This window comes from Streptomyces sp. 17_S59 (assembly GCF_056930295.1).
The window spans coordinates 5,972,342-6,087,684 of record NZ_JBXOWD010000001.1 but is presented as its reverse complement, the minus strand read 5'-3'; the positions used below and the strand labels follow the sequence as shown (position 1 = coordinate 6,087,684).

Here is a 115,343-nt window from a genome sequence, read left to right as displayed (position 1 = left end):
ACGGCCAGCACGGGATGGCCGTTGCGCCGGGCGTCGGACAGCCGCTCCAGCAGGACCAGACCCGCACCCTCACCCCAGCCGGTGCCGTCCGCCGTCGCCGAGAAGGGCTTGCAGCGGCCGTCCGGCGCCAGCGCGCGCAGCCTGCTGAAGGCGACGAACGACGCCGGAGTGGCCATCACGGTGACTCCCCCGGCGACGGCCAGTGCGCACTCGCCGGAACGCAGCGCCCGCACCGCCCAGTGCAGGGCCACGAGCGAGGACGAGCAGGCGGTGTCCACGGTCACGGCGGGCCCGCGGAGCCCCAGGTGATGGGCGAGGCGGCCGGATGCCACGCTGCCGGCCGACCCCAGCGCGAGGTGCGCCTCCAGCTCATGGGGCCCATGGTGCAGGAGGCGTCCGGCGTAGTCGTCGTGCATAACGCCGACGAACACGCCGGTGTCGCTGTCCCGCAGGGCGAGCGGATCGATGCCGGCCCGTTCCCACAGCTCCCAGGAGATCTCCAGCAGCAGCCGCTGCTGCGGGTCGGTGGCCAGGGCTTCGCGCGGGGACATGCCGAAGAAGGCCGCGTCGAAGTCCGCGGCCCCGCGCAGGAATCCTCCCCGGCGGGTGACGGACGTGCCGAGGCGGTCCGGGTCGGGGTCGTGGATCCCCTCCGGGTCCCAGCCGCGGTCGGCAGGGAAGCCGGACGTCGCGTCGGTTCCGTCCGCGACCAGGCGCCACAACTCCTCGGGAGAGGTGACATCGCGGCCGACGCCCGGGTAGCGGCACGCCATGGCGACCACGGCCACCGGCTCCCCGGCCGCCCCGGTACGGGACGTACCGCCTGCCGACGCGGTCTCCGGATCACCGAAGAGGGCAGCGTACAGGTTCTGCGCCACGGCGGCGGGGGTCGGCCGGTCGAACACCAGCGTCGTGGGCAGGGTCAGTCCGGTGACCGCGGCAAGCCGGTCGCGCAGCCGTATCCCCGCGAGGGAGGTGAACCCCAGCCCGGCGAACGTCAGTTCCGGGTCCACGTCCTGCCCCGGCAGGCCACCGGCTTCGGCCACCGCTTCGAGGACCAGGCGCAGCACGGCTTCGTGACGTGCCGACGCGGGCAACGGCCGCAGCCGTTCCAGGAGCGCCGAGGTGGCCGTGGCGCGCAATGCCGCGGCCTCCTCGGCCGACTGCCCGGCCAGCACCCGCCGTTGGACCTTGCCGGAGCCCGTCCTGGGCAGCTCGGTCGTCTCGAGGAACTCGTGCGGCACCTTGACCGCCGACAGCCGTGCCCGGCAGGCGGCACGGAGGGCATCGGTGTCCACGCCCTGGGGGCGGAGCACGACGAACGCCACGGGCACCTCGCCCAGCACATCGTGCGGCCTGCCGACGACCGCCGCGTCCAGCACCCCGGTGCAGCCCAGCAACACCTGCTCGACCTCGGAGGGGTTGACGTTCTCACCGCCGCTGATGATCAGGTCCTCGACCCTGCCGGTGACGCGCAGACCGCCGTCACGGGTGCGATGCCCGAGGTCTCCCGTGCGGTACCAGCCGCCCTGCAGGGCCCGGGCCGTCTCGTCGGGACGGTGGTGATAACCGGTCATCACCTGGGGGCCGCGGACGCGGATCTCCCCCTCGCCCCCGTCGGCGACGTCCTCGCCGGTCGCCGGATCGGCCACCCGCACCTCGACGCCGGGCACCGGCACCGGCAGCCCGTCGGGCCCCGCACCCTCGAACGGGGTGACCGCGATCTTCCCGCAGGTCTCGGTGGAGCCATAGCCGTCGAGCAGCGGAACGCCCAACTGCCGCTCGACCTCCGAGCGCAGCTCCGGCGGGCAGGGCGCCCCCGCGCTCACACAGCGGCGCAGCCCCGGCAACGGCCGCCGGAAGGTGCGGGACAGTTCGTCGAGCAACAGCCGGTACGTGGCGGGCACACCGGCGAGGAGGGTGAACGGCCGCTCGGCCAGCGCGTCCGCCGGGCGAGCACCGCGGTCGAGGAGGTAGGCGCCGGCCCCCACCGTGACCACCCCCAGCAGACACAACGAGTGGGCATAGGCGTGAGCCATCGGCAACGGCCAGAGCAGCCGGTCCTGCGGCCCCAGCCCCCACAGCGGGACGTAGGCCGCCGCCACCGACCACAGTGCGGCGCGCTGAGTGGACACCACGCCCTTGCACGGCCCGGTCGTACCCGAGGTGTAGAGGATCCAGGCCGGTTCGTCGAGGCCGAGGTCGTCGCGCGGCGGAAGTCCGGGATCGCTGCCGGCCAGTTCCCCGAAGGCGGCCGTGTCCACCGCCAGCCTCCGCAGACCCGGAGCGGCGTGTCCGAACGCCGGCAGCAGAGCGGCCTCCGTGACGACCAGCACCGGTGCGCAGTCACTTACCAGGTAAGCCAGTTCGGCCTCCGTCGAGCCGGGGTCGAGCAGCACCCCCACGGCCCCCGCACGCAGCACGGCCAGCCAGCTCTCCGCCAACTCCACCCGGTTGCCCACGCAGAGCGCCACCCGGTCACCGTGCCGTACGCCCATCCGCCGCAGATGACCCGCCAACCGGGCGGACCGCCGTTCCAGTTCCCCGTAGGTCAGACTCCGGCGCGCGTCCTCGTAGGCGATGCGGCCCGGCCCGCGTGCGACGTGCTCCTTCAACGCGCCGGGCAGAGGCCGGATCAACTCGCCGCGCACCTGCTCCGCACCTTCGCCCATGAGGCCACCTTCCCCCGAACCGCACCGCGGTCGCCCCGGCCAACATACTCGGCCGCGCACGTGGAAATGCACCGAGGAGATACCCACGGATCGAGGACGCCCGCGACCGACTGCATCGGGGGGCCGGCCGCGAGCAGCCGAACTCACCATGGACCGCTGGTCTCCACGACCACAACCGAGCCGATGTTGTTGACGAAGGCGGTCCAAGTCGACTTCGCGAAGGCTGCTGCATCACCGTCGCCGCCGGTGGCGTGGTAGGTGATCACATGGGTGCCGTTGACGTTGTTCCCACGGTAGACGTCGAGCAGCCGGCTGCTGTTGTCGGCATGGGTGGTGAACTGCCGTGGCCCGGCCGCTGCTTGGAGGGAGCCGAAGCTGGCGGGCCAGTGGTCGCTGCCGTAGTTGGGGTTGACCGTCGCCTGCCAGTTGCCGGTGTCGACGTTGGCGACCATGTAGTCCAGCTCGTTGCCGTTCTGCTGGGTGGCCCCGCAGCATCTCGGGCAGGGGCATGCCCGCCAGTTCGAAGTGGAGCGTGCGCAGGGCGGTGCGCATCGGCTGCTGGTGTTCCTTGCCGGCCGTGCGCGCGCCGATGACGTCGACGCGCGAGGCGACGGCGGGCAGGACGGCACCGGCGTGCGGGACAATCACGCGGAGGCCGGGGTGACGCTCCATCTCCGTCAGGGCTCGGTCGATGTCGGGCAGCGGCGTCGAGGCGAAGAACCCGAACCGGCCCGGGTGGGCGCGCGCGAGCCGCGCGGCCTCCTCGTTGACCCGCCGGGCCAGAACACGGGCCGCGGCTGCGTCGCCGAAGTGGACTCCGGGGGAGGAGATCGACAGGTACACCTTGGCGATCCCGGCCTCGTCGAGCATCCGGAGGGCGGAGGTCTCGTCCCAGCCGGGGATGCCCCAGATGCCGTCGGGGCGGGAGTGCCCGTTGTCGATCAGCGCCTGGCGGTAGAAGTCGGGCAGGAAGTGGTGATGGACGTCGATCTTCGTCACGTGGTCACGCTCCCTCGCTCTCGAAGACGACTCGGCCGCTTCGGATCACCTGGTGGACACGGCCGATGGCGGTGATGTCCTGGGCCGGGTTGCCGCCAAGAGATACCTGCAGGTCAGGCACAGCGCGGACGCTGCTGTGGTCGCATGCGGTCGCACGAACCGCAGCCCTCAGGTCGACACTGGGACTAGCAGTTCAATGCGCAACCTTTGGAAGCGATCATCATGCGCTCCGCCGCTTCTCGGGGGCGCGTCTACCGGCGCTGCAGCTGCCGGGACCAGCTGCACAAGCAGCTCGGATCACTTCGAAGCTGTCCACGACTCCTCGCCGATCCTGATCATGGCACGCGGACGTTCGCCCTCGATGTCCCTCAGTGCGCGCCGGGGCGTCACACCGTCCGTCGTGGCGGCTTCCCCGACCGGGACACCGCCGCACAGGCCCTGCGGCGCCTGATCGACACCGCTGGTGCGGGTCTTCTCGCCGATCCGAACCAGACGGTCGCCGACTACCTGATTGCCTGGCTCCAGGCCAAGGCCATGACCTTGAAGCCGACGACCACGGTCCGCTACCGCGCCTACGTCGAAGACGATCTCGTCCCCGCGCTCGGGAAAAACAAGCTCGACGATCTCGGCTACGGTCACATCGCGGCCTTCGTCCGAGCGCAGCTCTCGCGCGGACGGGGGCCAGTCACCGTTCACCGGATCCTCGCCACCTTGTCGAGCGCACTCGGCGAGGCTGTCCGGCACCACCGGCTCGACCACAACCCCGCCCGGCCCACGCTCATCCCCCGGCCGGCAGCCGCCGAGCGTCACATCTGGACCGTCGACGAGGCTGTGGCCTTCCTGCGGTACTGCCATACGGCCGATCCGCTCATGGCCGATCTTGTCGAGGTCCTCATCGGCACCGGCATCCGCAAGGGAGAAGCACTCGCTCTGGGCTGGGACGACGTCCGCCTCGACAAGCGCGTCCTCTATATACACTCGACGCTCTCCACGACCGCGAACGTTTACAGCCATCTCACCACTCAGGCCGCCCGCGAAGCCGTCGACGCCATCGACAAAACCCTCACCCAGGCCGACCGGCCACCCACTCTCCCACGTCCGATCCCGGCAGCGGTGAGCACGTGCGACCACATTGCGACCACAAACCGACGTAACATCAGAAAGGCCGTTCCCTCATCACGAGGAAACGGCCTCCGACCTGCGAAAATCGCTGGTCGGGACGGCGGGATTTGAACCCACGACCCCTTGACCCCCAGTCAAGTGCGGGGCCGTCAAATCCCTGACAATCAGCGCAAATTGCCGTGAAATTTCGTTAGATAAAGCGCTGGTTGTCCGTTTACGCGCATGACGCGTGGTCCCCGAAGGGTCCCCAGCTCCTCCATCACCTCGGCCGCCTCGCGCAGTTCAAGGTTTGTCAGCCGACGACAACACGAACGTAGCGCCGCCTGCGGCACGTTCTCGCAATTGCGTCGGCGAGGTTCTCCTATGCGAGGAGCGGTTTCCCGGCATAGCCGAAGGCACGCAAGAGGTAGGCCTGGTCGATGGGTTCGGGGTCCGGGAGGCCGCCGATGGCCTGGAGCAGGTGTGTGCGGTCGTACGTGCGGCGGTGCATGGCGTATTCGAGCATCCGGGCGCCGTGCTGGTGGATGCTCGTCTCGTAGCGCGTCGGGGCCGGAACGGAGCTCTCCAGGGATACGGCCAGACCGGGGTACCGGGACTCGAAGGCCGCGAAGGCGACACCGAGACCCGTGTTGACCGGGTGGGTCACGTGCATGGTGCGCAGGCCGGGTTCGCCGGCTCGGGAGCGGACCGCCCGGACCATGGCGCGGACGGCGTAGTCCGCCTGGAGCAGGTTGAGAGTGGCCCGGGGGTCGCCGGTGAGGCGCAGGCGGAACTCGTCGCCGCGGCGGTGCGCGCGGGCGAGGAGCCGGTCCGCGGCCTTGGCGTGACCCGCTTTGCCGCGCAGGATGTCGTCGACGACCCGAAACAAAATATCGAGCGGCTGGCCGGGAAGCCCTTGGGGTACGCGCCGGTCGGTGACCAGCAGACTCGGTCGCAGGATGGTTGCCGTGCGCCGGGGGGCCGACCGTGCCCAGGCGTGCACGAGGCGTTCGGCGGTGTGCTTGGTCTCCTCGTAGGCGGTCTCGAACTCCTCGTTCTCCGACAGGTCCTCTTTGATGCAGCCCTGACGGCGTCGGCCGGCCACGAAAGCGGTGCTGATGTGGGCCATGTGAGCCCGGGGTGCCTCTTCGACGAGCTGAAGGACATGCCGGGTACCGAGAACATTGGTCTTGTAGAGCGGGACGGGGTCGCCTTCGAGAGCCAATCGGGCTGCGCCGTGCCACACGGTGGTCAGACCGTCGACGATCCGTGCGCGGTCTTCGGAAGGCAGACCGAGACCCGGATCGATGATGTCGGCGCCGACATAGCGCACCCGCTCCAGTGCCCCGGGCGGGAGCGGGGGGCTGTCGAGCCATGTCACCGCGGATTCGGTGCGCTCGCGCAGCTGTTGTGCCGTGCCGCGGCCCAGCACGGTGAATGTCTCTTCCGGCCTGTCGGCCAGGAGCTCGCGCAGGAGACGGCAGCCGAGGAACCCGGTTGCACCGGTGAGCAGTTCGGACACGTGGCAGGGCTCCTCTGGGTCGGCAGCGTCGGCCGCTTCGGCAGCGCGAGGGAGTAACGTTCAACTTTAGGGCAGGACAGGGAGTTTGAGGCAACCCATCACTGATTCGGGTGAAACGTGCCGCCGGAAACATCCTCCGCGGCGGCTCAGGGCAGACGTCAACTCGACCTGGTGTACGTCGTGTTGTCATCCCTCCTGGCAAGAGAGGCCGTGCCCATGTCCAAGCCGCGGGCCGATGTTCCACAGCCCATCGCCATCGTGGGGGCGTCATGCCGCTTGCCCGGCGGCATCAACGGTCTCGATGACCTGTGGAAAGCCCTGCGGCAGGGACGCAACCTGGTCGGCAAGGTTCCGGAAGACCGGTTCGATGTCGGCGTGTTCGTGGATCCGGCCATGCCGAGGCCGGGAAAGAGCTACACCGCGGCCGGAGGGTTCCTCGACAACATCACGGACTTCGACGCCGGCTACTTCGGCATCTCGCCGAAGGAAGCCGCGCACGTGGACCCGCAGCACCGCCTCCTGCTGGAGCTGGCAACGGAGGCCTTCGACGATGCCTCGATCGCGCCGGCTTCCCTGGCCGGCGGTGACACCGCGGTCTACATCGGCATCTCGGACGCCTCCTACGGGGCCCTGCAGATGCAGGAGCCACGGATGATCGGCCCCTACACGATCTCCGGCGTGGCCTCATCGATCGCCGCAAACCGGCTCTCCCACACGTTCGACCTGCGCGGCCCGAGCATGGCGGTGGACACCGCGTGCTCCTCCTCGCTGGTCGCCCTGGACCGGGCCTGCCGCACCCTGTGGGACGGCACCAGCCGTACCGCCCTGTGCGGCGGGGCGAACATCCTGATCAGTCCGTACCTCTACGTCGGCTTCTCGCAGGCCGCGATGCTGTCGCGGCGCGGGGCGTGCGCATCGTTCTCCGCGGACGCCGACGGATTCGTCCGGGCCGAGGGCGGCGGCATGGTGCTGCTCAAACCGCTGGACGACGCCCTGGCCGACGGGGACCGGGTGCGCGGTGTGATTCTGGGCAGCGCCAGCAACTGCGACGGCAGGACGATGGGCCTCTCCCTGCCGGATGCCGAGGCCCAGGAGGACCTGCTGCGGCGGGTGTACGCGGACTTCGGTGTGCGCCCGGACGAGCTGGTCTACGTCGAGGCGCACGGCACGGGCACGCCCGTGGGCGACCCGGCGGAGGCCCAGTCGATCGGGCGCGCCCTGGGCATCCGCCGGATCGGCGGGGAGCTGCTGATCGGCTCGGTCAAGACCAACCTGGGCCACCTCGAACCCGCCTCCGGCATGGCCGGGCTGTGCAAGGCCCTGCTGGTGCTCGAGCACCGAATGGTGCCGGCCTCCCTGTACGCCGAAAATCCCCACCCCGGCATCGACTTCACCGGTCTCGGCCTCCGTCTGGCCGACAAGAACTGCCCGCTGCCCGCCACCGACCGCGCGGTGGCCGGGGTCAACTCCTTCGGCTTCGGCGGCGCCAACGCCCACGTCATCGTGGCGGCTGCGCCGCCGGCCCCCGAGCTCCCCGCGAGCCCGATGCCTCCCGAGGGACTGCCCGTCGTGGTCTCCGCCCGTACCCCGCGGGCGCTGGGTGAAGCCGTCTCCCGGATGGCCGGCCACCTGGCCTCGGCCGCTCCGGAGGACTTCTACGACCTGGCGTACACCTCCTGCCGTCGCCGCGCCCTGCACGAGCACCGCGCCGCCGTCTTCGCCCGCACCCCCGCCCAAGCGGCGCAGCAGTTCGCCGACTTCGCCCAGGGCGACCTCCACCGAACGGGCACGGCGGTCGGCGTCGGCCGTATCGCCTTCGTCTTCGCGGGAAACGGGTCCCAGTGGGCGGGCATGGCGGCCGACCTGTTCCGAGCCGACCCGGTCTTCCGCGAGACGATCGTGGAAGCCGACGCCGAACTGGCGCCGTGGCTGGGCTGGTCCGTGGCCGAGCAGCTGGCAGCGCCGGCCGAGCAGTGGCGGCTGGAGGCGACGGAGGTGGCCCAGCCCCTGCTGTTCGCCGTGCAACTCGGCGTCATCGCCATGCTGCGTGCACAAGGGGTGCGCCCTGCGATGGTGGTGGGCCACAGTGTGGGAGAGGTGGCCGCGGCCTGCGCTTGCGGGGCCCTCTCCCTCGGCCAGGCAGCCCGCTTGGCCGCCGTGCGCAGTCGGACACAGGCCAGGGCCGCCGGCAGTGGGCGGATGGCTGCAGTCGGCCTGGGCGAGGAGCGCGCCGCCGAGGAACTTCGCTCCTTCGGGCGGGGGTTGGAGATCGCCGGGGTCAACGGCCCCGGAGACGTCACCGTCGTCGGCGCCGCTGCCGCGCTGGCCGACTTCGGTGCCGCTCTGCAGGAGCGCGCCGTCTTCTTCCGCGATCTGGGCATCGGGTACGCCTTTCACAGCCGGGCCATGGACCCGCTGCGAGAGCCCTTGCAAGACGGCCTTGCGGGGTTCGATCCTTCTGCGGCGGCCGTTCCCTTCTACTCCACGGTGACCGGTGCTCAGACCAACGGGCAGGATCTGGATGCGGAGTACTGGTGGAGCAACGTGCGCCGACCGGTGCGCTTCAAGGACGCCGTGGAGCAGTTGATCGAGGACGGAGCCGACGTCTTCCTGGAGATCGGTCCGCACCCGGTGCTGCGTCCCTATCTGCACCGCATCGCCGAGACGCGCCCCCGGAGCACCGTCGCGGTGGTGCCGACACTGCGCCGCGGGGCCGACGGGCCGCACGCTCTTGCCACGGCCCGGGCCGCTCTGGTCGCAGCGGGCGCGCGCACCGACTGGGACCGGTACTTCCCGCGTCCCGGCCGGCCGGTGGCTCTGCCCGCTTATCCCTGGCAGCGTGAGCGGCACTGGGGGAACGACACGGGGCGGTGGGCGGGAGCCGGCAGGCGGGAGCATCCGCTGCTGGGGGCACGGACGGAAGCCCCCGTCCCGGCCTGGGCCGGAGCCGTCGAGCCGGCCGTCGTGCCCTGGCTGACCGGCCATCGTGTGGGCGGACCGGTCCTGGTGCCGGCCACCGCGTTCGTGGAAATGTGCCTGGCGGCCGGAGAGCTGGCGCTGGGCACCGCTGCAGAGGTCGAATACCTCGACATCGCCCGGGGTCTGGTCGTGCCCTGGGAGGACGCCTCCGGCACCCGTGTCCAGACGGTGTTCAACCCGGATGACGGTACGGTCCTCATCTCCAGCGGCGATCCGCACACGGCCGGCACGCACGCCCGTGCCCGGGTCCGTACTCTGCTGGCCCGGCGTCCGGCGGCCACGGATCCGGATGCCTGGCGCGCCCGGTGCACCGAGCGGATCGAGCCGGAGCACTTCTACGCCTCGTGCGCGGGCGTGGGCCTGTGCTACGGGCCCGGCTTCCAGGTCCTCGGCGAGTTGCACACAGGACCGGGCATGGCCATCGCGCGCTACACGCATGACGCTCCGGGGGACCCCTACATCGTTCACCCGGCTCTCCTGGACGGGGCGTTGCAGACCGGCGTCGCGCTGCTCCTCGGCCGGCTCGGGGCGGGCCTGGCGTACCTGCCCTGCAGCATCCGAGCCGTCCGCGTCTGGGCCGCCCCGTCGACGACGGGCTGCTTCGCGGTCCGGGAACGGTCCCGCACACACGAAGAGGTGTGCTGGGACATCCTCGTCACGGACCCCGACGGCACCGTGACCGTACAGCTCGAGGGCTGCCGCCTGCGCCGTATCGCCTCCGACCGGCGCCGTTCGCCGCAGATCACTCACACCGTCCTGCGTGCCGCACCGCCCCCGGAGGAACCAGCCGGCCCCTCCCCGCTGCCTGCACCGCACGAGCTCGCCGCCGCCTGCGCCGGGGACATCGAACGGTTGCGTGCCGACGGGCGCGAGCTGCGCTGGGACCGGTTCCTCCCGCTCGCCGTCAAGCACTTCCTGCGTGCCTTCGCGTCCACGGTCGCCTGCGCGCTGCCCGCCCCGGCCGCCCCGTTCACCGCGGACGACCTCGCCGCCGCGGGATTCGACACGGAAAAGTACCGCCGCCTGGAACGCTGGGCGGCACCGGAACTGGTGAAGTGCGGGCTCGCCGAGCGGCGTCCGGACGGCCGGCTGCGCCTGACCTGTGAGCACACCGCGCCCATGACCGACGGGTGGGAGATCGTCGACAGCAGCCCCCGGCACTGCGTGGAGCTGGCGCTGTTCACCCACCAGGCCCAGCGTCTCGAAGCCATCCTGCGCGGCGTCGAGGATCCGCTGGACCTGCTGGTCGAGGACTCCACCAGCAAGGTTCTGGAGCTGTTCTACGACATTGCGCCGTTCTGCCGCTTCCACAACCGCATCGTCCAGACGCTGCTCCGGGAGATCGTGCGACGCTGGCCGACGGACCGCCCCCTGCGGATCCTGGAAGTCGGCGCGGGCACCGGAGGCACGGCCGCCGCACTGTTGCCCCTGCTTCCGGCAGACCGTACCCGCTACCACTTCACCGACGTCTCCGCGTACTTCCTGCCCCGGGCCCAAGCCCGCTTCGCCGGCTACGACTTCGTCGAGTACCGCACCTTCGACCTCGACGTGGATGCCGCAGAGCAGGGCTACCGTGCGCACTCCTTCGACCTGGTGGTGGCCGCGCATGCGCTGCACACCGCGAAGCACCTGCCGGATGCGCTGCGCAGGCTCTCCGCACTGCTGGCGCCCGGTGGCCACCTCCTCGCCATCGAGCCGCACACCGAAGACCTGCCTCTGCCGATCTTCGGAACGTTGGACAGCTATCACACACGCGACGACACCGATGTGCGGCCCGACTCACCTCTGTTGTCCCGGGACCGGTGGCCCGGGATGCTCACGGACTGCGGGTTCTCAGGTATCGCCCGGACCGGCCACGACCAGGCCCCGTTGCGCGAGGGCAGCTCCGTCATCCTCGCCGCCACCCCCGCCGGACCGCCGTGCACCACACCCGCAGCAGCCATGCCTGCCCTCCGGGCCGGCACCCACCACCTGGTCGCCTCCGCGGCCGACAGCGTCACGCCACTGGCAGGCGCCACGGTCGAGGCCCTCGCCCGGGCGGGCAACGCCGCCACCGGCCCGGTAGCAGCCGGGTCCACCGAACAGGAGTGGGCCGGCCTGCTCGGGCGTGCCGCCCCGCAGGCAGGAACGCTCGCCATCACGCTCCTCTTCGGGCCGGCGGACGAGCGCGGACCGGACGCCATCGTGCAGCACACGGCTGGCCGGCTGGAAACGCTGCGCACCCTGGCCGCCGCCTGCCTGGACCTGCCCGGCGCCGTCCGCCCGGAGATCTGGCTGGTGTGCGACTCCAACCCCGCCCTGGCCGCAGGCCCGGACCCGGACGATGCCCCGCCGGTCGCTGCGGCCTTGTGGGGCGCAGCCCGCTGCCTGGCGAACGAGTACCCGGCACTGCAGTGCCGGAGGGTCGCCCTGACCCCCGCCGAGGATCCGGAGGACGGCGCCCGCAGGCTCGTCCGCGAACTCCTCGACCCCGGCGCGGAGGACGAGATCGTCCTGACACGCCACGGCCGGTTCGTGCCCCGCGAGCAGGTCCGCCCCGTGGCCGTCCCCTGGGCCGCACCAGCCGGACACGACCGTGCGTTCACGTTGAAGGTCACCAACCCCGGCCTGTCCTACCGGCTCTCCTGGCAGGAGACCGGCCTTCCGCAGCCCGGTCCCGGACAGGTGCTCGTCCAGGTCAAGGCTGCCGCTCTGAACTACCGCGACATGATGCAGGCGGTCGGGCTGCTGCCGGAGGAGGTGTTCGAGGACACCGTCCTCGCACAGTCCCCCGGGGTGGAAGGAGCCGGCGTCGTGGTCTCCTGCGGCGAGGGCGTCACCGATTTCCAGCCCGGTGACCGGATCGCCGGGTTCGCGCCCGCCTTCCTCGCCTCGCACACCCTGGCCGATGCCCGGTCCGTCTGGCGCCTCCCGGACGACTACCCGGTGACGTACCAGGAAGCGGCGACCCTGCCCATGGCCTGTGCCACGGTGCAGTACGCGCTCGGCACCCTGGTCCGCCTGCAGCCGGGGGAGACCGTGCTCGTGCACGGCGGAGCGGGAGGCGTGGGCCTGGCCGCGACCCGGTACGCGGCAGCGCGCGGCGCACATGTCATCGCCACTGCGGGCAGTAGCGTCAAACGCAGCCTGCTCCGCAGCCTCGGCGTGGAACACGTCCTGGACTCACGCAGCCTCGAATTCGCCGAAAAGGTGAAGGAGATCACCGGCGGCAAGGGCGTCGACGTCGTCCTCAACTCCCTTGCCGGCGAGGGCATGGTGCGCAGCCTGGAACTGGTCCGCCCAGGCGGCCGCTTCGTCGAACTGGGCAAGCGTGACCTCTTCGAGAACAAACCCCTGCTGCTGCGCCCGTTCCTGAACAACATTGCCTTCTTCGGCATGGACGTGTCGAAGGTGCTCACCGATCCCCAGGGCATCACCGCACTCCTCGCAGAGGTCGCCGAAGCGGCTCTGAAGGGCGGATTCCGTCCACTGCCGCACAACGTCTTCCCCGCGGCACGCGTCGCGGACGCCTTCCAACTCCTCCAGCACTCCCGGCACATGGGCAAGATCGTGGTCACCTTCGACGCCCTGGACGAACCGCCCCTGGTGGAACCCCTGCACCGCGCCCCGCAACTGGACCCGGAAGGCACGTACCTCGTCACCGGCGGGACCGGCGGCTTCGGGGCGGCGACCGCCGCGTGGCTGGCCGACTGCGGCGCCAGGCACCTGGCCCTGGTCAGCCGCCGCGGACCGGAGGCCCCGGAGGCGGACGCGGTCCTCGCCGCGCTCCGACGCCGCGGCGTGACGGCCACCGCCCACGCGGCCGACGCCACGGATTTGGCGCGGATGACGGAACTCGTCGCCGGCATCGACGCGGGCGGGCATCCGCTCCGAGGGGTCGTGCACTGCGCCATGCACCTGGACGACGAGGACTTCCTCGCGCTCAGCATCGAGCGGTCGAACGCCGTGCTGCTGCCGAAGATCGCCGGAGCCACGGTGCTGGACATCCTGACACGTGATCGCGAGTGCGATCTGTTCCTGCTGTATTCCTCGTTCGTCACCACGCTCGGCAACGTCAAACAAGCCCCGTACGTGGCCGGCAATCTCTACCTCGAAGCCCTCGCACGACAGCGGCGCCGCGCCGGCCGCCCCGCTCTGGCCATCGCCTGGGGCCCGATCGCCGATGTGGGATTCGTCGCCCGGAACCAGCTCGCAACGAGCATGGCGGGCATGGGCTTCGAAGCAGTGCCTCCAGCCGAGGCATTCACCACCGCCGGGACCCTCTTGGACGCGGATGCCGGTGTCGCCTCGGTGACCCGGGCCGACTGGAACCGGGCACGCACACTCTTCCCCACGACCGGCAGCCCGCGCTTCTCCGACCTGGTGCCGGAGGCCACCGGTGATGTAGGGGTCAGCAGGGAGGAACTGGTACGCGCACTCGGCCAGTTGTCCAGGCAGGACGCCCTGGTCCACTTGACCGGCCACCTCGCAGGGCTGCTGGCCGAAGTCCTCCAGATGGACGTCGAGGACATCGATCCGCACGCACGTGTCGACAGCTACGGCCTCGACTCCCTCATGGGCGCTGAATTGCTGGTCAAGGTGCACAACCGCTACGGCATCGAAATTCCACCCATGGAGCTGCTGCGCAACGCCAACGGCACACTCACCGACGTCGCACAACTCGTCTACATCCGACTCGGCCTGAACCCGGACCAGAATGTTCCCGCGCCCACGGCCCCGGCGGGGACTGGTCAGTCGCCCTCACACCAGCCGCACCAAACCAGGACCCGGACGCGAGACACCGTCCGCCAGTGAACCGGGTGGACGGCACACATCAAGGGCGGTCCCGGAGCCGCGCCGCCCGGGCCAAACCCCCCGAGCACCGTTGTCGGACGACGGCTCTGCCGCGGTTGGCGGCTCTCCCTGACCGGGCGTGGCGGGGCTCCCCCTTCTGCTGCGGCCTGTTCGGCCCTTCATTGAGGACTGCGCATCCTGAATCTCCGCTGGTCAGTGGCGCTGGCGTGGGAGACCGGTGGTCTACTCGCCCTGGTCGAGGGCGGGAGTCTGGAGCGTAGATCATCTGACAGATCGGGAATGGGGGTTTCCCGCTTTGGCCACGCTGCCGGTGATGGGGTTCCTACGATCACCGGCGGGGTGTCGGGCCGTTCGGGAGGGGAGACCGTGTCGTCGCTGGAGAAGATCGCAGCTCGCCGGGCCGAGCTGGACCAGCTTGCTGAGGCGCTGGCCAAGCAGCTGGCTGAGGTGGATGCCGAGCGCGAGGAACTCGCGGTCGCGGAGCGGGTGTTGCGGCGGCTGTACGAGCAGGAAGCCGAGGCCACAGGCGTGCCCGGCGCCGGGACACCGCAGCGGGTGCAGGTCGCGGGCCGGCCGGTGCTGAAGGTGCCGCACCGCAGCGAGGTGTCGGATGCGTCCGCGCTGCCCGGCGACTACCAGCGGATGCTGCAGATCGCGCAGGCAGCGGGCGGGCCGGTGATGGCCAAGGAGGTCGGCGCCGGGCTGGGGATCGACGCCTCGGTGCCGGGCCGGCTGGAGCCGCTGCGGGGGAAGCTGTCGAAGCTGGCCGGGCGGGGCTGGCTGCACAAACTGCCCAACGGCACTTTCATCACCCGGCTGTGATCCGCGCCCGTCAGGCCGTAACGGGCGGGCCCCCGGCCCGGGTTGAGGAGGTATGCCTACAACCATCATCCCGGCCGGGGACCACACCGGGCTTGTCTATCAGTGCCGGCTGCCGCTGTCCACGCAGACCCTGTGCTTCCTGACCGGGCTGCTGAGCGCCCACCTGAAGAAGATCCGTTCCCGGTGGCGCAAGCTCCCGGCCGGGCGGATCGCGGTGATCGTGCTGGCCGCGCTGCGGCATGACCAGCGCCTTGCCGTCCTCGCAGGCGGCAACGACGTCTCCCGCACCACCGTGGACCGGTGGCTGAAGGAGACGATCGAGCTGCTGGCCGCGCGGGCGCCGCGGCTGGAGCGGGTGCTGGCGAAAATCGCCCGTGAGGGTGGCAACGTCGTGCTGCTCGACGGCTCACTGATACCCACCCAGCGTCGCACCGGCCTGCCCATGAAGCGCCGCTGGTCGGCGAAGCACAGGCGGCACGGGCTGCTGGTCATCGCCCTGACCGACGTCAAGGGGCGGCTGTTGTGGACCTCCACCGCCCGCCCGGCGCGCGGCTCGGAGATCACCGCGTGCCGCCACGACGACCTGGTCGGCCGACTGCGCGAGGCCGGTCTCGCCGCGATCGCCGACCTCGGCTTCGTCGGCCTGGACGACGACATGGGCGACCCAGCGGTCATCACCGGCTACAGAAGCCCAAGGGCAAGAAGCTCACGCCGGCGAAGAAGCTGGTCAACCAACTCATCGCGGCAGAACGGGCGGTGTGCGAGCACGTGTTTGCACACTTGAAGAACTGGCGCGTGCTGACCCGGCTCCGCCTCGACGTGAAGTGGGCCACCCGACTGGTGCGGGCGCTGATGATCCTCACCCAGCACGAGATCGCCCGCTGACCGACGGTCTTCACCGTAGACACCCGCCGCTGACCGCCACGAGTACGACATCACCCACCCATGCCACCCCCGTGACCTGCACGTTCAGGTTGAACGCAACTCACTGAGGGTCACACCCAGCCTGGGCCACATTCCCGCCACCCTGGTCAGCAACGGCGCCGTCGACCGGAGCGTCTACGGCTGGATCGCCGACGGTGCAGGTCGCTCATCGGTCAAGAACAGCCTGGCCGTGCTGGTCCGGGTGATGGAGCAGGCCAAGCGCGACGGCATCATCACCGTCAACCCCGCCCGGATCAGCGGCTGGCAGAGCGAGTTCAAGAAGGCCGAGGACGAGCTCGACAACCCCCGCTCCCTCGCACTGTCCGACTGGGGCACTCTGGTCAGCCTCGCCGACGCCCTGGTGGACCGCTCCTACGGGCAGTACGTGGGCTGGGGCAGCGTGGTCACCTTCGCCGCGTGCACCGCCGCACGCATCGGCGAGGTCTCCGGCGTCAGGGCACGCGACATCGACACGGTCAACTGGATCTGGACCGTGCGATGGCAGACCACGCCGGGGCCGGGCGGACTGATCGACAAAGGCACCAAGGGCAAGATGGCCCGGCGGATCCCGCTGATCGAGGAAGTCCGCCCCCTGGTCGCCCAGCGCCTCCTGGCCGTCGGCCACAGACCCGACGCCCGCCTGTTCACCGGGCCGCGTGGCGGTCGCATCACCACCGCCGTCCTGCGGGACGCCACCCACTGGGACGAGGTCGTCGCCGCACTCGGCTACGAACACCTGCGCCGCCACAGCCTGCGCCACACCGGCCTGACCTGGCTGGCAGACGCCGGCGTCCCCCTGTACGTCCTGCGCGTCATCGCCGGTCACGGTTCGCTGCAGACCACCCAGCGCTACATCCACCCCGACCTGCGCGCTCTGGTCGCCGCCGGCAAGTCCCTCAGCACGCACCTCCGGGGCGCCCCGGCGCTCTCGAAGCCGCTGGCAGCCAGCCTCCAGGCGTTGTGAGAATTACACAAACGCCCGAAATGACTCGCGATCTTGGTCCCCGGCGAAACATGGTCTGATCAGGGGTTTTCCCGACGCCCTGGTCCCCAGGCTGGTCCCCGAGCACCTGACACGTAGTCAGATAGATCCGCTCTCAACGAGACGCAAAATGCCCTCTGACCTGGGATTTCTCCCAGGTCAGAGGGCGTTTTTCCGTGTCGGGACGGCGGGATTTGAACCCACGACCCCTTGACCCCCAGTCAAGTGCGCTACCAAGCTGCGCCACGTCCCGGTGCTCGTCCGGCCCGGGCTTTCGCCCTTGCCGACCGCGCATGAGAACAATACCGCACTTCACGGACCGCTCGCGCACGGCTTTCGCCAAGCCTGTGGATCTTGTTCCCCCACGCCGTTCTCCCAGGTCGGTGGAGCTTGAGGGGGGCGAGACCCCTCCCAGGCCCGGGCCGCCCCCGTCCACCCCACCCATTCGGGTGAAACCCGGCTGCCCCCTTCCTCCCTCCGGCCCCACACCACACCCCCGCCCCCGTCCAAGTGAACAGCTCTCTGTTGACCTTCGACCCGGGATACGTGCGACCATCGGCATTTCCGACTTTCCGATGCCGAGCCGCCTTCCAGCACCTCAACACCCCGACCCAGGAGGACAGTTGGACACCACCCTCTCCCGGCGGAGATTCCTGCAGGCGGCGGCCGGGACCGCCGCCGTGGCGGGTGCGGCCGTCGCGTTGCCCGTGGATGCCGTTGCCGCCGCTGCGGAGGCGGGGAGGACCGGGCGGGCGGCGGCCGTGCTGTCGTTCAGGGAGGCCACGAACGGGGCGGGGACGCTCTCCCCCGCCGGTGACCGGCTGATCGCCGAGGTGCAGAACGTCCTGTGGTCCGTCCCCCGCAAGGGCGGGGACGCCGTCGCGATCACCCCGGCCGATCTCGAGCCGACCCGGCCGGTGTACTCGCCCGACGGCCGCAGGCTCGCGGTGTGCGCGTACCGGGGCGGGGGCTTCCATATCTGGACGCTGCGGCCGGACGGCTCCGAGCTGCGGCAGCTCACGGACGGCCCGTGGGACGACCGGGGGCCGGCCTGGTCGCCGGACGGCACGCGGATCGCCTTCGCCTCCGAGCGCGACGGCGACCCGGTGGCGGGCAGCCCGTACCGGGTGTGGGTCGTGGACGTGCGGTCGGGTGCACTGGTCCGGATCTCCGGAGTGGCCGGGCAGAGCGGGCCCGCGCAGGACGGGGCCTGGGAGGACTTCGACCCGGTCTGGTCGCCCGACGGCACGCGGGTGCTGTTCGTGCGGGCGCGGGTCGGGGCGGCCGGGCTGGAGGCGCGTACGGTCGTGTCCGTGCCCGCCGACGGACGCGGGCCGGTGCGCGTGGAGCACGCCGACGGCGGCACCGGACAGGTGATGACCCCGGCCGTGTCGCCCGCCGGGCGGCTGGCCTATCTGCGGACGACGCCCGCCCCCGCCGCCTCCTGCACGCTCGTCGTGGACGGGGCCGCGGTGCCGGTCGACGGGGACGTGGAGCCGGTGCCGCCGCGCTGGGTCTCGCGTGACGAGCTGCTGCTGACCGTGAGCGGCGAGTTCCGGATCATCCGGCCGGAGGCCCTGGGTGCCGGCGCCGCCCCGGCCGCCGACTCGCTCCCCCACCCCTCGGCCGCCCCCTCCCCCACCCCGCCCGACGCCCGGGCCATGCCCTCGGTCACGATCCCCTTCTCCGCGAAGCTCCCGGTCGACCGGCCGCGCTACCGGGTCAAGCAGTACGACTTCGACGGCGGCGGAGTCCGCCCGGTGCGGGCGCTGCACCTGCCCGCGCTCTCCCCCGACGCCCGTCAGGTCGCCTTCGCGGCACTCAACTCGCTCTGGGTCGCGGACGTCTCCGGCGGCCGGGCGCCGCGCCGGGTGGTGACGGCCGACCCCACCCGCTACCTCCTGGCGCCCTCCTGGTCGCGCGATGGGAAGGCACTGGTCTACGCCGACGACCGGGGCGGGCTGCTCGCGGTGCGCCACCACGACCTCGCCTCGGGCGAGGAGACGGTGCTGGCCGACGGCGGGCGCGTGCACCCCGCGCTGTCGCCGGACGGGGGGCGGCTCGCCTGCCTGGACATGTCGGGAAATCTTCTGGTGAAGGACCTCGCCACCGGCAAGGAGCGAGTCCTGGTGGCCCCGCTCGGCGGGGGCGGGCTGCCGGGCAGGCCGAGCTGGTCGCCCGACGGCCGTTTCGTCGCGCTGTGCGACCGGAACCGCCTGAACCAGCGGTTCCGTGAGGGCTACAACCTCATCCGGGTGGTGGACACCGCCACCGGCGCCGCCCGGCTGCACGCCATCGCCCCGCACGCCTCGGTCTCCGACCGCTACGACTCGGGCCCCGTCTGGTCCCCGGACGGCCGCTGCATGGCGGTGATCAGCGAGTCCGCCCTGTGGCTGCTGCCCGTACGGGCCGACGGGACGCCCGACGGCGAGCCCCGCCGCCTGACCGACGAGGCCGCGGACCACCCCTCCTGGGCCGCCGACGGGCGCCGGCTCCTCTACCTCTCCGCCGGCCGGCTGCGGCTGCTGGACACCGGGGACGGCTCGGTCCGCACGGTCCGGGTCGCGCTGGACTACCGCCGTCCGGCCGTCGCCGACACCGTCGTGCACGCCGGCCGGTTCTGGGACGGAACCGGCTCGGCGGTGCGCGAGGACGTCGACCTCGTCGTGCGGAACGGGCGCATCGCCGCCGTCGAGCCACACCGGCCCCGGCGGGCCGCCGTGCGGACGGTCGACGCCTCGCGGCAGACGGTGATCCCCGGCCTGTGGGACGCCCACACCCACCCCTGGCAGTACACCTACGGCGGGCGGCAGACCGCCCTCCAGCTGGCGTACGGGATCACCACGGCGGTGTCCCTCGGCGGCTTCGCCTACGAGCAGGCCCGGCTGCGCGAGGCCGTGGCGGCCGGGGAGCTGGCCGGTCCCCGGCTGCTGACCGCCGGGGAGCTGCTGGACGGCCCGCGCGTCGCGTACACCATGGGCCGGGCGCACCGCACCAGGGACGGGCTGCGCCGGTCGCTGTCCCGCGCCGCGGCCCTGGACTGGGACTTCGTGAAGACGTACGTACGGGCCCCGGGCTGGGTGATGGAGGAGGCGGCCCGCTTCGCCCACGAGCGGCTGGGGGTGCGTGCGGGCAGCCATCTGTGCTCCCCCGGCGTCCAGCTGGGCCAGGATCTGACGACCCATCTCCAGGCCACCCAGCGGCTGGAGTTCGGGCACGCGACGACGGCGACGGGCCGCTCGTACCAGGACCTGGCGGAGGTCTACACCGGCACCGACTTCCGCATGATCGCGACGATCTTCACCTCGGTGCCACTGCTCGGCCTCGATCCCGGCCTGGCGAAGGACCCGCGGGTGACCGCCATGATGCCGCCCTGGGACGCCGCGGTCGTCCGGCAGACGGCCGGCCAGGCGCCGACGGCCGACCAGCTGACCACGCTGGGCCGGGAGGTCGAGGTCTACCGGCGGGTACTGGCGGGCGGCGGCCTCGTCGCCCTCGGCACGGACGCCCCGCTGGTGCCCGTGGGCCTCTCCCTGCACATGGGGCTGCGCGCGCTGCACCGGTACGGGCTGTCGGCGGCCCAGGCGCTGCACACGGCGACCGTGGTGCCCGCGCGGGTGTTCGGGGCGGAGCGGGACCTGGGCACGCTGGAGGTCGGCAAGCTCGCCGACGCCACGGTGATCGACGGCGATCCGTTCACCGACTTCGACACGCTCGTACGGACGTCCTCGGTGCTGCGCGGCGGGGTCCTGTACGAGCAGGAGAAGCTCGTCGGCGCGTACGAGCCCGTGCGGATCCCCGCGATGCGCGCGGCCGGCAACCGCACCGACTGGCTGGAGGTGGGGCGGCAGCTGCGCCGCGACTCCTGCTGCGACATGGAGCAGCTCACGCACTGAGCAGAGCGCAGGCCGGTGTGCCGGGGAAGGCGTTTGGTGTCTGCCCCGGCACCCGCCTCATGCCTGGAGAACGACGTCGGCGTCGCCCTCGCCCACGACGTCCCCCGCCACGGCTTCGGTCACGTCCGGCCAGCCGCCCGCCGGGCGCACTGCGACCGGGCGCCACCACAGCTCCAGCGGCAGCCCCGCCTCCGGTTCGAACGGCTGCCCTGGCCGGGGCGCGGCGACCCGCGCGCCCATGCGCCGGGCCGCGGCGACGGTCCCTTCGGCGGGCTCCGCCCAGGGGTGCGGCGCGAGGCTGAAGGTGCCCCAGTGGATGGGCAGCATGACCCCCTGTGCGGCCCGGCCGCCCTGGAGGTCGACGTGGGCCTGCATGCCCTCCTCGGGCTCCATGTGGATGTCGGGCCAATGTTCGGAATACGCCCCGATCTGCACCATCGTGGCGTCGAACGGGCCGTACCGGGCGCCGATGTCGGCGAAGCCGGGGAAGTAGCCGGTGTCGCCGCTGTGAAAGATGCGGTGCGTGGGGCCCGCGACCACCCAAGAGGCCCACAGGGTGTGCTGAGTGTTGCGCAGGGCCCGGCCGCAGAAGTGCCGGGCGGGCGTGGCGGTGAAGGTCAGCCCCGCGAGTTCGGTGGACTCGTGCCAGTCGAGTTCCGTGATCCGCTCGGCCCGTACGCCCCAGTGCTCCAGGTGGGCACCGACGCCCAGCGGGACGACGAAGGCCGTGCCGGTGCGGGCCAGCGCCCGGACCGTGGGCATGTCCAGGTGGTCGTAGTGGTCGTGGGAGATGACCACCGCATCGAGCCGCCCGGTCTCGGCGAGCGGCACCGGCACCGGATGCAGCCGCCGGGGCCCCGCGTGGGCGAAGGGCGAGCAGCGCTCGGACCACACCGGGTCGAAGAGCACCCGGCCGCCGTCGATCTCGGCCAGCACGCTGGAGTGCCCCATCCAGGTGAGCCGGAGCCCCGAGGCGGGCGGGACGGCCAGGTCGGCGACCGTCGTGGGATGCACGGGCACGGGGTGGGCGGGGGCCCGGCGGGCGCGCTCCTCCTTGCGGAAGTACGTGGGCAGGACCGACAGCATCGAGCCGGCCGGCGTCCGCCGGGGCCCCTCGGGGTTGACGAAGACGCCGTCGGCGAAGTTCGGCGACCGCCTGATGCGCGCCATCCGCTCCCCCGCCGGATCCGCGCCGAACGCGGCCGGGCGCAGAGCGTCGAGCGGTGAGCTGGTCGGGCGGAAGCCGGTCACGGCACCTCCAGGGCGAGGGGGCACCCCCATGCCGAACGGGCCACAGGGGAAGGCAGGTCACCTCATTATCGGCCCGGCCGAAACGGGCGTAGACACCCCCTACAGCCCGCTCACCCTCAGCGTGATGTTCAGCCTCCCGTCGAGACCGAGCCAGGACGGTGCGGTGCCGGGGAAGGTGCGGGGCACGCCGTGGTAGGCCGTCCGGGCGTCCCCGCCGAAGACGAAGAGGTCGCCGCTGCGCAGCTCGACGTCCGTCCACGGCCGGCTCCGGCCGCTCGTGTTCCCGAACCGGAAGACGCACGCGTCCCCGAGGCTGAGCGAGACGACCGGTGCGTCGGACTTCTCGTCGCTGTCGCGGTGCATGCCCATCTTCGCCTGCCCGTCGTAGAAGTTGACGAGCGCGATGTCGTACGGCTCCGTGCCGGGCTCCCGCCCGTACGCCCGGGCCACGCCCGCCCGGGCCAGCTCGCCCAGCCACGCGGGGAACGGCTTGACCGGGACGCCGTCGCCGTCGACGACGGTACGGGCGTACCCGTAGGGGAACCAGTGCCAGCCCAGGCACACGGTGCGCACCGACATCTCGCCGCCCGAGGGCATCCGTACGGTCCGCAGCCCGGCGGGCGGCCGGGCCCACTCCCGGCAGGCGTCCAGCAGGCGGTGCTGCGCGGTCGGGTCGAGCCAGCCGGGGACGTGCACGGCCCCCGGGGCCACCTCGGCGGGCGGCCGGGGGAAGAGTTCACCGTCCATGCGGCCAGCCTAGGCCGACCTGCGCTGATCCCTGTTTTCGAAAGAATTTCGCGGATGATGTCACACGGGAGACAGGTCCATCCGTCGTACCGGTGCAAGCATCCGCGACAGCACGATTGACGGAGGAACCGGCCATGGCCCGCATCCCGCTCGACCCGCCCCGCACCCTGCTGACCCGCCTCGTCGCCTGGTACAGCAAGCGGACCTACGGCAAGGTCATCGATCCGCTCCTGGCCCTGGCGCACCACCGCAAGGTGCTGCTGACCGACGCCCGCTTCGAGATGTCGCTGGGCCGCTGGAAGAAGCTCGACCCGCAGCTGAAGAGCCTCGCCGAGATGGCCTCGTCCGCGGCCATCGGCTGCTCATGGTGCATGGACTTCGGCTACTGGCTGAGCCACGGCCACGGCATGCCGCAGGAGAAGCTCCGCGACGTGCCGCGGTGGCGGGACAGCGACGCCTACACCCCGCTGGAGCGGGACGTCCTGGAGTACGCCGAGGCGATGTCCGCCACCCCGCCCGCGGTCGAGGACGAGCTGGCGGAGCGGCTGCGGCGGCAGCTGGGCAACGCCGGCTTCGTCGAGCTGACCGCGATGGTGGCGGTGGAGAACTTCCGCTCGCGCATCAACGCGGCGCTGGGGCTGACCAGTCAGGGCTTCAAGGACAGCTGCGAGATCCCGGCCCGCCGGGCGAAGACCGCCTGACACCGCCTGCACCGGCCCTTGCGGTCAGCCCTGGCGGTCAGCCCCTGCGGTCAGCCCCTGCGGCCCACTCCCCCGTAGAAGATCGTGTTGTTCAGCTCCTCGGGATCCGGCACCGGGCCGTCCGGGCGCCACAGCGGCACCCGGACCAGCCCGGGCTCCATGAGTGCGAAGTCGCCGAAGAGCGGCTCGATGGCGGTGCGGCCGCGCAGGTTGAGGGCGGCTGTGGCGTTCTTGTAGACGTTCAGCACGCCGTCCCGCGCCGCGTAGTCCGTGCGGCCCTCCGCGTACCCCTCGTAGGGCTCCTCCGTGGCGTGCGAGAGGATCAGCCAGCTGCCGGCGGGCAGGGCGTCGCCGAGGGTGGCGATGATGCCGGCCGGGTCCTCCTCGTCCTTGACGAAGTGCATGACGGCCACGAGGAGCAGCGCCACCGGCTCGCCGAAGTCGACGAGTTCACGGACGACGGGGTGGCGCAGGACCGACTCCGGGTCCCGGACGTCCGCGAGGGCGAACCCGGCGCCGCCCGCGTCGGTCAGCTTCGCCCCGGCGTGGGTGGCCACGATGGGGTCGTTGTCGACGTAGGCGACCCGGACGCCGGCGGCGGACTCCCGTGCCACCTCGTGGGTGTTGGGGGAGGTGGGGATGCCGGTGCCGATGTCGATGAACTGGCGGATCCCGCCGCGCACCGCCTCCCGGACCGCTCGCCGCAGGAAGGCCCGGTTGTGCCGGGCGGAGAGGCGCACCTGGGGGTGCGCCTCGATGACGCGCTCGGCCGCGACGCGGTCGACCTCGTAGTTGTCCCAGCCGTCGAGGTAGTAGTCGTACATCCGGGCCGGGTGCGGTCTGCTGGTGTCGATCTCCTCTGCGGAGAAGCCCTGTCCGCTCACGCCTTGCTCGATCACGCCCTGTTCCCTTCGGTACGCATGTGTTACGGCTGATGAGCCCGGATGCCCGTCCGGACGCCCTGTCAAAAGGCCCTGTCGGAAGGCCCTGTCCGGACGTCCTAGTCGGCGGCGCTCAGGCTGGGCCCCGCCAGCAGGAAGTCGGCCTCGCCGGCCTTCGCCCCCCGGATGAAGGTCTCCATCTCGTGGTGGGTGTAGATCAGCGCCGGGCCCTCGGGGTCGGTGGACTGGCGCAGGGCCACCCGGCCGTCGTTCAGCCGCATGACCTCGACGCAGCTGCCGCCGTTGCCACCGCTCCACGGCTTGGTCCAGCCCTCGGTGCCGAGGTCGCTCGCGGGCATGCCGTTGTATATGCGGTCCAGATCCATGGTTCAGATCTCCTTACGAATGCCACCCAGGATTGCCTTGGTGGTGTGTGCCGGCGCGGCCTGCGCGCACATGCGGTCCAGCGCCTCCAGGAAAGCCGAGACATCGTCGCGCTGGTCGAAGTACGAGGCTCCGACCAGGTTTTCGGCGTATGCGATGTCCGGAAGCTCCTGGATCGGGAACCGGAAGATATGGAAGGGGCCGTACATCGCCGGGTGCGGCCCGGCGGCGAACGGCATCAGCTGGAGGCGCACACTGGGCAGGTCGGTGGCCTCCAGGAGCCGGTCGACCTGGGCCCGCATGACCTCCGGCCCGCCGATGGGCCGGCGCAGGACGGTCTCGTCCATGACCACCCACAGCAGCGGTGCCCGGTCCCGGGTGAGCAGGGCCTGGCGCTGCCGCCGGACGGAGACGGCGCGCTCGACGTCGGCCTCCGGGGCGTGCGGCATGCCGGCGCGGAGCACGGCCCGGGCGTAGTCCTCGGTCTGGAGCAGTCCGGGGACGTAGTGCGGTTCGTAGGCGCGGATGAGATTGGCCTCTCCCTCCAGGCTGACGAACGCGCTGAACCACTCGGGCAGGACGTCCCGGAAGCGGTGCCACCAGCCGGGGCGGTTGGCCTCGCGGGTGAGGGTGAGGAAGCCGGCGACCTCCTCCGGGTCGAGCACCCCGTAGACGCGGAGGAGCTTCTCCACGTAGGGGATCTTCAGCCCGACCTCGGCCTTCTCCATCCGCCGGACGGTGGCGTGGGTGACGTCCAGGGCGCGGCCCGCCTCCTCGAAGGAGAGCCCGGCCTTCTCCCTGAGGTCCTGGAGTCGCTTGCCGAGCACGACCCTCAGGACCGTCGGGGCACCCGCCGGCCGTGCGTCCGCCACTGTCCACCCCCTCCAACTGCCGTCATATGCCAGCAGTGTGCCACGCAGTCTGTCGGGTCGACAGACTGTCCTTGCGATTCTGTAATTTACAGATTGAACCTTGCCACAGATGAGCCGTATCGCACATAGTTGCGGAGTGGTCCCCTCCCATGACGCACCCTCGCTCGGGCTCTGCGGCAGCTATCTCGCCGGCCGTCTGCAGGACGCCTTTCACTTCCCGGCCCTCAACACCTCGGTGGCGGAGGCGCGAAAACGAGTTCTCGCGCGGCTGCGGGAGTGGGGAATAGACGAAGTGGCGTGCGACGACGCCCAATTGGTGGTGTCCGAGCTGTTCACCAACGCCGTGCGGCACACGGACAGCGACAAGGTCAGCTGCCAGCTGCGGCTCAGCGGCGCGCGGCTGCGCATAGAGGTGGCGGACCAGGGGCACACCCCGACGGAGCCGAGGGCGCGGTGCAGCGGCGCGGACGAGGAGAGCGGGCGCGGACTGCTGCTGGTCGGCGCGCTGTCCCAGGACTGGGGGGTCCGGCCCGACGACAGCGGCCGGGGCCGTGTCGTCTGGGCCGATCTGCCGCACGGGCGGCTCGCCTGACCCCCTGGGGGGATCAGAGGGGAAGCAGGTCCGGGCGCTTGGGCTCCACGTTGTCCCCCGAGGACTCGCCGCGCAGGCGGCGGCCGATCCACGGCACCAGGTGCTCGCGCGCCCAGTGGACGTTGTCCCGGCGCACCTCGGCGGGCGAGCGCTGCCCCTCGTCCGGCCACGCCTGGTCGGGGTCGGCCGGCACCTCCAGGCCGAGGACCTGGGCCGCCCGCAGCGCCACGCGCGTGTGCCCGTCCGCCGAGAGGTGCAGCCGGTCCTCGCTCCACGCCCGCCGGTCCTGCACCGAGCGCAGCGACCAGAGGTCGAGGACCGGGCAGCCGTGCCGGTCGGCGATGGCCCGGACGTGCGCGGTGTACGTCGCGATCTTGCCGCGCAGATGGCGCAGCACCGGGATGCCCCGGGTGTCGAAGCCGGTGCACAGCAGTACGGTGCCGACGGACTCCGTCAGCTGGGCCACGGCGGCCTCGTACCGCTGGGCCACGTCGTCCGCGTCACTGCCGGGCCGCAGGATGTCGTTGCCGCCGGCGCAGAACGTGACGAGATCCGGCGCCAGTTCCCGGGCCCGGGGCACCTGCTCCTCGACGATCTGGTCCAGGAGGCGGCCGCGGACGGCGAGGTTGGCGTACCGGAAGGTGTGCTCTTCCTGCTGGTCGGACAGGAGTACGGCCAGTCGGTCGGCCCAGCCGACGAAGGTGCCGTCGGGCCCTGGGTCCCCGACGCCCTCGGTGAAGCTGTCGCCGACGGCTGCGTACGACCCGATCGACCTCTTGCTCAATGCATTCGAATCGTCTGCCACATCAGTGCATCTTTCACCTTCCGGAGTGACCTACGCCACCGTAACCAGGGGTTGACGAGCCGTGATGTATCCCACCCCGGCAATCTCGCGCACGGCGGAATACGATGACGCCCACCCCGAACCGGCGCGGAGAATCGAACCGAGGAGCGCTCCCGTGACGCAGACGCCGCACGTCCCGCAGGCCGAACCGGAGCTGTCGGGGGTGCGCAACTTCCGTGACCTGGGCGGTCTGCCGGCCGCCGGAGGGCGGCGCGTAAGACCCGGCGTCCTGTTCCGCAGCGGCCACCTGGCGCACGCGACCGACGCGGATGCCGCCTTCCTCGGCTCGCTGGGGCTGCACACGATCTTCGACTTCCGCAATGCCGCGGACATCCGGCTCGAAGGCCCGGACGTGGCGCTCCACGGGGTGCGCAACGTCAACATCCCGCTCTCCGACCCCGCCGACGGTGGCGTGTTCTGGCGGATGGTCCGCGAGGGGGACCTGGGCACACTGCGGTCCGTGCTGGGCGACGGCCGGGCCGCGGGCCGGATGACCAGCTCGTACCGGAACATCGTCACCACCCGCACCGCCGAGCACAGCCGGGTCCTGCACGTCCTCGCCGAGGGGAGCGTGCCCGCGCTGATGCACTGCGCGGCCGGCAAGGACCGGGCGGGGCTCTCGGTCGCCGTGACGCTGCTTGCGCTGGGGGTGGAGCGGGGGGCGATCGAGGCCGACTACCTGGAGTCGAATGCGCCGCATCGGCGGTACCGGGTGTGGCGGGGGGACGGGACGGACGGGGTGGATTCGCCCGAGGTGGAGGAGCTGCTTTCGCCGTTGTTCGAGGCGCGTGCGGAGTATCTGGGGGCGGCGTTTTCCGCGATCGCGGAGACGTGGGGGTCGGTGGAGGACTACCTCGTGGACGGGCTGGGGCTCGCCCCGGAGACGCGGGAGCGGTTGCGGGAGCGGTTGCTCGGCGCGTGAGCGGGGGGCGGCACAGCCGCCCCCGGCCTCAGCGGTTCGTCACCGCCTGTTTGACCAGCGTCCGGCCGAAGTCCCACATCAGGCCCGTGCCGTTGTGGGCGTCGTCCATGACTGCCGTGAAGGCTCCGACGAAGCGGTCCACCTCGCGTTCGCCGATGATCAGCGGGGGGATCAGCTTGATGACCTCCAGGTGGTCGCCCGAGACCTGGGTGAGGATGCGGTGCTTCTGGAGCAGCGGCACCACGACCATCTGCGCGAAGAGGCCCTTGCGCGCCGCCTGCAGCATGGCCCAGCGGCTGCGCAGGCCCAGCGACTTGGGTCTGCCGAACTCGATGCCGATCATCAGGCCGCGGCCGCGCACGTCGTGCAGCAGCTCGTACTTGCCGACCAGCGCCGCCAGCCGGGAGCGCAGCAGCTCGCCCGTCTCCCGGGCGTTGGCGACGATCCGCTCGTCCTCCATGACGGCCAGCACGGCCAGCCCGGCGGCCATGGCCTGGGCGTTGGAGCCGAAGCTGGCCGAGTGGACCAGCACCCGGTCCATGGACGAGTAGACCCGCTTGAAGATCCAGTCCTTGCCGAGCGTCGCCCCGACCGGTACGTAGCCGCCGGACAGCGCCTTGGCCACGCAGACCAGGTCCGGCTCGACGCCCCGCTCGTGCTGGTAGGCGAAGAACTCGCCCGTGCGGCCGATGCCCGTCTGCACCTCGTCCGCGATGAGCAGCGCCTTGTGCCGGTGCAGCAGCTCCTGTGCCGCGCGCAGGAAGCCGGGCGGCGGCATGTGCACGCCCTTGCCCTGGACCGGCTCGACCACGAAGGCCGCCACGTCGCCGCGCTTCAGCTCCCGCTCCAGGCGGTCCAGGTCGCCCAGCGGGATCGCGGTGTCGGGCAGCAGCGGCGCGAAGCCGTCGCGGAAGCCGTCCTCGCCGTTGACGGACAGCGAGCCGGCGGTCAGCCCGTGGAAGGCGTGCGCGCAGTACAGCACGCGCGGTCGGCCGGTGGCGTACCGGGCGAACTTCAGCGCGGTCTCCACCGCCTCGGTGCCGCTGTTGCCGAAGAACACCCGGTCCAGGTGCGGGGCGTACGACAGCAGCTTCTCGGCGAGCAGGCCGGGCAGCGGCGGGCAGTCGAAGCGGGTGAGGTCGGCGAGCGAGGCGTCGAGGACGTCGTGCAGCGCCTTGCGCACGACGGGGTGGTGGCGGCCGACGCCCATCACCCCGAACCCGGCCAGCATGTCGAGGTAGTCCAGGCCCTCCGCGTCCCAGAAGTAGGCGCCCTCGGCCCGTTCGTAGACCTTGTCGAAGCCGATGGTGCGCAGCATGCGCGGCAGCTGGTGGTTGAGGTGCCGGGCGTGCAGCTCGTACCGCTCGGCACCGCGCCGGGCCAGCAGCTCGGCCAGGTCGAAGGTCGCGGTGTCGTCTCTCTTGATGTCGTCCACGGTCATGCGCTGTCGTTCTCCTTGCGCGCCAGGGCCGCGCTGATCCGGCCGGCGATCTCGGCGGGGGTGAGCCCCAGGTCCGCCAGCACCTCGGAGCGCTTGGCGTGTGGCAGGAACTGCTCGGGAATGCCGAAGGTGCGCACCGGCAGGTCGGCGCCGGCGTCGCGCAGCGCCTGCGCCACGGCCCAGCCGACGCCGCCGGTGCGGCTGTTGTCCTCGACCACCGCGATCAGGCGGTGCCGGACGGCGAGCGGGGGCAGCGCCTCGTCGACCGGTTTGACCCAGCGGGGGTCGACGACGGTACAGGTGGTGCCGCGCGCTTCGAGCAGCTCGGCGGCGTCGAGGGCCACTCCGGCCATGGCCCCGACCGCGACGAGCAGCACGTCGGGTTCGGGCGTCTCCGGCCGGGCGAGGACGTCCATGCCGCCGACCCGGTCGAGGGCCGGGATGTCCGGGCCGACGGTCTCCTTGGGGAAGCGCACGACGGTCGGGGCGTCCTTCACCTCGACGGCCTCGCGCAGCTGGGCGCGGAGACTGGCGGCGTCGCGCGGGGCGGCGATCCGCAGGCCCGGGACGACCTGGAGGATCGACATGTCCCACATGCCGTTGTGACTGGGCCCGTCCGTGCCGGTGACGCCCGCCCGGTCGAGGACGAAGGTGACGCCGCACCTGTGCAGGGCCACGTCCATCAGCACCTGGTCGAAGGCGCGGTTGAGGAAGGTGGCGTAGACGGCGAAGACCGGGTGCAGCCCGCCCGTGGCCAGCCCGGCGGCCGAGACCGCCCCGTGCTGCTCGGCGATGCCCACGTCCCAGACCCGGTCCGGGTACGCCTGGGCGAACTTCGTCAGGCCCACGGGGTGCAGCATCGCCGCGGTGATCGCCACCACGTCCGGCCGCTCGGCCCCGATCCGGAGCATCTCGTCGCCGAACACCGAGGTCCAGGACTTCCCGCCGGACGGGGCGAGGGGCTCGCAGGTCAGCGGGTTCATCACGCCCACGGTGTGGAAGCGGTCCGCCTCGTCCTCCAGGGCGGGCAGGTAGCCGCGCCCCTTCTGGGTCCGGCAGTGGACGAGGACGGGGCCGTGGAAGCGCTTGGCGCGGCGGAGCGCGGACTCGACGGCTCCTATGTCGTGGCCGTCGATGGGGCCGACGTACTTCAGGCCCAGGTCCTCGAACATGCCCTGCGGGGCGAAGGCGTCCTTGAAGCCCTTCTTCGCGCCGTGCAGGGACTCGTAGAGCGGCTTGCCGACGAGCGGCAGGCGCTGGACGGCGTCCTTGCCCCAGGACAGCGCGCGCTCGTAGCCGTCGGTGGTGCGCAGGGTGGCAAGGTGGTTGGCAAGGCCGCCGATGGTGGGCGCGTAGCTGCGCTCGTTGTCGTTGACGACGACGATCAGCTGACGGTCCTTGGCGGCGGCGATGTTGTTGAGGGCCTCCCAGGCCATGCCGCCGGTGAGCGCGCCGTCGCCGATGACGGCGACGACGTGGCGGTTCCAGCGCCCGAGCACCTGGTTGGCCTTGGCGAGGCCGTCGGCCCAGCCCAGGACGGTGGAGGCGTGGCTGTTCTCGATGACGTCGTGCTCGGACTCCTCGCGCGAGGGGTAGCCCGACAGGCCGCCCTTGCCGCGCAGCTTCGAGAAGTCCTGGCGGCCGGTGAGCAGTTTGTGGACGTAGGACTGGTGACCGGTGTCCCACAGGATGCGGTCGGCGGGCGAGTCGAAGGTGCGGTGCAGGGCTATCGTCAGCTCCACCACGCCGAGATTCGGGCCGAGGTGCCCGCCGGTCCTGGCCACCGCGTGGATCAGGAAGTGCCGGATCTCCTCGGCGAGTTCGGCGAGGTCCTCGCCGTCCAGTGCCTTCAGGTCGCGCGGGTTGCGGATGTTCTCCAACAGCGACACGAGGCCCCCTCCTCTGGTGTTCCGTTCCTGTTTCTCCGGCCCCGGGTCAGTGCACGGCGACGGCGGGCGGCCCGGGGAGGACGCCGTCCTTCTCCATCTGCTCGGCGAGCTTCATGGCCTCGTCGATGAGGGTCTCCACGATCTTCGACTCGGGCACCGTCTTGATGACCTCGCCCTTCACGAAGATCTGACCCTTGCCGTTACCCGAGGCCACACCGAGGTCGGCCTCCCGGGCCTCGCCCGGACCGTTGACGACACAGCCCATGACCGCCACGCGCAGCGGTACCTCCATGCCCTCCAGGCCCGCCGTGACCTCCTCCGCCAGCTTGTACACATCCACCTGGGCGCGGCCGCAGGAGGGGCAGGAGACGATCTCCAGGCGGCGCTGGCGCAGGCCCAGGGACTCCAGGATCTGGATGCCGACCTTGATCTCCTCGGCCGGCGGGGCGGACAGCGAGACGCGGATGGTGTCGCCGATGCCCTCGCTGAGCAGGGCGCCGAACGCGACCGCGGACTTGATGGTGCCCTGGAAGGCCGGGCCCGCCTCGGTGACACCCAGGTGCAGCGGGTAGTCGCACTGCGCGGCCAGCTGGCGGTACGCATTGACCATCACGACCGGGTCGTTGTGCTTGACCGAGATCTTGATGTCACGGAAGCCGTGCTCCTCGAACAGCGACGCCTCCCACAGAGCCGACTCCACCAGCGCCTCGGGCGTGGCCTTGCCGTACTTCTCCAGCAGGCGCCGGTCCAGTGAGCCCGCGTTCACACCGATACGGATCGGGGTGCCCGCATCCGAGGCCGCCCTGGCGATCTCCTTGACCTTGTCGTCGAACTGCTTGATGTTGCCCGGGTTGACCCGGACCGCGGCGCAGCCGGCGTCGATGGCGGCGAAGACGTACTTCGGCTGGAAGTGGATGTCCGCGATCACCGGGATCTGCGACTTCCTCGCAATCACCGCCAGCGCATCCGCGTCGTCCTGCGTCGGACACGCCACACGCACGATCTGGCAGCCCGACGCCGTCAGCTCCGCGATCTGCTGCAGCGTGGCACCGATGTCCGACGTCCGCGTCGTCGTCATCGACTGCACGGAGACGGGGGCGTCGCCGCCGACCGGTACCGGGCCGACCTGGATGCGCCGTGACGGACGGCGCACCGCGAGCGGCCGGGCCGGTACCGAGGGGAGGCCCAGGGAGACGGGCTCCGTCGTGGCCATGACCGTCAGCTCCGGTTTCCGGAGATGGTCTCGCGGGCGGCGCGCAGCGACTCCTTCAGCGACCCCATGGTGGCGAGGACGGCCGTCGGTTCGTAGCCGCAGTGGGCCATGCAGTTGGCGCAGCGCGGGTCCTTGCCGCGCCCGTACTTGTCCCAGTCGGTCTCCTCGACCAGCTGACGGTACGTCGGCACGTATCCGTCGCTCATCAGGTAGCAGGGGCGCTGCCAGCCGAAGAGGGAGTAGTTGGGGATGGCCCAGGCGGTGCACGGGAAGTCCGCCTTGCCCTCCAGGAAGTCGAGGAAGAGCGGGCTGTGATTGAGCCGCCAGCGCTTGCGGTTGCCGCCGGAGAACGCCTTCGAGAACAGCTCCCTGGTCTGCTCGACGCCCAGGAAGTGCTCCTGGTCGGGGGCCTTTTCGTAGGCATAGGCGGGCGAGATCATCATCTCGTCCACGCACAGGTCGTCGTTGAGGAAGTTGAGGACCTCGACGACGGTCTGCGGGGTGTCGGTGTTGAAGAACGTCGAATTGGTGGTGACCCGGAAGCCGCGCCGCTTGGCCTCCTTGATGGCCTCCACCGCCTCGTCGAACACACCCTCCTTCGCAACGGACTCGTCGTGCCGCTGGCGCAGCCCGTCGATATGGACCGCGAAGGCAAAATAGGGGGACGGCGTGAACTTCTCCATCTTCTTCCGCATCAGCAGCGCATTCGTGCAGAGGAAGACGTATTTCCGGCGCGCCACCAACTGCCGCACGATTTCGTCGATCTGCGGGTGCATCAGGGGTTCGCCGCCGGCGATGGACACCATCGGCGCCCCGGATTCGAGCACCGCACCGACCGCCTGGGCAACCGGCATCCGCTGTTTGAGCACCCCGGCCGGATGCTGGATCTTGCCGCAGCCCTCGCACTTGAGGTTGCAGGCGAAGAGCGGCTCCAGCTCCACGATCAGCGGGAACTTCTCCCGCCGGCGCAGCTTCTGTTCAAAGAGATAGGTCCCGACCCGGATGGTCTGGCGAAGCGGCATGGCCATCTGGCTCACCTCCTGGGGAGCAGCAAAGAACGGTGCCATTCGAAAAAAGCCGGAAGGACGGTGCGGAGCACGCGGAAGGCCGATATTCCTCCCCGCAGGGTCCCGATTCGTACCAGTTCATGTTCTGGAGCGTCCACGATCACCCGGACGGCCGCAACCGGGCGTGCACCGGCCCGGACGGCGCTTCGGAGCGTGGCGGCCGACTCCATGTCGACGGCGAGCGCGCCCGCCGCGTGCAGGGCGCCGCGCTCGGCGCCGCGCACCACGTGGTCGGAGCCGACGAGCGGCCCGATGTGGATGACGCTCCTGGGCACGGCGCGCGCCAGTTCCTTGGCGAGCATCTCCACGCCCACGCACTCCGTGCGCCCCGCACGGTCGCGCGTCTCGTCGGCGACGAGCAGGTCGCCGGGGTGCATCCCGGGGGCCAGTCCGGCGCAGAAGCCGGTGGCGATCACGGCGGCGTCCCGCAGTGCGGTGCCGTCGTTCAGGGCGCGGGTGATGGCACGGTCCGCCGCCTGCGGCCCCATGCCCGTGCGCAGTACCGTCACGGGCCCGGCCGCACCGGAGAGGCCGCCGCGCAGGGCGAGGCGCTCGATGCCGAGCGCGCAGGCGACCAGCAGCGGTGCGGGGGCGGGCGAGCCCGTGCCGTCGGCCATCAGCCCTCCTGCCGCTCGGGGGCGAAGGGCTCGCCGTGCAGGTACCGGCCGAGAGCGGTGAGCGGGAAGACCTGGCGGTACAGGTGGTAGTTGATGGAGAAGTCCCAGGGGAAGCCGGTGCCGGTGAAGTACGGCTCGTCCCAGGAGCCGTCCTCGCGCTGGGTCCGCGCCAGCCAGGCCACGCCCCGGTCCACGGCCTCGCCGTCCCGCTCCCCCGCCGCCAGCAGCGCCAGCAGCGCCCAGGCGGTCTGGGAGGCGGTGGAGGCGCCGCGGCCGATCCACTCGGGGTCCCGGTACGAGCGCAGGTCCTCGCCCCAGCCGCCGTCGGCGTTCTGCACGCTCTCCAGCCAGGAGACCGCGTTCCTGATGGCCGGGTGGGAGACCGGCAGCCCGGCGGTCACCAGGGCCGGCACCACGGAGCCGGTGCCGTAGACGTAGTTGACGCCCCAGCGGCCGAACCAGGCGCCGGACTCCTCCTGTTCGCCCAGCAGCCATTCGATGCCGCGCCGGGTGCGCGGGTCGTGCTGCCTGCCGAGGACCGCGAGCATCTCCACCACGTGCGCGGTGACGTCGGCGGACGGCGGGTCGACGACCTCGCCGAAGTCGCAGAACGGCAGCCGGTTGGGGAAGGCGCTGGTGTTGTCGGCGTCGAAGGCGCCCCAGGCACCGTTCTTCGACTGCATGCCGAGGGTCCACCGGGCGGCCCGCTGGACGGCCGCCTCGACCCGCTGCGGGTCGGGGTGCGCCACCCGCTTGAGGGCCAGGACGACCTCGGCAGTGTCGTCGATGTCCGGGTAGTTGTCGTTGTGGAACTCGAACGCCCAGCCGCCCGGGGGCAGTTCCGGCCGTCGCACGGCCCAGTCGCCGGAGCGGACGATCTGCTCGTCCAGTATCCAGTCGACAGCCTTGACCAGCGCCGGGTGGTCGGGGCGCAGCCCGGCGTCGGCGAGCGCGATGGCGGCCAGGCAGGTGTCCCACACCGGGGACTGGCAGGCCTCGATCATCCGGACGGGCTCGCCCTCGGCGTCCTCGCCCCAGACGGCGAAACGGTCCAGCGACTCGAGCCCGGCGCGCAGCACGGGGTGGCCCAGGTCGTAGCCGACCAGGTGGAGGGCGATGACCGAGTAGACGGCGGGGGGCTGGATGCCGCCCCAGCAGCCGTCGTTCTCCTGGCGCTCGATGATCCAGCGCGCCGCCGCGTCGATCGCGGCGCGGCGCAGCGGGCCGACGGGGAATCTGCGGTAGAGGTGCAGCGCCTTGTCCAGGCGCTGGAAGACGCCGTCCCAGCTGGTGGCCGGGGCGAGCGGGCGCGGCGGGCTGGGCAGCCGCGGGTCGGTGTGCAGCTCGTCGAGGGCGAAGGGCGCGGGGCGTACGGGCCGCAGGGCGCCGACGATCGTCAGCGGCACGATGGTCTGCCGGGCCCAGCAGCCGAAGTCGTAGATGTTGAGCGGGAACCACTTCGGCAAGTACATGATCTCGGGCGGCAGTTCGGGGAGGTCCTCCCACCGCCACCAGCCGAAGAGCGCCAGCCAGATGCGGGTGAACACGCGGGCCGAGGCGATGCCGCCGTGCTCCCGGATCCAGGCGGAGGCGGCGGCCATGTGCGGGGCGTCGGGGGCGTCCCCGGCGAGCCGGAGGGCGGCGTACGCCTCGACGGTCGCGGAGAGTTCGGGGGGGCCGCCGTGGAAGGTGGCCCAGGTGCCGTCCGGGCCCTGCCGGGAACGGATCCAGCGGGCGGCGGCGGCCGTGGTGCGCTCGTCCCGGATGCCGAGGAACTGGCGCAGGAGCAGGTCTTCGGCGTCCATGGTGACGTTGGTCTCCAGGTCGCCCTTCCACCAGCCCTGCTCGTCCTGGTGGGACAGGAGGTGCTCGACGGCACGGGCGGCGGCCCGCTCCGCGGCCTCGTGCGTCTTCGGCGGCTCACCGGCCGCCGGGTCGGGGGGCAATACGGTCGTGCTCTGGCCGGCCTCGGCTGCGCGGGGCGGTACCGCCCCGGTGCCGTCGGTCGTCGCTGTCATGGCTTCCCCTAATGCAGTGAGTTTCTTCTCTGCCGTACTGCTGGTGACTGCCGTACCGGGGGGTTCCGTCGGCCGGTGCCGAGAGCAAGGCACCGGCCGGCGACCGCGAGGGTTCTAGTTCGGGTGAATGGCAATCATCTCTTCCGTACGACGACGAAGTCGGCGAGCGCGGTCAGCTGCGCCCGGACCTCTGCGGGCATGTCCACTCCGGCCAGCGCCTCGATGGCGGTGGCGTGCTGGCGGCGGGCCTCCAGGGAGGTCCACTCCCGGCCGCCCGCCTCCTCGATCAGGGCCGCCCGGCTGGCGAACTCCTCCTCGTCGAAGTCGGCGAGCTGGGCGTCGGTCAGCTTGGCGTCGGCGGCGAGGATCCCGGCGAGCCGCTCGGAGGCGGGGCCGCCGGCCGCGAGGGCGGCGACCACCGGGAGGGACTTCTTGCGCTGCCGCAGGTCGCTCCAGGTCTGCTTGCCGGTGGCCTCCGGGTCGCCCCAGATGCCGAGCAGGTCGTCGACGGCCTGGAAGGCGAGGCCGAGATGGTAGCCGTAGGCCTCCAGGGTGTCGGCCGTGCGGTCGTCGGCGCCGCCGAGGACGGCGCCGATGGAGACCGCGCAGGCGAGCAGCGCGCCGGTCTTGTTGCCCTCCATCTCCAGGCACTCGGCGACGGTGACGCGCTCACGGTGCTCGTAGGAGATGTCCTGGGCCTGGCCGTCGATGAGCTTGCGGGTGGCGGTGGTCAGCCGGCGGGTGGCCCGGCCCGCCTCCACCGTGCCCAGCTCCAGCAGCACCTCGTTCGCGAGCGCGAAGAGGGCGTCGCCGACCAGGATGGCCTGCGCCGGGCCGTGCACCTTCCACACGGTGTCGCGGTGGCGGCGCTGCTCGTCGCCGTCCATCAGGTCGTCGTGCAGCAGCGAGAAGTTGTGCACGAGCTCGACGGCGACGGCGCCGGGGATGCCCACCTCCGCGGGCGCGCCCGCGGCCTCGGCCGAGAGCAGGGCGAGAGCGGGCCGGACGGCCTTGCCCTGGTCGCCGTGGGCGGGCCGGCCTTCGGCGTCGATCCAGCCGAAGTGGTAGGCGGCGACGGTGTCCATGGGTGCGGCGAGCCTGTTCACGGCGGCACGCAGCACCGGCGTGGCAAGCGTCCGTCCGCGCTCCAGCAGGGCGTTGACGCCTGCGGTGTCGACAGCTGGGATCGCCGATGTCACGGTCTCTCCTCTGGTGGTCGTGCTCACGCGCGTCCCGCTGCGGGGTACGCGCGCCTGGTGGGCTCGCTGGTTCATACCGCCGCCTCCCGCAGGGGGCTCCGGTGCGGTCGGCCGAGCCCGGAGAGCGCCGCGCCGGCGGCGGTCAAGCCGCTCCGCACCGCGCCTTCCATGGTCGCGGGCCAGCCGGTGGCGGTCCACGCACCGGCCAGGTAGAGGCCGGGCGCGTTCGTGGGGGCGTCGGGCCGCAGCCGGCCGACGCCGGGCGCGGGGGCGAACGTCGCCGTCCGCTCGCGGGTGACGAAGAAGTCCCGGACGACCGCGTCCCGGGCGGCGGGCAGCAGCCGGGCCAGCTCGGGCAGGTAGCGCTCGCGCAGCTCGGCGACCGGCCGGTCGATGTCGTCCTGCGCGGCCGACTGGGAGACGGCGAGGTACTGGCCCGCGCCGTCCGCTGCGGCCAGCCCGGAGGACTCGGTGCGGTCGAAGACCCACTGCACCGGGCTGCCGAGGGCCGCGAAGAACGGCTGCCGCAGGACTTTGCGGTCGTATACGACGTGCAGGTTGAGGATGGGGGCGGTGCCGATCTCCAGCAGCCGGTCCGGGGCGTCCAGGGCGCCCTCGGGCAGCAGGGCGTGGGCCTCGCGCTGGGGCACGGCGAGGACGACGGTGTCGGCGTCGATCCGCTCGGCCGCACCCGGCCCGGTCCCGGCGTCGACGTGCCAGCGGCCGTCCGCGCTCCGGGAGATCGCGGTGACGCGGGTGCGCAGCGCGGTGCGCACCCCGGCCCGGTCGAGGGCGGCGCGGGCGCGGGTGTCGTGCAGCTCGCCCAGGGGGACGTGGGCCCAGCCGATGTCGGCGGCGCCGGGTTCGGAGAGCAGCCCGGTCTTGAAGACCATGGTGGCCAGGCCGAGCGACGCCTCGCCGGCGGGGGCGTTGAGGGTGGCGATGCCCACGAGGTCCCACAGGGCCTCGACGGTGCGGTCCGACTGGCCGCGGCGGCGGAGCCAGCTGCCGAAGTCGATGCCGTCGAGCGCGGGGTCCAGCGGGTCCATGCCGCGCAGGGCGAGTGCGGCCCGGCCGACCTTGGCCCGCTCGGCGAGCGAGAGGTGGGGGTAGGTGGCGAGGCTGGCGGCCAGGTGCAGGGGGACGGGCAGCGCGGCGCGGCGCAGCCGGCCGAGCCGGGGTCGCCCGGAGGGGTGGCCGACGTCCAGCACGGGCACGTCGAGCCGGTCCTGGAGCGGGGCGAGGGAACGCGCGTCGACCCGGTCGAGGAACCACTGGTAGGCGGTGCAGCAGCGCAGGTAGACGTGCTGGCCGTTGTCGACGGTCAGCTCGCCGCGCTGGAAGGAGAAGGCGAGCCCGCCCAGCCGGGGGCGTCCTTCGAGCAGGGTGACGCGGACCCCGGCGTCGGCGAGTTCGAGCGCGGCGGTGATGCCGGCGAGGCCGCCCCCGATCACCACCGCGGCCGCCCCGTCGGGGCGGCCTGCCTCGTCTGCGCGGAGCCGGTCGGGCCGGGTCGTCGTGCGTGGCTTCATGCGCCCACCCCCTCGGCTGCTGTCAGGGACGCGACGGCAGGCCGGAGGGTTGCACACCACTTGCCGGTGCGGGCGCGGGCCATCAGACGCGCCCCCTGGCAGTCTGCCGGTGGACGGTGCGGGCGTCGTACCCGGAGAGCCCGCGCACGGCGACGAAGGCCTTCTCCCGGCCGGGCAGCGAGACCCTGCCGCGCAGTACGGCCTGCGGATCCTCGGCGATGCGGTCCAGGAGCCGGCGGTAGATGCCGGACATGGCGGCGACGCAGGCGCCGCTGCGCCGGTCGAGCATGGGCAGCAGCCGCATGCCCTGGGCGAAGAGCGCGCGGGCGCGGCGCACCTCGAACTGCACCAGCCCGGTGAAGTCCGCGCCGGCGGGGAGCACGGCGGAGTGGAAGCCCGCGGAGCAGCCGAACTTGGCGAGGTCGTCGGAGGGCAGGTAGGTGCGGCCGTTGGCGGCGTCCTCGCGGACGTCGCGCAGGATGTTGGTCAGCTGGAGCGCGAGCCCCAGCGTGTCGGCGTATTCGGCAGCGCGCTCGGTGTCGCGTGCGCCGGGCACGGTGCCGAACACGCCGAGCGAGAGCCGCCCGATGGCTCCGGCGACGCAGCGGCAGTACGCGACGAGGTCGTCCCAGGTCTCGTAGGTCTCGCCGCGCACATCCATCTGAACGCCGTCGATCAGTTCGTCGAGGCCGCCGATGGGGATCGGGAAGCGGCGCACGGCGTGCGCGAGCGCGACGGCCACCGGGTCGGTGTCGTCCTCGTCGACCTCGCCCGCCCTGATCCGGTCGAGCGTCGCCCGGGCGTCCTCCAGCCGCAGCCGCTTGGACTCGGCGTCCAGGGGGCCGTCGCCGATGTCGTCGACACGCCGCGAGAAGGCGTACAGGGCCGACATGGCCCGCCGCTTGGCGGCCGGCAGCAGCCTGATGCCGTAGCTGAAATTGCCGGCCTGCTGTCCGGTGACGGCCTCGCAGTAGCTGTACGCGGCGAGTACCGGCGCGGACGCGTGGTGCGTTCCGGTCACGGTCCCGCTCACCCCTCTCTTCGCAGTGTCGCCCCCACCTCGCGCAGCAGGCTGAGCTTGGTGGGCTTGGGCGGTCCGGGGAGAACGTCGTGGCCCGCGGCGGCGACCGCTCGGAGGGCGGCCCTCCCTCCGCCCACGAACCCCGCGAGCAACAGCTTCAGCCTGCCGTGGACGCTACCCACCAGGGGGGTGCCTTCATTCAGCAGGTGCCGGGCGCGTTCCGCCTCGTACGCGACCAGCGCGCGCACCGATGCGCCGCCGGTCGGGAGCGCGAGGTCGGACTCCGCGACCCGGAAGCGTTTCATGTCCTCGGCGGGCAGGTAGATGCGGTCGCGCCGGAGGTCCTCGGCGACGTCCTGCAGGTGTTCGACGATCTGCAGCGCGGTGCAGATCGCGTCCGAGCGGCGGATCCGCTCGGGGGTCGCGGTGCCGGTGATGCCGAGGACGAGCCGGCCGACGGGGTTGGCCGACAGCTCGCAGTAGGCGAGCAGGTCGTCGTAGGTGGCGTAGCGGCTCACCCGCTGGTCCTGGCGGTTGGCCTCGATGAGGCCGAGGAAGGGCTCGGGGGTGAGGCCGCAGCGGCGGACGGTGGGGCGGAGGCGGAGCAGCAGCGGGTGGCGCGGGCCCGTGCCCGTACGGTCGAAGACGCGACGGAGGTCGGCCTCGAAGGCGTCGAGCAGGGCGAGCCGGTCGTCCGCCTGTTCCCGGTCGAGGCCGAGCAGCTCGGCGTCGCGGCCGCCGGGGGGCAGGTCGCCGTCGCCGATGTCGTCGACGAGGCGGGCGTAGCCGTAGACGGCCGTCAGGTCGGCCCGCCAGGCGCGTGGCACGAAGAAGGGTGCCACCGGGAAGTTCTCGTGCGCGGCCTTGTCGAGCACGGCGCGCGAGTGCGCGTCCGTCCCCGCGGTCATCGCGGGCTGCCCGGACCGGGGACGGCGTACGCGTCTCTGATCTGGAGAGTTCCCGTAACCATTGCCGTCACATCTCCCGTTCTACACTGCCGACCCAGAACATCCTATTTCGGACACGCCGCAACGACGGCGCTCCCCCTCGGCCTCCCCTCGGGCCACCCCCGCCTCACCCCCGCGACGGAGGACGCGCAGGTCACCACACCTTCCCGCAAACAGCGGCAAAAGAGCACGGTACAGCGTACGCCGTACAATTGTCCGACGCTCGCCGGGGTACGCGCTTGATCCATACAATGCCACGCAGGATGCGAATCAACCCTGGCAATAAGCCAGTTGATCGTTACGAACAAGTCAAGGCCCCCTTGGGCGGGCGCCCGCGGGGGCCTCTTGATCGGCACTTTCGCCCTGGCCGGGAACGACCGGATGCGTGCTGCTAGCGGGCCGTTTCCTTCTCGTAGGCCCGGACGACCTCGTCCGTCGGGCCGTCCATCAGCAGCTCACCGCGCTCCAGCCACAGCACCCGGTCGCAGGTGTCCCTGATCGACTTGTTGTTGTGGCTCACCAGGAAGACCGTGCCGGCCTCCTTGCGGAGCTCGCGGATCCGGGCCTCGGAGCGCTTCTGGAACGAGCGGTCGCCGGTGGCCAGCGCCTCGTCGATCATCAGCACGTCGTGGTCCTTGGCCGCGGCGATGGAGAAGCGCAGCCGGGCCGCCATGCCGGAGGAGTAGGTGCGCATCGGCAGCGTGATGAAGTCGCCCTTCTCGTTGATGCCCGAGAAGTCGACGATCGACTGGTAGCGCTCGCGGATCTGCTCCCGGGACATCCCCATGGCCAGCCCGCCGAGCATCACGTTCTTCTCGCCCGTGAGGTCGTTCATCAGCGCGGCATTGACGCCCAGCAGCGAGGGCTGGCCGTCGGTGTAGACGTGGCCGCGCTCGGCGGGCAGCAGCCCGGCGATCGCCTTCAGCAGGGTCGACTTGCCCGAGCCGTTGGAGCCGATCAGGCCGATGGCCTGGCCCCGGTATGCGGTGAAGCTCACACCCTTGACGGCGTGCACCTTCCGCACGCCGGCGTCCGGCTGGCGCCGGACCAGCCGGTTGAGGGCGGCGGTGGCGCTGCCGCGGCCGCTGTTGCCGCCGTAGACCCGGTAGACGATGTGGACGTCGTCCGCGATCACGGTGGGGATGCGCTCGGACGACTTCGCGGTGGTGTTCTGTTCAGCCACGGCCGTACTGCTCCTCAGCCTTCCAGAAGTAGACGAAGCCCCCGATGCCGACCAGCAGCGCCCAGCCCGCCGCCAGCGCCCAGACGTGCGGCGGCAGGATGATGTGCTTGGCCGCCTTGTGGCTGTTGATCAGCGCCGACCGCATCAGGTCGATGTAGACGGCGGCCGGGTTGGCCGACAGGACGTCGATGAGCCACTTGGGGGAGTGCGCCTTCTTCAGCGCCTCCACCAGGTTGTACATGACGCCGGACGCGTACATCCAGGTGCGCATCACGAACGGCAGCAGCTGTGCCAGGTCGGGGGTCTTGCTGCCCATCCGGGCCAGGACCATCGCCAGGCCGGTGTTGAAGACGAACTGCAGCACCAGCACCGGGACGATCAGCAGCCACGAGGGCGACGGCACGTGCCCGAACCCGATCAGGAACAGGAAGAGCACGAGCATCGAGTACAGCAGCTGCTGGAGCTGCTGGAGCGCGAACGAGATCGGCAGGGCGGCGCGCGGGAAGTGCAGCGCCCGCACCAGCCCCAGGTTCCCCGAGATCGCGCGGACACCGGCCAGCGCCGAGCTCTGGGTGAAGGTGAAGACGAAGACGCCCGTCACCAGGAAGGGGATGTAGGTGCCGATCCCCATGCCCTTGCTCTGCCCCATCAGCACGCCGAAGATGAGGAAGTACACGGACGCGTTCAGCAGCGGCGTCGCCACCTGCCAGACCTGGCCGAGCTTGGCCTGGCTGTACTGGGCCGTCAGCTTGGCCCGGGAGAACGCGACGATGAAATGCCGCCGCGCCCACAGCTGGCGGGCGTACTCCCGCAGCGGGGGGCGGGCGCCGCTCTGCGCCAGCCCGTACTTCCTGGCCAGCTCCGCGGCGGACAGTCCGTCGTCGGGTGATGGCGGGGCACTCAAGGCGACCGCACTGTCGTGCGTTGTCTCGCTCACAGTTGACACTTTCGTCCTCAAGGTGCGCTGCCGGGGCCTGGCCCCGGACCGCGCCCGGTGCTCTCAGACACGAGCTTGTCAGATCACGGGCGGTCGACCCAGTCGGGTCAGGCGCCAAACGGTACGCCACTTCATGGGGCGCCGTGGACCGCAGGGAGTGGTCCAGCCCTCCCGGAAACCGCCGAACCAGGCCCGCAGCGCGGGCAGGGACGGGCGGCGGGCGAGCGTGAGCAGCAGCCACACGCCGACGTAGACCGGGACCAGGGGTGCCGGAAGGTTACGGCGGGCCAGCCACACCCGGTTGCGCGCCACCATCCGGTGGTAGACGGCATGCCGGCTGGGGGCCGTGGTCGGGTGGTACAGGACCATGTCCGACCGGTAGTCGATCATCCAGCCCGCGTCGAGGGCCCGCCAGGCGAGGTCGGTCTCCTCGTGTGCGTAGAAGAACTCGTCCGGCAGCCCGCCGACCTCGGCGAAGACCCTCGTCCGGGCGGCGTTGGCGCCGCCCAGGAAGGTGGTCACGCGCGAGGAGCGCATCGGGTCCGAGGCCCGCAGCCGGGGCACGTGCCGGCGCTGGGTGACGCCGGTCTCGGGGTCGGCGATACGGAAGCTGATGATGCCGAGCTTCGGGTCGGCGGCGAAGGCCTCCCGGCACAGCCGGGCGGTGTCCTGGTTCGGCAGCAGGCCGTCGTCGTCGAGGAACAGCAGGATGTCGACGTCGCGGCCGGCCGGGCCGAATGCCTCGATGCCCACGTTGCGGCCGGCCGGGATGCCCACGTTCTCGGGCAGCTCCACGGTCCGCACCGTCAGGCCGGGGACGTTCAGCTCGGGCAGCGGCGAGCCGTTGCCCACGACGGCGACCTCGATGGGGTCGCCGGTCTGCTTGGCGACGGACTCCAGCAGGGCGCGCAGCTCGTCGGGGCGGTTGCCCATGGTCAGGACGACCGCTCCGACCTTCATCCGGTTGTCGCTCATCGCAGCCTGCTCGAGGCCAGGATGGACACCAGGTGGAGCACGGTCTGCAGCAGCGCGATGCCGGCGAGGACGGCGGTGCCGAGCCGGGTGAAGAAGAGGTCCCCCCTGCTCGCGTCCGCGATCGCGAGGACCAGGATCAGCAGCGACGCCTCGATCCCGAGGATCAGCCGGTGGAACTTCAGCGCCGCGGCGGCCTTGCGGGCCAGCGCCATGCCGGAGGAGCGCGGCTCGGACGCCGCCTCCTTGACCGGCGGCAGGCCGGCCTGGTGGCGGGCGACGCCGACGAGGTCGGTCTCGGCCTTGATCAGGACGGCGCCGAGCGCGGCGAGGGTGCCGAGGAAGGCCCACAGCCAGTCGATCCGGCCGCCGCCCCACGGGTCGGCGGCGCGCAGGCCCAGGCCGACCAGGACCGCGGCGTCGCACAGGTAGGCGCCGACCCGGTCCAGGTACACCCCGGAGTTCGAGTACTGCTTCTTCCAGCGGGCGATCTCGCCGTCCACGCAGTCCAGCAGCAGGTAGAGCTGGACCATGACCACGCCGAGGACGGCGCCCGGGATCCCCGGCACCAGCAGTGCCGGGGCCGCGAGGACGCCCGCGACGGTCATCAGGTAGGTGAGCTGGTTGGGCGTGACCCTGGTGTTCACCAGGTACCGGTCCACCCGCAGCGAGATCTCCCGCATGTACAGGCGGCCGGCCCAGTGCTCACCGCTGCGCCGGTCCTTCACCCCTGCGGGGTGGACGACCGGGCGGAGTTCAGCTACTGACGGTTTGTGCATAGTCGGCGTATGCGTCCCTGATCTGGTCGGTGGAGAGGTCGAGGTGCTCCAGGATGGTGTACCGGCCGGGGCGGGTCTGCGGGGCGAACTCGACGACCCGGACGAACTCCTCGTCGGTGAAGCCGATGTCGCCCGGCAGCACGGGCAGGCCGTGCCGACGCAGCACCTCCACCATGTGGGCGGACTCCTCGCGTGCCCCGCGCAGGTGCATCGCGAAGGCGGCGCCGAGGCCGCACTGCTCGCCGTGGCTGGCGGCGCGCTTGGGGTAGAGCAGGTCGAAGGCGTGGTTGATCTCGTGGCAGGCGCCGGAGGCCGGACGGCTGTCCCCGGCGACGGACATCGAGATGCCGGTGAGGACCAGGCCCTCGGCGAGCACCTGGAGGAAGCCGTCGTCGGCCACGCCACCGGGGTGGCGCAGCACGGCCTCGCCGGCCTGCCGGGCCATGGCGGCGGCCAGGCCGTCGATCGACTCTCCCGTCTCGCGGTGGGACAGCTCCCAGTCGGCGACGGAGGAGATGTTGGAGATCGCGTCGCCGATGCCGGAGCGGACGAAACGGACCGGAGCCTCCCGGATCACGTCGAGGTCGATGACCACGGCGATCGGGTTCGGCACGCCGTACGAGCCGCGACCCGCGTCGTTGTCCAGGGTGGCGACCGGCGAGCACAGGCCGTCGTGCGACAGGTTGGTCGCGACGGCGACCAGCGGCAGGCCGACCCGGGCCGCCGCGTACTTCGCACAGTCGATGATCTTGCCGCCGCCGAGGCCCACGACCGCGTCGTAGTGCCCCTTCTTCATGGCGTCGCCGAGCTTGATCGCGTCGTCCAGCGTGCCGCCGCCGACCTCGTACCAGGTGGCGCCGGGCAGCGCCGGGGCGAGCCGCTCGCGCAGCACCGCCCCGGAGCCGCCGCTGATGGCGATGGCCAGCTTGCCGGAGCTGGAGATCCGCTGGTCGGCGAGGACGTTCGCCAGGTCGTCCAGGGCTCCGGCGCGGATGTCGACGACGACCGGCGAGGGGATGAGCCTCGTCAGTACTGGCACGCGATCCCCCGGCCCTTGGCGAGGTCGTCGTGGTTGTCGATCTCGACCCACTGGACGTCGCCGATGGGCGCCGTGTCGATCTTGAAGCCGCGGTTGACCAGCTCCTGGTAGCCGTCCTCGTAGTAGAGGTCGGGGTCGCGCTCGAAGGTGGTCTTCAGCGCGTCCGTCAGCTCGGCGCCGGCCTCGGCCTCGATGAGGGTGACGCCGATGTACTCGCCGGTGGCCTCGGCGGGCTCCATCAGCTTGGTGATCTTCTGGACGCCCTTCTCGGCGTCCACGACGACCTTCATCTCCTCGTCGGCGAGGTTCTTCACCGTGTCGAGGGCGAGGATGATCTTCTGGCCGTTGCCGCGGGCCGCCAGCAGGGTCTTCTCGACGGAGACCGGGTGGACGGTGTCGCCGTTGGCGAGGATCACACCGCGGCCCAGGACGTCACGGGCGCACCACAGGGAGTAGGCGTTGTTCCACTCCTCGGCCTTGTCGTTGTCGATCAGGGTGAGCTTGAGGCCGTACTTGGCCTCCAGCGCCTCCTTGCGCGCGTACACGGCCTCCTTGCGGTAGCCGACCACGATCGCGACCTCGGTCAGGCCGACCTCGGCGAAGTTGCCGAGCGTGAGGTCGAGGACGGTGAGCGAGTCCTCGTTCCCCTCCGGGCCGACCGGCACCAGAGCCTTGGGCAGGGTGTCGGTGTAGGGGCGCAGACGCCGTCCGGCGCCGGCCGCCAGCACGAGGCCGATCATGTGGGTTCTCCTGTTTCGTCGTGTACTGCGGGCGCCCCGGAGGACACCCAGAATCGGATGCTCTCGCCGAGCACCACGAGCGCGAGGACGGACGCGAGGACCGTCAGCGCGATGCTGAAGCCTCGACCGTGCCACAGGGCGGCGGCGATCGTGACCGCCAGGACCCGCCCCTCGTGACCCCCGGTCGCCCGCACCAGCCAGCGCGGGGGGGCGCCGGTACCGCCACGGATGCGGTACACGGTGTCGTAGTGATGGTAGGCGACCGCGGCCACCAGGCCGAAAGCAGCGGGCAGGGCGCCCGCCACACCGGACTGGGCGGCGAGCACCAGAACGATCCCGTACTCGGCGGCGCGCAGCACGGGCGGCACCAGCCAGTCGAGCGGGCCCTTGAGGGGCTGCGCCACGGCGAGGCCCGCGAAGACGGCGTAGGCCACGGCCTGGAGGACGGTGCGCCAGGTGCCGCCGTTGCCCGCCAGGAGCGGCCCGACGAGCAGCGCGGCGGCGGCCAGCAGCGCCCAGAAGGGCGCGGCGAAGGCAGCGCCGGGCACGGCGCGGCCGAGGCTGCGCGAGACGGTCTCCGCGAGCGGGCCGGAATCGGCGAGGTCCGCCAGCGCCCGGGCGGCACGGTCGGTCCGCTGCGCCCTGCGGGTCAGTGAGCGCAGCACGCGGCCCGCGGTGGTGTAGCAGGCGGCGACAGCGCAGCCGGCGATCAGCACGACGAAGGTGGTGCGCGGGGTGGTGAGCGCGGTGAGGACCGCGATCAGCGCCCAGCGCTCGCCGATGGGCAGCACGATCATGCGGCGGGCCCAGACCGTCCAGCCGACGCTGTCCAGCCGGTCGGAGAGGGCCGCCGTGGGGCTGGTGTTGGCGGTGGCGTCGTGGTTGGCCTCGGTGAAGGCGAAGTCGACGACGTGCCGGCAGGTCTGGAGGATCATCGCGCCCAGCGCCAGTGCCCAGACGTCATCGCCGCCGCGGGCGGCTCCCAGGGCCAGTCCCGCGTAGTAGGCGTACTCCTTGGCCCGGTCGAAGGTGGCGTCGAGCCAGGCGCCGAGCGTGGAGTACTGGAGGGAGTAGCGGGCGAGCTGGCCGTCGGTGCAGTCGAGCACGAACGAGGCGATCAGCAGCACTCCGGCGGCGATGAAGCCGGGCCGGGTGCCGGTGGCCGCGCAGCCGGCCGCGATCAGCGCCGTCAGCAGCGAGGCGGTGGTCACCTGATTGGGGGTGAAGCCGCGGCGGGCGCACCAGCGGGCGATGTAGCGCGAGTACGTGCTGATGAAGAAGGTGGTGAAGAAGCCGTCGCGGGACTTCACGGCGGAGCGCAGGCGCACCGCCTCGTCGTCCACGGCGGCGACGTCGGCCCGCGTCTTGGCCCGCAGCTCGTCGTCGCCGGGGACCGCCGCGACGAGCACGCCCAGCTCGGGGCGGTGCACGGCGGTGCCGTCGGCCTCCAGCCGGCCGGCGACGAGGTCGGGCAGGCCGGCCCCGGCGGCCGTCCCGGCCCCGGTCAGCGCCTTGATCAGCGCGCCGCGCGCGGCGGGCTGCGCCGTGAGCGCGCCGGTCACCGCGCCCGCAGGGAAGCGGGGGTCGGTGAGCGCCAGCCGCAGGGCGTGGACGTGACCCGTGAAGCGGGGGTCGACCAGGGCGACCCGCTCGGCGGGCGGCACGGCGGCCAGGGCCGTCGCGGCGCTCTCGGCGCCGTCGGCCGTGCGGACGTCGAAGCCCAGGGACCGCAGGTCCTCCTCCAGGGAGGAGCCGGCGGGCGGCGAACCGGTGAGGATGGCGGTCGACAGACGAACTCACTCCTTGGAAGCTGGCGTGGCCGCCCCGGATCGCCGAAAAGGCCGGGCAGCGGGCGTGACGCGCCGGGCCCCGGCCGCGGGGCGGCGTGCGGCACGTCGGCAGAGGCTATCGGATCACCGGAAGGCGCTGTTCACCGCACGTGCACCGGGACGTGCTCCCGAGCGCCCCGCCACTGACATGACGCTCGGCGGGCCCGTGCGGTTCCCGGACCCGGCAGGGGGCCGACCGGCCGGGTGGCTGGATTAGGGTGCCGTCATGACGTGGCTGATCACAGGCGGAGCGGGGTACATCGGGGCGCACGTGGCCCGGGCGATGACGGAGGCCGGGGAGCGGGTGGCCGTCCTGGACGACCTGTCCTCGGGCGTGCCCGGCCGGCTGCCGGAGGACGTCCCGCTGGTGCGCGGCTCCGTGCTGGACCGGGAGGTCCTGGACCGCGCCCTCGCGGAGCTGGGTGTGACGGGTGTGGTGCACCTCGCGGCGAAGAAGCAGGTCGGGGAGTCGGTCGAGAAGCCGCTGCTGTACTACCGCGAGAACGTGCACGGGCTGACCGTGCTGCTGGAGGCCGTGGTCGCCGCCGGGGTCCGCAGCTTCGTCTTCTCCTCGTCGGCCGCCGTCTACGGCATGCCCGATGTGGACCTCGTCACCGAGGAGACGCCCTGCCTGCCGATCAATCCGTACGGCGAGACCAAGCTGGCGGGCGAGTGGCTGGTCCGGGCGACTGGGGCGGCGCACGGGATCTCGACGGCCTGTCTGCGCTACTTCAACGTCGCGGGCGCGGCCCGGCCGGAACTGGCCGACACCGGCGTCTTCAACATCATCCCGATGATGTTCGACCGGATCACGCGGGGCGAGCGCCCGCGGATCTTCGGCACCGACTACGACACCCCCGACGGCACCTGTGTCCGGGACTACATCCACATCGAGGACCTCGCCACGGCGCACCTGGCGGCCGCCCGGCGGCTGGCCGAGCAGCCGGGCGCCGGCGACCTGACGCTGAACGTGGGCACGGGCCGCGGGGTGTCCGTGCGGGAGATGGCGGACCTGATCGCGGAGGTCACCGGCCGGACCGGGCTCACGGCCGAGACGGGACCGCGCCGTCCGGGTGATCCGGCGCGTGTCGTGGCCTCCGGCGAGCTGATCGCCAAGGAGCTGGGCTGGAGCGCTCGGCACGACCTTCGCAGCATGGTCACTTCGGCCTGGGAGGGCTGGTGCCTCCACCACCCGGAGGCACGTCTTCGCTGATCGCAGCGGGGATGCATCGCCGCAGGTCAGAGGCAATGACAACGGTGTTCAGTGCCGCGTTGCCCGATACCCCCCACCCGTAGTTCACTGGGGCTCGGCCGGCGTCCGTCGGCCGATTTCGGGCGACCGTTCGGAGGCGGCATTCATGGGAGCGGGTCACGACCACGGCCACTCACACGGGGGACCCCCGCCCGGCACCGGCGGGACGGCCGCGGCGGCCTACCGGGGGCGGCTGCGGATCGCCCTGGGCATCACCCTGACGGTGCTCGCCGCGGAGATCGCCGGCACCGCGCTGACGGGCTCGCTGGCGCTGCTCGCCGACGCCGGGCACATGGCGACGGACGCGGTCGGGGTCTCGATGGCGCTGGTGGCGATCCATTTCGCCAACCGGCCCTCGACCGGGCGGCGCACCTACGGCTATGCCCGGGCGGAGATCCTGGCGGCGCTGCTGAACTGTCTGCTGCTGCTGGGCGTCGGCGGCTACATCCTCTACGAGGCCGTGCAGCGGCTGGCCAGCCCCGCCGAGGTGCCGGGCGGCACGACGGTGGTGTTCGGCCTGGTGGGCGTGGTCGCCAATCTGATCTCGCTGTCCCTGCTGATGCGCGGCCAGAAGGAGAGCCTCAATGTGCGCGGGGCGTTCCTGGAGGTCCTCTCGGACGCGCTGGGCTCGCTGGCCGTGGTGGTCTCCGCGCTGGTGATCATGGCGACGGGCTGGACCCGGGCGGACGCGGTCGCCTCGCTGGCCATCGGCCTGATGATCGTGCCGCGCACGGTGAAGCTGCTCCGCGAGGCGCTGGACGTCCTGCTGGAGGCCGCGCCCAAGAACGTCGACATGGACGAGGTGCGGGCGCACATCATGGCGCTGCCGGGCGTGACGGACCTGCACGACCTGCATGTGTGGACGATCACATCGGGGATGCCGGTGCTGTCGGCCCATGTGGTGGTGGACCCCGCCGCGCTGGACTCGGCCGGGCACGAGAAGATACTGCGCGACCTCCAGGGCTGCCTCGGGGAGCACTTCGCGGTGGAGCACTGCACCTTCCAGCTGGAGCCCAGCGGGCACGCCCAGCACGAGGCGGGGCTCTGCCACTGACCGCCGGGCCGCGCCCGTCCCGGGGCGGGTTCATCCGTACCGGCCGCGGGCATTCCGTACGGCAGACTTGAGGGTCGAAGACCGACAACGAGGATGGTCAATGCCGATCACATCAGCCAAGGGCCGCGACAACGGGTCCGCCGCGGTGCCCGCCTCCGACGACGCCTCCGAGCCGATCATGCTGGAGCTGGTCGACGAGGACGGCAGAACCATCGGCACGGCCGAGAAGCTCTCCGCGCACCTCGCGCCGGGCCGGCTGCACCGGGCCTTCTCGGTCTTCCTCTTCGACGAGCACGGGCGGCTGCTGCTCCAGCGCCGGGCGCTGGGCAAGTACCACTCCCCCGGCGTCTGGTCGAACACCTGCTGCGGCCACCCCTATCCGGGCGAGCCCCCGTTCGTCGCCGCCGCCCGGCGGACCGGCGAGGAGCTTGGCCTCGCGCCCGCGCTGCTGCGCGAGGCCGGCACGGTGCGCTACAACCACCCCGACCCGGCCTCGGGCCTGGTCGAGCAGGAGTACAACCACCTCTTCGTGGGCATCGTGCGGGCCGAGCCGCGGCCGGACCCCGAGGAGATCGCGGAGACGGCCTTTGTGACCCCCGCGGAGCTGGCGGAGCTGCAGGAGAAGGGGCCGTTCTCGGCCTGGTTCCCGACCGTGCTGGACGCCGCGCGGCCGGCGATCCGGGAACTCACCGGGGCCGGGCCGGGCTGGTAGCCGGCGGGCGCAGCGGCAGGGCGGCCCAGATCACCTTGCCGCCGCCCGGGATGTGCTCGACGTCGCACAGGCCGCCCGCCTCGGCCACGGTGGCCTGGACGAGGAGCAGGCCGCGGCCCCCGGTGCGCTCCTCCTGGGGGCAGGCGGCCACGGGCCCGGGCCGGTAGGGGTGGTCGTCCTCGACGGCCACCCGCACCCAGGCGGGGCCGAGGGAGACCTCGACGGTCACCTCCGGGGAGAGCAGGGCCGCGTGCTGCACGGCGTTGGTGACCAGCTCGGAGACGATGAGCAGCAGGCCGTAGAGCAGGTCCTCGCGGAGCGGCACTCCGCGGCGCCGGAGCAGGTCGCGGACCGCGTGCCGGGCCCGGGGGACGGAGGAGTCGAGCGCGGGGGCGGTGTACCGCCAGGTGCCGTCGTACTCGCCGGGCTTCCGGGGCGGGGGCGCCTGCTCCGGTTCGGGCGGGACGCTCCCGTGGCTTTCCATGTCAGCTACCAACCCCTCACCGTGGCCCGACCGCATGTGCCGAGTTTGGGAATCCCGGAGTCCGCAACGGCGGGCTGACCGCAAGTTGGCGCTTTTCAGCGAGTTTTGACCGCATCCGTATGCGTTGGTCGTTCCGGCGACTGATCCTGGGGTGCTTGATCAAGGGTTTGTCCGTCCGGATAGCATCCGGCCATGGAGCCCGCCCTGCGCCTGGACGTCGCCGACGCCACCGCCACCATCAGGATCGTCAACCCCGCCAAGCGCAATGCCATGACCACGGACATGTGGCGGGCCCTGCCGGAGCTGCTCGACCGGTGCGCGGCCGACCCCGCGGTGCGGGTCCTGGTGCTGACCGGCGAGGGCGGCACCTTCTCCGCGGGCGCGGACATCTCCACGCTGGGCACGGACGGCGCGGAGGGCTCGCGGAAGCTCGCCGTCGCCGCCGAGGACGCGCTGGCGGCCTTCCCCAAGCCGACGGTGGCGGCGGTGCGCGGCTACTGCGTGGGCGGCGGCTGCCAGCTCGCGGTCGCCTGCGACCTGCGGTTCGCCGCGGAGGGGGCGCACTTCGGGGTGACCCCGGCCCGGCTGGGCATCGTCTACTCCCCCTCGTCCACCCGGCGGCTGGTGGAGGTGGCCGGCCTGTCGACGGCCAAGTACCTGCTCTACTCCGCCGAGTTGATCGACGCCGAGCGGGCGCTGCGCACGGGCCTGGTGGACGAGGTGTGGCCGGACGCGGCGCTGGAGGGGCGGGTGGCCGAGTTCGCCCGGGTCCTGGCCTCGCGCTCGCAGCTGACGCAGGCGGCGGCCAAGGAGTTCGCGGCCGGCCCGGCGGGACCGGACCGGATGGCGCACTGGACGGCGCTGGCGCAGGAGAGCGGCGACACCGCCGAGGGTGTCGCCGCCTTCCTGGAGCACCGGGCACCGCGCTTCGGCTGGACGGTCTAGACCCCCGTACCGGACCTCCCGGCCGATCGCGCCGCGTCGAGCCGACCGGGCGTCAGGCGGCGCCGTCCATCAGGCCGCCCCGGATCACGTCGCCCAACTTGCCCTCCTCGTACACCTTCCGCCACTCGGCGACGAGGTCGGCCGGTGCCTTCTCCGGGGAGCCCGCGTCGTAGGGCGGCTGGGGGTCGTACTCGGTCATCAGCTGAAGGCTCTGGGCAATCCGGTCCCCCGCGATGCGGCCCACGAGCGTGAGCGCCATGTCGATGCCGGAGGACACGCCCGCGGCGGTGACGTACTTGCCCTCGATGACGACCCGCTCCCCTGTCGGCTCGGCCCCGTAGCCGGGCAACAGGTGCAGGGCCGTCCAGTGCGAGGTGGCCCGGCGGCCCTTCAGCAGCCCGGCGGCGGCCAGGATCAGCGAGCCGGTGCACACGGACGTCGTCCAGGTGGTGCCCGGGTCCACCGCCCGCAGCCAGTCCAGCACGGGGCCGGGCGTCAGCGGCAGGTTGTCGTCGGGGCCGCCCGGCACGATCACGATGTCCGGGTCGGGCACCTCGTCGAACGACGCGGTGGCGACGAGCGCGAGGTTGCCGGTCTCGTTGGGCACGGGGCCGGGCCGCTCCGCGACGAAGACGGTCTCGGCGCCGGGCAGCCGGCTGAGGATCTCGTACGGGCCGACGGCGTCGAGGGCCGTGAAGCCGGGGAAGAGCAGGATGGCGATGCGCATGTGCAGCCCTTTCAGGCGGTTTTCGATACGTTCGATCCGTTTGACACGGAAGTGAGAAGTGCCGCGGGCGCGGGCCGGAACCTGCGCCGGTATTCGGCGGGCGCCGTGCCCAGGTCCCGGACGAAGGCGCGGCGCATCGCCTCGGGCGTGCCGTAGCCGCAGGCCCGGGAGATCTCCGCGACGCCGTCCGCCGTGTCCTCCAGCAGCCGCCGGGCGCACTCCAGCCGCGCCCGGTCGACATAGCGCCCCGGCGTCATGCCCACTTCGGCGTGGAACGCCCGGGCGAAGTGCCGCGGGGAGAGGTTCGCGCGGGCGGCGAGCGCCTCGACGCTGAGGTCGGCGGCGGGGTGTTCGGCTATCCAGTGCTGGACGTCCCGCAGGGTCTGACGGCCCGCGGTCTGCGCGGCGAGCTGGACGCTGAACTGCCGCTGGTTGCCGGGCCGGCGGAGGAAGACGACGAGGTGACGGGCGATCAGCAGCGCGGTCTCCCGGCCCAGGTCCTCCTCGACGAGGGTGAGCGCCAGGTCGATCCCCGCGGTGACCCCGGCCGAGGTGGCGACGTCGCCGTCCCGCACGAAGATGGGCTCGGCGTCCACCTGCACGGCCGGGAACCGCTCGGCGAAGTCCGCACAGTAGTTCCAGTGCGTGGTGGCCCGGCGCCCGTCGAGCAGCCCGGCCGTGGCGAGCAGGTACGCCCCGGTGCAGACGGAGACCGTCCGCCCGGCCCGCGACCCGTGCTCCCGCAGCCAGTCGACGAGCCGGGGATCCGGGTCGTCCATGCAGTGGCCGCCGGGGACGACCAGGATGTCCGGCACCGCACAGTCGGCGAGCGCCGCGTCGGGCATCAGGCGCAGGCCACTGTCCGTGCGGACCGGCCCGCCGTCGACGCTCGCGGTGCGCACCCGGTAGGCGTCCGGGTCCCCGATCACGGAGGCGGCTCCGGAGAACACCTCCAGGGGGCCGGTCACATCGAGGCTCTGGACGCGCTCGTAGAGGAGGATGAGCACGTTACGGCGGGTCGTCATGGCTCCATGCTGACCGTCCGCGGACGACGGCCGCAATGACGGGTTCCCCACCTTTCCTGCCATCGCCCGGCCGCGGCCCGACCGCTTCCGGCCAGGCTCGACCCTTCCGAATCTGACCAACCAGTCGGTAACGTACGGGACATGAGCACTCTGCCCGCGCGCGCCGGCCGGCGCTGCCACTCCGTCGTCAACCCCCTGCACTCGGTCGTCTACTTCTCCCCGGACACGTTCCGGGAGTTCACCGCCCTCGGCCTGGAGCCTGGGCACGCGTCCTACCTCGCCGGACGCGCAGCGGCCTTCGGCCGGGTCGGTGCGGGCACGGTCACCGCGACCTTCCACAGCTTCAGCCACGAGATGATCTCCCAGCACATTCCGAAGGTCTGGGACGTCGCCTCGCCGCAGCAGGTCCTCGACGCCCGGCTGCGCGCCGCCGACGCCACCCTGCGCCGGCTGCTCGGCGAGGAGGCCGTCGCCTCCGCCGAGCTGGCCGAGGCCGCGGAGCTGGCGCTGCGGGCCACCGAGGCGTGCGAGCGCGCGGTCCGCCCCCTCTACTCCGCCCACGCCGACCTGCCCGTGCCGGACGTCCCGCACCTCGCCCTCTGGTACGCCGCCACGCTGCTGCGCGAGTACCGCGGCGACGGCCACCTGATCGCTCTGTCGCGCTCCGGGCTGGACCCGCTGGAGGCGATCGTCAGCCAGTCCGTCACCGGCGCCGGCATGGCGAGGCCGTGGCTGCTGCGCACCCGCGGCTGGAGCGAGGAGCAGCTGAATGCCGCCGAGGACCGGCTGCGCGAGCGCGGGCTGATGGGCGAGAACGGCCTGACGGACGCGGGGACCGCGCTGCGCGAGGAGATCGAGGAGGAGACCGACCGCCTGGACGCGGCTCCCTACGAGCACCTGGGCGCGGCGGCCGTCGAGCGCCTGACCGAGCTGGCGACGACGTTCACCACGGCCGCGGTGGCGGCCGGCGGGTTCCCGGCGGATCTCCGCGGCTGACGCGCACCGGGCCCCGCTCTCGGGCGGGGCCCGCTCTTCCGGCCGGGCGCGCGAGGGCTGTCGGTGGCACCTGCCACAATGCAGACCGCGGACCCGTGGAGAAACCCCGGAAGAAAGCAGAGCGTGATCGTGACGACGTCGACGTCGATCGAAGGCAGGATCGCCGAGGAACTCGGCGTGCGGGAGCGGCAGGTGCGGGCCGCCGTCGAGTTGCTCGACGGCGGGTCCACCGTGCCGTTCGTCGCGCGCTACCGCAAGGAGGCGACCGGCGCGCTCGACGACGCCCAGCTGCGCTCCCTGGAGGAGCGGCTGCGGTACCTGCGCGAGCTGGAGGACCGGCGGACGGCCGTCCTGGAGTCCGTGCGGTCCCAGGGCAAGCTGGACGAGGCGCTGGAGGCGCGGATCCGCGAGGCCGACTCCAAGGCCCGGCTGGAGGACATCTACCTGCCCTTCAAGCCCAAGCGGCGCACCAAGGCGCAGATCGCCCGCGAGGCCGGGCTGGAGCCGCTCGCCGACGGGCTGCTCGCCGACCCGTCCGTGGAGCCCGTGGCGGCCGCGGCCGCGTTCGTGTCGGCCGAGAAGGGCGTGGCCGACCCCGCCGCCGCACTGGAGGGCGCCCGGGCCGTCCTGACCGAGCGCTTCGGTGAGGACGCGGACCTGATCGGCGAGCTGCGCGAGCGCATGTGGTCGCGGGGGCGCCTGGCCGCGAAGGTGCGGGAGGGCAAGGAGGAGGCGGGCGCGAAGTTCGCCGACTACTTCGACTTCGCCGAGCCGTTCACCGAGCTGCCCTCGCACCGCGTGCTGGCCATGCTCCGGGGCGAGAAGGAGGAGGCCCTCGACCTCACCCTGGAGCCGGAGCCGGCCGGCGAGGCGCCCGCGGGCCCCAGCTCGTACGAGCAGACGATCGCCCGCCGCTTCGGCATCGCGGACCGGGGCCGCCCCGCGGACAAGTGGCTGGGCGACACGGTCCGCTGGGCCTGGCGCACGCGCGTCCTCGTGCACCTCGGCATCGACCTGCGGCTCCGGCTGCGGCAGGCCGCCGAGGACGAGGCGGTGCGCGTCTTCGCCGCGAACCTGCGCGACCTGCTGCTGGCCGCGCCCGCCGGTACGCGCGCCACGATGGGGCTCGACCCCGGCTTCCGCACGGGCGTCAAGGTCGCCGTCGTGGACGCCACGGGGAAGGTGGCCGCCACCGAGACGATCTATCCGCACGTCCCGCAGAACAAGTGGGACGCCTCCCTGGCGACCCTGGCCCGGCTGGCCCGCGAGCACGACGTGGAGCTGGTGGCCATCGGCAACGGCACCGCCTCGCGCGAGACGGACCGGCTGGCGGCCGATCTGATCGCCCGTCACCCCGAGCTGAAGCTCACGAAGGTGATGGTCTCCGAGGCCGGGGCCTCGGTCTACTCCGCCTCCGCCTTCGCCTCCCAGGAGCTGCCCGGCCTGGACGTGTCGCTGCGCGGCGCCGTCTCGATCGCGCGGCGGCTCCAGGACCCGCTGGCCGAGCTGGTCAAGATCGACCCGAAGTCGATCGGCGTCGGCCAGTACCAGCACGACCTGTCCGAGGTGAAGCTGTCCCGTTCGCTGGACGCGGTCGTCGAGGACTGTGTGAACGGCGTCGGCGTGGACGTCAACACCGCCTCCGCGCCCCTGCTCTCCCGGGTGTCCGGCATCGGCGCGGGCCTCGCCGAGAACATCGTCGCCCACCGCGACGCCAACGGCCCCTTCCGGTCCCGCAGGGCGCTCAAGGACGTGTCCCGGCTCGGCCCGAAGGCGTACGAGCAGTGCGCCGGCTTCCTCCGCATCCGCGGCGGCGACGACCCGCTGGACGCGTCGAGCGTGCACCCCGAGTCCTACCCCGTGGTCCGGGCCATGGTGAAGGCCACCGGGGGCGACGTCGCCGCGCTCATCGGCAACACGGCGACGCTGCGCTCGCTGCGGCCGGACGACTTCGTGAGCGACTCCTTCGGCCTGCCGACGGTCACGGACATCCTGCGCGAGCTGGAGAAGCCCGGGCGTGACCCGCGGCCCGCGTTCAGGACGGCGACCTTCAAGGAAGGCGTCGAGAAGATCGGCGACCTGACGCCGGGGATGCTGCTGGAGGGCGTCGTCACGAACGTGGCCGCGTTCGGGGCGTTCGTGGACGTGGGCGTGCACCAGGACGGGCTGGTGCATGTGTCGGCGATGTCCAGGACGTTTGTGAAGGACCCGCGGGATGTGGTGAAGCCGGGGGACATCGTGCGGGTGAAGGTGTTGGATGTCGATATTCCGCGGAAGCGGATTTCGCTGACGCTGCGGCTGGAGGACGAGGCGGGTGCCAGCACGCCGCGTGCCGAGCGCGGTGGCACTCCGCGCCGGGGTGGGGCTCCGCGGCCGCGGCGGGCGGACAATCGTGCGGTGGCTGCGCCGGCCAACGATGCGATGGCGGATGCGCTGCGGCGTGCGGGCCTGCTGGGGCCGGGGGGCCGGTAGGGGTTCCGGGGCTTTTCCCCACCCCGCCCCTTCCCGAAACTGGGGCTTCGCCCCAGACCCCGGACCGCGCTGCGCGCGGTGTCCTCAAACGCCGGACGGGCTGGATTTCCAGCCCGTCCGGCGTTTTTGAGGAGCGGGGGTCCGGGGGCTTGCCCCCGGTTTCGGGAAGGGGCGGGGTGGGGAAAAGCCCCGCCGCAGGCGCCCTACGTCTCCTCCCCCTCCGGGAAGTCCGGGAGTCGCTTCTCGAAGAGCCAGCCGTGGAGGACGGGGGTCAGGTCACGGTCCGTCACCCGCGCCGCGTGGGCGAGGAACTCGGCCGTGTCCGCACTCCCCCCGCGATGCGCGTCGTGCCACGACCGCAGCACGCGGAAGAAGTCGTCGTCCCCCACCGCCAGCCGCAGCGCGTGCAGCGTGCACGCCCCCCGCACGTACACCCGGTCGTCGAAGAGGTGCCGCCGCCCGGGATCCGCGATGCGCAGGTTCTGCCGGCCCGAGGACAGGTCCCGCCACGCCTCGCGGGCCAGCGTGTCCGCGTCGTCCTCCCCCAGGTGCTCCGACCACAGCCACTCCGCGTACGTGGCGAAGCCCTCGTTCAGCCAGATGTGCTGCCAGTCGGCGAGGCCGACGCTGTTGCCGTACCACTGGTGGGCGATCTCGTGCGCCACGAGCGTCTCCCAGCCGCGCCGCCCGTCCATGTGGTTGCTGCCGAAGACGGAGAGGGTCTGGTTCTCCACCGGCGCGCCCAGTTCCGCGTCGACGACGACCGCCCCGTACGACTCGAACGGGTAGTCGCCGAAGAGTTCGGCGAAGGCGCGCAGCATCCGCGGCTGGCGGGCCAGGTCGTGCCGGGCCCGGTCCGCCAGGTGGGCGGGATAGGCGTTGCGCACGGTGCCCTGCGTCTCCTGGGTGAACCTGCCGGTGTAGACAGCCGCCAGGTAGGAGGACATCGGGCCGGGGTGGTGATAGGTCCAGCGGACCGTGTCGCCGTCCGGCACGCACTGCCGCAGGGTGCCGTTGGCCAGGGCGTGGTGGCCCTGCGGCACGGTCACCGTGAAGGTGTAGGCGGCCTTGTCGTCGGGGCGGTCGTTGCAGGGGAACCAGGAGGGCGCGCCCACGGGCTGGGAGGCGACGAGCGTGCCGTCGTGCTCGTCCCCGGTGCGCTCCCAGCCGACGCCACCGAAGGGCGTGTCGACGGGCCCGGGCCGGCCGGAGTAGCGGACGTCGACGACGAACGGCTGTGCCGCGGCCAGCGGGCGCTCCGCCGTGAGCAGCAGTTTGCCGTCGCGGCGCTGCACCGCCACGGCCTGCCCGTCGAGGTGCGCGGAGTGCACCTTCAGCCGGGACAGGTCGAGTTCGACCCGCCGGGTGCGCTCGTTGGCGACGGCCTGGATGCGGGCGTGGCCGTCGAGCCAGGCCCGTCCGGGGTCGTAGGCGAGCCGCAGGTCGTAGGCGACGGTCCGGTGCCCGTACGAGCCGTGCCGGGGGAAGTAGCGCTGCCCGTCCGGCGCGCGGCGGCTGTCGCCGCCGACGGAGACCGCGGCGGCCGCGGTCAGCGGCAGGGCCGCCGCGGCCGTGAGGAGGCCGCGGCGGCTGCACAGAAAACGGTCCCGGAGGGTCATGCCACGCCTGCGGGCACGGGGGTGGGGGCGGCCCCGGCGATGGGGTTGCCCGCCCAGTGGGTGCCGGCAGGCACGGTCTCGCCGCGCATGACCAGGGACGACGGTCCGATGGCGGCGTGCTCGCCGACCGTGCTGCCGGGCAGCACGATGCCGTGCGGGCCGAGCGAGGCGCCCTCGGCGAGGTGGACGGTGTCCATCTGCATGATCCGGTCGTGGAAGAGGTGGGTCTGGAGCACGCACCCGCGGTTGACGGTGGCCCCGTCGCCGAGGGTGATCAGGTCGGTCTCCGGCAGCCAGTGGGTGTCGCACCACACGCCCCGCCCGATCCGGGCGCCGAGGCTGCGCAGCCACCAGTTGAGGACCGGCGTGCCGGTGAAGGGGCCCGCCAGCCAGGGCACGGCGAGGGACTCGACGAAGGTGTCGTACAGCTCGTTGCGCCACACGAAGGAACTCCACAGCGGGTGCTCGACCGCCTTGAAGCGCCCGACGAGCAGCCACTTCATGGCGGTCGCCGTCAGGGCCGCGGCCACTCCGGCCGCCAGCAGCAGCGGGGCGCCGACGAGCGCGGCGAGCCCGAGGCCGCCGGCGTCGAGCGCGTCCTGCTCGCCGAGCAGGACGACCTCGGCCAGTCCGAGGCCGCACATCAGCGGCAGGATGCGGCACATCTCGACGGCCGCGCGGGCCAGGACGAGCCGCCGGGGCGGTTCGAAGGTGCGCCCGGCGTCCGCCGCGGTGGCCTTGCGCGGCAGCGGCATCGCGGGGCGGCCCAGCCAGGAGCTGCCCGGCTCGCTGTGCTCGGGGGCGTCCGACAGCACGCCGATCAGCCCGTTGTCGGGGACGTTGCGGCCGGGGCCGACGATGCCGGAGTTGCCGACGAAGGCACGGCGGCCGATGCGCACGTGGTCCAGCACCAGGCGGCCGCCCCGGAGTTCGAACGGCGCGACGAGGGTGTCGTCGGCGAGGAAGGCACCATCGTCGACAGTCAGCAGCGAGGGCAGCGGCAGCACCGTGGAGATCTCGGCGCGGCGGCCGACCCGGGCGCCCAGCATCCGCAGCCAGACGGGCGTGGCCAGGCTCGCGTAGATCGGGAAGAGGCTGGACCGGCTGCCGTCGAGGAGCCGGGTGACCAGCCAGACGCGCCAGGCGACGCCGCCGTCGACGGGGTGGCTGCCGGGCGTGATGCCGCGGCCCAGGACCCGGACCACGAGGGCGACGAGCAGGATCCAGCAGGCGGTGGTGGCGAACGCGAACGGCGGCACGGCGGCCAGCAGCCACAGCCCGGCCGAGGTCAGCGTGGTGGAGCCCTTGACCAGGTAGTAGGCGCCGACGAGCGAGGGCGCGCCGGCCAGCAGCGGCAGCAGCGGCAGGATGCCGAGGGACAGCGCGTAGGCGGCGTTCCAGCGCCGGGAGCGGCGGGCTCGGGCGGCGTGGCGGCCCGCCCGGCCGGCGCCCGGCACCGGCGCGTCCCAGGCCTGGGCCGGGAAGGGCCCGGCGGGCACCTGGCCCCGGTGCGGCCGCGGGATGCGCGGGACGGCGGTCGTGGCCGACTCGTCGGCCGCCGGGCGGGCCGGCGAGCCCTCCCAGGTGCGGCCGTCCGGGACGTGACCGTCCAGGCAGGCCCCGGCGGCGAGTTCGGCGCCCGCGCCGAGGGAGGCGCCGGGCATCATCATGCTGCGGTGGCCGACCCGGGCGTCCGGCCCGATGCGCACCGCGCCGACGTGCAGGGTCGCGCCGTCCAGCCACCAGCCGGAGATGTCGGCCTCGGGCTCGACGGCGGATCCGTCGCCCAGCTCTGCGAGGCCGGTGACCGGCGGCATGGCGTGCAGGGCGACGTTCCGGCCGGTGGTGCAGCCCAGGGAGCGGGCGTACCAGGCGGCCCAGGGCGTGCCGAGCAGCGCGGGGACGCCGAAGGTGGCCACGGCGCGCTCGGCGGCCCACAGCCGCAGGTGGACGCGCCCGCCGCGGGGGTAGGCGCCGGGGGCGATGCCCCCGGTGAGCAGGCGGGCCGCGGCGGCGCCGAGCAGGAAGCGGGAGGGGGCGCTGAACAGCACCAGCCAGCCCAGCAGCACCAGCCACCAGGAGGTGTGCGGCGCCCATGCCTCGGGGGCGAGCAGGCCGAGGACGTTGTCGGCGGCGGCCAGGCCCACGAGCCCGCGCAGGCCCGCGACGCCGAACAGGGCGCTCTGCACCAGGATCTGGACCGCGCCCGTGCGGCGGCGCACGGGGCGCACCTCGCGCCGGACCTCGCTCTGCGGGGCGAGGGAGTCGAGGTGGGCGGCCATGTCGCGGAGCACGGTGTGGCGGTAGAGGGCGGCGACGGACACGCCGGGGTAGTGCTCGCGCAGGGCGGAGGCCATGCGGGCGGCGGTCAGGCTGGTGCCGCCGAGGGAGACGAAGTCGGAGCCGGCGGAGGGGCGGGTGCCGAGGAGTTCCTCCCAGAGGCCGGCCAGCCGGGCGGCGGTGCCGTGCAGCGGCCCGCCCTCGCCGTCCTCCTCGCCCGCGCCGGGCAGGGGCCAGGGCAGGGCGTCCCGGTCGACCTTGCCGGAGGTGCGGGTGGGCAGTTCGGCGACCTCGCCGAGGACGGGGACCAGGGCGGCGGGCAGTCTCTCCGCGAGCAGGGCTCTGGCGAGCTTGCGGTCGTAGCCCGGGCCGGGCACCACGTAGCCGGCCAGCAGCCGGCCGCCGGCCGGGGTGGTGCGCACGGCCGCGGCGGCGCCGAGGACCCCGGGCAGGGCGCTCAGGGCCGCGTCGATCTCGCCGAGTTCGAGGCGTCGTCCGCCGATCTTGATCTGGTCGTCGGCGCGCCCGGCGAAGACCAGCCCCTCGGGGTCGGCCCGCACCAGGTCGCCGGTGCGGTAGGCGCGGTCGGTCCCGAGCGCGGCGGAGGGGCGGTAGCGGTCGGCGTCCTTGACGGGGTCGAGGTAGCGGGCGACGCCGACGCCGGCGACGACCAGCTCGCCCTCGGCGCCGAACGGCACGGGCTCCCCGGCCTCGTCGACGACGGCCAGCTCCCAGCCGGTCAGGGGCAGCCCGATGCGTACGGGCTCGCCGGGGTGCAGCCGGGCGGCGCAGGCGACGACGGTGGTCTCGGTGGGGCCGTAGGTGTTCCACATCTCGCGGCCGGGCACGGCGAAGCGGTCGACGAGTTCGGCGGGGCACGCCTCGCCGCCGACGATGAGCAGCCGCACCTGGTCGAGGGACTCCACGGGCCACAGCGCGGCGAGCGTGGGCACGGTGGAGACGACGGTGATGCCGCGCTCGACGAGCCAGGGGCCCAGCTCGTGGCCGGCCCGGACGAGCGAGCGCGGGGCCGGGACGAGGCAGGCGCCGTGCCGCCAGGCCAGCCACATCTCCTCGCAGGAGGCGTCGAAGGCGACGGAGAGCCCGGCCAGGACGCGGTCCCCGGGGCCGAGCGGGCAGTCCTTCAGGAAGAGGAGGGCCTCGGCGTCGGCGAAGGCGGCGGCGCTGCGGTGGCTGACGGCGACGCCCTTGGGGGCGCCGGTGGAGCCGGAGGTGAAGATGATCCAGGCGTCGTCCTCGGGCAGCGGCGGCCGGTTCGCGCCCTGGGGGGCGGCGGGGCCGGGCGTGAGGGTGTCCGCGCCGATGACCAGGCAGACGCCGGCCTCGCGGAAGACGGTGGTGGCGCGCTCGTCGGGGTCGTCGGCGTCGACGGGCACGTAGGCGGCGCCGCAGCGGAGCACCGCCAGGATCGACAGGTACAGCTCGGCGGTGCCCGAGGGGACGCGGATGCCGATCCGGTCGCCCGGTCCGGCGCCGGCCTCGCGCAGGCGGGCGGCCCGGAAGGCGACCTCGGCGATCAGCGCGCGGTAGGTGAGCACGCGGTCGCCGGTGTCGAGGGCGAGGGCCTCGGGGTGTGCGGCGGCGGTGGTGTCGAGCACATCGAGCAGGGTGCGCTGCGGCGGCGGTGGGGCGCTGCGATAGCGCGCCGGCTCCACTCGGGTGCCCGGTGGGGCGGGCATGGGACCGGGGAGGGTCGATGACATCGGGGTGCGCCTCTATTCGACGTCGGGTGGTACTGACGGACGCCGGCAGGACGTCCGCACCCACAACAGACGCCGGTGCTGCACCCAGGGTTCGCAAGCCGGTACCCAACGTTCCGTAAATCGAACATGTCCCGGACAACCCCATCAACGCTTCAAATTCACTGCCGCACCCGGCCTGTGGCCACTGATTCCACGGTCAATGATCCCGTTCGCCTTGGTCTGCGCTTGGGGAAGTATTGGCCGTTCCCTGGGACTGTTTTCGGACGCCGCTTCACCCGTTCGCCGCACGGATTCACCGAGCCTGTCCGGGGCCTGTGGGGCGGCTGTGCCTTCCCTGTATGCCGCCTGTATGCCGCCTGTGCGTGGCCCGTGTGATCGCCCGTTCTCAGCGCTCGGCCACCCGCCCGTCGGCCACCTCGATCCGGCGGGTGGTGTGCACGGCCTCCAGCATCCGCCGGTCGTGGGTCACGAGCAGCAGCGTGCCCTGGTACGAGGCCAGCGCCGACTCCAGCTGCTCGATGGCCGGCAGGTCCAGGTGGTTCGTGGGCTCGTCCAGCACCAGGAGGTTGACGCCCCTGGCCTGGAGCAGGGCCAGCGCGGCGCGGGTGCGCTCGCCCGGGGAGAGCGTGGCTGCGGAGCGCAGCACGTGATCCGCCTTGAGACCGAATTTCGCCAGCAGGGTGCGCACCTCGGCAGGACTCAGCTCGGGCACCGCCGCGCCGAAGGCGTCCAGCAGCGCCTCGCCACCGAAGAACAGCGCCCGCGCCTGGTCCACCTCTCCCACGACGACGCCGGGGCCCAGCGCGGCGCTGCCCGCGTCCAGCGGCGCCCGGCCCAGCAGGGCGGCGAGCAGCGTGGACTTGCCCGCGCCGTTCGCCCCGGTGACCGCGACCCGGTCCGCCCAGTCGATCTGGAGGTCGACGGGCCCGAGGGTGAACGCCCCGCGCCGCACCTCGGCGCCCCGGAGCGTGGCCACGACCGCGCCCGAGCGGGGCGCCGCGGCGATCTCCATGCGCAGCTGCCACTCCTTGCGGGGCTCCTCGACGACGTCCAGCCGCTCGATGAGCCGCTCGGTCTGCCGGGCCTTGGCGGCCTGCTTCTCGGTCGCCTCGGCGCGGAGCTTGCGGCCGATCTTGTCGTTGTCGGTGGCCTTGCGGCGGGCGTTGCGGACGCCCTTCTCCATCCAGTTCCGCTGGGTGCGGGCGCGCGCCTCCAGCCCGGCGCGGGTCTCGGCGTACTCGTCGTAGGCCTCGCGGGCGTGCCGCCGGGCGGTCTCCCGCTCCTCCAGGTAGGAGGCGTAGCCGCCGCCGTAGAGGTTGATCTGCTGCTGGGCGAGGTCGAGTTCGAGGACCTTGCTGACGGTGCGGGTCAGGAACTCGCGGTCGTGGCTGACGAGGACCGTGCCCGCGCGCAGGCCGGTGACGAACTCCTCCAGCCGGGCCAGGCCGTCCAGGTCCAGGTCGTTGGTGGGCTCGTCCAGCAGGAACACGTCGTAGCGGCTGAGCAGCAGGGAGGCGAGGCCGGCGCGGGCGGCCTGGCCGCCGGAGAGGGCGGTCATGGGCCGGTCCAGGCCGACGGAGAGGCCGAGCGATCCGACGACCTCCTCGGCCCGCTCGTCGAGGTCGGCGCCGCCGAGGCCGAGCCAGCGCTCCAGGGCCGTGGCGTAGGCGTCGTCGGCGCCCGGGGCGCCGTCGACGAGCGCCTGGGTGGCGGTGTCGAGCGCGGCCTGGGCGGCGGCGACGCCGGTCCGCCGGGCCAGGAAGGCGCCCACGCTCTCGCCCGCTCGGCGCTCGGGCTCCTGCGGGAGATGGCCCACGGTGGCCGTGGCCGGGCTGAGCCGCAGCGCGCCCTCGGCGGGCGCGGCGAGCCCGGCGAGCAGCCGGAGCAGGGTGGACTTGCCCGCACCGTTGGCACCGACCAGCCCGATCACGTCGCCGGGCGCGACGACGAGGTCGAGCCCGGAGAAGAGGGTGCGGTCACCGTGTCCGGCGGCGAGGTTCTTGGCAACGAGGGTGGCACTCATGAGAGCCCGACTGTATCCGGTGGGCCCCGGTTTGCCCCACCGGATTATCCGGGCGGCCGCTCCGGGACCCCGGCCACCAGCACGTCCTCGCCCGCGCGGGCCACCACGAAGGTCACCCCGCGCCCCAGCGGCAGCCGGTGCCGGCCGGGCTCCAGCGGGCCGTCGAACAGCTCGCGGGCCCGGCGCAGCCCGCCCGCCGGGTGGCCCGTCACCCGGACCCGGCACGCCTCGGCCACGTCCAGCCACGCCTCCCCCGGCGCGAGGCCGAGCCCGGTCAGCCTGCGCTGCCCGCCCGTCGCGCGCCCGAGGGCCTGTTCCAGCTGCGCCGCGGCCGGGGGCACGACCGGGGCGAGCACGTCGACGAAGACGGCGCGGGAGCCGGCCGCGGCGAACGCGGCGCGGACGGCGGCCCGTTCACCGGCGCCGACCGTGCCGTCGAAGGCGACCGCGCCGTACGTCCGCAGCTCGTCCGGGTGCGCGCCCGCCGCGTCCCAGGTGATCTCGGCGCCGGTGCCCCCGGCGCGCAGGGCGGCCGCGAGGCGCGCGAGGAAGCCGACGCGCGGACCGACGAGCAGCACCCGGCGTCCGTCCGCCGACGCGCCGCCGCGGGCTCCGGGGCATCCCGTGAAGTCCGCTTCCGCTGTGTGCACTTGGCAGTCGTCCAGGGCCGGGGCTCCGCCGGTGCGCCTTGCCGGGGCCCGCCCGAAGACCGCGTACCGCCCGTTCATGACCGGAGCATTCCCCGTGTGTGCCGCTTCGAGCCCGGCGGCGGTGAATTCGCCTGTACCGTCGGGCCATGGCGAGCGATGTGATCGTGGTCGGTGCCGGAGTCATAGGGCTGACCAGCGCGGTCGTGCTGGCGGAGCGTGGGCACCGGGTCGAGGTGTGGACCCGGTCGCCGTCCGCGGAGACGACGTCCGCCGTGGCGGGGGGCCTGTGGTGGCCCTACCGGATCGAGCCGCAGGAGGCGGTCGGCGCCTGGGCGCTGCGGTCGCTGGCGGTCATGGCCGGGCTGGCCGGGCGGCCGGAGGAGACCGGTGTGCACCTGGTGGACGGCACGCACGGGGGCGTCGGGCCGGTGGAGCTGGGGCCCTGGGCGGCCCGGGTGCCGGGGCTGCGGGCCGCCGGACCGGGCGAGTTGCCGCGCGGGTACGACCGCGGGGTGCGGGCCCGGCTGCCGCTGCTGGACATGGCCACGCATCTCGCCTATCTGCAGCGCCGGTTGGCGGACGCGGGCGGCACGGTCCGGATCCGCGCGGTCGGCTCGCTGCGGCAGGCCTGCCGGAGCGCCGGGGCGGTGGTCAACTGCACCGGCCTGGGCGCCCGCGACCTGGTCCCCGACCCCTCGGTGCACCCGGTGCGGGGGCAGCTGGTCGTGGTGGAGAACCCGGGCGTCGAGGAGTGGTTCGCGGCCGCCGACGACCACCGCGCGGACACGGTGTACGTGTTCCCCCAGCCGTACGGGGTCGTGCTCGGCGGCACCGCCCGCGAGCACGTCTGGGACCGCACGCCCTCGCCCTGCACCGCCCAGGCCATCATCGCCCGGTGCTCCCGGATCCAGCCCCGCCTGGCCCGGGCCCGGGTCGTCGCCCACCGGGTGGGCCTGCGCCCCGCGCGCCCCCGCGTCCGGCTGGAGGCCGAGCAGCTGCCGGGCGGGGGGCGGCTGGTGCACAACTACGGGCACGGCGGGGCGGGCGTCACGGTCGCCTGGGGCTGCGCCCTGGAGGCGGCCGACCTGGCCGAGGGGTGAGCAGACCTTCGTCAGGGCAGGCGGCTGAGGTGCGGTGCGCGCGGGCCGTACGGCCGTGCGGGTGCCGCCGTCGGCGCGTGCGGGGCCGCCGTCGCGGCGGTCGCCGCGGCCAGGGCGCCGGGGCCGCCGACGAGGGGCAGGCTCACCGCGCTGCGGCGCAGGTCGACCGTCAGCTTCGGGGTGGTGGAGGCGGGTTCGAGCAGTCCCGCGTCCGTGCCGCCGACGATCAGGGCGAGGCGGTGCCCGGCGGGGACGACGTGGTCGGTGGCGGCCAGGTCGAGGGTGATGGTGTACGGCCTGCCGGGGGTCAGCGGGCGGCCGTGGGCGGGGTCGGCGTAGTGGCCGAGGTCGGCCCAGCCGCGGCTGAAGACGGTGCGGTCGGTCGGCAGTGTGTCCGCCTCGGTCCGCTTGAAGCAGCCGGTGTCGGCGGGGGTGCCGCTGCCCCAGCAGGTGCGGTCGTCGAGGGTGCGGATGCCCTCGCCGTCGGCGGCGTAGTTGCGGATGACGGCCGGTCCGAGGTCGACGAGGACGGCCGACAGGTGGGCCGAGGAGGTCGAGGGGGTCACCGTGAGGCGCACGGTCGAGGAGCCCGCCAGGCGCAGGTCGCGGCCGAGCGGTCCGGTGGTGAAGGCCGCCTTCTCGGGGGTGGGCTGGTCGATGTGCGCGGACCAGTCGCCCTCGCCCAGGCGCGGGTCGTCGGTGAACGCGGCGGTGCTGCCGTGGGGTGCGGGCCGCTCGCCGAGCGTGCCGGTGCCCGGCACCGGGCCGGGGGCAGGGCGCAGGGTGGCCGCCCGGGTGCCGCGCGGCGGCCAGGCGCGGTCGGTGGTCCACCGGCCGGGCGCGCGCTCGATGTCGGCCATGGGCTCGCGCTCGATGCCGTTGTCGTAGCCGAGGAGGTAGTGGTCGAACCAGCGGTGCAGGGTGGGCACCCAGGTCTCGCGCCGGAAGTCGAAGGGGTCGACGTGTCCGGCCGTGGACAGCCAGATCTTGCGCTCCACGCCGTGCGCGGCGAGCGCGTCCCACCACTGGCCCAGGTGCTTGGTGCGCACGTTGAGGTCCTGTGCGCCGTGCACGGCGAAGACGCTGGCCCGCACCTTGTGCGCGTCCTTGACGTAGTCGCGCTCGTCCCACAGCGGGGTCCGGTCGCCGTCCCGCGGGGCGCCCTCGACGAGCCTGCGCTGCACGGCCTGGCAGCGGCCGCGCGCCTCGGGGCTCTCGACGTGGTTCGCCAGCCCGTCGGGGCCGCTGCCGAAGAGCGCGGCGCCCTTGGCGAAGTAGTAGTCGTACCAGGAGCTGATGCCCCCGATCGGCACGACGGTCCGCAGGCCCCGGACGCCCGTCGCGGCCACGGCGTTGGCGATGGTGCCGTCGTAGCTCTTGCCGATCATTCCGACGGCTCCGGTGGTCCAGTCGGCCCTGACGGCGTCCCGGCCGGTCCGCGAGGCGTAGCCGCGCGCGCGGCCGTTGAGCCAGTCGACGACGGCCTTGGCGGACTGGACGTCGGAGCGGCCGCCGACGTCGGTGCAGCCGTCGGAGCGGCTGGTTCCGGTGAGGTCGGTCAGCAGGACCGCATAGCCGCGCGGTACGAAGTAGTTGTCGTAGTACAGCGGGAACTGCTCGGGCCTGCCCTGGGCGTCGTAGGTCTTCCGCTGGCTCTCGTTGCCGCGCCCGCAGCAGGAGTAGTACGGGCTGGCGTCCATGATGACGGGCACCTTGCGGCCGCGCTCGGCGGCCTCGCGCGGGCGGACGATGTCGACGGCCACCCGGTCGGTGCGGCCGTCGCCGTCACCGTCGAGACCGGTGTCCACCCATACGGATTCCCGGATGGCATGTTCATAGGAGTAGACGGGTCTGCTGCCGCCCGGTGGCTTTGCGCCGCCCGGTGCCGAAGTGGCGGCCTGTGCGGCGGCCGTGGGAGCGAACAGCATGGCCAGGAGGGCGACCAGGGCCGCCAGCAGGGGTGCTGACCTGGGGACGCGGGACTTCCGCGCGGGTATCGGCATGGCCGGACCGTAGCGTGGGTCAACTCCCGTGCAGAAGGGGCTTGACGGTGGTCGTGCGAGTGGCCGTAAACCTGTTGATGACGGGCACATGTCGTTCGCATGTCGGGACGCCCCATGGACATGGCCGGGTCACCGATGAGTACATAGGCTGCGATTGATCTTTCGCCCCCTACGAGTTGGAGTGACTCGTGCGTCACAGACTCATCGTTCCGAGCGCGGCCGCCGCCTTCCTCCTGCTGGCGAACCCGGCATCGGCTGCCGACGCCACGCCGGGCGCCCCGGGCCTCGGGGACTCCTACTACCCGGCATCCGGAAACGGCGGCTACGACGTCTCCCACTACGACTTGCGGCTGAAGTACCAGCCGAAGACCGACCAGCTGGACGGCACGGCGACGCTGACGGCCACCACCACCCAGGCGCTGTCCCGCTTCAACCTCGACTTCGCGCTGAACGTGAGCGAGGTGCTGGTCAACGGCAAGCCCAGCTTCTTCGCCAGGTCGGGCGAGCACGAGCTGGAGATCACCCCGGCCGCCCCGCTGGAGAAGGGCCGGCAGATCACCGTGGTGGTCCGCTACAGCGGCGTGCCCTCCCAGGTGAAGGTCGGCGGCTACTCCTCCTGGCAGCGCACCCCGGACGGGGCGGTCGTGGCCCAGGAGCCGGACGCGGCGATCTGGTGGTTCCCCAGCAACGACCACCCGCGCGACAAGGCCACCTACGACATCTCCGTCTCGGTGCCCGAGGGCTACCAGACCGTCAGCAACGGCGAGCTGAAGTCGCAGTCCACCAAGCTCGGCTGGACCCGCTACAACTGGCGCTCCACCAAGCCCCAGGCGAGCTATCTGGCCACTCTGGCCGTCGGCAAGTTCGACATCACCACCGACAAGACGGCCGACGGCCTGCCGGTGCTCAACGCCTACAGCAAGGACCTGGGCGACAACCTCGATCCGGCCAAGGCCAGCGTCGAGCGCACCACCGAGGTCATCGACTGGGAGAGCAAGATCTTCGGGCCGTACCCGTTCAACGCGGTCGGCGGCTACGTGCCCAACGTCAAGACCGGCTACGCGCTGGAGACCCAGACCCGGCCGTACTACAGCCCCTCCGGCTTCGCCAACGGCGCCAACGTCTCCCTGATCGTCCACGAGCTGGCCCACCAGTGGTTCGGCGACAGCGTCTCGGTGAAGAACTGGCGCGACATCTGGGTCAACGAGGGCTTCGCGACGTACGCCCAGTGGCTGTGGTCGGAGAAGGAGGGCGAGGGCACGGCCCAGCAGCTCGCCGACTACGTCTACACGGGCATCCCGGCGGACAACGAGTTCTGGAAGGTCAAGCCGTCCGACCCGGGCGCGGACAACCAGTTCCACAACGCCGTCTACAACCGGGGCGCCATCGCCCTCCAGGCGCTGCGCAACAGGGTCGGCGACAAGACCTTCTTCTCGATCCTCAAGCAGTGGACCACCGAGAACAAGTACGGCAACGGCTCGGTCGAGGACTTCGTGAAGTTCGCGGAGAAGGCGTCCGGCAAGCCGCTGCAGAAGCTCTTCGACACCTGGCTGTCCACGGTCGGCAAGCCCGGCGCGGCCGAGGCGGCCAGGGACGGCATCGGCGTCACCGCCGCCAAGCCGGACAAGGCCGGCCGGTCCCTCAAGGCCGCCGAGCCCAAGTCCTGGAAGAAGATCGACGAGGCCCAGCAGGCCCACCCGCAGAGCCGCCACCGGCACTGACTCGGTCGTCCGGGCACCGTCCCGGCCCCGCCCCGGAAGGGCCCGTCGCCTCGGCGGCGGGCCCTTTCCGCAGGTGACGGGAGGTTTCACAGCACCGGTGGCACAGCAATACTGTTGAGCCCGAAGGAGCCCGAAGGCGCGACAGAGAGCGAGGCACCGCCGATGGCCACGGACCCCCAGGGCACAGCGGACACCGCGGAACGCACCCTCACCGTCGACGAACTGGCCGCCCGCGCCGGGGTGACCGTGCGCACCGTGCGCTTCTACGGCTCCCGCGGCCTGCTGCCGCCGCCGGAGATCGGCCCGCGCCGGGTCGGCCGCTACGGGCCGGACCACCTGTCCCGGCTGGCGCTGATCGAGGAACTCCAGCACCAGGGCCTGACCCTGGCCGCCATCGAGCGCTACGTGCACCGGCTCCCCGCCGACCTGAGCGCCCACGACCTGGCCATCCACCGTGCGCTGGTGGCCTCCTGGACACCGGACAAGGCGGAGGAGACCACCCGGGCGCAGCTGGAGCGCCGGGCGGGGCGGCCGCTGCCGGAGGAGGACCTCGACCGGCTCGCCGCGATGAACGTCCTGGAGCGCACGGAGGACGAGGCCGTCCTCCGCGTGGACCCGGGCCTGCTGGGGCTGGGCATCCAGCTGCTGGACGTGCCCATCGCGCTGGAGACGATCCTGGCCGCCCGCACCGTCCTGCTGGAGCACGCCCGTTCGACGGCCCGGGAGCTGACGCGGCTGTTCCACGACGAGGTCTGGGGCCCCTACCGCGAGCGCGAGAGCGACCCGGAGCGGGTGGCGGAGATGAAGTCCCTGTCGGCCCATATGCAGCCCTTGGTGGTGCAGGCGCTGGTGACGGCCTTCCAGCGGTCCCTCAAGCAGGAGCTGCGGGCGACCTACGGGGACGGCGGGGCCTGAGCCCCGGCCCCCGCAGGCCACCCCGGCCGACGAGCATCAGCCGGCGGGTCAGTCGGTGAAGGTCTCGCCCTTCTCCGCCTTCTCCACCAGCAGCGCGGGCGGCGCGAACCGCTCGCCGTACGCCTCCTGGAGCTCCCGGGCCCGGGCCAGGAAGCCGGGCACGCCGCCCTCGTAGCCGTTGATGTACTGCAGCACGCCGCCCGTCCAGCCGGGGAAGCCGATGCCGAGGATCGAGCCGATGTTGGCGTCGGCGACCGAGGTCAGCACGCCCTCCTCCAGGCAGCGGACGGTGTCCAGCGCCTCGGAGAAGAGCATCCGCTCCGTCATGTCGGCGAACGGGACCGTGGCGCCCTCCCGGCCGAAGTGCTCGGCCAGCCCCGGCCACAGGCCGGTCCGCCTGCCGTCGGCGTAGTCGTAGAAGCCCGCGCCGCCGCTGCGGCCGGTGCGCCCGAACTCGTCCACCATCCGGTCGATGACGGCGTCGGCGGGGTGCGGCGTCCAGGTGCCGCCGGACGCCTCGACCGCATGCCGGGTCTCCTCGCGGATCCTGCGCGGCAGCGTGAGGGTCAGCTCGTCCATCAGGGAGAGCACCTTGGCGGGGTAGCCGGCCTGGGCGGCGGCCTGTTCCACGGAGGCCGCGGGAACGCCCTCGCCGATCATCGCGACGCCCTCGTTGATGAACCGGCCGATCACGCGCGAGGTGAAGAAGCCGCGGGAGTCGTTGACCACGATGGGGGTCTTGCTGATCTGCCGGACCAGGTCGAAGGCGCGGGCCAGCGCCTCGTCGCCGGTCCGCTCGCCCTTGATGATCTCCACCAGGGGCATCTTGTCGACGGGCGAGAAGAAGTGCAGGCCCACGAAGTCCGCGGGCCGCCGCACGCCCTCGGCGAGCAAGGTGATGGGCAGCGTGGAGGTGTTGGAGCAGAGCAGGGCGTCCGGCGCGACGACGTCCTGGATCTCCTGGAAGACCTTGTGCTTGAGCGCCGGGTCCTCGAAGACGGCCTCGATGACGGCGTCGCAGCCCGCCAGGTCGGCCGCGTCGGCGGTCGGGGTGATCCGGGCGAGCAGCTCGTCCCGCTTCCGCTCGGTCGTGCGGCCCTTGGCGAGCGCCTTGGCCAGCAGGCCCTCGGAGTACGCCTTGCCCTTGGCCGCGTTCTCGGGGGAGACGTCCTTCAGGACGACCTCGATGCCGGCGCGGGCGCAGGCGTAGGCGATGCCGGCGCCCATCATGCCCGCGCCGAGCACGGCGACCTTGCGCACCGTGCGCGGCTCGGTGTCCCGGGGGCGGCTGCGGCCCGCGTTGACGGCCTGGAGGTCGAAGAAGAACGCCTGGATCATGTTCTTGGCGGTCTGCCCGGTGACCAGCTCGGTGAAGTAGCGGGCCTCGATCACCTGCGCCGTCTCGAAGTCGACCTGGGCGCCCTCGACGGCGGCGGCCATGATGTTGCGCGGCGCCGGGTAGGGGGCGCCGCCGGTCTGCTTCTTCAGGCTCGCGGGGAACGCGGGCAGGTCGCGCGCGAAGCGCGGGGTCGCGGGCGTGCCGCCGGGGATCTTGTACCCCTTCTCGTCCCAGGGCTGCCGGGACTCGGGGTGAGCGGCGACGAAGGCCCGCGCCTTGGCCAGCAGTTCGTTCGCGTCGGCGGCCAGCTCGTGGACCAGCCCGGCCTCGAGGGCGCGCTGCGGGCTGTACTGCGTGCCCTGGAGCAGCACCTTGAGGAGCGCGTCGGTGATGCCGAGGAGCCGTACGGTGCGGGCGACGCCACCACCGCCGGGCAGCAGCCCGAGGGTCACCTCGGGCAGGCCGATCTTCGATCCGGGCACGTCGAGGGCGATGCGGTGGTGGCAGGCCAGCGCGATCTCGTAGCCGCCGCCGAGGGCGGCCCCGTTGAGGGCGGCGACGACGGGCACGCCGAGGGTCTCGATGCGGCGCAGGTCGCGCTTGACGGCCATGCCCGCATCGAAGACGCGCCGGGCGTCGGCGGGGGTGGCCCGGATCAGCTCGCGGAGGTCGCCGCCGGCGAAGAAGGTCTTCTTCGCGGAGGTGAGGATCACTCCGCGTACGGAGTCCTTCTCGGCCTCCAGGCGGTCGGCGACCGCGGTGAGGGACGCCTGGAAGGCGACGTTCATGGTGTTGGCGGACTGGGCGGGGTCGTCGAGGACGAGGGTGACGATGCCGTCTGCGTCGCGCTCGTAGCGGATGGTGGATTCGGTCATTGTTCAGGTCTCCGTGATCTGTGGTGTCCGACGGGTCTTCCAGCCGCTCGCGCCTACACCCGTTCCACCACCGTCGCGATCCCCATCCCGCCTCCCACGCACAGCGTGATCAGCCCGTACCGCAGGTCCCGCCGCTCCAGTTCGTCCACGACCGTGCCGAGCAGCATCGCCCCGGTCGCCCCCAGCGGGTGGCCCAGGGCGATGGCCCCACCGTTGACGTTGATGCGGTCCAGCCCGACGCCCATCTCCTCGGCGAACCGCAGCACGACCGCCGCGAACGCCTCGTTGATCTCGATCAGGTCGATGTCGCCGATGGTCAGCCCGGCCTTGGCGAGCGCCTTGCGCGTCGCCGGGGCGGGCCCGGTCAGCATGATCGTCGGGTCGGAGCCGGACACGGCCGCGGAGACGATGCGGGCCCGGGGCCGCAGCCCGTAGCGCTCGCCCGTCTCGCGGTTGCCGATGGCGACGAGGGAGGCACCGTCGACGATGCCGGAGGAGTTGCCGGCGTGGTGGACGTGGTCGATCTTCTCCACCCAGTGGTACTGCTGGAGCGCCACCGCGTCGAAGCCGCCCTGCTCCCCGATCGCCGCGAAGGAGGGCTTGAGCGCGGCGAGGGTCTCGGCGGTCGTACCGGGGCGGAGGTGCTCGTCGTGGTCGAGGACGACGAGGCCGTTGCGGTCGCGCACAGGCACCACGGAGCGGTCGAAGCGGCCGTCCTTCCAGGCCGCGGCGGCGAGTTCCTGGGACCGCGCGGCGAAGGAGTCGACGTCGTGGCGGGTGAAGCCGCCCAGCGTGGCGATCAGGTCGGCGCCGATGCCCTGGGGCACGAAGTTGACGTCGAAGTTGGTCATCGGGTCGGCGAACCAGGCGCCGCCGTCCGAGGCCATGGGCACCCGGGACATCGACTCCACGCCGCCCGCGAGCACCAGGTCCTCCCAGCCGGAGCGGACCTTGGCGGCGGCCAGGTTGACGGCCTCCAGCCCCGAGGCGCAGAACCTGTTCTCCTGCACGCCGGCCACGGTGTCGGGCAGTCCGGCGGCGATGGCGGCGATCCGGGCGATGTCGGAGCCCTGGTCCCCGATGGGGCTGACGACGCCGAGCACGATGTCGTCGACGGCGGCCGGGTCCAGGCCGGGGAAGCGCCGCAGCAGCTCGTGGATCAGCCCGACGACGAGGTCGACGGGCTTGGTGCCGTGCAGGGCGCCGTTGGCCTTGCCGCGGCCGCGCGGGGTGCGGATCGCCTCGTACACATACGCTTCGGTGCTCAAGGTCGTAAGCCTTTCGGGGGGTGGTTCGGGGCTGGGAGGGGACGGCGGAGGGGCGGCGGAGGGGCGGCCCGCCGGTCAGGAGAGCAGGGAGCGGCCGATGATCTCCTTCATGATCTCGGTGGTGCCGCCGTAGATGGTCTGGATGCGGCCGTCGGTGAACGCCCTGGCGACCCGGTACTCGGTCATGTAGCCGTACCCTCCGTGCAGTTGCAGGCACCGGTCGGCGACGCGCTTCTGCAGCTCCGTGGCCCACCACTTGGCCATCGAGGCGTGCACGGCGTCCAGCTCGCCGCGGGTGTGGTCCTCGATGCAGCGGTCGAGGAAGGCGCGGGTGACGGCGCACTCGGTGGCCATCTCCGCGATCTCGAAGCGGATGTGCTGGAGCCGCGCGAGCGGGCGGCCGAAGGCCTCGCGCTCCTTGACGTGGCGCGTGGTGATCTCCAGCAGGTGCTCGGCCGCGGCGATGGCGGCGACGGCGATGTGCAGCCGCTCCTGGGGAAGGTTGTTCATCAGGTGGACGAAGGCGCCGTTGAGCTCGCCGAGGAGGTTCTCCTTGGGGACGCGGACGTCGTCGAAGAACAGCTCTGCGGTGTCCTGCGCCTTCTGCCCGATCTTGTCGAGGTTGCGGCCGCGCTCGAAGCCCGGCGTGCCGCGCTCGACGACGAACAGGCTCAGCCCCCTGGCACCGCCCTCGGGCGTCGTCCGCGCGACGACGATCACGAGGTCGGCGAGGATGCCGTTGGAGATGAAGGTCTTGGAGCCGTTGAGCAGCCAGTGGTCGCCGCGGTCCTCGGCCGAGGTGCGGATGCCCTGGAGGTCGGAGCCCGCGCCCGGCTCGGTCATGGCGACGGCGGTGACGGTCTCGCCGGTGCAGAAGCCGGGCAGCCAGCGGCGCTTCTGCTCGTCGGTGGCGAGCGAGGTCAGGTAGGGGCCGATGATGTCGTTGTGCAGCCCGATCGCGAGCCCGGCGGCACCCGCGCGGGCGAACTCCTCGGCGAGCACCGCGCCGTAGCGGAAGTCGTCGTTGCCCCCGCCGCCGTACTCCTCGGGGACGGCGAGCCCGAGCAGCCCCTGCCGGCCCGCGGCCAGCCACGCCTCGCGGGAGACGACGCCGTCGCGCTCCCACTGCTCGTAGTGGGGCTCCACCTCCTTGGTGAGGAAGGTGCGGACGGTCTCCCGGAAGGCTTCGTGGTCGGGGCTGTAGATCTGACGCTTCATCGGCGGGGGCTCCCTTTCTGCGGCTCGGTCCGGTCGAGGCCGGGTACGCCCCAGTCGCGGGCCACCTCGGCGGCGTCGGCGCCGGGCCGCGCGGGCGGGCGGTGCACGGCCGCCGGGGTGGCGGAGAAGCGGGGTGCGGGGGCGGGCTGGGTGATGCCGTCGTGGTCGGTGAACGTGCCGCGCGCGGCGAGGTGCGGATGGCCGGGCGCCTCGCGCAGCGACAGTACGGGCGCCACGCACGCGTCCGTACCCTCGAACACCTCGGTCCACTCGGCGCGGGTGCGCTGCCGGAAGCGGGCGGCGACGGCGGCGCGCAGCTCGCCCCAGCGGGCGGGGTCGTCCCGGGTGGGGGCGGTCCCCTCGATGCCGAGCAGCCGGACGAACTCGGCGTAGAACCGGGGCTCCAGGGCGCCCACCGCCATGTGTCCGCCGTCGGCGGTCTCGTAGGTGCCGTAGAACGGCGCTCCCCCGTCGAGCAGGTTGACGCCGCGCCGGTCCTGCCAGCCGCCGGCCGCCAGCATGCCGTGGATCATCGCGGTGAGGTGGGCGGTGCCGTCGACGATGGCGGCGTCGACGACCTGCCCGGTGCCCGTGGCCCGGGCGTGCTGGAGGGCGGCGAGGACGCCGACGACGAGGTAGAGGGAGCCGCCGGCGTAGTCGCCGAGGAGGTTGGCCACGGGGTATGGAGGCCCGCCGGCCGGCCCTCCCATGCCGAGGGCGCCGGTGACGGCGATGTAGCCGATGTCGTGCCCGGCGGCGTGGGCGAGCGGACCCTGCTGCCCCCAGCCGGTCATCCGTCCGTACACCAGGCGGGGGTTGCGGGCGAGCGCGGCGTCGGGGCCGAGGCCGAGGCGCTCGGCGACACCGGGGCGGTAGCCCTCCAGCAGGATGTCGGCCCGCTCGGCCAGGTCGAGGGCGGTGCCCGCGCCCTCCGCGGACTTGAGGTCGAGGAGGACGGAGCGCTTGTTGCGGTTGGTGACGTCGTACGCGGGGTCGATGTGCAGCCCCTGGCCGCCGGGGCGGTCGACGCGGACGACGTCGGCGCCGAGGTCGGCGAGCAGCATGGCGGCGAACGGGCCCGGCCCGATGCCGGCCAGCTCGACCACGCGCACGCCGGCGAGCGGACCGCTCCCGGTGTCCGCCGCCGTTGCCGTCTCTGCCGTATCCGACGTCTCTGCCGTCTCCGTCATGCGGCCCCCAGGTCGCTGTGCTGTGACACAACCGCTGTAACACTCGTGATGTTAAGAACGTGTTCCACTGACCACAAGGGGCATACGGGCGGTCATTTGCAGGCTCACGTTTCGTCTGTCCTACCCCTGACGGCGCGGCGGTGAAGCAGGGCGTGGGGGCGGGGCGTCAGGGTGTGGTGGTGAGGGCGGGCCAGAGGGTGGTGGCGGTGAGAGGCTGGGCCAGGCGGAGGGCCCAGTAGGTTTCGTCGCCGTCTTCGTCGCGCCAGGACCACAGGCGGGTGGTGGCGAGGTGGAGCGGGTTGAGCTGGGTGATGCCGATGGCGCCGTGCAGTTGGTGGGCGATACGGGCGATCTCGGCGGCCGAGGCGGATGCCTGGGTCTTGGCGGCGGCGACGGCGACGGCGACGTGTGCGGACGGGCCGTCGGTGTCCAGCGGGGCGGCGGCGGCCTGGACGGCGGCGCGGACCAGGGCGGCTTCCTCGATCAGCCGCGCTTCTTCCTGCTTGACGGCCTGGAAGCGGCTGAGCGGGCGGCCGAACTGGATGCGGGCGGTGGTGTGGGCGACCGTCAGGTCGACGCAGCGTTCGGCGGCTCCGGCGATCAGGGCGGAGCGGGCCAGGGCCGCGCGGAGCCGGGCCTCGTCGAGCAGTTCGGGGGCGATACGGCGGACTCGCGTTGCGGGGATCTCAAGGGCGGCGAGGTACAGGTCGTCGCGAGGTTCCTCGGCGAGGTTGCCGCCGGGGGTGAGGGCGGCCTGGTCGGGGGTGAGGGTGAACAGGACGGGGCCCGAGGGGGCGGTGGCCAGGACGACCACCGCGGTGGCGGCGCGGGCCCAGGGGACGCGGCGCAGAGTTCCGGTGACCAGCAGGGTGTCGTCGTCGCCCAGGCACCCGGCCGAGCCGACGGGGGAGGCGGCCGGGTGTGCGTATCGGATCGTCAGGTCGGGGGCGATCGCGTAGCTGAGCGGGCCGTCCGGCACGGGGAGGCCGACGCGGCGCAGCAGGGGACGGGCGACCAGGGCGGTCTCGGCGAGGGGGGCGGGGACGGCGCAGCGTCCTGCTTCCTGGGCGGCGGCGAGGAGTTCGGCGGTGGAGGCGCCGTGGGAAGGGAGGGCCACGGCGTCGGGAGCGGTGGTGTTGGCGACGGTGGCGATGGCGTCGGGATCGGCGTAGAAGGCGGTGGTGTCGTAGTGGTCGGCGGAGATGACGGGGGCGCCGGTGTCGATCGTGTGGGTGTTCATCGGTGCTGCTCCAGACCACGAGTGATGATGCCGCGAAGGATTTCGTTGGTGCCGCCGCGCAGCGTGTAACCGGGGCTGTGCAGCAGGGCGAAGGCGAGCAGTTCGGGGTGGCTGCCGGGGGTGGCGTGCGGGTCGGCCGGGGTCGGCAGGATGCTGCGGACGGTGTCGATCAGCGTGCCTTCCAGGCGGGTGCCGAGGTCCTTGACCAGGGCGGCCTGGGTGCCGGGCGAGGCTCCGGCGTCCAGGGCCGCGGCCACGCCGAGGGACAGTCGACGGATGCTGTGCAGACGGGCGGTCAGGATGCCGACCTGCGTGAGCTGTTCGACTGTGGCTGGGCGCTGCTCCAGTTCGCGGAGGAGGGAGACCAGCAGGGGGAAGGTGGAAAGGTAGCGTTCCGGGCCGCTGCGCTCGAAGGCGAGTTCGCCGGTGACCTGCTTCCAGCCGTCTCCCTGCTGTCCGAGCAGCATGCCGTCGGGGACGTCGACGCCTTCGAGGTGCAAGGCGTTGAAGCGGTGCTCGCCGCTCATCAGTCGGATCGGCTCGACCCGTACGCCCGGCGCGCGCAGGTCGACGATGAACTGACTGAGGCCGGCGTGCTTGTCCTCGGCCTTGTCGGTGCGGGCCAGCACGATGGCGTAGTCGTTGACATGAGCTCCGCCGGTCCACATCTTGGTGCCGGTCAACCGCCATCCGTCAGCGGTGCGTTCAGCACGGGTGGCGACCGAGGCGAGGTCGGAGCCGCTGGACTTCTCGCTCATGCCGATGGAGAAGAAGCACTGCCCGGCGGCGATCCCCGGCAGGAAGAAGCGGCGCTGCTCCTCGGTGCCGTGCCGGAGAATCGAGGGTCCCGCCTGCCGGTCGGAGACCCAGTGGGCGCTGACCGGGGCGCCGGCGGCGAGCAGTTCCTCGATCACCACATAGCGCTCCAGGAAGCCGCGGCCCGCGCCACCGTACTCGGTGGGCAGGGCCATGCCGACCCAGCCGCGCTCGGCGAGGCGGCGGCTGAAATCGGGATCCCAGCCGGCCAGCCAGGAGTCGGGGCGGCCGAGCACGGTGCCGCGGGCGCGCTCCTCGTCGAGAAAGGCGCGGACCTCGGTGCGGAGCCGACGGGCCGAGCGGGGCAGGGTGACATCGGGGAATGCGATCGGTGAAAGCGTCGAAGGCGACATGGTTCATCCGCTCCCGGAATGGTGAATGGACGGTGGGTGTTTCTTCGCGGCGCAGGGATCCGGTCAGCCCGTGGGGTGCAGCAAGGAGGGGTCGAAGCCGACTTCGCGGAGCACCTCGTCGGTGTGCTGGCCGATGGTGGGGCAGGGGTGCAGGCGCGGCTCGGGGTCGGCCGAGTAGCGGACCGGGCGGCCGATCACCCGGTAGCGGCCCTCGGTGGGGTGGTCGGCCTCGTACAGCAGGCCGCCCTCCCGGGCATAGGCGGTGGTGGCGGCGGAGGCCAGGTCGAGCACGGGGGCGGCGGCGATGCCCGCCCGGTCGCAGAACTCCTGCCACTCGGCGTTGGTGTGACGTAGTGCCAGCTCTGCGAGCAGCGGATAGAACGCGTCGGCGTTGCGGGCCCGGTCGGGGCCGGTGGCGAAGCGCGGATCGGCGACCAGTTCGGGATGGCCGACGAAGGCGGCGAAGTCCCGCCAGTTGCGGTCGCTGTGCGGCAGGATGCACATCCAGCCGTCGGCGGTGCGCAGGGCACGGCGCTCCGGGCTGAGCGAGCGGGCCGAGCCGAACGCCCCGTCGGCCTCCAGAGTGGCGGCGCCCAGATGTTCGACCAGGTTGAAGGCGAGCATGGTGTCGGCCATCGGGATCTCGATGTGCTGTCCGGTGCCGCCGTGCTCCCGGTAGTGCAGCGCGGCCAGTACCGACTGGGCGATCTGCATGCCGCAGATCTTGTCGGCGAGGACGGTGGGGACGTAGTGGGGCCGGCCGGAGACCTTGTGGTTGAGCCAGACCAGGCCGCTGGCCGCCTGGATGATGTCGTCGTAGGCGGCGTGCGTGCCGTATCGGCTGTCACTGCGGAAACCCTGGGCGTGGGCGTAGATCAAGCCGGGGTTGACGGCCTCGACGTCGTCGTAGCCGAGGCGGAGCCGGTCCAGGGCCTGCGGACGCACATTGGTGATGAAGACGTCGGCGGTGCGCAGCAGGGCGAGCAGGGCGCCGCGGCCGTGCGGGAGCTTGAGGTCGATGGCGACGCTGCGCTTGTTGCGGTTCAGGTTGAGTGCTGCGCCGCCCATGCCGGGGTGGCGCCGGGGCGGGTAGTGGCGCGTCATGTCGCCGGTGGGCGGCTCGACCTTGATCACGTCCGCGCCGAGGTCGCCGAGTTGCTGGGCGGCGTACGGAGCCATGATCACGCTGGCCAGTTCGATGACGCGGACTCCGGCGAGGAGTCCGCGGCCGGACGAGCTGTTCGGTTTCCTGGACATCTTCCGGTGCCTCCTGGGGTATCGGTGGGGCGGGTGAACGGTGGTGCGGTACGGGTGGCGGCGGACACCGCTCCTTCTCCCGCGGAGAGCCACCGGACACCCCCTAGCTCCACTGGAGCGCGGCGGACCCGAGCGGGGAACGCCGGCCGGGTTGGGGGACCGTGCGCCCGCTGTACGCGAACGGAGTCGCCGGTTCGGTGAGCGGGCCGAAGTCCGTCCCGGTGGTCGACAGCGCGGCGAACGGCGCGCGCCCGGGCCGGGGCAGGCCGAGTACGTCCTCCCGCGCCAGCAGCCCGAGTTCCTGCACCCAGTGGCACACCCCGGCCAAGGTCACGCGGATCCGCCATGAGCCGCCCTCCGTGGCGCGTCGGCGCAGGACCGTCGCGACGGCGGCGGCCCCGAGGTAGGCGGCGAGGTAGTCGTTGAGCAGGTACGTCGGCGGCAGCGACGGCCGGTCCGTCCACTCCTCGACGGCGAATCCGGTCGCCGAGCAGGCGAGTTGGTCGAACCCGCCGCGTTCGCCCCAGGGGCCTTCGGCGCCCCAGGCGTGGTATTCGAGGGTGATGAGTCCGGGGCGGCGCCGGACGAGTTCCTCGCTCGACGCCCCGTGCCGGGCGAGCCCCCGGTAGGCGTGCACGAAGACGTCCGCGTCCTGAAGCACGTCGTGGAAGGCCGTACGGTCGCGAGCGTCGCGCAGGTCGCAGTAGGCGTTGTGCTTGCCGCCGCCGGTCATGGCGATCATCGGGACCGGGTCGGGGCGGTCGGGACGCGTCAGGTGCAGCACGTCGGCGCCGAACTGGGCGAGGAGTCGCGTCGATACGGGACCCGCGATGACATGGGTGAGATCGAGCACCCGTACGCCCGCGAGCGCCTCGTCGGCCGCACCGATCGGCTCCAGCGGCCGGAGGGGTCCGTCACCGACGCGTTCGATCTCGACGACCGGGCGCTGCGCGACATACCGCCCCGCGGGGTGCGCGAGCCACTCGTCCCGGCTGCGTACCACGCAGGCGACGCCGCCCCGCGCGCAGATGGCCTCCTCCAGCGTGAAGGCGTCCCAGCCGGCCGTGGCCTGCGCGATCCCCACCTTGTCGAGCCCGCACCTCAGCACGGAGCCGACCGCGTCCCGCAGATGCGGATAGGTGGTGATGATGAAGATCCATCGGCCGTCGCGCGCCCGGTAGAAGTCGTTGTTGCCGAGCAGCGTCGGATCGTCGAGGAGAGCGCCGAGCGGGCGCCCCGAGAGCGTCGTGTGATACGTCGCCATGAGCTGGTCGATCGCGGCTCCGGCCGGTACCTCCACCCTCTGGTGCGGGTGGCCGCGCTGTTCGCCGAGCGTCGCCGTCTGCCGTCCGAAGACACCGATCGCGGCGGACATGGCATCGGCGAGGCGGTGCACCGAGGGCACCAGGGGATCGGCCCCGACGATGGTGATGTCCTCGGCTCCCCGGGCCGGATCGGGGTCGCCGAGGGTGTGCAGCAGTTGGGAGACGATCTCGCCGGTGGGCGTCGGCCCGGTCGTGGTCAGCGTGTTCGACGTCATGCCGGGATGCTCGTTCCCGGCCCTGCACGAGCGCCCGGATTCACGGATATCCGTGAATCGATGCGGACGTCACGTCCGCCTCTCCTGGATGTGCGCGAGGAGCCGGGCTGCCGCCCGGTCCAGGCGCAGCCGCTCCGAGCGGCCGCGACGCTGGTGGATCAGAGCGAGGGCTCCTGTGACGACGGGGCCGTCGGTGACGGGGATCGCGAGTGCGCTGACCTCGGGGTCGGCCAGTCCCTCGCTGCGGCTGATCCGCGACGCACGGATCGCCGGAAGGGCGGAGCGGAACTCGGCGACCGCATCGGGGTCGTGGCGGGCGAGCTCGTCGAGCAGCCCGCGGCGCTCCGCCTCGTCGGTGAAGGCCAGCAGCAGACGGCCCGCGGCGGTGCGCAGCAGCGGCCGGGCGACGTGCTGGTCGGCGAGCGGCACGAGGCGGGGAATGTGGTCCTCACCGCCGCGCGCGAGGTACACGGCGTCGAGCCCGACCCGCACCGTGAGCAGCACCGGGGTACCCGCGACGCGGCTCAGTTCGTCGAGCTCGGCCCGACCGATCCGCGGCACGACCCGGCCGGCGATGAGGTTGAGGACGTGCGGGGCGGGACCGAGCCGGAAGCGCCGGTGCTGTTCCAGCAGAAAACCGGTCGCGACAAGGCCGTTCACCAGATCCTGCACCGAACTCGCCGGCGCCTCGACCGTCCGTGCCAACTCGGCCACGGTCACCCCGCCCGGCGCCCGCGCGGCGGCCTCCAGGATCCACACGACCCGGTCCACCGTACGGTGATGCCGCCGCCGGCCGTGCTCGCTCATCCCGCCCCGCCTTGTCCTTCTCGTAGGTGCCGACCGCTCGGGCCGACACGACTCGTCGATCCTTTCCCCCACCACCCCCGACGATCAAGTCGGCCCTGGCCCCGGCCCCGGCCGCGTCGAGCCGGACGCCGGTCAGTCCGCGTCGAGTTGGGCGATGAGCCGTTTGGGGGCGATGGTCCGGTAGCTCTCCTCGACCCAGTCGCAGAACACCTCCACGGGTGTCTCGCCGCCGATCGGAACCGACACCCAGCCGTGCCGGCCGAGGCCGTACGCGGTGGGGGCGGCGCCGGGCACGGTGAGGGCGTGGGCGTGGGACTCCTCGTCCTTGAGCTTGACGGCGATGCCGGGGGATTCGTCGTTCCCCTCCGCGCCGAGGAAGACGAAGATCTTCTTGTTGACCTTCGCGACGGCGTCGTCGCCCCAGGGGAACTCCTCCACGGCGCCCGGGAGGGAGAGCGCGAATGCGCGGATGCTGTCGCGGGCCTGGTGGGGGCGGTGGGGGTGGGGTGACATGGGTGCCTCTCGGGGTGGGCGGGTGCCGGTACAGGCGTGAATTTTCCCCTACCCGCCCCTTCCCGCTGTATCCGATATGCGGCTCCGCCGCAGGGCGGGGGCTCCGCCCCCGGTTTCCCCTTACAGCAACCCGCCCTCCACCAGCACCCGCCGCACCACCCCCACCGCCCCCACCGGCAACGGCACCTGCGGCGCCGCAGTCGTCGCGCACTCGATCACTCCCAGCGCCCGCAGCGCCGCCTTGAAGCCGCCCAGCGCCGAGGAACTGCCGCTCATCTCCCGCGGATCCCCCGCCTCCACCAACGCGAACAGCGACACCAGCCGGTCCTGTTCCGCGGCCGCCTCCGCCCACCGCCCGGCCCGCGCATGCTCGTACAGCCGTACGTAACCGGCCGGGTCCACATTGCCCAGCCCCGGCACCACGCCATGGGCGCCCGCCAGCAGCGCGGCGTCGACGGTCAGTTCGGACCCGGTCAGCACGGCGAAGCGGCGGTCGAGGCCGCGGCGGCGCAGCTCGACGAGCAGTCGGCGCAGCGCGTTGAGATCGCCGCTGCTGTCCTTGAGCCCGGCGAGGGTGCGGTCCTCGGCGAGGTCGAGGAGGGTGGCCGCGGGCAGCTTGGTGTGCACCCCCGAGGGCAGGTCGTAGGCGATCAGCGGCAGGTCGACGGCCGCCCGGACGCGGCGGTAGTGGGCAGCGATCTCGATGGGGTGGGTGCCGGTGTAGAACGGCGCGGTGGCGACGAGCGCATCGGCGCCCAGCTCCGCGGCGGCGCGGGCGTGGTCGAGCACCCGCGCGGTGGTCATGTCGATGACCCCGGCCAGTACGGGCACCCGCCCGGCCACCGCGCCGACCGCGGCCCGGACCGCCGCACGTCGCTGAGCATCGCTCAGATAGGCGGCCTCACCGCAGGTCCCGAGGACGAAGACCGCCGAGGCCCCGGCCTTGAGCACGTGTTCCACGAGCGAGGCGAACGACCGCGCGTCGACCTCGCCCGAGGGGTCGAGCGGAGTGCAGAGCGGGGGAACGACACCGGACAGGGGCACGGGCAGGCGCGTCGGGGCCATGGGGTCCAGCCTTCCGGTCCACAGAGGGACGGGGGGACGGTCCGATTCCGCACCGAATCTGACGCAGTGCCCGAGCCCTGTCAAGGCCGCACAGGACAGGCCCTTTCCGGCAATCGCCGCAAGCGCTGCCGGCGGGAATTCGCCACCGAATTCCGGGGAACGGGAAAGCGGCGCCCACACCCCTGTTTCCGCCGGTTCCTCAACCGGAAACCGCCGCCCGCAGCGCCCTCCGGCACAGCGAATCCGCCGCCCGCGTCGTCTCGGGCAGCCGGAAGTCCCTGGCCAGCCGCAAGGTGTGTGCGCACGCGCGGTCGAGGCTCACCCGGTTTCCGACCGAGACGAAGACCGGTTTGACGTCCTTCTGCGTGCGCAGGGCCCGGCCCACCTCCTCGTCGCCGTCGAGGAGCGGGGAGGAGTCGCCGCGGTGCGGCCCGGGCGGCTCGTAGCGGAAGGTGAAGGGGTTCTTCGCCACGCCGACGGTCGGCAGGCCGGTCAGGACGCCCAGATGGGCGGCCAGGCCGAAGCGGCGCGGGTGGGCGAGGCCGTAGCCGTCGCAGACGATCAGGCCGGGGTCGGCCGGGAGGCGGTCGAGGGCGGCCAGCACCGCGGGTATCTCCCGGAAGGCGAGCAGCCCGGGCACGTAGGGGAAGGCGATCCGGCCGGTCGCGGTCGCCTCCGCCACCACCTCGAGCGTGTCCGCGTCGAGCGCGACGGCCGCGGCCGCGACGACGTCCCGCTCGTCGTCGTAGGCGACGTCCACGCCCACGACGACGAGGGGCTCGTCCGGCGCGGGCCCCTCCTCGCCCAGCACCACCCGCCCCCGCAACTCGCCCTGGAGGGCCAGGGCCTCCTCTTCCGTCGTGGGCCAGCCCGGCGGCAGGTCGTCGAAGTCGCAGCTCGCAGTGTGGGTCATAGTGCGTCCACGGTAGACGAGGGGCGTAGCCTGTCGATCATGTTCGTACTGGAGCTGACCTACATCGCCCCCATCGAGCGCATCGACGCCGCCCTCGCCGAGCACGTCGCGTGGCTGGACGCCCACTACGCGTCCGGCGTCTTCATCGCGTCCGGCCGCAAGGTCCCGCGGGACGGCGGGATCATCCTGGCGCTGGGCGACGACCGCGCGAAGATCGAGGAGATCACCCGGAGCGACCCGTTCACGGTGGCGGGCGTGTGCGAGTACACCGTCACCGAGTTCATTCCGACGAAGACCGCCCCGGGGATGGAGCAGTACCGGCAGGAACTGCCGTCCTGACTCCCCTTCCGGATTCCATCAGCCCGTCGACAGCCGGGCCGCGCGTCCCTTCTCCCCCGCCGCCCAGCAGCCCCGGTCGGGGGCGCAGTCGACCGTGTCGTACGAGCCGGTGTCGAACCCCTGCCAGCTGCGGCCGCCGTCGGCGGTGAACTCGCTGCCGGTCGGGCCGACGGCGAGGGCGACGGTGCGGCTGCGCGGCAGCCAGGCGACCCCGGAGCGGTAGGCGGCGGGCGGTGCCGCGGCCGCCGTCCAGCCCGCGCCGCCGTCCCCGGTGACCGCGGCGGCCGCCGGCGAGGGCTTCCCGGTGCGGTAGTCGCCGCCGACGGCCAGCCCGTGGGTGCGGTCGCGGAAGGCGAGCCCGAAGACCCCGCGCGCCGGGTCGCCCGCCGGTACGGGGGTGTCGGCGACGGTCCAGGTGCGGCCCCGGTCGGCGGAGTGCAGCACGCGCGAGACGGCCGCGCCGCCCGTGGCGAGCCAGGCGTCGTGGCGGCCGGAGTGCACCACGCACTGGCCGCTCGCGGCGAACGCGCCCTCGCCGGGCAGGGCGGCGGGCATGCCGTCCGCGGGCAGCACGCGCCAGCTGCGGCCGCCGTCCCCGGTCGCGAGGACGCGGAACCTGCCGTCGACGGGGTCCGAGACGGCGATGCCGTGGCGCCGGTCGAAGAAGGTCAGGCAGTCGTAGAAGGCCCTGGGGTCGGGGTTGCGGAAGCTCTCCGTCCAGCTCGCGCCGCCGTCGTCCGTGCGGAAGATCCGCGAGGCGTCGCCCTCGCCGATGGCCAGGGCGACCGCGTGCCGGGCGTCGAACGCCGCCACGTCGCGGAACTCCAGCGCCGCCGCGCCGGGCGGCGAGACGTCCTGCCAGTGCCGGCCGCCGTCGCGGGTGAGCAGCACGGTTCCCTTCGTTCCCGCCACCCACGCCGTGCTGCGGCTCACCGCCGCGAGCCCCCGGAACCGGGCGTCGTGGCCGGTGTCCGCCTTCTCCCAATGCGGCTTCACCCAGGCAGGCCGTGGTGCGGCGGACGCCGGGGCGGTGCCCGGGCCGGTGCCGGTCAGAGCGAGCGCCGAGGCACCGATTCCCGCGAGTAACGCGCAGATCCTCCGTCTCATGAGCGGCGAAGCTAGCGGAGGCGGGGGCGGGCGTCCATGGCCCGGCGGCTGCTGAAGGTGCCGACGGTGTTGCCGGTGGGGCGGTGAGGGCCGTCCGACGGGTAAGCGGTGTCCGCGGGGGTCCGCAGCGGTCCGCCACCCTTGGCGGTATTCCTTCGAGTTCATTGCTCTAACACAGCAAATGTCTTCTCTTTCAAGGGTCGTGACGCAACTCACGCCTAATTCATGTGCACTACCGCGATCGATAGACCGTCTCCCCATGAGCAGAGGCCGCATCACGGAAGCGCACCACCCGGAAAACAACGGCAAGGGAGCTGGCGTTGTCCACTGTCATCGAACAGGCTGTCCAGGCACGGATCATCGCGTCGGCCCCGCCGTCCCGCACGGTTCCCGCGTGGCTGCGCTACGACCGGCACGACCCCTTCGCCGTGCGCATCGCGTTCCCTCCGGCGGCCTCCCTCGACGGCGCGGAGGTCGTCTGGGCGTTCGCGCGGGAGCTGCTGGCCCGGGGCCTGCTGCGCTCCGCCGGGGGCGGTGACGTACGGATCTGGCCCTGCGGCCCGCACCGCACCGTGCTGGAGTTCCACGCGCCGGAGGGCGTGGCCATGGTGCAGCTCGACACCGCCGAGCTGCGGGCCTTCCTGGCCGGTACGTACACGCTGGTGCCCACGGGCGCCGAGGCAGGTCACCTCGACGTGGACCGCGATCTGGCGGCGCTGCTGCGGCAGGCGTGACACGGCGGGGCTCACGGCAGGTAGGCGACCCAGTCGGTGCCGGGCAGCGGGTGGGGGTGCCAGCCGCGGGCGTAGCCGGGCAGGTAGGGGTCCTTGGTGTCGTACAGCAGGGCGGTGGGCATCGTGGCGGCGGCGTGGACGATGTCGGCCGTGGTGGCCGAGCGGTTGTTGCCCATCGTCTGGGCCGAGGCGCAGCCCGCCTCGTAGCCGATGGGCTGCGCGCGCGGCCCGGTGACCAGGCAGGGGGCCGTCAGGCCGAGGCGGCCCAGCTCGTCGGCGGCCCGGCGGTAGCGGACGGTGGTGTCCCTGGCGTCCGCCGTGTTCACCCGCAGCTCCTCGATCTGCACGGTGAGATGGGCGGCGAGCACGGCGCACAGCACGGCGCAGACCACGAGCCGGACGCGGCCGGCCCGTGCCGCCCGCACCGCCCGGACGGCGAGGTCGGCGACCGGCAGGGCGAGCAGAGCATAGGCCGGGAGCAGGAAGCGCGGCGCGGAGTAGTCGAGCAGGAGCGTGTACGGGACGGCCAGGGCGAGGGCGCAGGCGACGGGCAGCAGGGTGACGGGCGCATCCGCGCGGCGGGCGCCCCTCAGGGCGAAAGCACAGGCCGTGGCGGTGAGGGCGGGGAGCAGCAGCCACCACAGGGAGTGAGTGACGGACGGCGCGGCTATGTGACAGGGGCGGCACAGCTGGGGGCCGTTGAGGGAGCGGTAGGCGGCGCCCAGCCCGGCGCCGAGGTGCTCCCCCATGCCGCCCTCGGTGTCGCTGGAGACGGACAGCCGCTCGCCGATGCCGCCGAACCGGGCGTACGCCTCGACCGCCCACTGGGCCCCGCCCAGCGCGAGCCCGCCGAGCACGGCGGCCACGGTGCCGGGGCGCCGCCAGGACCGTACGACTGCGCAGACGGCCAGCATGGGCAGGGCGAGCCAGACGGCGTCGGGCGCGCGGAAGAGGGTGGCGGCGGCGAGGGTGCCCGCGAGGCCGAGGAGTACTCTGCGCCGCCGGGGGTCTTCGCCGTCGCGCGCCCGCAGGAACCAGCCGACGGCGGCGACCGCGGTCAGTGCGACCCAGAGGTTCGGCATCACCTCCGGGCCGCTGAGCACGGTGATCCACAGCCCGGCGAACAGCAGCGCCGCGAGGGCGACCCGCCCCTTGCCCAGCAGCGGCTCCCACACCTTGAACGCGCCGTACAGCGCGGCCGAGGAGAGCAGCACCAGCACCACGCGCAGCACGGTGGTGGACGAGGTGAGGGCCACGACGGGGGCGGCGAGGAAGCTGACGCCCCGCGATCTGGGGGCGCTGAAGAAGGCGGCGGGGTTGCGGGGGTCGACCTGCGAGAGGTAGACGGTCTCGTCCCAGCCGAGGTCCATGTGCGCGATCGCGTAGCACAGTTGCAGCACCGCATAGCCCGCGGCGACGGCGGCCAGGCGGGGATCGCGCCGCCATGGCGTGCCGTCCGGACGGGCGGTGGCGGGCAGCCCGGCGCGCCGGTCGGTGGTGGCCATGCCTCCTTTTACCGCATCACCCTGTGCGCACCTTGTGTGCGCCGTCCCCTTCGCATCCGCGTGCGCTTCAGTGCCACGGGCGGCTCCCGGCGCTCCGGCTGCGGGCCCGGGTGCGGGAGGCGGCGATCTCGGCCTCGGCGGCGGCCCGGTTCGCCCAGCAGGCGCCGTCGACGGACTTGCCGGGCTCCAGCTCCTTGTAGACCTCGAAGAAGTGCTGGATCTCCAGCCGGTCGAACTCGGGCAGGTGCCGGAGGTCCCGGACGTGCTCGTGCCGGGGATCGCCCGCGGGCACGCACAACACCTTGTCGTCCTCGCCCTGTTCGTCGCGCATGCGGAACATCCCGATCGCACGGCATCGGATCACTATGCCGGGGAACGTGGGGTCACCGGCCAGCACCAGCGCGTCCAGCGGCTCTCCGTCCGCGCCGAGCGTGCCGTCGACATAGCCGTAGTCGGCGGGATAGCGGGTGGAGGTGAAGAGCATCCGGTCCAGCCGGATGCGCCCCGATTCATGGTCCATCTCGTATTTGTTGCGGCTGCCTTGGGGGATCTCCACGACGACATCGAAATCCACGGTGGCTCCTCCGGAGGGGTGGGCCGGGGTCACCATGGTGACGCGGGCCCACCCGTGGGCGCCATGGCGCGTCCGTGCCCGGGGCACGGGGATCGCGCTGCCGCCGGGATTGCCGGGTTTGAGTGCCAGGACCACGCACAACCGGCCAAACCCCCACTGTCGGGGGTCAGTCCGGCTCGGGACCCGAACGCACCGGAACCAGACCCTCGTGTGCCCGCGCGGAAGGCAGCAGCCTCGCGGATACGACGTCTGCACCGGACGTGGCTACCGCATCGGGCGCAGGGCTGCCGCGCGCGGCGCCCGGCACCGTGGCCCCGTCGGCGGTCCCGCCCGAGCCCGCGCCCCGGATGGTCAGCGCCACCACGCCCACGGCCGCCGCCACCCCGGCCAGGCCGGCCAGGATCTCGCCCGGCAGCCCGTACCGGAACGCCTCGCCGAGGGCCGCGATGCCGACGCCCGCCGCCACCACGGGGTTCACGACCGTGACGGTCGCCAGCGGCGCGGCCAGGCCCGCGCCCCGGTAGGAGGCCTGGGACAGCAGCATTCCGGCCGATGCGAGCACCGCTATCACCGCGAGGCTGGGCAGCAGGGCGAGCAGCCCGGCGTCGTGCTCGACCCAGTCGTCGGCGACGTCCTTGGTGAAGACCGAGGCCATGCCGAACGCGGCGCCGGCCGCGGTGGCCAGCACCACCCCGCGCACGACGGGCCGGCGCACCCAGTGCGCGGCGAACGCCAGCAGGGCCACGCCACCCAGCACCGCGACCGCGAGCACGTGCCGCTGCACACCGTCGAGGGACTCCACGCGCGGCGGCCCGGTCAGGGCGAGCAGCCCGGCCAGCCCGGCGGTGGCCAGCAGCGCGCCGCGCCACTTGGCCGCGCCGACGGGGCGGCGCACGAACAGCGCGGCCATCGGCAGCGCGAAGACGATCGTCAGCGCCCCCAGTGGCTGCACCAGGCTCAGCGGGCCGTACGCCAGCGCCGCCACGTGCAGCCCGGCGCCCAGGCCGGTGAGCGCCACCGCACCCCACCAGCCCGGCCTGCGCAGCGGGCCCCAGGCGCCGCCGGCGGTCGTCGCGGCGACGCGCTCCTGCACGATGGCCGCGCCCGCGTAGCAGACGGCGGACACCAGGCAGAGCAGCACCGATGCCGCGAGCGCGGCGCTCACGGCCGCCCTCTGTGGGCGGGCTCCGGCTCGTTCCGGCTGCCTGGCGTCTCTCTGTGGTCCGTCCCTGCGTGCTCCATACACCCAACAATGCCGTGTCCGGAGTGTCATGTCGTCGTACTCAAGTACGGGCTTTTCCGTACTCCGGATGGAGTAGCGCCAGCTGGCGGGAAACCGTCGGTTGTGGCAGGCGGTTCACGCCGACCGGCGCAAGGCCGGGCGCACACCGGGCCGGGCCGCGCACCGCCGGGCCCCGCCGAGCGCCCCGATGCCATCGGGCGCATTCCGCATGAGATATGCGGAGGGTTCCGGACCGCTTTTATGCGTATGCCGTCTAAGCATTAGTCGACGCCCCCTCAGAATCCGTTGCAGGCTTGAGGGTGTCCTGAAATACCATTGTCACGGACCTTGAGATATGAAAACTCTGTGTAAGCTCAAACGGGGAATAGCCGGTTATTAACGGGGGGAAACTTCAATGTCCGGCACTCAACGAATTTGGCATGCCCACGCATTCGATAAATTCGAACAGGGCAGCCGCCGCGTGACCGTCATAGGGGCGGGGATTTCCGGCCTCGTCGCCGCCTACGAGCTGGAGCGCCTCGGCTGCCGCGTCGAGGTCCTGGAGGGCAACACCCGCATCGGTGGCCGCATCCACACCCACCGATTCGGCCGGAGCCCGGGCGCACCGTCCGTGGAGCTGGGCGCCATGCGTATTCCGACCCATCATGCGCGCACGCTGGAATACATCCGGCGGATGGGGCTGGACGGCAAACTCCGTGCCTTCTCCACGCTCATGTCGGAGGAGAACGCCTATCTGCACACCGACGGGGGCTACATCCGCATCCGGGACGCCTCACGCACGCTGCGCGGGAACTTCCGGCGCCAGCTGGAGCGGCACCGCCCGGGCCACCGCTTCGACGACGCCACCGTCTCCTTCGGCGCCTGGCTCACCGCCATCGTCGACGCCATCGCGCCCCCGGACCTGCGCGAGGCGCTCCGCGAGGACCTGCGCGGCCCGCTGCTCGACCTCGTGTCCTGCACCGACCTGGGCCCGCACCTGCGCGGTCCGGACCGGGACCGGGTCGACCTCCACTCGCTGTTCGCCGCCTACCCCGGCATCCGCGCCGGCTGCAGCGGCCGCCTCAACAGCTTCCTCGACGACATCCTCACCGAGACCAGCCCCGACCTGCTCCGGCTCGACGGCGGCATGGACCAGCTGACGCACCGTCTCGCCGAGCGGATAAGGGGCCCGGTGGCCGTCGGACACCAGGTCACCGGGATCGACGTACGGCCCGACCACGTCCTCCTGACCGTCCGCACGGCCGGCCGGACCGTGGTCAGGCGCGCGGACTTCGTGGTCTGCACCGTGCCCTTCCCCGCCCTGCGGCGCATGCGCCTGTCCGGCCTGGACCCGGACAAGCGGGCCGTGCTGCGGGACGTGGTCTACTGCCCCGCCACCAAGGTGGCCTTCCTCTGCCGCACGCCCTTCTGGCGGGAGAGCGGCATCCAGGGCGGGGCCTCGTTCAGCGGCGGCCGCATCCGCCAGACCTACTACCCGCCCGTCGACGGCGAGCCGGGCCGCGGCGCGGCACTGCTGGCCAGCTACACCATCGGGGACGAGGCCGCCCGGCTGGGCCGGATGTCCCCCCGCCGCCGGCACCGCGTGGTCTTCGACGAGCTGAGCACGCTCCACCCCGAACTCCTCTCGCCCGGCATGGTCCTGGACGCCGTGAGCGTGGCCTGGGACGGCCGCAACCCCTGGACGGGCGGCGGCTGCACCACCCGCTGGGGCAAGAGCGAGACCGAGGTCGAGGAGGAGATCCTGCGCGCCTCACGGCCGGTCGACCGGCTGTTCTTCGCGGGCGAGCACTGCTCGACGGCGCCCGCGTGGATCGAGGGATCCATCGAGTCCGCGCTGCGGGCCGTCGAAGCGGTCGAGCGCTACGAGCCGTCCCGCCGCCCCTCCGCCGTCCCCGGCGGCCGCCACGACCCCGCGGGAGCCCTGTAATGAGCGTGTTCGACCTGCCCAGGCTGCACTTCGCCGGAACCGCGACGACGAAGCCGCCGACCGGGCCGCGCAGCGGCCTGGTCGACCTGGCCGCCAACCGGGCGCTGACCGACGACGGGCCGTTCCCCGCGGACCGGCCCGCCGCCGAGTACCACGAGTTCCTGCGCCGCCGCGGCCCCCGCTTCGACCGGGACGGGCGCCCGGCCGGGGACGGGGAGTTCAGCGCCGCCCAGGGCTGGAACTTCGACGGCAACGGGCACTTCTGGCTGGACGCCCGGATCGTCTCCGTGGAGGGACCGGACGGCGGCCCTCCGGACACCGGCGACCCGCTGGTCGGGCGCGCCGTGGACGTCTGGGGCCACTACAACGAGTACCTGCGCACCACCGTCAACCGCGCCCGGGTCTTCGACCTCGACCCGGCCTCGCGGTGGACCACGGCGCTGATGGCCGGCCGGTTCGGCTTCGGCCGCGCGGGGCGCTCGCACGACGACGGGTACATGCTCACAGGCGGCGTCACCGGCTTCCAGCCGCCCCGCTGGACCGACTTCGGCCGCATCCTGGACGTGGGCGAGCACGCCCTGGCGCCGGAGCTGCGCTACTGCGCGGTGCACCAGTTCGTGGTCACCGGCCTGGACGGGCCGGGCAGCGCCCCGGAATGGCTGCCCGACGCCGCGCTCTCCCCCGCCGCGGGCGCGCTGCGCACCGCGGTGGAGGGCGGCGCGGACGGCCTCGTGGTCCAGTTCGCCCTGGACGCCATGGCCTCGCCGCGCGTCCCGGACTCGCCGGCCGTCTGGCGGGTGCGGGGCACCGTCGCGCCGTGGCACGCGCACGAGCTGCGCACGTACCCGGCCGGCCGGCTGCTCGTCCCCGCCGCGGGGGCGGGCGGCCGGCTCCACCACATGACGGTGGACGTGGCAGCGGGGCGCGCCGCGTTCAACATGGTCTCCGCCGTGCCGGTCACCACCCGGGCCCGGGAGGCGGGCCCGGGCCCGCTGCACCGGCTCGGCCCGCCGGTGGACGCCGGGGACCTGGAGCTGCGCACGGCCGCCTCGGGGCACCTGGTCGCCCGGGTCCCGGCCGGCGCGTACACGGGGACGCGGGCCACCGGCTCGTACGCGGGCGACCTGACCTCCGGCATCGTCACGGTGCCCGCCGAGCCGGGGTGGGAGCGGGCCGCGGACGAGGCGCTGTGCCTGGTGGGCACGGCGGCCGACGGGCGGCGGACCGTGCTGCTCGGGGAGCGGGAGACCAACGTCCAGAGCGACGAGCCGCTGGTCGTCCTCCATCACCGCGACCAAGCGCACGGCGCCGACCACGCCGTGGACGTGCCGCTGCGCTCCTTCGTGCGCGGCCGCCCCGCGAGCGCGGGGAAGGTGTACGTGCGCCAGTACTTCAACCCCCGTGCGCTGCCGGGCGACCGGATCGCCGGGGCCCCGGACGCCCGCTGCGGGGACGCGGTCCTGCTCGGGATGCGCGGCGCGGACGCGTACGCCGCGGAGTGCGTCGTCGAGACGGACGAGCGCGGGCACGGCCTGCTCACCCTGCGCGGGGAGCGGGCCGGCACCTGCCGGGTGCTGCTGGCCGCGGACCCCGGCGAACTGCCGCCCGTGGCGCCCGGCGAGCCCGGCTCGGCCCGGGCGGCCTACGACGACGAGGACGCGCTGGGCTTCTGGGCGGGGGCGGGCTCCCTGGCCGTACGCGTCCTGCCCGACGACTGGCACCTGGACGACATTCCCCGGGAGGACGTCGACTTCGAGCTGCTGCACCGCGAGGTCTTCGCCTACTACGAGCACGTCTCGACCTTCATGCGGTCCGAGGTCTTCAGCCTCGCCGACCGCTGCAAGGTCGAGACGTACGCGGAACTGGTGTGGCAGATGTGCGATCCGCGGAACAGGGCGAAGACGTACTACATGCCGCCGACCCGCGACCTGACGGACCCCAAGGCGCGCCTGCTGCTGGCCTATCTGCGCAACCAGCAGGCGCGGGTGAGCCCGCCGCTCACCGTCCCGGCGGAGCGCACGGACGGCCCGGCGATCACCACGCGGGGCGAGCTGTGGGCCGTGCTGAAGCAGGCGGCCACCCTGGAGCTGGCGGTGATGCTCCAGTACCTGTACGCCGCCTTCTCGGTGCCCACGCACGGGGCCGGCCGCGCGTACGTGCGGCGCGGGCAGTGGACGCCGGAGCAGCTGGAGCTGGCGTGCGGGCAGGGCGGCGCGACCCTGGACGACGGGATCCGCGGCACCCTGCTGAACGTGGCCCGGGAAGAGATGATCCACTTCCTGCTGGTCAACAACATCATCATGGCGATGGGCGAGCCCTTCCACGTCCCGCTGATCGACTTCGGGACGCTCAACGGCGAGCTGCCGGTGCCCCTGGACTTCGCCCTGGAGGGGCTGAGCGTCGGCAGCGTGCAGCGGTACATCGCGATCGAGCAGCCCGCGGGCCTGACGCCCGAGGTGCGGCGGGAAGGGACGGCGGCGGATCCGGCCGCCGCGGCCCCGGCGGGATTCTCCTGGGGCTCGGTGAGCGAGCTGTACACGGGGATCCGGGAGGGCCTGCAGCGCGTGCCGGACCTGTTCCTGGTGGAGAAGGGGCGGGGCGGCGGCGAGCACCACGTGTTCATGCGCGAGTCGGTCAACACCCGCCATCCCGACTACCAGTTGGAGGTCGACGACCTCTCCAGCGCCCTGTTCGCGGTGGACTTCATCACCGAGCAGGGCGAGGGCGGGGTCCTGGGCCCCGCCGCCCCGTCGGACACCTCGCACTTCCACAGCTTCCTGAAGATCGGCGAGGCGCTCACCACCGAGCGCGTACCGGGCCCGTACGGCAGCCTGGCGCCGTGGAGCCCGGCCTACCCCGTGCTGCGCAATCCGACGCTGGGCACGGGGGGCGACGGGGCGAAGGACCGGATCACCGAACCGGAGGCGCGGGCGGTGGGGCTGCTGTTCAACCGCTCGTACCACCTGATGCTGCAACTGATGGTGCAGCACTTCGGCGAGAGCCCCGACGGGAGCCTGCGCCGGTCGAAGCTGATGAACGCCTCGATCGACGTGATGACCGGAATGATGCGCCCGCTCGCGGAGCTGCTGGTCACCATGGAGTCGGGGCGGCGGGGCCGCACGGCGGGCCCCACCTTCGAGCTGGAGTCCCCACCGGGCTTCTCCTCCCGCCCGGACGTGGCGCGCCGCTCGCTGGCGCTGCGCTTCGAGCACCTCTCGGCAGCGGCGCGCAAGTGCGGTCCGGTGCCCGGGCAGGTCGCCGACATGATGGCCTTCTACGCCGACTTCTTCCGCAGAAGCGGGGACGGGAAAGGGAAAGGGGCATGACGACACCGAGGGATGCGGAGGCCCGCGCGATGACCGGCGCGACCGGCGTGGAGAGTGACGTGACGACCGAGGTACTGATCGTGGGCGGGGGCCCGGTGGGCCTGGCCCTGGCCCTGGACCTGAAGTACCGGGGCGTCGGCTTCAGGGTGCTGGAGGCCTCGGACGGGAGGGTCTCGCATCCGAAGGTGAGCAATGTCGGCCCCCGCTCCATGGAGCTGTTCCGGCGCTGGGGCCTCGCCGGCCGGATCCGGGGCGCGGGCTGGCCCGGAGACCATCCGCTGGACGTCGCCTGGGTGACGGCGCTCGGCGGACAGGAGGTCCTCCGGCTGGACTTCGGCACGGCCGACGGCCGGCCGGAACTCCCGTACACCCCCGAGCCCGAGCACGCCTGCCCCCAGCACTGGCTGGCGCCGCTGCTGGCGCAGGAGGTGGGGGTGCACCCGGACGGCCCGCTGCGGCTGCGCTGCCGCCTGGACGACTTCACCCAGGACGAGGACGGCGTGACCGCCCGGGCGACGAACCTGCCGGACGGGTCGCGGCTGACGGTGCGCGCCCGCTATCTGGTCGCCTGCGACGGCGCCTCCTCGCCCGTGCGCAAGGCCGCCGGGATCGCGGCCCCGGGCCGGTACGAGACGCGGGTGTTCCGCAACATCCTCTTCCGCGCGCCCGGCCTGCACGAGAGGCTGGGCGAGCGGAACGCCCTGGTGTACTTCCTGCTCCAGCCGCCCGCGCTGCGCTTCCCGCTCCGGTCGATCGACGGGCGGGAGCTGTACCGGCTGACGGTGGGGGTGACGCCGGGGGACGACATGGGGGAACGGGACGCGCTGTCCCTGGTCCGCTCGGCCATCGCCCTCGACACCCCCCTGGAGATCCTCTCGGACAACGTCTGGCACCTCACCCACCGCATCGCGGAGACCTTCCGCGCGGGCCGGGTGCTGCTGGCGGGGGACGCCGCGCACACGCTGTCGCCCTCCGGGGGCTTCGGCATGAACACGGGCATCGTCGACGCCGCCGACCTCGGCTGGAAGCTGGCCGGTGAGCTGGCGGGCTGGGCGGGCCCGGGGCTGCTCGACAGCTACGAGACCGAGCGCCGGCCGGTGGCCGAGCAGAGCCTGGAGGAGGCCAACGTCAATCTGCGGCGGACGATGGGCCGGGAGCTGCCCAAGGAGATCCTGCTGACCACGGCGGAGGGCGCGAGGGCCCGGGCCGACCTGGCGGAGGGGATGCTGAGGGGCGGGGTGCGCCGGGAGTTCGAGGCACCGGACGTGCATCTCGGGTACCGGTACGCGTCGCCCGTGGTGGTGGGCGGTGCGGACGGCGACTGGCGGACGGCCGCCGTGCCCGGCGCCCGGGCCCCGCACGCGTGGCTGCGCCCGGGGGTGTCGACGCTGGACCTCTTCGGCCGGGCGTTCCGGCTGATGGCCTTCGCGGATGCGGGGACCGGGCCGCTGGAGGCCGCCTTCGCGGCGCGCCGGGTGCCGCTGGAGACGTACCGCTGCCGCGACCGGGCCGTGGCGGAGCGCTACGGGAGCCCGTACGTCCTGGTCCGGCCGGACGGGCATGTGGCCTGGTGCGGCGCGGAGTTGCCGACGGACCCGGGTACGCTGGCCGACACGGTGCGCGGGGGTGCGAAGTGACCGACTCACCCGTGCTCGCCCCGTTCCGCAACTCGGAGGTGCACGTTCCGGATCCCTATCCGCTGTACCGCCGCTACCGGGAGGGCGACCCGGTCCACCGGTCGGACGACTCCTGGTACCTGTTCCGGCACGCAGACGTGGCGCGGGTGCTGACCAGCCGGAAGTACGGGCGCGGCGGGCTGCCGTCGCGGCTGCCGGAGGAGTGCCCGCACCTGCGCCGGACGACGGCGAACTGGATGGTCTTCATGGACCCGCCGGAGCACTCGCGGGTGCGCGCGCTGGTGGCGAAGAGCTTCACGCCGCGCATCGTGCAGTCGCTGCGGCCCCGCATAGCCGAGCTGGCGGCCGCGCTGGCCGGGGAGTTGCGGGCCGACCCGGCGGCCGCCACGGACGACGGCGTCGACCTGGTGTCCCGCTTCGCCGCCCCCTTCCCCATCCTCGTCATCAGCGAACTGCTGGGCGTGCGGCGGGAGGACCGCCCGTGGTTCCGGGCGAAGGCGGTGGACCTCCAGCAGGCGACCAGCTCACGCGTGGCCCGGCGGCCGGACGCGTTCGCCCTCGCGGACGCGGCGGCGCGGGAACTGGACGCGTACTTCCGTGCCGAACTGGCCCGCCGGAGGTCGCAGGAGGCGCGCTTCGACGCGGACCTGATCGGCGCGATGCTGCAGGCGGACGAGGAACCTCCGCCCGGTGAGGGGCCGTTGGGGGACGACGTCCTGGTGGGCACCTGCATCCATCTCCTCACCGCGGGCCACGAGACGACGACGAACCTGGTGGCGAAGGGCCTGCTGGCGCTGTTCGCCCACCCGGAGCAACTGGCGCTGCTGCGCTCCGGCCCGGAGCTGCTGCCGGGGGCCGTGGAGGAGCTGGTGCGCTACGACTCCCCGGTGCAGATGATCAGCCGGTGGGCGTACGAGGAGGACGAGATCGGGGGGCGGAAGATCGAACGGGGCGCGAAGGTCACCCTGGTCCTGGGCGCGGCCAACCGCGACCCCGAGCACTTCGCCGACCCCGACCACCTGGACGTACGCCGCGACGCGCGCCGCCACAGCGGCTTCGGCATGGGCATCCACTACTGCGTGGGGGCGCCGCTGGCCCGCGTGGAGGCGGAACTGGGCCTGAACGAACTGCTGCGGGGGATGCCCGGGCTCGCCCTGGCGGAGGGGAAGGGGGAACCGGTGCGGTACGCGGAGGACCTGGTGTTCCACGGCCCGGAGCGGATGATGGTGCGGACCGTACCCCGCTCCTGACGGCCTGCCCGCGACCGCCGGGGCCGCGGGCACCTCTACGGCTACGCCAAGGGCGCCTAGCCGTCCGTCCCCGGCAGGGGAGCCGGCGCAAACCACCGGCGCAGATACTCCTCCAGCTCCCCGACGTGATCCGTACTGATGCCGATGTGGCGATCGGGCCGTACGAGGACGAGGGCCCTGCCGGGGAGGCGGGGCCGGTCGCCGCGGCCCGGCACCAGCCGGGGCCGGAGGATCTCGACGGGGACGCGGTAGCCCCCGACGGCCTCCCGCAGCCGCGCGAGGTCGACCTGCGCCCCGGGGGCCACCAGCAGCGTCCAGCACTGGTACGACAGCAGATCGTGCAGCCGGCACTCCCGCTTCCGCCGCAGCCCCTCGATCCTCACGAACGGATCGGGCAGCCGGTCCCCGCCGCCCGGCCCCTCCGAGAGCGTGCTCTCCCGGTGGTGCATCGCGAGATCGCTGAGCATCGTCCGGATCCGCCCGGAGGCCCACTGGCTGCCCATGACACGGGCCCCGGCGACGCGCATGCCGAACAGCGTGGCGGGCGTCGGCGGCAGCTCGAGCACGTTGTGCTGCATCTCGCGCATCACCTTGTGCGCGGTGAGCCGCTGTTCGGCGGCGTAGGTGTCGAGCAGGGCGAAGGGGTCGGCGGCCCAGCCGTGCACGGCCGCCGCGAGCTTCCAGGCGAGGTTGTGCGCCCCGCGCAACCCGGTGTTGAGCCCGTGCCCGCCGATGGGCGCCCACAGATGGGCACTGTCCCCCGCCAGCAGCGCTCGCCCCTCCCGCAGCGTGCCGGCGACCCGGTCCTGGAACCGGGCCCGGTTGGCCCACGGCGGCTCGGTGGGGACCAGCTGGACGCCGGAGTCGTGCGCGGTCTCCGCGATGATCTCCCGCATCTCGTCGAGCCCGGGCGGCCCGTCGAGGGCGGGCTCGGGATCGGTACGGAAGCAGAAGAACCGGTACCCGCCGCCGGGCCGCGGGGACACCCCGAGCGACGACCCGCGCTCCAGGAAGAAGTAACTCCGGTCAGGGGCGTACGGATACTTCCAGTCGGCCTCGGCGTTGATCTGCACGCACTGCAGATTCGGCCGCCGATCCCCCTCGAACGGAATCCCGAGCCCCTTGCGCACGATGCTGTGCGCCCCCTCGCACCCGACGACCCACCCACAGCGCACGGTACTGACAGCCCCGTCGGCTTCCCGCAGGTCGACCTCGACCCCGTCGCCCCCGGTCCGCACGGCGACAGCCTCGGTGCCCCACTCCACCCGCCCCCCGACGGCAACAAGCCTTTCCCCGAGCAACCGCTCAACGGCATCCTGCTCGATGGACAACGGATTCGGAAACGCCGTCCCCTCACACTCGAGCACCATCTCCCCGACCCGGCGCCCCTCCCCGAACACCTCGACGCGCCGCAGCCGCAGCCCCTCCCCCACGAACGCCCCGGCACACCCGAGATCGTCCAGCACCTCCAGCGCCCGCTGCCACACCACCCCGGCCCGGGCCTCCCGCTTCCCGAGCGCCTCCTTCTCCACGACGGCGACGTCGACCCCGTACTGCCGAAGCCCGACGGCCACCGCGAGCCCCGTGGGCCCGGCCCCGATGACGAGGACATCGACGGTGCGACCGCTCCCTGTGCGGGTGTCACTCACTGGTGCCTCCCCCTCGCTGCGCAACGGCCGACGGCGATCGCCGGGCCGCTGCTCCCATGGTGTGGGAGAGAGGGGCGAAACTCATGGAATGGGGGAAATTCGGGGGTGGGGTTCCGGTCATCGGGTCGTGGCGGGAAGTATCTCCTGGCACACGGGTCACGCTGCTGTCAGGGCTCTCCCGCCCTTGAGGAGGTCAACAAAGCTTGACCATGCTTCGGCAGGAACCACCAGAACCGGACCGTGGGGCTCCTTGCTGTCCCGTATGCGCAGGCCGGTCAACCCTTCTGCCACTTCTATGCAGTTACCGCCCTGCCCGCTGTAACTGTTCTTGCGCCACATCGCACCTTCACGTTCCAGAGCACGCATTCCTGAACTCTCCGATTCACCGTTGCTACAGCTCGCGCCGGCGTCGTCTCGTCGACCCGGCCAGCTCAGACAGCAGGCTCCGGCAGGTGATCCAGATGCCCGGTGACGCGCTTGCGCAACAGAAGGTACTCGTCCCAGCGGCGGAGAGGGCCCGTCGGACGCTCGATGACACGGGCCGCGGCGACCGTCTGACCTCGCCGGAACTGTTCGCGCGTCAGGTCGAGTTCGACCCCGCTGGGCAGCCGGTTCCACCAGTGAAAGCCATGCGGGTCACCGTCGAGGTGGACCTCGCCGACCACAAGGTCGCCGCCGAAGATGTCGTGAACGACAAGAGCGGTGATGTCGCAGTGCCCCCAGGCAGGGTTCGCGGGACACCACTCGGCCTGGTTGTCGGGCGAGCAGGTGTCAGCGGCCCAGCTCGCCCGCAGGGCCGCGTCGAGGTCGGACAGGTTCCACGGAGTCATGCCGGCAGCATCGCAGCCACCACTGACATCCCGGATCGAGATCCTCGTACACCTCCGCCACCACCGGTTTCGGGATCAGCAACGACGTCCCGAGCCCAATGACCATGGGGCCAGGGCAGTGGCTCGCAGCAAGCGGTTCACATCATCGCCAACCGTCTGGCACCAGCACCACATGACACAGCCCCGGCCGGGAGTCCGTTCCGGGGCTGCTGTGATGCTGTCAGGAGCCAGACGGCGGTCAGGGGGGCCGCGGCCTTTATGCCACCTATGAACACAGCCCATGCTCTCGTGTCGACCACCAGGGCAGGACCGTACGGATCCTTCGAATCACGTACGAACACGACGTCAAGCCCTTCGGCTACTTCGATGCATTCGCCCGAGTTACCGCTGTAGGTGCTCTTCCGCCAGCAGGCAGTGCGCAGATCGTGGGCAAGCATCTTGCTACCTCTCAAGTGGTGCCGCCATCTATAACTCTTGCTTGATCCTGTTGATCAGGTCGCGACTTTCAGCAGGGCTCAAGGCGGTTGACCGCAACGAGTCGAACGTGAGCGTATACGCGCTCGTGTCTTCCGGAGTCTCCATGTAGAGGGTTCCCGTCCTGTGTTCCAGGCACACGATGTCCGAGAACACCGGGGTGGGGAAGCTGAACAGCACGAACGTGCCCAGAACCCCGGCATGAGCGCCCGCACTGAACGTAACGTTAGGACCTGCAGTTCGACGTTGGGGTGCTCCGAGACCTCCACCAGGTGCTTGACCTGCGCCGCCATGACGGCCCGGCCTCCCACCTGCGCTCGCAGGGCGGCCTCACCTTGGATCACGCACACGCGCGGAGGAGCGCCACGGTAAAGGATTTCCTGACGACGCATGCGCACTTCAACCAGCTCTTCCACGCGTTCATTTGAGAGCATCGTCGGCGCCGCCTTCAGGAGAGCCCGAGCATAGTCAGCGGTTTGCAGGAGTCCGGAGACAACCATCGGCTCGAACGAGCGAATGTAGTCGGCAGTCTCTTCATAGTCGATGTAGTCCACGTAGGACGGAATCTTGAGACCGAGCTGCTGCGTCCAGCCCCGCTCATTGCTCCGGCGCGCGAGGTTCACCACCTCTTCCACGTAGTCCGGATCATCCACACCGTAGAAACGGAGCAGATCCCGCACCTCTCCGAGAGACATCCCAAGGCGCGCGTTCTCGACTCGACTGATTTTCGAGCGGTGAACGGTTGCTGTCAGTGATCTTGGGGGCCTCGTCATGGACACCTTGTGTCCAAATCCCTGCCGCACACGCGAACGAAAAACCCCGGCACCGTGCGACCGGCCCCGGGGCAGCGGCCAATCTGAAGGGAAGGTCGACAGTGGTCAGCTTCATCACGAGTTACCTCGGCCGGATGACGGCGTTACTCACGCCCGACGCCTCCGGTCGAGATCGCCGCACCCACCGTCTCGCCCACACGGTTCCCAGCCCCTTGCGGCCTAGCTGTGCGGGGGTGAGTCGTTGACAGCCGCAGGTGGTCCCCAACACGCAACACGGGTGACAGACGTGGGGACATTGGTCGTGGACGCCCGACGGGATCGCCTCGGCGAGGTCATGAGCGTAAACGGCGGGCGCTTGCACCTGCGGACGCCATCCGGCGGGACGGAGTGGGAGGCGTTCCCTTGTGATGTCCGGCCGGCCACCACGAGCGACGAACTGCGGCCCAAGGTGGCCGACGCCAATTCACGGAGCGAGCGGGACCGGAGGATGGCGTGAGCGAACCGGACGCGCAGCACGGAACGGCGCCCGCCTCGCGGCCCTCTCGGTGCGGGGTGTGCTGGGACATCAAGCGCAAGAGGGCACAAGCTCTGGAGGTTGGCGACCGTGAGACAGCCACGCAGCTGACGACTGCCATGGGCGTTCATCTGCGGCAGGCGCACTGAAGCTCTGCGAGGTGATGGGAGGGGGTGACTTTGATGAGCGATGAGTGCGAGCACGACTGGGTGACGTGGAGTGGTGCCACACGATGCCGCAAGTGCGGGGCGACGCAATAGGTTGCCACTTCGCAGGCAACACGGTGGGGGCCGCGTTGTGCGGTCCCCGCTTCTCATGGGGAGGTGGAGTGCGTACTGACTGGGCAGGGCTGCCAAGAGGGGTTCGAGAAGCCGTTGTGGCGCGGACCGGAAAAGTCGAAGCGGTCGAGCAAGTACCCCACGGAATCACCTGCCTGTTCGCGGCAGTGCTATCGACAAGTACAGGCCCGGTGTTCGTGAAGGGCGTCCCTGCGGACGATGCCCGACGCGTCGCCGCCCAGGCGTTGGAGGTAGCAGTGAATCCAGCTGCGACCGCGGTGAGCCCTCGCCTGCTGTGGCAGCTGAACTGCAACGGCTGGGATCTCCTCGCGTTCGAAGGAGTGAACGGCCGACATGCGGATCTGTCACCGGGCTCGGAGGACCTGCCGCTCGTCGCCATCACCCTCGACGCAGCTCAGGCACTGCGCCCTCCGGCTACCGTGGACCTACCGCAGTTCGTGGACCGGGACTTGGCCGAATTCACAACAACCCGCGAACGGGCGTTGCTACTCGGCGACGCGCTGCTGCACACGGACACCAATCCGCACAACCTTCTGGTCGGCACGGATCACGCATGGCTGGTGGACTGGGCCATGCCCGCGATCGGGCCGGCATGGGTGGACGTCGCCCACACAGCAGTACGGCTCATGGAGGACGGCTGCGGCCCGGCTGAGGCCTTGTCGTGGGCGTCTCGGTTCGAGTCGTGGACGTCAGCCGACCCAGCGGCCGTGGAGGCGTTCACAAGGGCGACGTGCCAGGCTTGGGAAGCCCGGGTTGGCACAAGGTGTGCCCAGGCATCGAATGCGCGGTTCGAGGCACTGGTGAACGTGCGGGGGTGAGGATTACCCACGACCGTCGACCTGACGCGGCCCCGGACGGCACCCCGGCCGCCCAGTCAGTAGCGCAAACGGGCCGTGCTCCCGTCGATGCGCAGGACGCAGTCCTTGAACAAGCGCAACGAAGGACCGCCGCCCTCCACGGGCACGAGGGTCAGCTCAAGGTCCCGCAGAGGCCTCAGGACACGAGCAGTCCGACTCCCGTCGGGATCCGGCCCGCTGAGTTCTGCCCACGCCTCGAACAGGGACCTGGCACCCTCCCAGCCCGGGCCAGGCGAAAAGCACGCCAGAACGAACGGCTGGTCACTGCCGTGCTCAACGAGGTCGCCGAGGCTGTGACCGTTACCAGCGTGGCGGCCAGGCCCGCGGGGTCACATGGCCGTCAGAGTTCTCAGGAAACGAACCGGAAGCTCACATCGTCGATCCGGACGAACTGTCCGGCACCAAGCTCGTTCTTTCCGAAGATCGCCTGCACATAGACCGTGCCGAGTTGATTCGCGTTGATGGGCCCCGTGGTGATCGGCTGGTAGCCGTTGCCGTCCAGCCAGCGGACGGCGTCGGTCAACAGGCGCCACCCATTGGGGTCCCAGATCTGGAGACCGACTTGAGCTCCATAGCCGACCGGTTGGGCATAGATGGTGGCGGAGCAGTTGGAACGGTCCGGCCACGAGCCGATCGGGACCTTGATTCTCTCGGCGGCCCATCCCCGGCCCGCGTAGAGCCACCCGTTGTTCGCGCCGCTCCCTCCTCGGATGTGGTGCCGCGGCGCTGCAGCGGCTCGAGTATCCGCTGAGTGCAGATGGGGTACCAGGGGCCGGCAGAAGCGACGCTGACAGTTCGGCCACACCCGGGCCGGGTACGGCAACGGGGCCCGGGGATCGGCCCCGGGCCCCGCCCGCACCGAACCGCACCGCGAAGGTGCTCTACTCCTCGTGCGCCTCCGCCGCCTCCGGCTTCGGGATCAGGAACGACGTCCCGATCGCCGCGGCCAGGATGACCACGCCCGCGATCATGGCGACGACATAGCCGCCCTCCGACGACGGGTCGGTCGGCATTGCCGCCGTCTTCACCGCGTACAGCAGTGCAAAGCTCAGGCCGGCGCCCAGGTTGAAGGCGCCCGCGTTCAGGCCGGGCAGGAAGCCCGGGTTCTCGCCCGGGGACAGGACGATGCCCAGGCCGTTGAGGACGATGTTGGCCACGCCCGCGTAGGTGATGCCGACCAGGACCGAGGTCACCAGCAGCATGACGTCCGAGTGGGCCGGCATCGTGAGGATCATGAGGGCGACCGACAGCACGGCGCCGACGAGGCCCAGGCGGAGGACGCGGCGGTAGCCGTAGGTGGCGGCGAGGCGGCCGGCGACCGGGCCCATGGCGAGGCCCGCCAGGGCGTACGGGGTCAGGGTCCACCACGCCGACTGCTCGGCGGTCATGCCGAGACCGGCCTTGGCGTCCTGGGCGAAGGCCGGGATCAGGCCGTTCATGACGGCGAAGACGCCCGTCATGGTGAGGACCGTGGTGAGCAGGGTCGCCCAGGTGCCGCGCTGCTTCAGGTGGCGGGTGGCGACCAGCGGGTGCACGGTGCGGTCCTCGGTGCGCCAGAACAGGGCGAAGGCGACCGCCGAGACGACCACGAGGATGCCGACCATGCTCCAGTTCGCGGCGTCGAGCTTCCCGGCCTCGTTGAGGGCGACGAGCAGGGCACCGACCGAGACGACCAGGAAGGCCACGCCCGGCCAGTCCATCCGGTGGGCGGAGGGGACCTTGGTCTCCCGGGTCAGGGTGGCGACGAGGACGGTCGCGATGACCGCCACCACGGCCATCGCCCAGAAGACCGACTGGAAGCCGTGGTTGTCGGCGAGCCAGCCGCCCGCCAGGGAGTCGACGCCCGCGATGCCGCCGTTGACGGCGGTGATCACGCCGAGCAGGGTGCCGTAGCGCTTGGGCTCGGTCACCTCCATACGCAGCATGATCAGGCACAGCGGGACGGCCGGGCCGGACGCGCCCTGGATGAGGCGGCCCACGAACAGGACGGGAACGCTCTCCGCCAGCGCGGCCACGACGCATCCGACGGCCATGAGCGCCAGCATTCCGGCCAGGACCTTGCGGCGGCCGATGACGTCGCCGAGGCGCGGCAGGAACAGCGAGAACAGCGCCGCGGAGGTGAAGAAGGCGGTCTGGGTCAGGCCGATCTCGGCCGAGCTGGCACCCAGGCTGTCCTCGATGCTCTTCAGCGCCGGGCTGAGCATGCTGGCGTTCAGCTGGAAGGCGATGCAGGCCGCGAGGAGCGCGGTGACCAGCACGCCCACGCGGGTGTGCGGACCGCTCCAGGCGCTCTCGGTCGAGCCGGCCGCGGCCGGCTGGTCAGTGTGAGAAACGTTCATGTTTCGACGTCACCAATTCGTTCAGGCGCGTCCACCACGGGCTTTCCGGGGACCGGCCACGCTCGAACTCGGTCAAGCTCGATCGCGACCAGTGTGTGGCAGACGGCGGGGACCGGCGACCGCGACCACCGACGGGTGGCGCAAGGGTCCGCACGGCGCTAAGGCCTCCCCAAAAACAGAAAAACCCCAGCTGAGCTGGGGTTTCCTCTGATTTCTCATGGTGTCCGAGGGGGGACTTGAACCCCCACGCCCGATAAAGGGCACTAGCACCTCAAGCTAGCGCGTCTGCCATTCCGCCACCCGGACCAGGTGTTTGTCTCTGCGGGGCGTTCCCCGCGGCGACATGGATAACTCTATCAAGGTTTCGGAGTGCCTTTCACCAGGGCTTTCGGGTTGGACATAAGGTCCGATTATGTGCAACTCATCCCACAGTGCCGTCCGGGGCGGCCGGTCCCTGCGCCGGCCGAGGCTCTTGTCCCCGCTGCGCGAGCACCTGCGGGACACCTTCTGGTTCGCGCCGACCGCCGGGGTGACGGGCGCGGCCGTGCTCGCCCTGAGCGTGCTGGAGCTGGACCACCTCTCCATCGAGACCCTGCGGGAGGACGGCGCCTACGGCGACATCGAGTCCCTGATCGCCGTCGCCGACGCCCTGAAAGCGATCATCACCACCGTCGGCTCGGCGATGCTGACCTTCATCGGCGTGGTGTTCTCGATCTCCCTGGTGGCGCTGCAGATGGCCAGCGGGCAGTTCTCGCCCCGGGTCGTGCGGCTGTACGTGCGCAGCCGCATCACCAAGTGCACGTTCACCGTGTTCCTGGCGACCTTCCTGTTCGCGCTGCTGGTGCAGGCTGCGTTCGAGGGGAACCAGGATCCGCGGACCGTGTCCACCGTGCCGGTCTTCTCCGGCGCCGTGTGCGTGCTGCTCGTGCTGGTGAGCCTGGGACTGTTCATCGCCTATGTGAACTCCACGATCCGGCTGATGCGGGTCGGCCACGTCATCGACCGGATCAGCAGGGAGTCCTTCTGGGCGATCGCGCGGCACAGCGCCGTGACGGGCCGGGAGGGCGAGGAGCAGCTCGTGCTGCCCGCGGTCTCGGCCGAGATCGTCCACGCGGGGCGGGCCGGGGTGCTGCGGGACGTGCACATCGCGCGGCTCGTGCGGGTGGCGCGGCGGCAGGGCGTGGTGCTGCGGCTGATTCCGCGGATCGGGGACTACGTCGTACCGGGCACCCCTGTGCTGGCCGTGCACGGCAGGACCGGGGTGCCGACCCCGCACGCCCTGCGCCGCACCGTGTCCGTCGGGGTCGAGCGGACCTTCCACCAGGATCTCGGCTTCGGGCTGCGGCAGCTGTCGGACATTGCGCTGCGGGCCCTCTCGCCCGCCGTCAACGACCCGACCACCGCCGTGCAGTGCCTGGACCGGATCGTCCAGGTCCTGGCGGACCTCGCCGGCCGTCCGCTCGGCGCGCTCTACCACTGCGACCGCAAGGGGGAGGTCCGGCTGGTGCAGGACCTTCCGGAGTGGGACGACCTCGTCGACCTCGGTTTCGCGGAGATCCGGGGCTGTGCGGCGGGTGGCGACGCGCACAGTCCTCAGGTGACGCGTCGGCTGGTGGCCGCCCTGGACGACCTGTGGCGGCTGGTCCCCGCGGACCGGCGCACGCCGCTGGATCGGCACCGCACGCTCCTGGCCCAGGCCGTGGAGCGCACGGTGCGGGAGGCGTCGGACCGGGAGTTCGCTCTGCTCGCCGACCGCCAGGGGATCGGCTGAGCCCGGCGGCGTACGAGCCGGCGGCGTACGAGCCCGGCGGACTACGGCATCAGGTGGTAGTCCGGGAAGTTGCCCGGCACCCGCTCGTCCGCCGCGGGCCCCTCCGTCACGGCCCTCACCAGCAGTTCCCCGCCCACGAAGGCCCCCCGCCACGAGGCGCCGAAGCCCCCGAACAGCTCCTCCCGGTCCCCGCGCGACCGCGGCTTGCCGTGGCCGACCTTGAACGCGCGGATCTGCGGGGCCAGCCGCTCGTACGCCCGGCGGTCGTCGCAGGACAGCGTGGCGACGAGGGCGCCGTTGCTGGCGTTCATCGCGGCGAGCAGCTCGGCCTCCGTGTCGACCAGCACGATCGTGTCGACCGGGCCGAAGGGCTCGGCGTGGTGCAGCGGGGAGGTCGAGGGCGGGTTGAGGAGCGTGACGGGCGGCACGTACGCGCCGGTGTCCTGGCCGGGGAGGAAGCGCTCGGGAGACAGCTCGCCGCGGTGCAGGGGGATCGCGCCGCGGTCGATCGCCTCGGCCACCTGGTCGGTCAGCTCCTTCGCCTTCGCAGCGTTGATCAGCGGGCCGAAGTCCAGCTCGGGCAGGGGCCCGGCCGGGTCGGTCACCGCCAGCGGGTGGCCCAGGGTCACCTGGCGCACCGCCGGGAGGTAGTGCGCCAGGAATTCAGGGAAGGCCGAGCGCTGCACGACGAAGCGCGGGTAGGCGGTGCAGCGCTGCTTGGCGTAGTCGAAGGTCTTGCGGATCTGCGGGGCGAGGGCGGCCCAGTCGGTGAAGTTCCAGATGCCCCAGGTGTTGAGCCCCTCCTGTTCGAGAATGTGACGCTTGCCCAGGTCGGCGACGGCCGTGGCGACCCGGGCCCCGGTGTCGCGGCCGCCCACGAAGGAGACGCAGCCGATCTCGGGGGCGCGGACGAGCGCCTCGGACAGCTCGCCGCCGCTGCCGCTGACCAGGGTGAGGGGCAGGCCCTCGCGCGCGGCCAGGGCGCAGGCGAGGGAGAGGCAGGCCAGGCCGCCGTCCGTCGGGGTCTTGGCGATGACGGCGTTGCCTGCCAGCGCCTGGACGAGCATGGCGTGGACGAGCACGCTCATCGGGTAGTTCCAGCTGGCGATGTTGCTGACCGGTCCGGGCAGCGGCCCCCGGTCGACCAGCATGCGGTCGATCTCCGCCGCGTACCACCGCACGCCGTCGATCGCGCGGTCGACGTCCGCGCAGGCCAGCCGCCAGGGCTTGCCGATCTCCCAGACGAGGAGCAGGGAGAGGAGTTCGCGGTGCTCGGTGAGGGCGTCGAGGGCGGCGCCCACCCGGGCCTTGCGGTCGGCGAGCGGGATGTCGCGCCAGGCGCGGTGCTGGTCCAGGGAGGCCCGTACGGCCTGCCGGGCGGTGGCCGGGTCGAGGCGGGGCGGGCCGGCGATCGGGGTGCCGTCCACGGGGGTGGTGGCGGGGAGCGGGCGGCCGTCGGCCTGCCAGAAGCCGTTCCAGAGGTTGAGTACGCGGTCGTCCCGGAACGCCTCGGGGGCGAGGGCCAGGCAGCGCTGCCAGGCCGTGGCCCATTCGGTGCCGGGTTTGAGCACGGGAGTGGTGAGGGTGGGTGCCATCGCTGATCTCCGCTCTCGGTGCACGGTCGGGGCGGGGAGGTTGGGCTGGCGCACGTTCCGTCTCGCTGTGTTTCGCTACTGAACGGTAGTCATGCGGTGTGTCCTGCGTGTCACGGCTTCTTCCGATGAGGCCGACGTCACGTGCCGGGCGCCGGTGCACCCGTACGGGGGTCACGGCCCGTGCGGGGAGAATGAACCGTCCATCACCGGCCACCAAGCACCTCGGGACTGATCGACATGGGACGGGTCACCGAACGACGCCGCGTCATCCGCATCCGGGACGGGGCCGTCGGCGCCCGTCCGGACACCCTCGTGGCCGAGGAGCCGCTGGAGATCCGGCTGAACGGCAAGCCGCTGGCCATCACCATGCGCACGCCGGGCGACGACTTCGCGCTCGCCGCCGGCTTCCTGGTGAGCGAGGGCGTGCTGGGCCGGGCCGAGGAGGTGGCCAACATCGTCTACTGCGCCGGTGCCACCGACGACGGCTCGAACACCTACAACGTCGTCGACGTACGCCTCGCACCGGGCGTCCCCGTGCCCGACATCAGCCTCGAGCGCAACGTCTACACCACCTCTTCCTGCGGCCTGTGCGGCAAGGCGAGCCTGGACGCCGTGCGCACCACGGCGCGCTGGCCGGTGTCCGACGGCCCGTCACCCGTGCGGCTGACGCCGGAGCTGCTGGCCGCGCTCCCGGACCGGCTGCGCGAGGCCCAGCGCGTCTTCGACCGCACGGGCGGCCTGCACGCCGCGGCCCTGTTCTCCGCGGACGGCGAACTGCTGGACGTGCGCGAGGACGTGGGCCGGCACAACGCCGTCGACAAGCTCGTCGGCCGTGCGCTGCGGCAGGGGCTGCTGCCGCTGTCCGGTGCCGTGCTGCTGGTCTCGGGGCGGGCGTCGTTCGAGCTGGCGCAGAAGGCGGTCATGGCGGGGATTCCGGTGCTGGCGGCGGTGTCGGCGCCGTCGTCCCTGGCCGTCGACCTGGCCGCCGAGACGGGCATGACGCTCGTCGGCTTCCTGCGCGGCTCCTCGATGAACGTCTACGCGGGGGAAGAGCGCATCGTCATGCCGTGAGCCGCCCCATATCCGTCACGCCCTCCCGGGGCGTCCGCGCCAGCGGCCGCTGAGCCTGCCGAGGACCCCGAACCTGTCCCACTCGTGGAACGTCTCGGCCCACTGACCGCCGACCTGCCGCAGGCAGTGCCGGATCTGCTCGATCTCCTCGGTGTTCATCCGGCGCACTTCGGGCCGCAGGATGCTGCCGAGCAGATCGGTGCGGATCTCCTCCCAGAGGTCGTTCACCCCGGGCGCGGTGTGCCAGGCGACGAAGCACACGGCGGCGTACGTGGGAGTGCGGCGGAGCAGCTCGCGCACGCCCTCGCCGTGGCCCTCCAGGGCGTAGGCGTCCAGGAGGAGTTCGTCGCCGGAGTGGATGAGGTCGGGCAGCTCTCCGGGGCCGGGGGGCGGGTCCATGCACAGCAGCCGCCGGGCGAGGGCGGCGCAGAGCCGTTCGGCGACGCCGGCCTCCAGCGGGGCGGCCTGGCGGCGGAGGCCGACGACGCGGGCCGTGTAGCCGGGCGGGGCCTCGCCGGTGGTGAGGGCGCCGGCCTCCTCCAGGAGGGTGAGGGCGGCCCGCTCCCTGGGGTCGAGTTCCACTCCGCAGCCGAGCAGCTCCTCCAGGAGGCCCTTCGCGAGGCCGGGCGCGACGGGGTCGTCGGGGCCGCTGTCGAGGGCGGCCCGGACGAGCGCGTCGACGATCTCGGGGGCGCGGTGCCAGCCTGCCGGGAGGCCGGCGAGCAGGGTGTCGGCCTCGGCCGGGCGGAGGGGGGCGTCGCCCCACACCAGCCGGAAGGCCGTGCGCAGCACGGACGGCTTCTCCAGGTGCTCGGATCCGGCCGTCTTCAGGAGCGTGTGCAGCAGGGCGACGTGGTCGCGGTCGCCGTCGGGCAGGGGGGCGGCGGCCACGGCCGCGGCCATGGTCAGGTGGGGGCGGCCGGTGAGGTCGGCGCCGGGGAGTTCGGCGGCGAGCAGGCGGACGATGGGCTCGGGAGCCTGCGTCGCCGTGGTGCGGTCCAGCGAGTCGAAGACGGCGGCGCGCAGCTCGGGGAGGGCGTCGAGGGCGGCACGGACGACCTTGCGGTCCTGCGCCCGTTCGTCCAGGAGGGTGGCGGTCAGCCGGGCGGCCAGGACGGGCAGGACGGCGTCGCGGTCGACCCAGAGCGCCTCGGCGAGCCGGAGGAGCGCGAGGAAGCGGACGAGGGGGGTGTCCGGGATCTCCGCCGCGCGGTTCAGCTCCGCGCGCAGGTCGTCCTTGAGGGGGGCGGTCGTCATGCGGAACGCCGGTGCCGAGAACTCCTCGGCGAGCGAGGCCAGGACCGTCCACTCCTCGGGCGTACGGTCCGTGCCGCCCGCGGCCACGGTGGTGAGCACCCGGGTGCGGGGGGTGTTCTCGAGGTCGGTGCCGGGGGCGTTCTCCCGGATCCAGCGGGCGGCCGCGGTGCGGCCGTTCGACTCCAGGGCGATGCCCTCTCGGGCGGCCAGCGCGGCGAGGCGGTCCGCGTCGTCTCCCCCGGCCTCCCGGACCTCTCTGGTCGCGACGGGGCCGCGGGCGCCCGTGCCGGGCGGCCTGCCGGCGTCGGCGGGTCCTGCCGTGCCGTCGGGGCCGGGCCCGGCGTGCGCGGCGCGGGCCGCGGCGGTGCGGCCCGGCGCGGTGCGGCCGCCGATCCCGGTGCGGCGCGCGGCCTCGGCGAACAGCTCCGGCCGGCCCGCCAGCCAGATCCGGGCCGCCGCAGCCGCCCAGAGATCCCGCTCCGCGCGGGCCGGGCTGGAGGGCCCGCCGGTGAGGTCGTGGACGCGAAAGCGCTGCTGGGCGGCGGCCGAGGCGAAGTCGAAGTCGGCGTCGGGGAAGACGCCGACGATCTGCTGCCGGGCGAGCATGGGACGGCGGGTGTAGGTGGTGAAGGTGAGCCGGGCGGCCAGCTCGCGGGGCAGGACGGCGCTGGCGACGGCGACCCAGTAGGCCGTATGGGCGGTGTCCTGTTCGACGACGATGATCTGCGGGGCGTCGGGGGTGCGGAAGAGCGTCCGCACGTCGGCCAGGAATGCCTCGATCCGCTCCGCGCGGGAGTGGACGAACTCGAGCAGGCCCTTCTTGTCGATGCGCCGGGCCGGGATGAGCGCGGTCAGCGCTGCGGGGATGCCCCCGTCGGGGGTGCGGTCGGCCCAGGAGGGGGACTCCCACGCCTCGATCGGCAGGAGGCCGCCGGGCAGCCCGCCGCCGTCGGGCAGGCGCACAGCGTGGGCGTGGAAGTTGCCGTGGCGGCCGCTGCGGCCGGGGCCGGTGCGGACCGTACGGCACAGCAGGCGGCTGCCGTCGGAGAGCCGGTTGTGGCTGAACGCCACGGGAAACCGGGTGAGTTCCTCCAGGGTGGGGCGGCGGGGCGCGTCGCCCGGCGGCTCGTAGCCGATCAACTGCTCCGTCTCGCCCAGCAGGGTGATGGGCAGTTCGGGGCTTGCCGCGGTGAAGCGGAAGCCGGAGCCGTTCGGGCCCAGGGTGGCGGTGGAGGTGTAGTGCAGCTGCTGAAGGTTCACGCGGCACCCCTTCTCGCCTTGTTCCTCTTGTTCCCTGGCCTGCTCGGTCTCGCTGCGCTGTGCCCTGCTTGCCCGGCCTTGTCGATTCTCGCCGCGCTTGCCGCTCTTGTCGTGCTCGCCGTGCCCGTCGGGTGGATTCGTGTCCTTTTCCTTTTACCTTCTTCCGCTTCTTCTTACCTTCTTCCGCTGCTTCCCGCCGCTTCCCGCGGCCTTCCGCGGACCGCACCGGGCCGCACCGGACTCCACCGCCCCAGCCTCCCCACATCGGGTGACATCCCACCAGATCCGGCGCGTTGCCGCCCCGGCTTTCGGGAGGTTCGCGGGGCGGCGTCAGCTCTCGGACGTGCCCTCGCCCTCGACCACGCGGGTGAGGAGGGCCAGGAACAGCTCGCGCTCGGCGGGCGAGAGCCCCGCGAGCAGGGCTTCGTTCGCCTCGTCACCCAGCTTCCCCAGGCGGGCGAGGCGGCGCCGGCCCGCCGGGGTGAGGGTGATGGCGTTCTTACGGCGGTCGTTGGGGTCGGGAGCGCGGGTGATCAGCTCCTGGGCCTGGAGGTCGTTGAGGATCCCGACCATGTCCTTGGGGTCGAAGCCGGTGGTGCGCCCCAGCT

The 115,343-nt window shown here is 72.5% G+C and carries 86 protein-coding genes, 2 tRNA genes and 3 pseudogenes (2 of these 91 running past the window's edge); 27 read left to right on the top strand and 64 right to left on the bottom strand.

Annotated elements, in window-relative coordinates; translation table 11 throughout:
• The 3 genes and pseudogenes from AC1Z4A_RS27610 to AC1Z4A_RS27600 all read right to left on the bottom strand — a co-directional run.
• Window positions 1-2,672, bottom strand: partial view of a type I polyketide synthase gene (locus tag AC1Z4A_RS27610; RefSeq protein WP_483682575.1) — the 5' portion only. It extends 5,242 nt beyond the left edge of the window; 2,672 of the gene's 7,914 nt are visible here — the first part of the coding sequence; it begins with the start codon at window positions 2,670-2,672; its stop codon lies beyond the left edge, outside the window.
• A gap of 143 nt (window positions 2,673-2,815) precedes the next feature.
• Window positions 2,816-3,124 (bottom strand): hypothetical protein, encoded by a 309-nt coding sequence (locus tag AC1Z4A_RS27605; RefSeq protein ID WP_483683800.1) that lies wholly within the window; start codon window positions 3,122-3,124, stop codon window positions 2,816-2,818.
• Window positions 3,125-3,389: 265 nt separating this feature from the next.
• Window positions 3,390-3,671 (bottom strand): annotated as a pseudogene (locus AC1Z4A_RS27600) (amidohydrolase family protein); the annotation flags it as partial.
• A 207-nt stretch (window positions 3,672-3,878) separates the two neighbouring features.
• On the opposite strand from AC1Z4A_RS27600, the gene AC1Z4A_RS27595 reads away from it, so the two are divergent.
• Complete coding sequence (locus AC1Z4A_RS27595; protein ID WP_483682574.1) at window positions 3,879-4,904, top strand: tyrosine-type recombinase/integrase; 1,026 nt, start codon at window positions 3,879-3,881, stop codon at window positions 4,902-4,904.
• A gap of 250 nt (window positions 4,905-5,154) precedes the next feature.
• On the opposite strand, the gene AC1Z4A_RS27590 is transcribed toward AC1Z4A_RS27595, so the two are convergent.
• Entirely contained in the window at window positions 5,155-6,294 is a 1,140-nt protein-coding gene (locus AC1Z4A_RS27590) for an SDR family oxidoreductase (RefSeq protein ID WP_483682573.1), read from the bottom strand.
• A 216-nt stretch (window positions 6,295-6,510) separates the two neighbouring features.
• Here AC1Z4A_RS27590 and AC1Z4A_RS27585 point away from each other — a divergent pair, with 216 nt between their 5' ends.
• From AC1Z4A_RS27585 to AC1Z4A_RS27570, 4 genes and pseudogenes are all read left to right on the top strand, one after another.
• Window positions 6,511-14,067, top strand: coding sequence for an SDR family NAD(P)-dependent oxidoreductase (locus tag AC1Z4A_RS27585; protein ID WP_483682572.1), 7,557 nt, complete (start codon window positions 6,511-6,513; stop codon window positions 14,065-14,067).
• Window positions 14,068-14,433: 366 nt separating this feature from the next.
• The gene (locus AC1Z4A_RS27580; RefSeq protein ID WP_483682571.1) at window positions 14,434-14,889 is read left to right on the top strand and encodes a hypothetical protein; all 456 of its coding nucleotides are present in this window, start codon (window positions 14,434-14,436) and stop codon (window positions 14,887-14,889) included.
• Between the two features lie 52 nt (window positions 14,890-14,941).
• Window positions 14,942-15,774 (top strand): annotated as a pseudogene (locus tag AC1Z4A_RS27575) (transposase family protein).
• A 229-nt stretch (window positions 15,775-16,003) separates the two neighbouring features.
• Complete coding sequence (locus AC1Z4A_RS27570) at window positions 16,004-16,777, top strand: tyrosine-type recombinase/integrase (RefSeq protein ID WP_483682570.1); 774 nt, start codon at window positions 16,004-16,006, stop codon at window positions 16,775-16,777.
• 197 nt (window positions 16,778-16,974) lie between these two features.
• On the opposite strand, the gene AC1Z4A_RS27565 is transcribed toward AC1Z4A_RS27570, so the two are convergent.
• A tRNA-Pro gene (locus AC1Z4A_RS27565) sits at window positions 16,975-17,048 on the bottom strand.
• Between the two features lie 370 nt (window positions 17,049-17,418).
• Here AC1Z4A_RS27565 and AC1Z4A_RS27560 point away from each other — a divergent pair.
• Entirely contained in the window at window positions 17,419-20,691 is a 3,273-nt protein-coding gene (locus AC1Z4A_RS27560; RefSeq protein WP_483682569.1) for an amidohydrolase family protein, read from the top strand.
• A gap of 57 nt (window positions 20,692-20,748) precedes the next feature.
• Here AC1Z4A_RS27560 and AC1Z4A_RS27555 read toward each other — a convergent pair whose 3' ends face one another.
• Both AC1Z4A_RS27555 and AC1Z4A_RS27550 read right to left on the bottom strand, forming a co-directional pair.
• Window positions 20,749-21,942, bottom strand: a complete 1,194-nt coding sequence (locus tag AC1Z4A_RS27555) for an MBL fold metallo-hydrolase (protein WP_483682568.1) — start codon at window positions 21,940-21,942, stop codon at window positions 20,749-20,751.
• Between the two features lie 99 nt (window positions 21,943-22,041).
• Complete coding sequence (locus AC1Z4A_RS27550) at window positions 22,042-22,689, bottom strand: alpha-ketoglutarate-dependent dioxygenase AlkB family protein (protein WP_483682567.1); 648 nt, start codon at window positions 22,687-22,689, stop codon at window positions 22,042-22,044.
• Between the two features lie 134 nt (window positions 22,690-22,823).
• Between AC1Z4A_RS27550 and AC1Z4A_RS27545 the strand changes: the two genes are divergently transcribed.
• Complete coding sequence (locus AC1Z4A_RS27545) at window positions 22,824-23,390, top strand: carboxymuconolactone decarboxylase family protein (protein WP_483682566.1); 567 nt, start codon at window positions 22,824-22,826, stop codon at window positions 23,388-23,390.
• A 50-nt stretch (window positions 23,391-23,440) separates the two neighbouring features.
• Here the strand turns inward: AC1Z4A_RS27545 and AC1Z4A_RS27540 are convergent, their stop codons facing one another.
• From AC1Z4A_RS27540 to AC1Z4A_RS27530, 3 genes are all read right to left on the bottom strand, one after another.
• The gene (locus AC1Z4A_RS27540) at window positions 23,441-24,286 is read right to left on the bottom strand and encodes an SAM-dependent methyltransferase (RefSeq protein ID WP_483683750.1); all 846 of its coding nucleotides are present in this window, start codon (window positions 24,284-24,286) and stop codon (window positions 23,441-23,443) included.
• A 104-nt stretch (window positions 24,287-24,390) separates the two neighbouring features.
• Window positions 24,391-24,657: a DUF397 domain-containing protein gene (locus tag AC1Z4A_RS27535; RefSeq protein WP_483682565.1), complete on the bottom strand. Its 267-nt coding sequence runs from the start codon at window positions 24,655-24,657 to the stop codon at window positions 24,391-24,393.
• A gap of 3 nt (window positions 24,658-24,660) precedes the next feature.
• Entirely contained in the window at window positions 24,661-25,527 is an 867-nt protein-coding gene (locus AC1Z4A_RS27530; protein WP_483682564.1) for a helix-turn-helix domain-containing protein, read from the bottom strand.
• A gap of 136 nt (window positions 25,528-25,663) precedes the next feature.
• On the opposite strand from AC1Z4A_RS27530, the gene AC1Z4A_RS27525 reads away from it, so the two are divergent.
• Window positions 25,664-26,119 (top strand): ATP-binding protein, encoded by a 456-nt coding sequence (locus tag AC1Z4A_RS27525; protein WP_483682563.1) that lies wholly within the window; start codon window positions 25,664-25,666, stop codon window positions 26,117-26,119.
• A gap of 13 nt (window positions 26,120-26,132) precedes the next feature.
• On the opposite strand, the gene AC1Z4A_RS27520 is transcribed toward AC1Z4A_RS27525, so the two are convergent.
• Complete coding sequence (locus AC1Z4A_RS27520; protein ID WP_483682562.1) at window positions 26,133-26,924, bottom strand: SGNH/GDSL hydrolase family protein; 792 nt, start codon at window positions 26,922-26,924, stop codon at window positions 26,133-26,135.
• Between the two features lie 154 nt (window positions 26,925-27,078).
• Between AC1Z4A_RS27520 and AC1Z4A_RS27515 the strand changes: the two genes are divergently transcribed.
• On the top strand, window positions 27,079-27,885 hold the full coding sequence (locus tag AC1Z4A_RS27515; RefSeq protein WP_483682561.1) for a tyrosine-protein phosphatase: 807 nt from the start codon (window positions 27,079-27,081) through the stop codon (window positions 27,883-27,885).
• Between the two features lie 28 nt (window positions 27,886-27,913).
• Here the strand turns inward: AC1Z4A_RS27515 and AC1Z4A_RS27510 are convergent, their stop codons facing one another.
• The 17 genes from AC1Z4A_RS27510 to AC1Z4A_RS27430 all read right to left on the bottom strand — a co-directional run bounded on the left by AC1Z4A_RS27510 (window position 27,914) and on the right by AC1Z4A_RS27430 (window position 48,269).
• Entirely contained in the window at window positions 27,914-29,326 is a 1,413-nt protein-coding gene (locus AC1Z4A_RS27510) for an aspartate aminotransferase family protein (RefSeq protein ID WP_483682560.1), read from the bottom strand.
• Window positions 29,323-31,215 (bottom strand): 1-deoxy-D-xylulose-5-phosphate synthase, encoded by a 1,893-nt coding sequence (dxs, locus tag AC1Z4A_RS27505; RefSeq protein WP_483682559.1) that lies wholly within the window; start codon window positions 31,213-31,215, stop codon window positions 29,323-29,325. Before dxs ends, AC1Z4A_RS27510 begins: the two co-directional genes overlap by 4 nt.
• A 46-nt stretch (window positions 31,216-31,261) precedes the next feature.
• Window positions 31,262-32,428: a flavodoxin-dependent (E)-4-hydroxy-3-methylbut-2-enyl-diphosphate synthase gene (ispG, locus tag AC1Z4A_RS27500; RefSeq protein ID WP_483682558.1), complete on the bottom strand. Its 1,167-nt coding sequence runs from the start codon at window positions 32,426-32,428 to the stop codon at window positions 31,262-31,264.
• Between the two features lie 5 nt (window positions 32,429-32,433).
• On the bottom strand, window positions 32,434-33,456 hold the full coding sequence (gene hpnH, locus AC1Z4A_RS27495) for an adenosyl-hopene transferase HpnH (protein ID WP_483682557.1): 1,023 nt from the start codon (window positions 33,454-33,456) through the stop codon (window positions 32,434-32,436).
• A gap of 5 nt (window positions 33,457-33,461) precedes the next feature.
• The gene (locus AC1Z4A_RS27490) at window positions 33,462-34,112 is read right to left on the bottom strand and encodes a phosphorylase family protein (protein ID WP_483682556.1); all 651 of its coding nucleotides are present in this window, start codon (window positions 34,110-34,112) and stop codon (window positions 33,462-33,464) included.
• Window positions 34,112-36,130, bottom strand: a complete 2,019-nt coding sequence (shc, locus tag AC1Z4A_RS27485; RefSeq protein WP_483682555.1) for a squalene--hopene cyclase — start codon at window positions 36,128-36,130, stop codon at window positions 34,112-34,114. Before shc ends, AC1Z4A_RS27490 begins: the two co-directional genes overlap by 1 nt.
• Before the next feature lie 134 nt (window positions 36,131-36,264).
• Window positions 36,265-37,329 (bottom strand): polyprenyl synthetase family protein, encoded by a 1,065-nt coding sequence (locus AC1Z4A_RS27480; RefSeq protein WP_483682554.1) that lies wholly within the window; start codon window positions 37,327-37,329, stop codon window positions 36,265-36,267.
• Window positions 37,330-37,400: 71 nt separating this feature from the next.
• Window positions 37,401-38,861: a hydroxysqualene dehydroxylase HpnE gene (gene hpnE / locus AC1Z4A_RS27475; protein ID WP_483682553.1), complete on the bottom strand. Its 1,461-nt coding sequence runs from the start codon at window positions 38,859-38,861 to the stop codon at window positions 37,401-37,403.
• 82 nt (window positions 38,862-38,943) lie between these two features.
• The gene (gene hpnD / locus AC1Z4A_RS27470; protein WP_483682552.1) at window positions 38,944-39,894 is read right to left on the bottom strand and encodes a presqualene diphosphate synthase HpnD; all 951 of its coding nucleotides are present in this window, start codon (window positions 39,892-39,894) and stop codon (window positions 38,944-38,946) included.
• Window positions 39,891-40,790, bottom strand: coding sequence for a squalene synthase HpnC (gene hpnC / locus AC1Z4A_RS27465; protein WP_483682551.1), 900 nt, complete (start codon window positions 40,788-40,790; stop codon window positions 39,891-39,893). The genes hpnD and hpnC overlap by 4 nt, the downstream gene beginning before the upstream one ends.
• Before the next feature lie 430 nt (window positions 40,791-41,220).
• Window positions 41,221-42,012: an ABC transporter ATP-binding protein gene (locus tag AC1Z4A_RS27460; protein ID WP_483682550.1), complete on the bottom strand. Its 792-nt coding sequence runs from the start codon at window positions 42,010-42,012 to the stop codon at window positions 41,221-41,223.
• Window positions 42,005-42,949 (bottom strand): ABC transporter permease, encoded by a 945-nt coding sequence (locus AC1Z4A_RS27455; RefSeq protein WP_483682549.1) that lies wholly within the window; start codon window positions 42,947-42,949, stop codon window positions 42,005-42,007. The genes AC1Z4A_RS27460 and AC1Z4A_RS27455 overlap by 8 nt, the downstream gene beginning before the upstream one ends.
• A gap of 78 nt (window positions 42,950-43,027) precedes the next feature.
• Window positions 43,028-43,924, bottom strand: a complete 897-nt coding sequence (locus tag AC1Z4A_RS27450; RefSeq protein WP_483682548.1) for a glycosyltransferase family 2 protein — start codon at window positions 43,922-43,924, stop codon at window positions 43,028-43,030.
• Window positions 43,921-44,700: a CDP-alcohol phosphatidyltransferase family protein gene (locus AC1Z4A_RS27445; protein ID WP_483682547.1), complete on the bottom strand. Its 780-nt coding sequence runs from the start codon at window positions 44,698-44,700 to the stop codon at window positions 43,921-43,923. Before AC1Z4A_RS27445 ends, AC1Z4A_RS27450 begins: the two co-directional genes overlap by 4 nt.
• On the bottom strand, window positions 44,678-45,739 hold the full coding sequence (locus AC1Z4A_RS27440) for an iron-containing alcohol dehydrogenase family protein (RefSeq protein WP_483682546.1): 1,062 nt from the start codon (window positions 45,737-45,739) through the stop codon (window positions 44,678-44,680). The genes AC1Z4A_RS27445 and AC1Z4A_RS27440 overlap by 23 nt, the downstream gene beginning before the upstream one ends.
• A complete protein-coding gene (locus AC1Z4A_RS27435; RefSeq protein ID WP_483682545.1) occupies window positions 45,727-46,479 on the bottom strand; it encodes a phosphocholine cytidylyltransferase family protein in 753 nt (250 codons plus the stop codon). The genes AC1Z4A_RS27440 and AC1Z4A_RS27435 overlap by 13 nt, the downstream gene beginning before the upstream one ends.
• Window positions 46,476-48,269: a DUF5941 domain-containing protein gene (locus tag AC1Z4A_RS27430; RefSeq protein ID WP_483683749.1), complete on the bottom strand. Its 1,794-nt coding sequence runs from the start codon at window positions 48,267-48,269 to the stop codon at window positions 46,476-46,478. The genes AC1Z4A_RS27435 and AC1Z4A_RS27430 overlap by 4 nt, the downstream gene beginning before the upstream one ends.
• Window positions 48,270-48,534: 265 nt before the next feature.
• On the opposite strand from AC1Z4A_RS27430, the gene galE reads away from it, so the two are divergent.
• The 3 genes from galE (at window position 48,535) to idi (ending at window position 51,326) form a co-directional block, all read left to right on the top strand.
• Entirely contained in the window at window positions 48,535-49,521 is a 987-nt protein-coding gene (galE, locus tag AC1Z4A_RS27425; RefSeq protein ID WP_483682544.1) for a UDP-glucose 4-epimerase GalE, read from the top strand.
• Between the two features lie 145 nt (window positions 49,522-49,666).
• Window positions 49,667-50,614, top strand: a complete 948-nt coding sequence (locus AC1Z4A_RS27420) for a cation diffusion facilitator family transporter (protein WP_483682543.1) — start codon at window positions 49,667-49,669, stop codon at window positions 50,612-50,614.
• A gap of 100 nt (window positions 50,615-50,714) precedes the next feature.
• Window positions 50,715-51,326, top strand: coding sequence for an isopentenyl-diphosphate Delta-isomerase (gene idi / locus AC1Z4A_RS27415; protein WP_483682542.1), 612 nt, complete (start codon window positions 50,715-50,717; stop codon window positions 51,324-51,326).
• On the opposite strand, the gene AC1Z4A_RS27410 is transcribed toward idi, so the two are convergent.
• Complete coding sequence (locus AC1Z4A_RS27410; RefSeq protein ID WP_483682541.1) at window positions 51,301-51,810, bottom strand: ATP-binding protein; 510 nt, start codon at window positions 51,808-51,810, stop codon at window positions 51,301-51,303. The two genes, idi and AC1Z4A_RS27410, sit on opposite strands and share 26 nt — an antisense overlap.
• A 192-nt stretch (window positions 51,811-52,002) precedes the next feature.
• Between AC1Z4A_RS27410 and AC1Z4A_RS27405 the strand changes: the two genes are divergently transcribed.
• A complete protein-coding gene (locus AC1Z4A_RS27405) occupies window positions 52,003-52,755 on the top strand; it encodes an enoyl-CoA hydratase/isomerase family protein (RefSeq protein WP_483682540.1) in 753 nt (250 codons plus the stop codon).
• Between the two features lie 52 nt (window positions 52,756-52,807).
• On the opposite strand, the gene AC1Z4A_RS27400 is transcribed toward AC1Z4A_RS27405, so the two are convergent.
• Entirely contained in the window at window positions 52,808-53,482 is a 675-nt protein-coding gene (locus tag AC1Z4A_RS27400) for a DJ-1/PfpI family protein (protein WP_483682539.1), read from the bottom strand.
• A gap of 11 nt (window positions 53,483-53,493) precedes the next feature.
• Entirely contained in the window at window positions 53,494-54,507 is a 1,014-nt protein-coding gene (locus AC1Z4A_RS27395; protein WP_483682538.1) for a GlxA family transcriptional regulator, read from the bottom strand.
• A 141-nt stretch (window positions 54,508-54,648) separates the two neighbouring features.
• Here AC1Z4A_RS27395 and AC1Z4A_RS27390 point away from each other — a divergent pair, with 141 nt between their 5' ends.
• Complete coding sequence (locus tag AC1Z4A_RS27390; RefSeq protein ID WP_483682537.1) at window positions 54,649-55,503, top strand: SCO6745 family protein; 855 nt, start codon at window positions 54,649-54,651, stop codon at window positions 55,501-55,503.
• Between the two features lie 129 nt (window positions 55,504-55,632).
• Window positions 55,633-57,975: a Tex family protein gene (locus AC1Z4A_RS27385; protein ID WP_483683748.1), complete on the top strand. Its 2,343-nt coding sequence runs from the start codon at window positions 55,633-55,635 to the stop codon at window positions 57,973-57,975.
• A gap of 203 nt (window positions 57,976-58,178) precedes the next feature.
• On the opposite strand, the gene AC1Z4A_RS27380 is transcribed toward AC1Z4A_RS27385, so the two are convergent.
• The 4 genes from AC1Z4A_RS27380 to AC1Z4A_RS27365 all read right to left on the bottom strand — a co-directional run bounded on the left by AC1Z4A_RS27380 (window position 58,179) and on the right by AC1Z4A_RS27365 (window position 66,349).
• Entirely contained in the window at window positions 58,179-59,594 is a 1,416-nt protein-coding gene (locus AC1Z4A_RS27380) for a M1 family metallopeptidase (protein WP_483682536.1), read from the bottom strand.
• Window positions 59,591-63,574, bottom strand: a complete 3,984-nt coding sequence (locus AC1Z4A_RS27375) for a Pls/PosA family non-ribosomal peptide synthetase (protein WP_483682535.1) — start codon at window positions 63,572-63,574, stop codon at window positions 59,591-59,593. The genes AC1Z4A_RS27380 and AC1Z4A_RS27375 overlap by 4 nt, the downstream gene beginning before the upstream one ends.
• A gap of 409 nt (window positions 63,575-63,983) precedes the next feature.
• Window positions 63,984-65,621: an ABC-F family ATP-binding cassette domain-containing protein gene (locus tag AC1Z4A_RS27370; RefSeq protein ID WP_483682534.1), complete on the bottom strand. Its 1,638-nt coding sequence runs from the start codon at window positions 65,619-65,621 to the stop codon at window positions 63,984-63,986.
• 44 nt (window positions 65,622-65,665) lie between these two features.
• On the bottom strand, window positions 65,666-66,349 hold the full coding sequence (locus AC1Z4A_RS27365; protein ID WP_483682533.1) for a hypothetical protein: 684 nt from the start codon (window positions 66,347-66,349) through the stop codon (window positions 65,666-65,668).
• Between the two features lie 68 nt (window positions 66,350-66,417).
• On the opposite strand from AC1Z4A_RS27365, the gene AC1Z4A_RS27360 reads away from it, so the two are divergent.
• Window positions 66,418-67,371, top strand: coding sequence for an FAD-dependent oxidoreductase (locus tag AC1Z4A_RS27360; RefSeq protein ID WP_483682532.1), 954 nt, complete (start codon window positions 66,418-66,420; stop codon window positions 67,369-67,371).
• Between the two features lie 11 nt (window positions 67,372-67,382).
• Here the strand turns inward: AC1Z4A_RS27360 and AC1Z4A_RS27355 are convergent, their stop codons facing one another.
• Window positions 67,383-69,374 carry a Xaa-Pro dipeptidyl-peptidase gene (locus AC1Z4A_RS27355; RefSeq protein WP_483682531.1) on the bottom strand — a complete coding sequence of 664 codons (1,992 nt, stop codon included), beginning with the start codon at window positions 69,372-69,374 and terminating at the stop codon, window positions 67,383-67,385.
• 188 nt (window positions 69,375-69,562) lie between these two features.
• Between AC1Z4A_RS27355 and AC1Z4A_RS27350 the strand changes: the two genes are divergently transcribed.
• Both AC1Z4A_RS27350 and AC1Z4A_RS27345 read left to right on the top strand, forming a co-directional pair.
• Entirely contained in the window at window positions 69,563-71,095 is a 1,533-nt protein-coding gene (locus AC1Z4A_RS27350) for a M1 family metallopeptidase (RefSeq protein WP_483682530.1), read from the top strand.
• 162 nt (window positions 71,096-71,257) lie between these two features.
• A complete protein-coding gene (locus AC1Z4A_RS27345) occupies window positions 71,258-72,010 on the top strand; it encodes a MerR family transcriptional regulator (RefSeq protein ID WP_483682529.1) in 753 nt (250 codons plus the stop codon).
• A 48-nt stretch (window positions 72,011-72,058) separates the two neighbouring features.
• Here the strand turns inward: AC1Z4A_RS27345 and AC1Z4A_RS27340 are convergent, their stop codons facing one another.
• The 12 genes from AC1Z4A_RS27340 to AC1Z4A_RS27285 form a co-directional block, all read right to left on the bottom strand.
• Window positions 72,059-74,224 carry a 3-hydroxyacyl-CoA dehydrogenase NAD-binding domain-containing protein gene (locus AC1Z4A_RS27340; RefSeq protein WP_483682528.1) on the bottom strand — a complete coding sequence of 722 codons (2,166 nt, stop codon included), beginning with the start codon at window positions 74,222-74,224 and terminating at the stop codon, window positions 72,059-72,061.
• Between the two features lie 53 nt (window positions 74,225-74,277).
• A complete protein-coding gene (locus tag AC1Z4A_RS27335) occupies window positions 74,278-75,492 on the bottom strand; it encodes an acetyl-CoA C-acetyltransferase (protein ID WP_483682527.1) in 1,215 nt (404 codons plus the stop codon).
• A 75-nt stretch (window positions 75,493-75,567) separates the two neighbouring features.
• A complete protein-coding gene (locus AC1Z4A_RS27330) occupies window positions 75,568-76,710 on the bottom strand; it encodes an acyl-CoA dehydrogenase family protein (RefSeq protein ID WP_483682526.1) in 1,143 nt (380 codons plus the stop codon).
• The gene (locus AC1Z4A_RS27325) at window positions 76,707-77,900 is read right to left on the bottom strand and encodes a CaiB/BaiF CoA transferase family protein (RefSeq protein ID WP_483682525.1); all 1,194 of its coding nucleotides are present in this window, start codon (window positions 77,898-77,900) and stop codon (window positions 76,707-76,709) included. The genes AC1Z4A_RS27330 and AC1Z4A_RS27325 overlap by 4 nt, the downstream gene beginning before the upstream one ends.
• 166 nt (window positions 77,901-78,066) lie before the next feature.
• Window positions 78,067-79,140: an acyl-CoA dehydrogenase family protein gene (locus tag AC1Z4A_RS27320; RefSeq protein ID WP_483682524.1), complete on the bottom strand. Its 1,074-nt coding sequence runs from the start codon at window positions 79,138-79,140 to the stop codon at window positions 78,067-78,069.
• On the bottom strand, window positions 79,137-80,309 hold the full coding sequence (locus AC1Z4A_RS27315; protein WP_483682523.1) for an acyl-CoA dehydrogenase family protein: 1,173 nt from the start codon (window positions 80,307-80,309) through the stop codon (window positions 79,137-79,139). Before AC1Z4A_RS27315 ends, AC1Z4A_RS27320 begins: the two co-directional genes overlap by 4 nt.
• Window positions 80,310-80,372: 63 nt before the next feature.
• Window positions 80,373-81,566, bottom strand: a complete 1,194-nt coding sequence (locus tag AC1Z4A_RS27310; protein ID WP_483682522.1) for a CaiB/BaiF CoA transferase family protein — start codon at window positions 81,564-81,566, stop codon at window positions 80,373-80,375.
• A gap of 103 nt (window positions 81,567-81,669) precedes the next feature.
• Window positions 81,670-83,106, bottom strand: a complete 1,437-nt coding sequence (locus AC1Z4A_RS27305) for a CoA transferase (protein ID WP_483682521.1) — start codon at window positions 83,104-83,106, stop codon at window positions 81,670-81,672.
• A gap of 69 nt (window positions 83,107-83,175) precedes the next feature.
• Window positions 83,176-83,913, bottom strand: coding sequence for a helix-turn-helix domain-containing protein (locus AC1Z4A_RS27300; protein WP_483682520.1), 738 nt, complete (start codon window positions 83,911-83,913; stop codon window positions 83,176-83,178).
• A 132-nt stretch (window positions 83,914-84,045) separates the two neighbouring features.
• Window positions 84,046-84,426, bottom strand: a complete 381-nt coding sequence (locus tag AC1Z4A_RS27295; RefSeq protein WP_483682519.1) for an MmcQ/YjbR family DNA-binding protein — start codon at window positions 84,424-84,426, stop codon at window positions 84,046-84,048.
• A gap of 120 nt (window positions 84,427-84,546) precedes the next feature.
• A complete protein-coding gene (locus AC1Z4A_RS27290; RefSeq protein ID WP_483682518.1) occupies window positions 84,547-85,491 on the bottom strand; it encodes a dihydrodipicolinate synthase family protein in 945 nt (314 codons plus the stop codon).
• A 199-nt stretch (window positions 85,492-85,690) separates the two neighbouring features.
• Window positions 85,691-86,404 (bottom strand): endonuclease V, encoded by a 714-nt coding sequence (locus AC1Z4A_RS27285; RefSeq protein WP_483682517.1) that lies wholly within the window; start codon window positions 86,402-86,404, stop codon window positions 85,691-85,693.
• A 39-nt stretch (window positions 86,405-86,443) separates the two neighbouring features.
• Here AC1Z4A_RS27285 and AC1Z4A_RS27280 point away from each other — a divergent pair, with 39 nt between their 5' ends.
• Complete coding sequence (locus tag AC1Z4A_RS27280) at window positions 86,444-86,743, top strand: YciI family protein (RefSeq protein WP_483682516.1); 300 nt, start codon at window positions 86,444-86,446, stop codon at window positions 86,741-86,743.
• An 18-nt stretch (window positions 86,744-86,761) separates the two neighbouring features.
• Here the strand turns inward: AC1Z4A_RS27280 and AC1Z4A_RS27275 are convergent, their stop codons facing one another.
• Window positions 86,762-87,850, bottom strand: coding sequence for a WD40/YVTN/BNR-like repeat-containing protein (locus AC1Z4A_RS27275; protein ID WP_483682515.1), 1,089 nt, complete (start codon window positions 87,848-87,850; stop codon window positions 86,762-86,764).
• Between the two features lie 320 nt (window positions 87,851-88,170).
• Between AC1Z4A_RS27275 and ssgD the strand changes: the two genes are divergently transcribed.
• Window positions 88,171-88,584 carry a spore wall synthesis regulator SsgD gene (ssgD, locus tag AC1Z4A_RS27270; protein WP_483682514.1) on the top strand — a complete coding sequence of 138 codons (414 nt, stop codon included), beginning with the start codon at window positions 88,171-88,173 and terminating at the stop codon, window positions 88,582-88,584.
• An 11-nt stretch (window positions 88,585-88,595) separates the two neighbouring features.
• On the opposite strand, the gene AC1Z4A_RS27265 is transcribed toward ssgD, so the two are convergent.
• The 3 genes from AC1Z4A_RS27265 to AC1Z4A_RS27255 all read right to left on the bottom strand — a co-directional run bounded on the left by AC1Z4A_RS27265 (window position 88,596) and on the right by AC1Z4A_RS27255 (window position 91,828).
• The gene (locus AC1Z4A_RS27265) at window positions 88,596-90,089 is read right to left on the bottom strand and encodes a hypothetical protein (protein ID WP_483682513.1); all 1,494 of its coding nucleotides are present in this window, start codon (window positions 90,087-90,089) and stop codon (window positions 88,596-88,598) included.
• A 67-nt stretch (window positions 90,090-90,156) separates the two neighbouring features.
• Window positions 90,157-90,663: an inorganic diphosphatase gene (locus tag AC1Z4A_RS27260; protein ID WP_483682512.1), complete on the bottom strand. Its 507-nt coding sequence runs from the start codon at window positions 90,661-90,663 to the stop codon at window positions 90,157-90,159.
• 166 nt (window positions 90,664-90,829) lie between these two features.
• A complete protein-coding gene (locus AC1Z4A_RS27255) occupies window positions 90,830-91,828 on the bottom strand; it encodes a DMT family transporter (protein WP_483682511.1) in 999 nt (332 codons plus the stop codon).
• A 538-nt stretch (window positions 91,829-92,366) separates the two neighbouring features.
• Here AC1Z4A_RS27255 and AC1Z4A_RS27250 point away from each other — a divergent pair.
• The 4 genes from AC1Z4A_RS27250 to AC1Z4A_RS27235 are packed head-to-tail and all read left to right on the top strand — an operon-like array spanning window position 92,367 to window position 100,046.
• Window positions 92,367-93,833, top strand: coding sequence for a flavin monoamine oxidase family protein (locus tag AC1Z4A_RS27250; protein WP_483682510.1), 1,467 nt, complete (start codon window positions 92,367-92,369; stop codon window positions 93,831-93,833).
• Window positions 93,833-97,159 carry a ferritin-like domain-containing protein gene (locus tag AC1Z4A_RS27245; RefSeq protein ID WP_483682509.1) on the top strand — a complete coding sequence of 1,109 codons (3,327 nt, stop codon included), beginning with the start codon at window positions 93,833-93,835 and terminating at the stop codon, window positions 97,157-97,159. The genes AC1Z4A_RS27250 and AC1Z4A_RS27245 overlap by 1 nt, the downstream gene beginning before the upstream one ends.
• Window positions 97,156-98,796 carry an FAD-dependent monooxygenase gene (locus AC1Z4A_RS27240; protein WP_483682508.1) on the top strand — a complete coding sequence of 547 codons (1,641 nt, stop codon included), beginning with the start codon at window positions 97,156-97,158 and terminating at the stop codon, window positions 98,794-98,796. Before AC1Z4A_RS27245 ends, AC1Z4A_RS27240 begins: the two co-directional genes overlap by 4 nt.
• Window positions 98,793-100,046 carry a cytochrome P450 gene (locus AC1Z4A_RS27235; RefSeq protein WP_483682507.1) on the top strand — a complete coding sequence of 418 codons (1,254 nt, stop codon included), beginning with the start codon at window positions 98,793-98,795 and terminating at the stop codon, window positions 100,044-100,046. Before AC1Z4A_RS27240 ends, AC1Z4A_RS27235 begins: the two co-directional genes overlap by 4 nt.
• Before the next feature lie 56 nt (window positions 100,047-100,102).
• Here AC1Z4A_RS27235 and AC1Z4A_RS27230 read toward each other — a convergent pair whose 3' ends face one another.
• The 6 genes and pseudogenes from AC1Z4A_RS27230 to AC1Z4A_RS27205 all read right to left on the bottom strand — a co-directional run.
• The gene (locus tag AC1Z4A_RS27230; protein ID WP_483682506.1) at window positions 100,103-101,695 is read right to left on the bottom strand and encodes an FAD-dependent monooxygenase; all 1,593 of its coding nucleotides are present in this window, start codon (window positions 101,693-101,695) and stop codon (window positions 100,103-100,105) included.
• Window positions 101,696-101,851: 156 nt separating this feature from the next.
• Window positions 101,852-102,061 carry a DUF397 domain-containing protein gene (locus AC1Z4A_RS27225; RefSeq protein WP_483682505.1) on the bottom strand — a complete coding sequence of 70 codons (210 nt, stop codon included), beginning with the start codon at window positions 102,059-102,061 and terminating at the stop codon, window positions 101,852-101,854.
• A 65-nt stretch (window positions 102,062-102,126) separates the two neighbouring features.
• Window positions 102,127-102,525 (bottom strand): YunG family protein, encoded by a 399-nt coding sequence (locus AC1Z4A_RS27220; protein WP_483682504.1) that lies wholly within the window; start codon window positions 102,523-102,525, stop codon window positions 102,127-102,129.
• A gap of 137 nt (window positions 102,526-102,662) precedes the next feature.
• Window positions 102,663-102,962, bottom strand: a complete 300-nt coding sequence (locus AC1Z4A_RS27215) for a DUF397 domain-containing protein (protein ID WP_483682503.1) — start codon at window positions 102,960-102,962, stop codon at window positions 102,663-102,665.
• Between the two features lie 28 nt (window positions 102,963-102,990).
• Window positions 102,991-103,179 (bottom strand): Scr1 family TA system antitoxin-like transcriptional regulator, encoded by a 189-nt coding sequence (locus AC1Z4A_RS27210; RefSeq protein ID WP_483682502.1) that lies wholly within the window; start codon window positions 103,177-103,179, stop codon window positions 102,991-102,993.
• 110 nt (window positions 103,180-103,289) lie between these two features.
• A pseudogene (locus AC1Z4A_RS27205) lies at window positions 103,290-103,499 on the bottom strand (Scr1 family TA system antitoxin-like transcriptional regulator); the annotation flags it as partial.
• Between the two features lie 1,163 nt (window positions 103,500-104,662).
• Here AC1Z4A_RS27205 and AC1Z4A_RS27200 point away from each other — a divergent pair.
• A complete protein-coding gene (locus tag AC1Z4A_RS27200; protein WP_483682501.1) occupies window positions 104,663-105,403 on the top strand; it encodes a phosphotransferase in 741 nt (246 codons plus the stop codon).
• Between the two features lie 388 nt (window positions 105,404-105,791).
• Here AC1Z4A_RS27200 and AC1Z4A_RS27195 read toward each other — a convergent pair whose 3' ends face one another.
• The 3 genes from AC1Z4A_RS27195 to AC1Z4A_RS27185 all read right to left on the bottom strand — a co-directional run bounded on the left by AC1Z4A_RS27195 (window position 105,792) and on the right by AC1Z4A_RS27185 (window position 108,087).
• Entirely contained in the window at window positions 105,792-105,965 is a 174-nt protein-coding gene (locus tag AC1Z4A_RS27195) for a hypothetical protein (protein WP_483682500.1), read from the bottom strand.
• Window positions 105,966-106,323: 358 nt separating this feature from the next.
• Window positions 106,324-107,781, bottom strand: a complete 1,458-nt coding sequence (uriT, locus tag AC1Z4A_RS27190) for a uridine transporter UriT (RefSeq protein ID WP_483682499.1) — start codon at window positions 107,779-107,781, stop codon at window positions 106,324-106,326.
• A gap of 218 nt (window positions 107,782-107,999) precedes the next feature.
• Window positions 108,000-108,087: transfer RNA gene (locus tag AC1Z4A_RS27185), tRNA-Leu, on the bottom strand.
• Between the two features lie 106 nt (window positions 108,088-108,193).
• On the opposite strand from AC1Z4A_RS27185, the gene AC1Z4A_RS27180 reads away from it, so the two are divergent.
• On the top strand, window positions 108,194-109,552 hold the full coding sequence (locus AC1Z4A_RS27180) for a DUF2254 domain-containing protein (RefSeq protein WP_483682498.1): 1,359 nt from the start codon (window positions 108,194-108,196) through the stop codon (window positions 109,550-109,552).
• A 41-nt stretch (window positions 109,553-109,593) separates the two neighbouring features.
• On the opposite strand, the gene AC1Z4A_RS27175 is transcribed toward AC1Z4A_RS27180, so the two are convergent.
• Window positions 109,594-111,147, bottom strand: coding sequence for an aldehyde dehydrogenase family protein (locus tag AC1Z4A_RS27175; RefSeq protein WP_483682497.1), 1,554 nt, complete (start codon window positions 111,145-111,147; stop codon window positions 109,594-109,596).
• 237 nt (window positions 111,148-111,384) lie between these two features.
• Here AC1Z4A_RS27175 and fdhD point away from each other — a divergent pair, with 237 nt between their 5' ends.
• Window positions 111,385-112,218 carry a formate dehydrogenase accessory sulfurtransferase FdhD gene (gene fdhD / locus AC1Z4A_RS27170; RefSeq protein ID WP_483682496.1) on the top strand — a complete coding sequence of 278 codons (834 nt, stop codon included), beginning with the start codon at window positions 111,385-111,387 and terminating at the stop codon, window positions 112,216-112,218.
• A 15-nt stretch (window positions 112,219-112,233) separates the two neighbouring features.
• Here the strand turns inward: fdhD and AC1Z4A_RS27165 are convergent, their stop codons facing one another.
• Window positions 112,234-114,735: a GTPase-associated protein 1-related protein gene (locus tag AC1Z4A_RS27165; RefSeq protein ID WP_483682495.1), complete on the bottom strand. Its 2,502-nt coding sequence runs from the start codon at window positions 114,733-114,735 to the stop codon at window positions 112,234-112,236.
• Between the two features lie 330 nt (window positions 114,736-115,065).
• On the bottom strand, window positions 115,066-115,343 hold the 3' portion of the coding sequence (locus tag AC1Z4A_RS27160; protein ID WP_483682494.1) for a MarR family winged helix-turn-helix transcriptional regulator. 205 nt of this gene lie beyond the right edge of the window; only the last 278 of its 483 coding nucleotides appear in the window; the start codon falls outside the window, past its right edge — the gene reads right to left on this strand; its stop codon occupies window positions 115,066-115,068.

Excerpts from the sequence above, each read along its gene's own strand:
- AC1Z4A_RS27605 (WP_483683800.1), bottom strand. The coding sequence starts at position 3,124 with ATGGTCGCCAACGTCGACACCGGCAACTGGCAGGCGACGGTCAACCCC.
- AC1Z4A_RS27585 (WP_483682572.1), top strand. The coding sequence starts at position 6,511 with ATGTCCAAGCCGCGGGCCGATGTTCCACAGCCCATCGCCATCGTGGGG.
- AC1Z4A_RS27550 (WP_483682567.1), bottom strand. The coding sequence starts at position 22,689 with ATGGACGGTGAACTCTTCCCCCGGCCGCCCGCCGAGGTGGCCCCGGGG.
- AC1Z4A_RS27545 (WP_483682566.1), top strand. The coding sequence starts at position 22,824 with ATGGCCCGCATCCCGCTCGACCCGCCCCGCACCCTGCTGACCCGCCTC.
- AC1Z4A_RS27535 (WP_483682565.1), bottom strand. The coding sequence starts at position 24,657 with ATGGATCTGGACCGCATATACAACGGCATGCCCGCGAGCGACCTCGGC.
- AC1Z4A_RS27510 (WP_483682560.1), bottom strand. The coding sequence starts at position 29,326 with ATGACCGTGGACGACATCAAGAGAGACGACACCGCGACCTTCGACCTG.
- ispG (WP_483682558.1), bottom strand. The coding sequence starts at position 32,428 with ATGGCCACGACGGAGCCCGTCTCCCTGGGCCTCCCCTCGGTACCGGCC.
- hpnH (WP_483682557.1), bottom strand. The coding sequence starts at position 33,456 with ATGGCCATGCCGCTTCGCCAGACCATCCGGGTCGGGACCTATCTCTTT.
- AC1Z4A_RS27490 (WP_483682556.1), bottom strand. The coding sequence starts at position 34,112 with ATGGCCGACGGCACGGGCTCGCCCGCCCCCGCACCGCTGCTGGTCGCC.
- shc (WP_483682555.1), bottom strand. The coding sequence starts at position 36,130 with ATGACAGCGACGACCGACGGCACCGGGGCGGTACCGCCCCGCGCAGCC.
- hpnE (WP_483682553.1), bottom strand. The coding sequence starts at position 38,861 with ATGAAGCCACGCACGACGACCCGGCCCGACCGGCTCCGCGCAGACGAG.
- hpnC (WP_483682551.1), bottom strand. The coding sequence starts at position 40,790 with ATGACCGCGGGGACGGACGCGCACTCGCGCGCCGTGCTCGACAAGGCC.
- AC1Z4A_RS27450 (WP_483682548.1), bottom strand. The coding sequence starts at position 43,924 with ATGAGCGACAACCGGATGAAGGTCGGAGCGGTCGTCCTGACCATGGGC.
- AC1Z4A_RS27445 (WP_483682547.1), bottom strand. The coding sequence starts at position 44,700 with ATGCACAAACCGTCAGTAGCTGAACTCCGCCCGGTCGTCCACCCCGCA.
- AC1Z4A_RS27435 (WP_483682545.1), bottom strand. The coding sequence starts at position 46,479 with ATGATCGGCCTCGTGCTGGCGGCCGGCGCCGGACGGCGTCTGCGCCCC.
- galE (WP_483682544.1), top strand. The coding sequence starts at position 48,535 with ATGACGTGGCTGATCACAGGCGGAGCGGGGTACATCGGGGCGCACGTG.
- AC1Z4A_RS27420 (WP_483682543.1), top strand. The coding sequence starts at position 49,667 with ATGGGAGCGGGTCACGACCACGGCCACTCACACGGGGGACCCCCGCCC.
- idi (WP_483682542.1), top strand. The coding sequence starts at position 50,715 with ATGCCGATCACATCAGCCAAGGGCCGCGACAACGGGTCCGCCGCGGTG.
- AC1Z4A_RS27410 (WP_483682541.1), bottom strand. The coding sequence starts at position 51,810 with ATGGAAAGCCACGGGAGCGTCCCGCCCGAACCGGAGCAGGCGCCCCCG.
- AC1Z4A_RS27405 (WP_483682540.1), top strand. The coding sequence starts at position 52,003 with ATGGAGCCCGCCCTGCGCCTGGACGTCGCCGACGCCACCGCCACCATC.
- AC1Z4A_RS27400 (WP_483682539.1), bottom strand. The coding sequence starts at position 53,482 with ATGCGCATCGCCATCCTGCTCTTCCCCGGCTTCACGGCCCTCGACGCC.
- AC1Z4A_RS27395 (WP_483682538.1), bottom strand. The coding sequence starts at position 54,507 with ATGACGACCCGCCGTAACGTGCTCATCCTCCTCTACGAGCGCGTCCAG.
- AC1Z4A_RS27390 (WP_483682537.1), top strand. The coding sequence starts at position 54,649 with ATGAGCACTCTGCCCGCGCGCGCCGGCCGGCGCTGCCACTCCGTCGTC.
- AC1Z4A_RS27380 (WP_483682536.1), bottom strand. The coding sequence starts at position 59,594 with ATGACCCTCCGGGACCGTTTTCTGTGCAGCCGCCGCGGCCTCCTCACG.
- AC1Z4A_RS27375 (WP_483682535.1), bottom strand. The coding sequence starts at position 63,574 with ATGCCCGCCCCACCGGGCACCCGAGTGGAGCCGGCGCGCTATCGCAGC.
- AC1Z4A_RS27370 (WP_483682534.1), bottom strand. The coding sequence starts at position 65,621 with ATGAGTGCCACCCTCGTTGCCAAGAACCTCGCCGCCGGACACGGTGAC.
- AC1Z4A_RS27365 (WP_483682533.1), bottom strand. The coding sequence starts at position 66,349 with ATGAACGGGCGGTACGCGGTCTTCGGGCGGGCCCCGGCAAGGCGCACC.
- AC1Z4A_RS27360 (WP_483682532.1), top strand. The coding sequence starts at position 66,418 with ATGGCGAGCGATGTGATCGTGGTCGGTGCCGGAGTCATAGGGCTGACC.
- AC1Z4A_RS27355 (WP_483682531.1), bottom strand. The coding sequence starts at position 69,374 with ATGCCGATACCCGCGCGGAAGTCCCGCGTCCCCAGGTCAGCACCCCTG.
- AC1Z4A_RS27345 (WP_483682529.1), top strand. The coding sequence starts at position 71,258 with ATGGCCACGGACCCCCAGGGCACAGCGGACACCGCGGAACGCACCCTC.
- AC1Z4A_RS27340 (WP_483682528.1), bottom strand. The coding sequence starts at position 74,224 with ATGACCGAATCCACCATCCGCTACGAGCGCGACGCAGACGGCATCGTC.
- AC1Z4A_RS27330 (WP_483682526.1), bottom strand. The coding sequence starts at position 76,710 with ATGAAGCGTCAGATCTACAGCCCCGACCACGAAGCCTTCCGGGAGACC.
- AC1Z4A_RS27325 (WP_483682525.1), bottom strand. The coding sequence starts at position 77,900 with ATGACGGAGACGGCAGAGACGTCGGATACGGCAGAGACGGCAACGGCG.
- AC1Z4A_RS27320 (WP_483682524.1), bottom strand. The coding sequence starts at position 79,140 with ATGAACACCCACACGATCGACACCGGCGCCCCCGTCATCTCCGCCGAC.
- AC1Z4A_RS27315 (WP_483682523.1), bottom strand. The coding sequence starts at position 80,309 with ATGTCGCCTTCGACGCTTTCACCGATCGCATTCCCCGATGTCACCCTG.
- AC1Z4A_RS27310 (WP_483682522.1), bottom strand. The coding sequence starts at position 81,566 with ATGTCCAGGAAACCGAACAGCTCGTCCGGCCGCGGACTCCTCGCCGGA.
- AC1Z4A_RS27305 (WP_483682521.1), bottom strand. The coding sequence starts at position 83,106 with ATGACGTCGAACACGCTGACCACGACCGGGCCGACGCCCACCGGCGAG.
- AC1Z4A_RS27300 (WP_483682520.1), bottom strand. The coding sequence starts at position 83,913 with ATGAGCGAGCACGGCCGGCGGCGGCATCACCGTACGGTGGACCGGGTC.
- AC1Z4A_RS27295 (WP_483682519.1), bottom strand. The coding sequence starts at position 84,426 with ATGTCACCCCACCCCCACCGCCCCCACCAGGCCCGCGACAGCATCCGC.
- AC1Z4A_RS27290 (WP_483682518.1), bottom strand. The coding sequence starts at position 85,491 with ATGGCCCCGACGCGCCTGCCCGTGCCCCTGTCCGGTGTCGTTCCCCCG.
- AC1Z4A_RS27285 (WP_483682517.1), bottom strand. The coding sequence starts at position 86,404 with ATGACCCACACTGCGAGCTGCGACTTCGACGACCTGCCGCCGGGCTGG.
- AC1Z4A_RS27280 (WP_483682516.1), top strand. The coding sequence starts at position 86,444 with ATGTTCGTACTGGAGCTGACCTACATCGCCCCCATCGAGCGCATCGAC.
- AC1Z4A_RS27275 (WP_483682515.1), bottom strand. The coding sequence starts at position 87,850 with ATGAGACGGAGGATCTGCGCGTTACTCGCGGGAATCGGTGCCTCGGCG.
- AC1Z4A_RS27265 (WP_483682513.1), bottom strand. The coding sequence starts at position 90,089 with ATGGCCACCACCGACCGGCGCGCCGGGCTGCCCGCCACCGCCCGTCCG.
- AC1Z4A_RS27245 (WP_483682509.1), top strand. The coding sequence starts at position 93,833 with ATGAGCGTGTTCGACCTGCCCAGGCTGCACTTCGCCGGAACCGCGACG.
- AC1Z4A_RS27240 (WP_483682508.1), top strand. The coding sequence starts at position 97,156 with ATGACGACACCGAGGGATGCGGAGGCCCGCGCGATGACCGGCGCGACC.
- AC1Z4A_RS27225 (WP_483682505.1), bottom strand. The coding sequence starts at position 102,061 with ATGCGTGCTCTGGAACGTGAAGGTGCGATGTGGCGCAAGAACAGTTAC.
- AC1Z4A_RS27220 (WP_483682504.1), bottom strand. The coding sequence starts at position 102,525 with ATGACTCCGTGGAACCTGTCCGACCTCGACGCGGCCCTGCGGGCGAGC.
- AC1Z4A_RS27215 (WP_483682503.1), bottom strand. The coding sequence starts at position 102,962 with ATGCTTGCCCACGATCTGCGCACTGCCTGCTGGCGGAAGAGCACCTAC.
- uriT (WP_483682499.1), bottom strand. The coding sequence starts at position 107,781 with ATGAACGTTTCTCACACTGACCAGCCGGCCGCGGCCGGCTCGACCGAG.
- AC1Z4A_RS27180 (WP_483682498.1), top strand. The coding sequence starts at position 108,194 with ATGTGCAACTCATCCCACAGTGCCGTCCGGGGCGGCCGGTCCCTGCGC.
- AC1Z4A_RS27175 (WP_483682497.1), bottom strand. The coding sequence starts at position 111,147 with ATGGCACCCACCCTCACCACTCCCGTGCTCAAACCCGGCACCGAATGG.
- fdhD (WP_483682496.1), top strand. The coding sequence starts at position 111,385 with ATGGGACGGGTCACCGAACGACGCCGCGTCATCCGCATCCGGGACGGG.